The organism is Streptomyces sp. YIM 130001 (assembly GCF_003574445.1).
Classification (GTDB): Bacteria; Actinomycetota; Actinomycetes; order Streptomycetales; family Streptomycetaceae; genus Streptomyces.
In genome coordinates this window covers 57436-172778 of the sequence record NZ_KZ984552.1, presented here as the reverse complement: position 1 = coordinate 172778, position 115343 = coordinate 57436, and the positions used below count along the sequence as shown (strand labels likewise).

The window sequence follows — 115343 nt, the reverse complement described above, 5'->3', positions numbered from 1 at the left end:
TCGACCAAACGGATCTACTTCTTCGGCGCCCTCGGTGGCCTGCTCTTCGGCTACGACACCGGAGTCATCGCGGGCGCCCTGCTCTACATCCGGGACGAGTTGGGCCTGACCCCGTTGGCCGAGGGTTTCGTCGTCAGCTCGCTCCTGGTGGGAGCGATGGCCGGGGCCACCGCCGCCGGGCGGCTCGCCGACTCGCTCGGACGGCGTCGCGTCGGCATGGCCGCGGCGGTCGCCTTCAGCGTCGGCGCCCTGGCCGCCGGCTTCGCGCCCGACGTCATACTCCTCGTGGCCGCCCGCGTCCTGCTCGGCCTCGGCGTGGGAGCGGCCTCCGTGGTCGTCCCGCTCTACCTCTCGGAGATGGCCTCCACCCACATCCGCGGCGCCGTCTCCTCGCTCAACCAACTGATGATCACCGTGGGGATCTTCGTCGCGTACGTCACCAACGCCCTGCTGGCCCCGGCCGAGGCATGGCGCTGGATGCTCGGTCTCGCGATCGTCCCCTCGCTGGTCATGCTGGCGGGCCTGATCGTGATGCCGGAGACGCCGCGCTGGCTGCTGCGCAACGGCCGGGAGAAGGAGGCCCGCGAGGTACTCGCCCGCACACGCGGGGCGGATCAGGTCGACGCCGAACTCGCCGAGATCCGGCAGGTGGAGGACGCGTCGAAGGAGCGCGCGGGCCTGCGCGAGGTGTTCGCTCCGTGGCTGCGCCCCGCCCTCGTGGTGGGCGTCGGTCTCGCGATCCTCAATCAGGTCGTCGGCATCAACACGATCATCTACTACGCACCGACCACGCTGACCAACGTCGGTTTCAGCGACTCCGCCGCGATCTACGCGAACACCGGGATCGGCGCGATCAACATGGCGATGACCCTGGTGGCCATCTGGCTGATCGACAAGGTGGGCAGGAAGCGCCTGCTCCTGAGCGGCGCGGTCTGCATGTGCACCAGCTTGACGGTGCTCGCCGCGACCTCGCTGCTGCTGCCGGAGCCGGACGGCATGGGTGTGGTCGGCATGGTCACGCTGGTCTGCCTCGGTGCGTTCATCGTCAGCTTCTCCGCGTCCTGGGGTGCGGTGTGCTGGGTGGTGATCAGCGAGGTGTTCCCGCTGCACGTGCGGGGTGCCGCGGTCGGCTTCTGCACGATGCTGCTGTGGGCGGCCAACTTCGTGGTCTCGCTCAGCTTCCCGGTGCTGCTCGACGCCGTGGGCATCGGCTGGCTCTTCCTCGGCTTCGCCGCGATCTGCGCCTTCGCCCATGTCTTCACGCGGCGCTTCGTCGTGGAGACCAAGGGACGCAGCCTCGAGGACATCGAGCTCGACCTGCGCGCCAAGGCCGCCTGACCTGTGGCCCGCACCGGCCCGCCGGGGGCGTACCGCCTTGACGGCGTGTGTATCCCTGCCCGTAGAGTTAACGATAACATTCACGTTCTGAGACCCCGGAGAGTGCCGTGACCCGCTCCTACCAGCACAATCCCCGCTACCAGGCCGTCGGCGGAACGGTCGCGCGCGGGTGGGAGCCCGCCGTCGCGACCCTGCCCGCCGGACCCGCCGTACTGGCCCTCGACGGCCCGGCCGCACTCGACTGGAGCGCGGTGCGGGCCCAGCTGTCCGACGCACTCGCCGCGCGCGGACTCGCCGTCCGCGTCGTGGACCTCAGGGAGTACGAGGCCGACTGGGACACCGTGCTGCGGCACACCGGCGACGGCCCGGACGCCGACGCGTACTACCTGCCCCTCGCCACCGCTTCGCCGGCCGTGGCGTACACGTCGCTTCCCACGGTCGAGGCCCCGCACGAGGGCCTGGCGATCGTGCTCGGCCCGGGCGCCGCACTCGTCGGGCACGACGTGCTCTGGTACGCGGACCTGCCCAAGCGCTACGCCGAGGCGGCCGTCGCGGCGGGGGACCCGGCCCTCGGCGTCAACCTCGGCCGGCACAGCGCGCCCGGCGACCTGCGCCGCCTGTTCTACGCGGACTGGCCGATGCTCGACGCGCACCGCGACGCGCACGCCGCCGGTGTCGAGCGCTGGCTGGACCTCCAGGACATGGCCCACCCCGCCTCCGTCGACGGCACCACGCTGCGCGCCACACTCGCCGATCTGGCGAGCGGCCCCGTCCGTACCCGCCCCTGGTTCAACTCCACGCTCTGGGGCGGCCATTGGGGCTCTCGGGAACTGGGCGTCACCCCGCAGAACGGCAACACCGCACTCGGCTACGAGCTGATCGCCCCCGAGGCCGGCGTCCTCGTGGGCAACGGCCCGGAGGCCGAGGTCGAGATCCCGTTCCAGCTGCTGTGCGTACTGCACCCCGAGGAATTCCTCGGCACCGAGGTGCACGAGGAGTTCGGCACGTCGTTCCCGATCCGCTTCGACTACCTCGACACGGTGGACGGCGGCAGCCTCTCGGTCCATCTGCATCCGCGCGAGGAGTACATGCGCGACCGTTTCGGCTGGCCGTACACCCAGCACGAGACCTACTACCTCACGGCCAAGGACTCCCCCGACGCCCGCGTCCACCTCGGCCTGCAGCAGGACGCCGACCTCGCGTTGATGCGCAAGCAGGTGATCGCCGCCGTCGCGGACGGCGAGGAGATGGACGTCGACCGCTTCGTCCAGAGCCACCCGGCCGAAGAGGGCCGGCTCTACCTGATCCCCGCGGGCACCCCGCACGCCTCCGGCACCGGCAACCTGGTCCTGGAGATCAGCGCGACGCCGTACCTGTACTCCCTGCGCTTCTACGACTGGCTCCGCAAGGGCCCGTCCGGTGCCCCCCGCCCGCTGCCCTACGAGCACGCCTTCGCCAACCTCGACACCTCCCGCCAGGGCGAAGCGGTCCGCCGCGACCTGATGCAGGAGCCGCGCACCCTGCGCGAAGGCGCGGGCTGGCACGAGGAGCTGCTCGGCGCGCTGCCCGAGATGTTCTACGAGGTGCGCCGCGTGGTGCTCGAACCATCCTGCGGCGGCGCCGAGTTGGACACCGCGGGCCGCTTCCACATCCTGAACGTAGCCGCCGGCGACGGTGTGCTGATCGAATGGGCCGACGGCCGTGACCACGATCTGGTCTTCGCCGAGACGCTCACCGTGCCCGCTTCGGTGGGTGCCTACCGGCTGCGCCCGCTCGGCGACCGGCCGGTGCACGTCGTCACGTCGTCGGTGAGGGAGCGCTGATGCAGCCGGATCCGGGCCGGGCCCAACTGACGCACCCTGTACTGGAGATGGGCGGCACCCATGTCACGGCCGCCCTGGTGGACCTGGCGGCGGGCGCGGTGATCGGGGAGCCGGCCCGGGAGTCGCTGTCCCCGCACGGTGCGGCCGACGAGGTGCTCGGCCGACTCGCTCTCGCGGCCTCCCGTATCGGGGCGCCGCGCGACGCCTGTTGGGGCGTGGCCGTGCCCGGCCCCTTCGCGTACGAGACGGGGGTGGCGCTGTTCGCAGGGGTGGGGAAGTTCGATGCGCTGTACGGCATGGACGTCGGCGCCGAGCTGCGCACCCGCATCCGGCCGGCCCCGGCCGCGCTCCGCTTCGTCAATGACGCCGACGCGTTCGGGCTCGGCGAGTACGCCTGCGGGGCTGCCGCCGGACACGAGCGGGCCGTCTGTCTGACGCTCGGCAGCGGGGTCGGGTCCGCCTTCCTGGCCGACGGCATGCCGGTCAACGACGGGTCGCTGGTACCGCCGGAGGGCAGTGCGCACCGACTCGTCGTGGACGGGCGCCCGTTGGAGGAGACGGTGTCGCGCCGGGCGATACGGGCCGCCTACTCCCGGGCTTCGGACGGTGACCCCGCGGAGGTGCCGGACGTACACACCATCGCTTCACGCGCACGCGGCGGCGACCGTGCGGCCGGCGCCGTGCTCGACCACGCCTTCCGTTCGCTCGGGGTCGCCCTCGCGCCCTGGCTGAGCCGCTTCGCGGGCACCGTACTGGTCGTCGGCGGTTCCATCGCCGGGTCCTGGGACCGGGTCGAACGGCCGCTGCGGGAGGGCCTGTCCGACGGCGGGGCACCGGAGTTGTCCCTCGCCCCCGCGCAGCAGCCGGACCGGGCTCCCCTGCTGGGCGCCGCACGGTGGGCGGCATTGGACGCGACAGGCCGGAAGGAGGGCCCTGTCGTCCACCTATAAGGAGGGTCCTGTCGTCCGCCTATGATGGGCAGTCCGCGCAGACGGCGAGCGCCTGCGGGTGCTTGAGGGGAGCAGCAAGGCAGTGCCCGGGTCCGAAACCGCCGGAGAGCCCCCTCGTGCCACCCCCACCATGCGCGACGTGGCGGCACGCGCCGGGGTCAGCGCCATGACCGTCTCCCGGGTGCTGAAGGGGAGCGGTCGGGTCGGCGACTCGACCCGCCAGCGCGTCCTCGACGCCGTGAGCGACCTCGGCTATCGGCGCAACGAGACGGCACGCAACCTCCGTCTTGGCCGGCAGAGCGGGCTGGTCGGTCTGGTCGTCACCAACCTGGCCAATCCCTTCTACGCCCAACTGGCCCTGGGCGCCGAGGAGGTGGTGCAGGAGCACGGTCTGCGCCTGGTGCTGGGCAACACCGCGGAGCGGCTCGCGCGCGAGCAGGACCTGGTCCAGGACCTCGTCGCCCGGCGGGTGAACGGTCTGATCGTCGTCCCGTCGGGCTCCGACCAGCGTCACCTCTCCCCCGCGGCGCTCGACAACACGCCGCTGGTGCTGGCCGCCCGGCCGCCCGCCGGTATCGAGGCGGACACCGTGCTGGTCGACGACTTCGGCGGCGCGCGTGCGGCGACGGCACGGCTCGTGGCGGACGGTCACACGCGGGTCGGGTTCCTCGGCAATCCGCCCACCCTGTTCACGGGTGCCGAGCGCTTCCGCGGCTGGTGGTCGGCCCTGGAGGAAGCAGGCGTCCCGCCGCGTGAGGAGTGGGTGCGGCGCGGCCCGTACGACGTCGTCACCGCCGAGGCGGCCGCGCGGGATCTGCTCGACCGGGCGGACGGGCCCACCGCGTTGTTCTGTGCCAACAACCGGCTGACGCTCGGCGCTTGCCGGGCGGTGCGCGGGCTCGGCTCGGGCGCCGCCCTGGCCGGTTTCGACGCCGTGGAGTCGGCCGACCTGTTCGGCGTCCCGCTCACCCTGGCGTCCTACGACCCCGAGGAGATCGGGCGCCGCGCGGCCGGGCTGCTCATGGACCGCGTGGCGCCGGAACCGGGGGCGCGTCCGACGGGCCCGCCCCGCAGGACGATCATCCCGACCTCGCCGGCCGACTTCACCGCGTAGCACCTGTCCCGCCGGGCGCCCGTCGGTCAGCGCATGTCGACGCGCACGCCTCGTTCCTCGAGGATCTCCAGGAGCAGAGAGAACGGCGGATCGTCGCTGCCGGGGGTGAACGGGCGAGACCGCCGCGCCCCGGCCACGGCAGAGGATTCCCAGTGCAGGGTGAACGGAGCGGTGGCGCCCCAGCCGCCTCGCAGACAGTCGTCCAGCGCGTCCAGGTTCCAGCCGAAGTATCCGCAGGGCCCGTTGACGGCCTCACCGATCGCGCAGTAGAAGCTGTCCTCGTCGTCGACGTACCGGCCGTCCAGGGTGAACACCCGGCCTGCGGGAGCGTCGGGCCGTCCCCGGCGTCGGTACTCCCGGGACCACAGGGCCACCGACAGCCACGTGTGACGGTCCCCGGGCGCGAGGTCGTGCCACATGCCGGTGCGGTTCAGGTGGCCGGCGCGGAGCAGGTCCCACCATCGTTCCGCTCCCGGCAGGGCGTCCGCGCACCACAGCGTCACCGTGAGGTCGACGAGTCCTGCTCCGCGGGCGGATGGGCCGACGTCGACGACGGTGACGTCGTTGACGAAGTACAACCCCATGGTGGCGCCGTCCTCGTCGAGGAGCGCGATCCAGGCGTTTCCCGCCCCGGCGCGACGACCGCCGACGTGGTCGGCGCTCTCGAGCAGGCCGCCCTGCGGGAGGCAACCCGCGAGGAGCACGCGGCGGGCCCCCTCGTCGTCGGCCGACGACGTGAAGAGCCCCACGGCCTCATGAGCGAAGCCCCAGAAGTCGCCGTCGTCCTCGTCCGAGGTCAGCGCGTACCTCCACGCCCCGCCGCCGTGCCGTTCCGGACGCATCACACCTCCATGCCGGTCCGAAGGGCGGCTCAGGCGGCCGCCGCTCCCGACCCCTGGCCCCGGCCGCCGCGACGACCGCGGCGGGGGGCGCCGGAACGGCCCGGCTCTCCGGTACGCGCCGTACGGCCCGGCTCTCCGTTGCGCCCGCCACGGGACTGCTCCCCGGAGCGCCCGGAGCGCGGCTGCTCACCGGTGCGGCCGGTGCGCGCGCCGCCGGAGCGGCCGCCGCGGCGGCCCGAGCCGGAACGCCGGGCGGAGGTGCCGGCGGACGCCACCGCCTGGGCGGGCACCTCGAGCACGACCGGTACCCCGGAGGGCTCGCGGGCGCCGGTGATGCGGGTCAGTTCCTCGTCGGACGAGCGGACCTGCGCCGTGTGCGGCTTGATGCCGGCGTGCGACATCAGGCGGCTCATCTCGCGCTTCTGCTCGGGCAGGACGAGGGTGACGACGCTGCCGGACTCGCCCGCGCGGGCGGTGCGGCCGCCGCGGTGCAGGTAGTCCTTGTGGTCGACGGGCGGGTCGACGTTGACCACGAGGTCGAGATCGTCGACGTGGATGCCGCGGGCTGCGACGTTCGTCGCGACGAGGGCTGTGACCTGGCCGTTCTTGAACTGCTCGAGCGTGCGGTTGCGCTGCGGCTGGGAGCGTCCACCGTGCAGGGCGGCCGCGCGCACACCCTGGGCGAGCAGCCTCTTGGCGAAGCGGTCGGCGGCGCGCTTGGTGTCGACGAAGAGGATGACCCGGCCGTCCCGCGCGGCGATCCGGGTGGCGACGGCCTTCTTGTCGGTGTCGTCCGCGACGTGCAGGACGTGGTGGTCCATGGTCACGACCGCGCCCGCGGAGGGGTCGACGGAGTGCACCACGGGGTCGTTGAGGAACATCCGCACCAGACGGTCGATGTTCCGGTCGAGCGTGGCCGAGAACAGCATCCGCTGACCGTTCGGCTCGACCTGCTTGAGCAGCGCGGTGACCTGCGGCATGAAGCCCATGTCGGCCATCTGGTCGGCCTCGTCGAGGACGGTGATGCCGACCTGGTCCAGTTCGCAGTCGCCGCGCTCGATCAGGTCCTTGAGGCGTCCGGGGGTGGCCACCACGACCTCGGCGCCGCGGCGCAGCGCGCCGGCCTGGCGGCCGATCGACAGACCGCCGACGACCGTGGTCAGGCGCAGCCGCAGCGCTTCGGCGTACGGCGTGAGGGCGTCGGTGACCTGCTGGGCGAGCTCACGCGTGGGCACCAGGACGAGTGCGAGCGGGGCACGCGGCGCCGCCCGGCGTCCGGCGGTGCGGGCGAGCAGGGCGAGGCCGAAGGCGAGGGTCTTGCCCGAGCCGGTGCGTCCACGGCCCAGGATGTCGCGCCCGGCAAGGGAGTTGGGCAGGGTCGCGGCCTGGATCGGGAAGGGCTCGGTGACGCCCTGCGTCCCCAGCGTGGTCAGGAGCGCCGCGGGCATGTCGAGGTCCGCGAAGGCTGCGACGGAGGGCAGGGCCGGGGTGACGGTCTCCGGCACGGCGAACTCGCCACCCGGGGCCGGGGCCCGGCGGGCAGGTGCCCGACGGCCGGCCGCCTGGCCACCGCCCTGTGCCCGGCGGCCCTGGCCGCCGACCTGCTTCCGGCCGGAATTCTTCGCGGTGTTTCCGGAACGGACGGGACGTGCGGAGCTGGTCATGCTGAATTGCCTTCCTGACCCTTGGGGGTCCCCCCGGACGAAGTCTGGGGAAAATTCCAGGGGAGAATCCCCTGCCCGGGTGGCACGGGGGTGCGATCTGGGGACAGCAGCAGCCGGGGCCCGCACCACACGGTGCGGACCCCGGCTGCGGATTACGCGTCCAAGGGCAGTCAGGCCGGGACGATGTTCTCCGCCTGCGGGCCCTTCTGGCCCTGCGTGACGTCGAACGTCACCTTCTGGCCCTCCTGGAGCTCACGGAAGCCCGAGGTGGCAATGTTGGAGTAGTGGGCGAAGACGTCGGCGCCGCCGCCGTCCTGCTCGATGAAGCCGAAGCCCTTTTCCGAGTTGAACCACTTCACGGTTCCAGTAGCCATTGTTCTCTCCTGATAGGTAAGGGTCCCATCCGGAGAAACCGCCGGAAAAACAATAAAGCGCCTGAGGATCATTCCCGTCAGGCGCACATAAAGTTCATGGGTACCAAAACTGCAACGTCCGAGAGCCTAACACGAACGATCGTCGGTCGCGCGCCCCGGCGTGTACGCCGTGACGTGCACGCCACGGCGTACACGTCACCGGCCTCGTAGCGCGATGCCCTCCAGGACCATCGACAGGTACTGACGGGCGATCTCCTCGGGGCTGTGCAGCCCGCCGGGCCGGTACCAGGAGGCGGCGACCCACACCGTGTCGCGCACGAACCGGTAGGTGAGCCGGATGTCGAGGTCGGGCCGGAAGACCCCGTCGGCGACGCCGCGTTCGAGGGTGCCGAGCCAGGCCTTCTCGAACTTGACCTGTGAGTCGGCGAGATAGCCGAAGCGCTCCTGCGCGACGAGCTGCTTGGACTCCTTCTGGTAGATCGCGACCGCGGCCCGGTGCCGGTCGATCTCCCGGAAGGACTCGGTGACCAGCGCCTCGATCGTCTCGCGCGGGCCGAGGTCGGCGGCGAGCACCGCGTCGTAGCCCTCCCAGAGCTCGCTCAGGAAGCCGGAGAGGATCTCGTCCAGCATCGATTCCTTGGAGTCGAAGTGGTAGTAGAGGCTCCCGGCGAGCATTCCGGCCTCGTCCGCGATCCGGCGCACGGTCGTCGCGTTGTAGCCCTCCGCGGCGAACACCTCGGCCGCGGTGGCGAGGAGTTGGCGGCGACGCTCGGGGGCGGGAGTGGCGGGCGACTTCTTGTTGTTCGGCACGGCACCATTGTCCGTCGTCGCACCACCGGTGGGGCCGTGGGCCCACCGTCCGCCGAGCAGAAGTCGGCGCCGAGGCCGTGCAGTACTGTGGACCATCCGGTCCGTACAAGCGTCGAGGCAGGGTGGGTGCACTGGTGGCCGAACCGCGACAGACGCGCAACACCGAGCGAACCCGGCGCGCGATCCTCGACGCGGCCCAGCAGGTGATCCTCGAGAAGGGCGCCGCGGTCACGCTGGCCCAGGTCGCCTCGGTCGCCGGAGTGTCCAAGAGCGGCTTGATCCACCATTTCGGCAACCGGGATCAGCTGGTGGTCGCCGTGGTGGAGGACGTGCACGACCAGTTCCGGGAGTCCGTTCTCAGCCACCTCGACCTGTCCGAGAACTACCCGGGCAAGATGCTCCGTGCCTACGTGCGCGTGCTCTGCGCCGAGAGCACGGACGCCGTGGCAGCACGCGATTTCACCTCGGCACCCATGTGGAGCGGCCTCTACGCCATCCCGGCCGTCGCGGCGGTGATGAGCGGGCAGAGCGCTTGGTGGAGTGAGCAGTTCACGCTCGACGGACTCAGTACCGAGCGCGTGCTGATCGTGCGCCGTGCCGCCGAGGGGGTCGCCGCGGCCGGGGTGTACGGCGAAGAGGGCGAGGCGGGCATCGCGGCCGCGCGCCGCCTGCTGCTCGAGCTCACCACCGAGGGCACCTTTCACACGCCCGTCTGATCTCCGGCCCGCGCCTTCCTGAACGCAGCCCCTTCCCTTCCCGGCCACGGGGCGCACGCCTCCAGCACCGGCCCTCGGTCTGTCGTGCGCCGTGTGCCGTGCGGGGGCCTGGCAGGCACGCTCACCGACCCCGCGCGCTCCCACCCCGCACTCTCCCGCCCGGACCTTCAGCACTCCGTCCCGGCCCCCAGCACTCCACCCCGCTCCGTCGGCCGGTGCCGAAGCCGTCGCCGTCGCCGTCGCCATCGAGCAGCACCGCCGACGTGCGCGCCGCGACACCCCTGCCGCACGCCGGCCCGCCCGCCCGCCCTCGAGACGAACCGATCAGCCATGCCACAGAACAGCACGAGCATGTTGCCCAACAGACCAATTGGTCCGTAAGGTGGATCGCGGCGCGCACCTTCGACCCTGCCGAGGACACCCCATGCCAGACACTCCTCCCAAAGCCACAGCCAAGAGCTGGATCGGTCTCGCCGTACTGGTCCTGCCCCTGCTGCTCATCACCATCGACGGCACGGTCCTGGTCATGGCCTTGCCCGCGATCTCGGCCGAACTCAGCCCCACAGGCACCGAGCAGCTGTGGATGATCGACATGTACTCGCTCGTACTCGCCGGCTTGCTCGTCGCGATGAGCGCAGTGGGTGAACGTTTCGGGCGCCGACGGAACCTGCTCATCGGTGCGGTCGTCTTCTCGATCGCCTCCGTCGCGGGCGCGATGGCGACGTCGCCGTGGGTACTGATCGCCGCGCGTGCACTCCTGGGCGTGGGAGGAGCGATCATGATGCCGTCCACGCTGTCGCTGGCGCGCAACATGTTCCTCGACCGTCAGCAGCGCCGGTACGCCATGGCCGTGTGGGCCGCGATGGCCTCCGTGGGCGGGGCGGCCGGGCCGATCGTGGGTGGCTGGGTCATCGAGACATTCAGCTGGCACGCCGCGTTCCTGATGAACATCCCCGTCATGCTGCTTCTCCTCGTCCTCGGCCCGCTGCTGCTGCCCGAGAGCCGCAACCCCCATCTGGACAAGATCGACGTCCGCAGTGTCGTCCTGTCCTTCATCGGCCTGATCGGGGTGGCGTACGGCATCAAGGCCCTCGCCGGGGACAAGGGAACCGCCACCGGGATCGCAGCCATCGCCATCGGCGTGGTCGCGATCGTCCTCTTCGTCCGCAGGCAGCTGGGACTCGCCGTTCCCCTGCTCGACGTCAGGCTGTTCAGGATCAAGTACTTCCGCGGAGCCGTCGTCACGGACGTTCTGTCGATCCTGGCGATGGTCGGGGCACTGGTGGCACTCACCCAGCACCTCCAACTCGTGCTCGGCCTGAGCCCGCTGGAGGCGTCCGTCTGGCTGATGCCTCAGGCGATCCTCGCCGCCGTCGCGGCATTCGTCGCAGCAGCCCTGGTCAAGCGCTTCCTGCCGGCGTACGTCATCACCTGCGGACTGCTGATCGCCGCTGCCGGTTTCGGACTCACCTTCTTCCTGACACCGGCATCGAGCCCCGCGCTGATCGCAGCCACGCTCGCGCTCGTCACGCTGGGCGCGGGCATGGGGCTGACACTGAGCAACGACATCATCATGAGTTCCGTCCGACCGGAGCGTGCGGGGCAGGCTGCCGCGACCTCGGAGACGGCGTACGAGATCGGCACGACACTGGGCACCGCGGTGCTGGGCGGCGTGCTCGTCGCCTGGTACTCCCGCGTCGTCACGGCCCGCACCGACGTCCTCGACCTGACGGCGGACCTCACCGACCGGGTGTCCTCGACCATGGCGGAGGCGCTACTGGTCGCCGACGAGGTCGGCGGCACCGTCGGGACCTCCGTCGTCGCCGCCGCCAAGGCGTCGTTCACCGAAGCGATCACCGTCGCAGGCATCGCCGGTGCCGGGGTGATGGTCGTCGCTGCGGTGTGGGCGCTCGTCACCCTACGGGGAGCGGCCGCGCACCAGGATCTCGCCGCCGAGCACGAGCACGAACTCCGGTGAACTGTCGCAGCACTGGCGTCGCGAGCCTCAGTCCGCCTCGGCGGACTCCGGCCACTCCACGCGGACGTACCCGGTCGAGAACACGCACAGCGCCAGCGCCCCGCTGACGAGGACGGCCACCCCTGCTCCCCACCAGATGTGCCAGAACCCGGAGATCACACCGCCGAGCGCGCTGAGTTGCGCCACCCAGCGCGTGACTCCGACGACGCGTGAGTCGACGATGCGGCGGCGGAAGGTCTCCTGCCACGAGAGCATCACCAAGGCGGCCAGCAGCGGAATGGCCACCGCGAACGAGAGCACACAGACCTTGCCGGCCGGGTCGACCGACGTCGAGAGATCCGACAGGAACGGCTGCACCATGATCGTCCCGATCGCGATCAGCCCCGCGTACACGAGGTTGTGCTGCCGGACCCATTCCTGGCGCAGTGCGGGGTCGTTCGGGAAACCGTCCTGAGGTGCGTCGCCCATGTCCGGCATCGTTTCATCGGCTTCGACGGCAATCCCGCCGACGCTCGCGCCCCCTCGCACCGATTCGGCGGGCCCCGCCAGCGATACGAACCCGTGTCCGAGCGGAGGACGGACGTCCGGCATCCGCCGTTTACGCTATGCCGCATGAAACGTGCTGGTTGTCTGTTCTTCGCCGTGGCTCCGGTGGCCACTCTCCTTGTCTTCCTGCTCGGCCCCGACAAGGACGACGCGGGCTCGGGAGCTCAGGACGCACTCGGTGGACGGCCCACGAGCAGCCCCGCGGACCTCTCCGAGGAGGAGGAGCGCGAGCTGGACGAGCGCATCGCCGAGATGCCGCCCGGGCTCGCCGCCCCGAAGCAGAAGGAGCTGGCCCAGCAGATCGTCGCGAGTGCGGAGAACTCCACGCTCGACTGGCGCGGCCAGTTCGACTACATCGAGGACATCGGCGACGGCAACGGCTACACGGCCGGCATCATCGGCTTCTGCTCCGGCACCCACGACATGCTGACCCTGGTCGAGCGGTACACGAAGGACCACCCGGACAACGGCCTGGCCGAGTTCCTGCCCGCCCTGCGCGAGGTGGACGGCACCGACTCGCACGACGGCCTCGGCAAGGCGTTCACCACGGCGTGGGCGAAGGAGGCCGAGCGTCCGGCGTTCCGCGAGCTGCAGATCAGCCAGCGGGACAAGGTCTATTTCGACCCGGCGGTGCGGATGGCGAAGATGGACGGGCTCGGCACGCTCGGCCAGTTCATGTACTACGACGCGATGGTCCTGCACGGCCCCGGCACCGGCGAGCGCGCCTTCTACGGCATCCGTGAGACGGCCATGAAGCAGGCGAGGACCAAGGCGGAAGGCGGCAAGGAGAGCACGTACCTGGACGCTTTCCTCGACGCCCGCCGCGACGCCATGAAGTCCCGCAAGGCACACCGCGACACCAGCCGCATCGACACAGCCCAACGCGTCTTCCTGCGCGACGGGAACCTCGCCCTGAAGCGCCCCCTGACCTGGAAGATGTACGGCGAGACCTTCAAGGTGCCGCAGAACTGATCCGGCAGCGCTCCCCCGGCCCTACAGCTCCTGGCCGCGGGCCGGCTGGTTCGCGATCAGCAAGGTGGTGCCGGCCGGTCGGAATCCCAGTCGCGCATAGATCCGGGCGACAGCCTGCGAGGCGTACGCGAGGAAGACGGTGTGCACGCCGTGCTCGCGGGCATGCGCCGCCAGGGCTGCTGTGACGGCGGCGCCGAGACCTTGGCGGCGGGCCGTCGGCACAGTGCCGACACCGCCGATCTCGGTGGTGCCGTGCGCCGGGTGGTAGTGGCCCGCGGCCAGCGGTGTGCCGTCCGGGGCGAAGGCGGCGAGGAGCACCTTGTGCCCGGCGTCCAGGGCGGGGCGGGCCGCTGCCAGGGTGCCGTCCGCGGCGGCGCTCTCGGCTTGCGCCGCGAGTCCGGCAGCGCCGGCCGGGCCTGCCCCGGTGTTGTCCGAGGCGAAGGCGAGCCTCGGAACGGCTAGTACGGCCGGCAGGGAGAGGTCGTCGGCGCCCAGGGCGCGGATCGTCACGCCGTCGGGCAACTGCGGCGGGAGCAGGGTGCGTTCGGGGGCGAGAGACATCAGCGGCCGTTCGGCGACCGGCAGGCCGGCGGACTCGATGAGGGCACGCATCGCGGGGGCGGTCTCGGCCAGCCACTCGAAAGCCTCCGGCACACCGAGTTCCCGCTGGCGGGCCCGTACTCGGTCGATGTCCGCCGCGGTGACCTCTGCGGGCCGCACCGGGCGGGCGTGTGACGGGCCTCCGTAGTACGGCTCGCCCGCCGCGCGGGGCACGAACAGGTGCAGTGGCCCGAACTTCTCGGCGTCGGCGAACAGCAGCGGCACGGTGGCGTAGTACTGCTCGATGCGGTCACGCGGGGGCGGCTCGGTCATGCGCCTCATCCCCTCACGCCCGGAGTGGGCAGCGTGCTGCGGTACAGGGAGCGGTCGCGCCGAGCGGCCGCTCCCTGCACGCGTTCAGCCCTTGACCGCTCCCGCCGCGAGGCCGGAGCCGAGACGGCGGTGGACGATGACGAAGAAGATCATCACGGGGACGGTGATGAGGGTGGAGCTGGCCATCACCGGCCCCCAGCTCGTCGAGTTCTCGCCGAAGAACTGGTAGATGCCCACCGCGGCCGTGTACTTGTCGCTGCCCTTCATGAACGTGTACGCGAACACGAACTCGTTCCACGCGGTGATGAAGGCGAAGATACTCGTCGCCACCAGGCCGGGCGCCACCAGGGGCAGCAGGACCGACCAGAACATCCGCGGCCAGGAGGCACCGTCGATGTAGGCGGCCTCCTCGACCTCCTTGGGCACCGTCTGCACGAATCCGCGCAGCGTCCAGATCGCGAACGGCAGGGAGAGCGCGATGTAGACGACGGTGAGGCCGAGCAGCGAGTTCAGCAGGTCGTAGTCGCGCATCTGCAGGAACAGCGGGATGACCAGGGCCTCGAGCGGAACCATCTGCACGATCAGCACCATGATCAGCACCGAGGTGCGCAGCCGGAACTTGAAGCGGGCCACCGCGATGGCGGCGAACAGCGAGAGCACCGCGGCCGCGAGGATGGTGCCGAGTCCGACGATCACCGAATTCAGCAGGTACGTACCGAAGTTGCCCTTGTCGAAGACGGTGGAGAAGTGCTCGAAGCTCAGTCCGCTGGGCAGCAGGTCCGAGCCCCGGGTGACCGCCTTCGGGTCGAAGGCGGTCGACACCATCCAGTACACCGGGAACAGGGTGAACACGAGCAGCGCCGCGACCGCGACGCCGATCCCGATCCGACCTCTTCTGCTGCCGCGCGGACGGCTCTTGGCCCGGACGGCGGGTGCCGTGATCTCGGGGGTGGTCACAGGTCCTCCTCCCCCTGCTTGAACAGCGTGCGGATGTAGAAGACGGTGATCGCGAGCAGCAGCAGGGTGAGCAGGACCGCGGAGGCCGCACCGGTGCCGTAGTCGTTCTTGGCGAACGCCTGGATGTACGAGTAGACGCCCAGGTTGTAGACGTCGGGGTTGGAGCCGCTGCCGCCCGGCATCAGGAAGATCTGGGTGAAGACCTTGAAGTCCCAGATCGTGGAAAGGATCGTCACCACCAGGAAGACCGGTTTGATGGTGGGCACGGTGATCTTCCAGAACCGCTGCCAGGCATTGGCGCCGTCCAGCATGCCCGCCTCGTACAGCTCCTTGGGGATCGTCAGCAGGCCCGCGAAGACGGTGATCGCGACGAACGGGAAGCCGTGGTGCACCACATTGAGCGTGGCGATCGCATAGAACGGAATGCGCTCGGTGAACCAGTTGGTGGTGGCCGGATCGATCATTCCGAGCGTACCGGCGAGTTGGCTGAACATGCCGTCCTGCGGCTGGAAGAGCCAGATCCACACATAGGTGCCGGTGACGGCCGGCATCGCCCAGGCGGACAGGACGGAGATCGAGCAGATCAGCCGCCATGCGGGGCCGAGCCGCTGCAGCAGCAGGGCGACCGCGGTGCCGAGTGCGACGGTGAGTCCGACACAGGCCACCGCGAAGAAGAGCGTGTTGGGCAGCACCGTCTTCCACAGCAGCGAGCTGCTGAGGAGGTCGGTGTAGTGGTCGAGGCCGGTGAACGTGCTGACGCCGCCGCCGAACTTGACCTCGTAGTCCTCCATCGACAGCTTGCCGACCTGGATGAGCGGCCAGAGCAGCAGGCCGGCCAGGACCACGAGGGAGGGGGCGAGCAGCAGCCACGGCCGGGTGACGGCCGTGCGTCGCTTGCGGCGCAGGGCCGCCTGGTTCTCGGGCGAGGGGACGGGGGCGTCCGGGGGGCGGTGGACCCGGGGTCCGGAGACCTCGGATCCACCGTCAACGAGCGTTTCCTTCACTGCAGTTACTCGTCCTTGGCGAAGATGGCGTCCATGTCCTTGGCGGCCTTGTCGGCGGCGTCCTTGACGCTCGCCTTGCCGTTCAGGATCGACTGGACCATTCCGGTGACCACCTGCGAGGCCTGGATCTCGGCGTACGCCTTGGTCTTCGGGACCGTGGCGCCGGCCTCGATCATCTGCTTGGCGAACGGTTCGACCAGCGGGTCCTTCTTCGCGGCGATCTTCTCCAGTTCGGAGTTCTGGCCGGGGAAGTAGTTGGTCTCCTCGGCCCACTGGGTGGCGAACTTGCCGGTGGTGATCATCTTGACGAACTCCCAGGCCAGTTCCTTCTGGTCCGTGTCGAACGTGGACAGGTAGGAGCCGCCGAGGAAGGAGCGGCCCATGCCGCCGTCCTGGCCGGGGATCGGGACCGCGGCGAGCTTGCCCTTGAGGTCCGGGTTGGCGTCGACGATCGCCTTGGGCGTCCAGTTGCCGCCCACCGACATGGCGACCTCGCCCTTGTTCCAGGCGTCGCCGACCTCCTTCTCGGTCCAGGTGTTCGCCTTGGCCGGGGAGACCTTGTCCTTCTTCGCGAGGTCTGTGTAGTACTGGATGCCCTCGATCGACTCCTTGGAGTTGATCTCGGACTTCCACTTGTCGCCCTTCTCGACGGCGAGTTCACCGTCCGAGCCCCAGATGAAGGCGGTGGCGAACATCTCCGCGCCGCCCGCGACCGGGAACGGGATCATGTCCGGTTCCTTGTCCTTGAGCGTGAGGGCGGCCGCGCGCAGCTCCTTCCAGTTGGTCGGAGCCTTGATCTTGTGCTTCTCGAAGACGTCCTTGCGGTAGACGATCGAGCGGACGCCCGCGTACCAGGGCATGCCGTACTGCTTGCCGTCGAGCGTTCCCGCGTCCTTGAGGCCCTCGACGAGGTCGTCGCTGAGGCCGGATTCCTTGACCTTGTCCGTGACGTCGACGAGCGCGTCGGCGTCGGCGAACTGGGGCACCCAGGTGGTGCCGACCTCGGCGACGTCGGGCACCTGGTCCGGGCCGCCCTCGATGGCGGTGGTGAACTTCTTCTGGGCGGTGGCCCATTGCTGGTACTCGACCTTGATCTTCGCGCCGGTCTTCTTCTCGAAGGCCTTGCCGGCCGCCTTGAAGAACGGCCGTGCGTCGGGATTGGTCCCCTCCATGATCCAGACGGTGAGGGTCTTGCCCTTGCCGTCCGTGGCGGAACCACCGCTCTCGCTGTCGCCCCCGTCGTCGCCGCCGCATGCGGTTGCGGTCAGTCCGAGCGTCATGGCGATTCCCGCCGCGATGACACGTCGTTTCATACCAGCGCCTCCTGAGTGGCGATCCGTTGCTGGGGTGATTGTGGTCACCGCGCCGGGGTGAGGTCTAGACCCATCTGAATACGCGGCCGAACCGTAATCACCATTGCGGTAGCCGCAACATGTGCAGACGGTACTGCGCTGGACGCAACGTGCAACGGATCTTGTCCCGCACAGCGGGCGATCCTCCGGCACTGAGGCAGGTCCGGGGCCGCCGACCGGGCCCGGACATACCGCGGCGCCTGCCCTGTCGTCCGGTCGGGGACAGTCGGGGCAGGCGCCGCAGTCAGTTCCGTACGCCGTTGTACGGGACGTCTTCAGGCGGCCGCGCGGACGGCAACTGCCGCCCGCGGGACGCAGGTCGGATCGGTCAGACGGTGAGCGACCGGTCGGTGGGCCGGATCGGGGCCGGCAGCTCGCTGACTCCGGTCAGGAAGTGGTCGACGCCGCGGGCGGCCGAGCGGCCCTCCGCGATCGCCCACACGATCAGGGACTGGCCGCGGCCAGCGTCACCGGCAACGTACACGCCGGGCACGTTCGTCCGGTAATCGGCGTCGCGGGCGATATTGCCGCGCTCGTCCAGGTCGAGGCCGAACTGCGTGACGAGGCCGTTCTCCTGGTCGGTGCCGGTGAAGCCCATCGCGAGCGTGACCAGCTGGGCGGGGATCTTCCGCTCGGTGCCGGGCTTCTGGGTGAGCTTGCCGTCCACGAACTCGACCTCGATGAGGTGCAGGAACTGCACGTTCCCGTCCTCGTCGCCCTCGAAGTGGGTGGTGGAGACGGAGTAGATCCGCTCGCCGCCCTCCTCGTGCGCGGAGGTGACCTTGTAGAGCATCGGGAAGGTCGGCCAGGGCTGGCCCTCGGCCCGCTCCTCGCCCGGCTTCGGCATGATCTCCAGCTGGGTGACGGAGGCGGCGCCCTGCCGGTGGGCGGTGCCCACGCAGTCGGCTCCGGTGTCGCCGCCGCCGATGACGACGACGTGCTTGCCCTCGGCGGTGATGGGCGGCTGTACGTAGTCGCCCTCCTGCACCTTGTTGGCGAGCGGCAGGTACTCCATGGCGAAGTGGATGCCGTTCAGTTCGCGGCCCGGCGCGGGCAGGTCGCGGGAGACCGTGGCGCCCGCGGCGACGACCACGGCGTCGTAGCGCTTGCGCAGGTCGCGGGCGGTGATGTCGCGGCCGATCTCGACGCCGGTGCGGAACTTGGTGCCCTCCGCGCGCATCTGCTCGATACGGCGGTTGATGTGCCGCTTCTCCATCTTGAACTCCGGGATGCCGTACCGGAGCAGGCCGCCGACGCGGTCGGCGCGCTCGTAGACGGCGACCGTGTGGCCGGCCCGGGTCAGCTGCTGGGCGGCGGCGAGACCGGCCGGGCCCGAGCCGATGACGGCGACGGTCTTGCCGGACAGTCGCTCGGGAGCCTGCGGCGCGACGTCACCGTTGTCCCAGGCCTTGTCGATGATCGAGACCTCGACGTTCTTGATGGTCACGGCGGGCTGGTTGATGCCGAGCACGCACGCCGACTCGCACGGGGCGGGGCAGAGCCGCCCGGTGAACTCCGGGAAGTTGTTCGTGGCGTGCAGCCGCTCGGAGGCGGCCTCCCAGTCCTCGCGGTAGGCGTAGTCGTTCCACTCGGGGATCAGGTTCCCGAGCGGGCAGCCGTTGTGGCAGAACGGGATGCCGCAGTCCATGCAGCGCGAGGCCTGCTCGGAGATGATCGGCAGCAGCGAGCCGGGAACGTAGACCTCGTTCCAGTCCTGCACCCGCTCACCGACGGGGCGCGAAGTGGCGACCTCGCGGCCGTGGTTCAAGAAGCCCTTCGGGTCAGCCATGGGTCGCCGCCTCCATCATCTTCTCGGTGATCTCGGACTCGGGGAGTCCGGCTCGCTCGGCGGCGTCCTTGGCGGCGAGCACTGCCTTGTACGTGCTGGGGATGATCTTGCTGAAACGCGCCACACCGCCGCCCGGGGTGTCCCACTCGGCGAGCAGCTTGGCGGCGACCGTGGAGCCGGTCTCCTCCTGGTGGCGGCGCACGACGTCGTGCAGCCACTGCTTGTCGCTGTCGTCGAGGGACTCGACCGCGCCGGCGTTGCCGGCGTTGACGTTGTCCCGGTCGAGGTCGATGACGTACGCGATGCCGCCGGACATGCCGGCCGCGAAGTTCCGGCCGGTCTCGCCGAGCACCACGGCGTGACCGCCGGTCATGTACTCGCAGCCGTGGTCGCCCACGCCCTCGGAGACCACGGTGGCGCCGGAGTTGCGGACGCAGAAGCGCTCGCCGGTGCGGCCGCGCAGGAACAGCTCGCCGCCGGTCGCGCCGTACGCGATGGTGTTGCCGGCGATCGTCGAGTACTCGGCGAGGTGGTCGGCGCCGCGGTCCGGGCGGACGACGACGCGGCCGCCGGACAGGCCCTTGCCGACGTAGTCGTTGGCGTCGCCCTCCAGGCGGAGCGTGACACCGCGCGGCACGAAGGCACCGAAGGACTGGCCCGCGGAGCCGGTGAAGGTGATGTCGACGGTGTCGTCGGGCAGGCCCGCGCCGCCGAACTTCCGGGTCACCTCGTGGCCGAGCATGGTGCCGACGGTCCGGTTGATGTTGCGGATCGCGACCTGGGCGCGGACCGGCCGGGCGTCCTCGGCCGAGTCGGCGGCCAGGGCGTCGGCGGACAGCTTGATCAGTTCCTTGTCCAGCGCCTTGGCCAGACCGTGGTCCTGCTCGACGAGCTGGTGGCGGACGGCGCCCTCGGGCAGGTCCGGCACGTGGAAGAGCGGCTCGAGGTCGAGGCCCTGTGCCTTCCAGTGGTCCACGGCCCGCTCGGTGTCGAGGAGTTCGGCGTGGCCGACGGCCTCCTCGATGGTGCGGAAGCCGAGCTCGGCGAGCAGCTCGCGGACCTCTTCGGCGATGAACTCGAAGAAGTTCACGACGTACTCGGCCTTGCCGGAGAACCGCTCGCGCAGCGTCGGGTTCTGCGTGGCGATGCCGACCGGGCAGGTGTCCAGGTGGCAGACGCGCATCATGACGCAGCCGGAGACGACCAGCGGCGCAGTCGCGAAGCCGAACTCCTCGGCGCCGAGCAGGGCGGCGATGACCACGTCGCGGCCGGTCTTGAGCTGTCCGTCGGTCTGCACCACGATCCGGTCGCGCAGGCCGTTGAGCAGCAGGGTCTGCTGGGTCTCGGCGAGGCCGAGCTCCCAGGGGCCGCCGGCGTGCTTGAGGGAGGTCAGCGGCGATGCGCCGGTACCGCCGTCGTGGCCGGAGATGAGCACGACGTCCGCGTGCGCCTTGGAGACACCGGCGGCGACGGTGCCGACGCCGACCTCGGAGACCAGCTTCACGTGGATGCGGGCGTTCGGGTTGGCGTTCTTCAGGTCGTGGATCAGCTGGGCGAGATCCTCGATCGAGTAGATGTCGTGGTGCGGCGGCGGGGAGATGAGCCCCACGCCCGGCGTCGAGTGCCGGGTCTTCGCCACCCACGGGTAGACCTTGTGGCCGGGCAGCTGACCGCCCTCGCCGGGCTTGGCGCCCTGCGCCATCTTGATCTGGATGTCGTCGGAGTTGACCAGGTACTCGCTGGTCACGCCGAAGCGGCCGGAGGCGACCTGCTTGATGGACGAGCGGCGTGCCGGGTCGTAGAGGCGGTCCGCGTCCTCGCCGCCCTCACCGGTGTTGGACTTGCCGCCCAGCTGGTTCATGGCGATGGCGAGCGTCTCGTGCGCCTCGCGGGAGATGGAGCCGTACGACATGGCGCCGGTGGAGAAGCGCTTGACGATCTCGGAGGCGGGCTCGACCTCGTCGATGGAGATCGACGGGCGGTCGCCGGCGAAGCCGAAGAGTCCGCGCAGCGTCATCAGCCGCTCGGACTGCTCGTTCACCCGCTCCGTGTACTTCTTGAAGATGTCGTAGCGCCGGTTGCGGGTGGCGTGCTGCAGGCGGAAGACGGTGTCCGGGTCGAACAGGTGCGGCTCGCCCTCGCGGCGCCACTGGTACTCGCCGCCGATCTCGAGCGCGCGGTGTGCGGAGGGGACGCCGGAGGCCGGGTAGGCCTTGGCGTGCCGGGCGGCGACCTCCTGGGCGACGACGTCGATGCCGACGCCGCCGATCTTGGTGGTGGTGCCGTTGAAGTACCGCTCGACGAAGGCCTGGTCGAGACCGACGGCCTCGAAGACCTGCGCGCCGCGGTAGGAGGCGACGGTCGAGATGCCCATCTTGGACATGACCTTGAGGACGCCCTTGCCGAGCGCGTAGATCAGGTTCCGGATGGCCTGCTCGGACTCGATACCCGGCAGGAAGGTGCCGGCCCTGACCAGGTCCTCGACGGACTCCATCGCCAGGTACGGGTTGACGGCCGCGGCGCCGTAGCCGATGAGCAGGGCCACGTGGTGGACCTCGCGCACATCGCCGGCCTCGACGAGCAGGCCCACCTGGGTGCGCTGCTTGGTGCGGATCAGGTGGTGGTGCACGGCCGCGGTGAGCAGCAGCGACGGGATCGGCGCGTGCTCGGCGTCGGAGTGCCGGTCGGAGAGCACGATCAGGCGGGCGCCGGCCTCGATGGCGGCGTCGGCCTCGGCGCACATCTCCTCGATACGGGCGCCGAGTGCGTCACCGCCGCCGGAGACCCGGTAGAGGCCGGACAGGGTCACGGCCGCCATACCCGGCATGTCGCCGTCGGCGTTGATGTGGATGAGCTTGGCGAGCTCGTCGTTGTCGATGACCGGGAACGGCAGGGTGACGCTGCGGCAGGACGCGGCGGTCGGCTCGAGCAGGTTGCCCTGCGGGCCGAGCGAGGAGTGCAGCGAGGTGACGAGCTCCTCGCGGATCGCGTCCAGCGGCGGGTTGGTGACCTGCGCGAACAGCTGGGTGAAGTAGTCGAATATCAGCCGCGGGCGGGCCGAGAGGGCCGCGATCGGGCTGTCGGTGCCCATCGAGCCGATCGGCTCGGCACCGGCCTTCGCCATCGGCGTGAGCAGGACGCGCAGCTCTTCCTCGGTGTAGCCGAAGGTCTGCTGGCGGCGGGTGACCGAGGCGTGGGTGTGCACGATGTGCTCGCGCTCGGGGAGGTCCTCGAGCTCGATCTCGCCGGCCTCGAGCCATTCCTCGTAGGGCTGCTCGGCGGCGAGCGAGGACTTGATCTCGTCGTCCTCGATGATGCGGTGCTCGGCGGTGTCCACCAGGAACATCCGGCCGGGCTGCAGGCGGCCCTTGCGGACCACCTTCGCCGGGTCGATGTCGAGTACGCCGACCTCGGAGCCGAGCACGACGAGGCCGTCGTCGGTGACCCAGTAACGCCCGGGGCGCAGGCCGTTGCGGTCGAGGACCGCGCCGACCTGGGTGCCGTCGGTGAAGGTGACGCAGGCCGGGCCGTCCCAGGGCTCCATCATCGTGGAGTGGTACTGGTAGAAGGCGCGGCGGGCCGGCTCCATGGAGGCGTGGTTCTCCCAGGCCTCCGGGATCATCATCAGGACCGAGTGCGGCAGCGAACGCCCGCCCAGGTGCAGGAGTTCGAGTACCTCGTCGAAGGACGCCGAGTCGGAGGCGTCGGGCGTGCAGACGGGGAAGATCCGCTCGATCTGCTGCTCGCCGAAGAGGCTGGAGGCGAGCTGCGACTCGCGGGCGCGCATCCAGTTCCGGTTGCCCTTGACGGTGTTGATCTCGCCGTTGTGCGCGACGAACCGGTAGGGGTGGGCGAGCGGCCAGCTCGGGAAGGTGTTCGTGGAGAAGCGCGAGTGGACCAGGGAGATCGCGGACGCGAAGCGGCGGTCCGAGAGATCCGGGAAGAACGGCTCCAGCTGCCCGGTGGTCAGCATCCCCTTGTAGACGATCGTCCGTGCGGACAGCGACGGGAAGTACGTCGCGGCCTCGTGCTCGGCGCGCTTGCGCAGGACGAAGGCCTTGCGGTCGAGGGCAATGCCGGTGGCGGGCGTCCGGGCGGAGTCCGCGACGAAGAGCTGACGGAACTGGGGCATCGTCGAGCGGGCGGAGGCACCGAGCAGCCCCGGGGCGACCGGCACGTCGCGCCAGCCGAGGACGGTGAGGCCCTCCTCGGCGGCGATGGCCTCGATCCGGGCGGCCGAGTCGGCGGCGGTCGGCTCGGGAAGGAAGGCGATGCCGACCGCGTATCCGCCGGCGTCGGGCAGCGGGAAGCCGGTGACCTCGTCGAGGAAGGCGTGCGGGACCTGCAGCAGGATGCCTGCGCCGTCACCCGAGTCCGGCTCGGATCCGGTGGCGCCGCGGTGTTCGAGATTGCGCAGTACGGTCAGCGCCTGCTCGACCAGCTCGTGGCTGGCCCTACCGGTCAAGGTGGCCACAAAGCCGACGCCGCAGGCGTCGTGCTCGTTACGGGGGTCGTACATTCCCTGCGCTGCAGGGCGACCCTCCATGGGCGACCAGGCGTCGGAACGCATGGGCTCTCCCGTCGTCGTCGAGGCAAAGGTGCGCGGTGCTTCAAGGGACGACGTTGGCCCTCATGTCCAAAAAATTTCGTGCAGATTACATGATGGCCCGATTCTCGGGAACCGGATACGGCGTTCCATCATGCGGACACCACGGGTGGCGGTGGAATATGGGCCGTAACGGACGGATCGGCGCTTTCGGCGATCCGGGCCCGGGGGCGGCTGGGGCTTCATTGCCCTCAGCGCTTACGGCTCATGCCCTGCTGCCCGCCGGTCGAAACCGTCGAGTAACAGTCAACGTTGCCAAGGTATGCGGCCCGTTGCATAACTTGGCAGTCGCTCATCCTACGGCCGTCCCGAACACGGTGCCCAGGGCGTACGTCACACCCGCCGCCGCGCCACCGAGCGCCAGCTGCCGAAGGCCGCTGTACCACCAGGACCGCGCGGTCACCCTGGCGACCACCGCACCGCACCCGAAGAGGCCGAGCAGCGCGAGGGCCACCGCGGGCCACAGGTCGTCGGCTCCGAGCAGATACGGCAGCACGGGGAGCAGCGCGCCGAGGGCGAAGGAACCGAACGACGAGACCGCCGCCACCATGGGCGAGGGCAGGTCGCTCGGGTCGATGCCCAGCTCCTCGCGGGCGTGTATCTCGAGCGCCTGCTCCGGGTCCTTCGACAGCTGCCGGGCCACCTCGCGGGCGAGCGCGGGCTCGACGCCGCGTGCCTCGTACAGGGTGGCCAGCTCCGCCTCCTCGTCCTGCGGGTGCTTGCGCAGTTCCCGGCGTTCGACGGCCAGCTCCGCCTGGACCAGTTCGCGCTGCGAGGCGACCGAGGTGTACTCGCCCGCGGCCATGGAGAAGGCGCCGGCCGCGAGTCCGGCGAGCCCGGTGATCACGATCGTCTGGTGGCCGGCCGAGCCGCCGGCGACGCCGGTCATCAGGGCCAGGTTGGAGACCAGGCCGTCCATCGCTCCGAACACCGCGGGTCGCAGCCAGCCGCCGTTCACATCGCGGTGCGTGTGGTTGTCGCGGTGGCCCTCGTGCAGTGCTGCCTCGGTGTCGATGATGGACATCGCTCGCGTCTCTCCTCGTCCTGTGCCCTCGTAGGGCGGCGGTCCGATCGGCCCGCATCCCGCCCCGTTGCCTCGAAAGTACGCACGGAAAACGGCTCCCGCCAGCAAGGAAGGCCGTACTTACCGGAGTTGGCCGGTGGTCAGGAAGGCCTTACTCACCCGGGGCGTACGACCGGCGAGGGGGCCGTCCTCGACTCGGTGGCGCCGCAGGTCGCGGGCTGTCGGCCGGGACGTCGGCGGGAGACGGGCGGATGTGCGGTGGGCGGGTGACGTCGGCGTCGGTACCGCTGGAGCGGGCCGCCGGCGTGGCACAGATCGAGGAACGCGAAGAGCTCGGGTGCAGCCGTCGGGCCCGGGCCTCGCTCACCCGAGTGCAGGAGGCCGCCATGGTGTCGATCGCATGCAACCACCAGGTTCCGGTGCCGGGAGGCGCCGCGGGGCTTCGCGACCGGGCCCGCGGCGCGCTGCTCGGTCTGGCTGTCGGTGACGCGCTCGGGGCGCCCGCCGAGAACCTCAAGCCCTCCGAGATCCGACGCCGTTGGGGCCGGATCGAGGGCTTCGTGGTGGACGATCCGGCCGGCACGGACGACACGGAGTACGCGATCTTCTCCGGACTGCTGCTGGCCCGGTACGGATCCGCGCTCACGGTGGCCAGGGCCGAGACTGCCTGGCACCGGTGGATCGCCGACGTCGACGAGGGGCCCTTCCGTGGTGCCGGCTTCAGCGAGCGCGGCACCCTGGAGAACCTGCGCCGTGGCCTGGCCGCGCCGGTCACCGCGCAGCACCGGCACGCGTGGAGCGACGGGCTCGCCATGCGGGCGGCGCCGTTCGGAGTGTTCGCCGCGGGGCGGCCGGCGGAGGCCGCGCGGCTGGTCGCGATCGACGGCACGGTCAGTCACGAGGGCGAGGGCATCTACGGCGGGCAGGCGGTCGCCGCGGGGGTGGCGGCGGCGATGGTGGGGGCGGGTCCCGCGTCGGTGATCGGTGCCGCGCTCTCCGTCGTACCGATGGACTCCTGGACGGCGCGGTCGCTGCGCAGGGCGGTGGTGGCGGCGCCCGCCGGTGAGCGGGCGGTGCGGTCCGCGGTAGTGGTCGCTGGATACCCCTGGACGGATCTGGCGCCGGAGGCCGTGGGGCTCGCCTTCGGCGCGTTCGCCGCGGCGCTCGGCGACTTCCGCACCGCCGTCCTGACCGCGGTGAACATGGGGCGCGACGCGGACACCACCGCGGCCGTGGCCGGTGCGCTGGCCGGGGCGGTGCACGGGGCGGACGCGATCCCCGCGGAATGGGGCTCGGCGATCGGCCAGGTCCGCGGGAGCTGTCTGCCGACGATGCAGGGCTACCACGTCCTGGACATCGCGGACCTGCTCACCCCGGACGAGGAAGCGACCCGATGACCGCCCCCACGAACCAGGACCACGCCCGCACGCCGTCCGCGACCACCGCTCCCCCGTCCACCACGGACCGTGGCAAGCGGATCGAGGGGCTGCTGCTCGGGATCGCCGCCGGGGACGCGGCCGGATGGCCCGCGGCACGGCACCGGGCCGCGCGGATGCCCGAGTGGACCCGTCGCCTGACCCGCGAGCTCGACACCTTCGCGGAGCAGAACGCCACCACCACACTGCCCGTGCCGATCGCCCTGAACCAGCCGCCCGAGCCGCTCCGCCTCGGCCCGTCCGACGACGCCGAATGGGCCGCGCACACCGCGCTCGCGGTGCTCGCCGGCGTCCGTGCCGCGTCGGCCGGGGGCGTACCGGCCGATGCGGCCGTACGGTCCGGGGTGGCGCGTTCCTGGCAGGTGCTGGCGGCGCGGATCGCCGCCGCGTCGCAGGCCGCGCCCGAGGTGGAGTCCGCGGTGATCCCGTTGCGGGCCCGGATCTCGGTGCGGGCGGGGCTGGGCAATCTGGCCACCGGTCTGCGCCCGCCGGCCACCGGTCACGACAACCCGCACTACTTCGACGACGCGGCCTGCGTACGCGGCTGTGTGCTCGCCGCGGTGCACCCCGGGGATCCCGCGGCGGCGGCCCGGCTCGCCGAGTTCGACGCCCGCTACACCCAGGACGGCGACGGGGTGCACGGGGCCCGGGCGATGGCGGCTGCGGTCGCCGAGGCGCTCGCCGGGGCGGACGTGGACACCGCCGTCGCGGCGGCGCTCGGCATGCTGCCCGAGGACACCGAGATCGGCCGCAACGCCCGGTACGCGGTGCGGATCGCGCGGGCGGCGGACGATGTGTTCGGTCTCGTCCCGCAGCTCGAGCACCGCATCGTCGACCACGTCTACAGCTACGGCATCGCGGCGGCCGAGACCGTACCCGTGGCGCTCGCCCTCGCCGTATCGGCCCGCGGCGACCTCACCCGGGCGGTGCCGGCCGCGGCCTGTCTGTCCCGGGTCGCGGACTCGGCGCCCGCCCTGGCCGGAGCGCTCACCGGGGCGCTCGGCTCGACGCTGCCGGAGTCCTGGCGGGAGGCCTGCCGCACGCTCTGCGGCTGCGCACTCCCCCGGCTCGCGGGGACCGATCTGTGCGGCCTTGCGGCCGAACTGGCCGGAGAACTCGCCGAAGTGTGCGTGCGCCCCGCCAACTGACCGCCCATCGGTGGACAATTCCGGCATGACAGCGACGCTCGCACTCGAGGACCGGATCACCCGCAGCCTGGTCGGAGCGGCGGTCGGCGACGCGCTCGGCGGCCCCGTGGAGGGCTGGACGCCCGAGCAGATCGCCGAACGCCACGGCGGCCGCATCCGCGGCATCGTCGGCCCCTGGCACGAGGACTGGCGCACAGCACGTCCCATCGCGCCGTACCACAAGGGCGACGGGCACGTCACCGACGACACCTTGATGACCCACGCCCTGATCCGCGTGTACGAGACGGTCCGCGACCATCTCGACGCCTACGCGGTGGCCGACCACCTCGTGCCCGAACTCATCGGCGCCCCGCGCTGGATCCCCGAGCTGGAGGCCGAGGCGCTCCCGCTGCAGCGGATCTTCCTCGCCGAGAAGTGGATCGTGGCACGGCTGCACTACGGCCACGTCGACCCGCGCGAGGCAGGCAGCGGCAACATCGTCAACTGCGGTGCGGCCATGTACATGGCGCCGGTCGGACTGGTGAACGCAGCCCACCCGCGAGCGGCCTACGCCGAGGCGCTCGACGTGGCGGGCCCCCACCAGTCGTCGTACGGGCGGGAGGCTGCCGGGGTGTTCGCGGCGGCGGTGGCGGCCGCGTGCACCCCCGGCGCCACCGCGTCGTCCGTGGTGGAAGCCGCCCTCGCCCTCGCCAAGGACGGGACCCGCTCGGCGATCGAGGCGGTGGCCGAAGTCGCCGCCCGGTACGAGGACTTCGAGCCGGCGCTGCGTCCGCTGCGCGAGGCGGTGGCTCCCTTCGACACGGTCGGCCCCGACTACCGTGCCCCTTCACTCGGCGCCCGCAGGCCCTCGCGGCTGCACGCCATCGAGGAACTGCCGATCGCGCTCGGCATGCTGCTCGTCGGCGCGGGCGACTACCGCCGGACCGTGCTCGGATGCGTCAACTACGGCCGGGACTGTGACTCCATCGCCACCATGGGCGGCGCGGTGGCGGGCGCTCTGGGCTCGGCGGCACCGGACGAGTGGGCGAAGCGGGTCGGGGAGGCGAGCCGGATCGACCTGGAGGCACCGGCGCGTGGCCTCACGGCCGTCACCGAGGAGGTCTTCGTACGCGACCGGGACCGCCACCTCGCGCACGCGGCGGCCTTCAGCGCGCTGACGGCCCGGACATGACCGGCTCCGCGCTGCGCGTCACCTGGGTGCAGCCCGAGGATCTGGTCGGGCACGAGCTGCGGCAGGCGGCGGAGGACGGGCGGGACGCGCGGGACGTGGAGGCCCGGTGGCTGGCGGCGGGCGGCCTGCCCGCTCCCGCGCGGGCCGGCGCCTCGTCGCCTCCGGCGCCTGCGGGACTGCGCCGCCTGGCGGTCCAACTCCTGGACGAACTCGCCCTGTTGCCACGCGAGGGCCCCGGGCGTGAGCCGGACGGCCCGGACGCGATCCGTGCGGCCTGCCCCGACTGGCCGACCGCACCGGGCCCCGTGGCCGGGACCGACGACGCGCTGCTCGAGCGGCTGCATGCCGCCTGGCTCGGCAGAGCCGCCGGCTGTCTGCTCGGCAAGCCGGTCGAGAAGCTGCCTCTGACCGGCATCAGGCAGCTGGCGCGCGCAGCCGGCAACTGGCCGCTCACCGGCTGGTTCACCGCCCGCGGCGTCCCGGCCGAGCTGCTCGCCACGTACCCCTGGAACGCCCGCAGCGCCGCCACCTCGCTGGCCGAGAACATCGACGGCATGCCGGAGGACGACGACCTCAACTACCCGCTGCTCAACCTGCTCCTGACGCAGCGTCATGGCCGGGGGTTCACCACATCGGACGTGGCCCGGGTGTGGTTGGACGAGCTGCCTGCGGGCCGTACGTTCACCGCGGAACGCGTCGCGTACCGCAATCTGCTGACCGGGCTCGTACCGCCGGACACCGCCCGCCACCGCAATCCGTTCCGGGAGTGGATCGGTGCACTGATCCGGGCCGATCTGCACGGCTGGACGCACCCGGGCGATCCGGGAGCCGCAGCCGAACAAGCGGCCAGGGATGCCGCGTTGACCCATTCCGGCAACGGCGTGTACGCCGCGATGTTCGCCGCAGCTGCCGTGGCCCGCGCGGCCGACGGCAGCTCGGACGTGCATGCCGCGCTACGGACCGGCCTCTCGGTCGTACCACCGCGCTCGCGCCTGGCCGGCGCGGTCCGCCACGGGATCCGACTGGCCCTGGAGGAGCCGGACTTCGACCTCGTCGTCGACTCCCTGCACCAGGCCTACGGCCAGTACCACTGGGTGCACGCCGTTCCCAACTCCGCGCTGCTCGCGGCCGCGCTCACCCGCGGCGACGGCGACTTCGGCGCCACCGTCTGCCGGGCCGTGTCCTGCGGACTGGACACCGACTCCAACGGGGCGACCGCAGGCTCCATCGCGGGCCTGCTCGCCGGGCACCCGGACGCACTCGGCGCGGCTTGGACCGCCCCGCTCGCCGGACGCCTGGCCACCTCGGTCGGGGGCCTGGACGGCATCGGATTCGACCGGCTCGCCCGGCTCACGCTCCAGCAGACCCACCGTCCCGCACCGGGGACACGACCAGGGAGAGCCACCACCCGATGACCTCCGCACCGCCCGCGCCGTCGGCCCCGCCCCTGCGGGGGCTGCGCGTCCTCGACCTCGCGACCCTCTTCGCCGGACCGTTGGCCGCCACCATGCTCGGCGACTTCGGCGCCGAGGTGATCAAGGTCGAGCACCCCCACCGCCCCGACCCGTCCCGCGGCCACGGCCCCGCCAAGGACGGCATCGGCCTGTGGTGGAAGCTGCTCGGCCGCAACAAACGCACCGTCACCCTCGACCTGTCCACCCCCGGCGGCCGCTCCACCCTGCTCACGCTCGCCGCCACCGCGGACGTCGTCGTCGAGAACTTCCGGCCCGGCACCCTGGAGAAGTGGGGCCTCGGCTGGGACGAGTTGAGCACCGCCAACCCCCGGCTCGTCCTCGCCCGCGTCACCGGCTTCGGGCAGTTCGGCCCGTACGCGCGCAGACCCGGGTTCGGCACGCTCGCCGAGGCGATGAGCGGCTTCGCGGCGATCACCGGGGAGCCGGACGGGCCGCCCACGCTGCCGCCGTTCGGTCTCGCCGACTCGATCGCCGGTCTCGCCACCGCGTACGCCGTCATGACGGCGCTCGCCGGACGCGAGCGGACCGGCCGCGGTCAGGTCGTCGACCTGGCCATCATCGAGCCGATCCTGACGGTCCTCGGCCCCCAGCCCCTCTGGTACGACCAGCTCGGCTATGTACAGCCCCGCACCGGCAACCGCTCCACCAACAACGCACCCCGCAACACCTACCGGACCTCCGACGGAAGATGGGTGGCCGTCTCCACCTCGGCCCAGTCCGTCGCCGAGCGGGTGATGCGCCTGGTCGGCCGCCCCGAGCTGATCGCCGAGCCGTGGTTCGCCACCGGCGCCGAACGGGCCGCGCACGCGGACGTACTCGACCAGGCGGTCGGCTCCTGGATCGCGGCGCACTCCCGGGACGATGTCGTCACCGCCTTCGAGCGCGCCGAGGCTGCGGTCGCGCCGGTCAACGACGTACGGGACGTGATGCACGACCCGCAGTACGCGGCCCTGGACACCCTCACCACCGTCGACGACCCCGAACTCGGTCCGCTGCACATGCAGAACGTCCTCTTCCGGCTCTCCGACACCCCCGGCTCGATCCGCTGGTCCGGCCGCCCGCACGGCGCGGACACCGACACCGTCCTCGCCGAACTCGGCCTGACGGAGCACGAGATCACCGCCCTGCGCGAGGAGGGCGCGGTATGACGACCCCGCCCGCGCCGGCGGTCCCCGAGCCCCCGGCGGCACACCGACCGCCCGAACCACCGTCCGCCCCTGCCCCGCTCACCTGGCTCTACGTCCCGGGCGACCGCCCCGACACGGTGGCCAAGGCACTGAGGTCCGGCGCCGATACCGTGATCGTCGACCTGGAGGACGCGGTACGTCCGGACCGCAAGGAGTACGCCCGCGCCGCCACCGCGGAGCTGCTCACCGAGCGTCCGCCCGTCCCGGTGCACGTCCGCGTCAACGCCCTGGACGGCCCGCTGGCCGGTCCCGACATCCGGGCTCTCGCGGGCCTGCCCGGCCTCGGCGGCCTGCGGCTGCCCAAGGTCGACTCCGCGACGACCGTGGTGCGGGTGGCCGAACTGTCCGACGCCACACCGCTGTTCGCCCTCCTCGAGTCCGCCCTCGGCATCGAGCGGGCGTACCGCATCGCGAGCGCGCACCCGGCATTGCACGGCATCGCCATCGGCGAGACGGATCTACGGGCGGAGCTCGGCCTCGACCCGCCGGCGGACCCCGCGGGCGCCGCCGACACAGGGCTGGACTGGGCACGGGGCCGGACGGTGTGCGCGGCACGTGCGGCCGGTCTGCCGCCGCCGGCGCAGTCGGTGCACCCTGACGTACGGGACCTCGAAGGGCTCGCCGCTTCGTGTGCGCGCGGGCGTGCGCTGGGGTTCCTCGGCCGGGCGGCGATCCATCCGCGCCAACTACCGGTGATCGAGGCGGCCTACCGGCCGACCCCCGCACAGCTCGCCGCGGCCCGCGAGATCGTCGCGGCGGACGGCGAGGGCGCGGTGGCGCTCCCGGACGGCCGTTTCGTGGACACCGCGGTGGTCGCGGCGGCGCGGCGGGTACTGGGGCGGGCCCGGGAGTGAGGGAAAACGTCGGGGCGCCCCTTCGCCAGGGGCGCCCCGATGGTGCTCAGGTGTGCTGCTCGGCTCTGCCGGTCAGCTCTTCTTCAGCGACTCGGGCTTGTCGTCGGCCGCGGAATCCTCGGCGTCCCCGTCAAAGGCGTCGTCGGCGTCCTTCTTCTTGCCCTCGGCCTTGTCGTCGCTCCGGGCGTCGCTCTTGTCATCGCTCTTGGAGTCGTCCGCGGCGGCCGGCCCGGCATCCGGGTCCCGGTCGATGATCTCCTCGCGCCCGGGGTGCTTACGTCCGGCCAGAACGATGTAGACGACGGCGAGCACGAAGACGGCGATGGCCGTCCAGACGTTGAGCCTGAGGCCGAACCATTCGTGGGCCTGGTCGACCCGCATGTACTCGATCCAGCCGCGCCCCGCGCAGTACGCGGCGACGTACAGGGCGAACGCCCGGCCGTGTCCGAGCTTGAAGCGGCGGTCCGCCCAGATCACCAGGATCGCGACGCCGATGCACCACAGCGACTCGTACAGGAAGGTCGGGTGGTACGTGCCGGGGACCCGGCCGTCGTCGGCGCGGGTGATCTCGAGGGCCCAGGGCAGGTCGGTGGCCTTGCCGTAGAGCTCCTGGTTGAACCAGTTGCCCCAGCGGCCGATGGCCTGGGCGATCGCGATGCCCGGGGCCACGGCGTCCGCGTAGGCGGGCAGCGGGATGCCCCGCCGGCGGCAGCCGATCCAGGCACCCACCGCGCCGAGCGCGATGGCGCCCCAGATACCGAGGCCGCCTTCCCAGATCTTGAAGGCGTCCACCCAATTACGGCCCTCGCTGAAGTACAGCTGGTAGTCCGTGATCACGTGGTAGAGCCGGCCACCGACCAGGCCGAAGGGCACGGCCCAGACGGCGATGTCGGCGACGGTGCCGGGGCGGCCGCCCCGGGCGACCCACCGCCTGCCACCGAGCCAGACGGCTACGAAGACGCCGATGATGATGCAGAACGCGTAGCCGCGCAGGGGAACGCCGAAGGCGTCGATCTCACCCTGGGACGGACTCGGAATGAAGGCAAGGAGTTCCATGGCGAGGTCGACGCTACCGCGCCCCGACCGCCCCCGGGCAATCCACCCGGCCTAACGGCTCCATAACGGGTCCGATTCTCCCGCCGCCCGAGGCTCCCCTGCGCGTCATTTCGCCTCGACGCGCTGCTTCAGCTGCTGCGGCGTGACCGGGTTCTTCTCGTCCGCGAAGATGTCCTTCCCGTCGAGCATCACCGTGGGTGTGCCCCGGAATCCGCCCTTCTGGAAAGCCTCGTTGGACTTGCCGACCCAGCTCTCGTAGGTGCCGTCCTCGACGCATTTCTTGAACTTCCCCGTCTCGAGACCCTTCACCTGTCCGGCGAGCTCGAGCAGGCGGTCGTTCTCGGCGAAGGCGTCGTCCGATTCCTGCGGCTGGTTCTTGTAGAGGACGTCGTGGTACTCGGGGAACCTGCCGGCGTCCTGGGCGCAGACGGCGGCGTTCGCCGCGTTCCGCGAGCCGGTGCCGCCCATGTTGCCGTCGATGATCGTGGCGAGGTGGTACTCGACCTTGAGGAGGCCCTTGTCGGCGAGCTCGTTGATCGTCGGGCTGTACTGCGTCTCGAACTGGGCGCAGGCCGGGCAGCGGAAGTCCTCCCAGATGGTCAGGGTGGATTTGGCGGTGGGCTTGCCGGCGGGGATCGCCAGTCTGTCCTTTCCGGCCGCCCCCTTCGGCTCCACCAGGGGGCCGGCGGACTCCTTCTTGTCGTCGCCCGAGTTCGCCGCGACGATGCCGACCACGGCGGCGAGGCCGAGTACACACACCACGGCCGACGCGACGATCAGTGTCCGGCGGCGCCGCTCACGGCTCTTGTCGCGCTCGCGCTCCGCTGCCAGCCGCTCGCGGGCTGTGCGCTTTCCCTCACGGTTGTTCTCACTCACATCCCGCAAACGAACCGGGGAGGCCCCAGCGAGCCTCCCCGGTTCATGTCCACCCGTTCGAGCTACCCGCGCTTTCGCACACCCGCGGCCAGTTCGGCGGTCAGAGACCGTACGGCCGCCAGGCCCGCGGCGGTGTCCTCGGCATCGAGCATGGCCTTGACGAAGGCGGAGCCGACGATCACGCCGTCGGCGAAGCCGGCCACCTCGGCCGCCTGCTCGGCGTTGGAGACTCCGAGGCCGACGCAGACCGGGAGTTCGGTGCTGACCCGGGTGCGACGCACCAGGTCCGCGGCCTGCTCACCGACCGAGGCGCGGGTGCCGGTGACGCCCATCAGGGAGGCGGCGTAGACGAATCCGGAGCCGACCGCGGTGATCTGCGCGAGCCGTTCGTCGCGGCTGCTCGGGGCGACCACGAAGACCGTGGCCAGCGAGTGCTTGGCCGCGTGCTCGCGCCACAGCGCTGACTCCTCGACCGGCAGGTCCGGCAGGATGCAGCCCGCGCCGCCCGCCTCGGCGAGCTCGGCGGTGAAGCGCTCCACGCCGTAGCGGTCGATGGGGTTCCAGTACGTCATCACCAGGACCGGCTTGCCGGTCGCGGCGTGCGCCTCGCGGACCGTGCGGATCACGTCGGCGATCTTGAGGCCGGCCTTGAGCGCGATGTCGTCGGCGGTCTGGATGACAGGCCCGTCGAGCACCGGGTCACTGTGCGGAAGGCCGACCTCCACGACGTCGGCGCCGGACTCCAGGACGGCCTTGACCGCCTCGATGCCGCCGTCGACGGTCGGGAAGCCGGCCGGCAGGTACGCGATCAGCGCGGCCCGGTTCTCGGACTTCGCGGTGGCGAGGGCGTCGTTCAACAGCTGGATGTTGCCGCTCACTTGGAGCCCTCCTCGTCGTACAGGCCGAAGTAGCGTGCGGCCGTGTCCATGTCCTTGTCGCCGCGTCCGGAGAGGTTGACGACGAGCAGCCCGTCCTTGCCGAGCTCCTTGCCGACGTCGAGCGCGCCGGCGAGAGCGTGCGCGCTCTCGATGGCCGGGATGATGCCCTCGGTGCGCGACAGCAGGTGCAGGGCCTGCATCGCCGCGTCGTCGGTCACCGCCCGGTACTCGCCGCGCCCGCTGTCCTTGAGGTACGCGTGCTCCGGTCCGATGCCCGGGTAGTCGAGGCCCGCCGAGATCGAGTACGGCTCGGTGATCTGGCCCTCCTCGTCCTGCAGGACGTAACTGCGGGAGCCGTGCAGGATGCCGGGCTCGCCCGCGGTCAGGGTGGCCGCGTGCTCGCCGGTCTCGACGCCGTGCCCCGCGGGCTCGCAGCCGACCAGGCGTACGCCCGTGTCCGGGACGAAGGCGTGGAAGAGGCCGATGGCGTTGGAGCCGCCGCCGACGCAGGCGACGGCGGCGTCGGGCAGCCGGCCCGCGCGCTCGAGCAGCTGGCGCCTGGCCTCCACACCGATGACCCGGTGGAAGTCGCGCACCATGGCCGGGAAGGGGTGCGGGCCCGCGACCGTGCCGAACAGGTAGTGGGTGCGGTCCACGTTGGCGACCCAGTCGCGGAACGCCTCGTTGATGGCGTCCTTGAGGGTGCGGGAACCGGACTTGACGGCGATCACCTCGGCGCCGAGCATCCGCATCCGGGCCACGTTCAGGGCCTGGCGCTCGGTGTCGATCTCGCCCATGTAGATGGTGCATTCGAGGCCGAACAGGGCGCAGGCGGTGGCGGTGGCCACGCCGTGCTGTCCGGCGCCGGTCTCGGCGATGACGCGGGTCTTGCCCATGCGGCGGGTGAGCAGGGCCTGCCCGAGCACGTTGTTGATCTTGTGGGATCCGGTGTGGTTGAGGTCCTCACGCTTGAGGAACACCCGGGCTCCGCCTGCGTGTTCGGCGAAGCGGGGGACCTCGGTGAGGGCGCTGGGGCGGCCCGTGTAGTTCACCAGGAGGTCGTCGAGTTCGCGGGCGAACTCGGGGTCCTGCTTGGCCTTGTCGTACTCGACGGCGACCTCGTCGACCGCGGCGACCAGGGCCTCGGGGATGAACTTTCCACCGAAGGCGCCGAAGTAGCCCTCGGCGCTGGGAACTTGACCCTCCGGGTCAGGAATGAAGAACTGACTGGACATGTGCGACATGCTCCTGTTCGGGGCGGCTCTTGCCCCGGATGTCCGGCTGGATGGTGGTCACGGTACGGGGCACTGCGCCTGCTGCGGGCATTCCCGGGTCCCGCCCCTTCGCCGTTTCGCCTTCGAGCGCCGCAGGGGCTCGGACAGCCCTGAGGTGCTTGAGGAGTTTCGGGAAGGGGTGGGGCCGGGGACGGAAGAATCCCAGCTCAGCCGCGGACGAACCCCGTGCCCGGACGCCATCGCATGCCGTTCACCTGGCCCGGCTCGGAGCCGATCACGTAACGCACCCGCCGCCCGTGGACCCTGCGCGCGGGCGCGCGGCAGCCACGCGGCCGGCAGCCGGGTGCGAGACGGACGGAGATGGACACGGTGGAAGCCTCAGCCCCGCCCGTGCCGCAGCGCGGGATGCGCGCCAGCCGCCACCAGGTCGACGACGGCGGACTTCGGGTCCTTGCCGGTGACCAGGGACTCGCCGACGAGCACCGCGTCAGCGCCGTCGTTCGCGTAGGCGATCAGGTCGTGCGGACCGCGCACGCCGGACTCGGCGATCCGGACCACGTCGTTCGGCAGCTCCGGAGCGACCCGGGTGAAGGTCGAGCGGTCCACCTTGAGGGTCTTCAGGTCGCGCGCGTTGACCCCGATGATCCGCGCGCCGGCCTCCACCGCACGCTCCGCCTCCTCCTCGTCGTGCACCTCGACGAGCGGGGTGAGCCCGATGGACTCGGCACGCTCCACGAGGGAGACGAGAGCGGGCTGTTCGAGGGCGGAGACGATGAGCAGCACCAGGTCGGCGCCGTACGCCCGCGCCTCCCACAGCTGGTAGGAGGTGACGATGAAGTCCTTGCGCAGGACGGGGATGTCGACCTTGGCGCGGACCGCCTCCAGGTCGGCGAGCGAGCCGCCGAACCGGCGCTGCTCGGTGAGTACGGAGATGACCGAGGCGCCGCCCGCCTCGTAGTCGGCGGCGAGGGCCGCCGGGTCGGCGATCGCGGCGAGCGCGCCCTTGGACGGGCTGGAACGCTTGACCTCGCAGATCACCTTCACACCGTCGCCGCGCAGTGCGGCGTAGCCGTCCTTGGCCGGGGGTGCCTTCTCCGCACGCTCCTTGAGCTCGTCGAGGCTGACGCGCGCCTGCCGCTCGGCGAGGTCCTCACGCACGCCTTCGATGATCTCGTCGAGCACACTCACGCGAGCGGCCCCCTTCCCGTACGGCTGAGGTTCGGTTCCGGTCGGATCCGGCTTTCCGATGGTGCACTGCGATGGTATCCGTCACGGGACGCAGGGCCCGCATCCGGTGGAGTCCGGTCCCACCACCTGGACTCTTTGCATGATCCGCCGGGTGGCGGCGTTCGGCGACCGGGGGCCGGACACGGCCTGCTTCAGGGGTGCAGCCAGGCGCCGGACGGCAGATTGCGTACGACGGTGAAGACGAGCACCACGGCGCCGACGGCCCACAGGTGCGCCGGCCGCGGATCGAGCCGGATCCGGCGGCCGCGGGCCGCGGCGACGACCCAGCAGACCCAGCCGACGGCGAAGAGCGCGAAGCCGGCCACCGCGAGGGCGTTCGCCGTGAGGGCGGCGGGCAGATCGCCGTGCACGAGGGCGTGCGCGCAGCGCAGTCCGCCGCAGCCGGGGCAGAAGACCCCGGTGTACTGCAGAAGAGGGCAGGCGGGGTAATGCCCGGGTTCGTTGGGGTCGACGGCGCCGACGAAGGCGAAGGCCCCGATCACGGAGCCGAGCACGCCGGCGGGGACGAGCAGCCGGCGCACGAGGCCGGTGGCGGGGGCGGTACTGCGCGGGTCCAGGGTGCGTTCGGCGCTCACGCGGGACATTCTGCCTCCGGCCGCCGGGGGCCGCTCACCGGAACGTGCGAAGGGGGCAGGACCGGTGTGCGTCCGGTACTGCCCCCTGCGTGCGTGCGTCCCGGGCCCCGCGGGGAGCGCCGAGGAGGAGGTGTCAGCTCTCCGAGCGGACCACGTGGCCCTCGGGCTTGCCCATTCCGACGGCGCTCATGATGCCGCCGGCGATCGCGCCGATGCCGATGATCACCATGCCGGCCCAGAACCCGACCGGGTTGGCCATCACGATGAAGGCACTGGAGACACAGAAACCGATGAACGCGATGATGACGCCGGTCCAGGCGGCCGGGGTGTGTCCGTGGCCTGCATCCGCCATGACTCTGCTCCTCGTTGATCCGGGTGATCGGGTTGATCCGGGGGTCGGCGCGGCCCGCTTCCGGCCTGCCTCAGGCCCGCGTCCTCGGTCGTTCCGGACGGGGCCCGCATCCATTGTCCCGCACCGGAACTGCCGATCTGCGCCGGGGTGGCGGACGTCTCACCGGCCTGCCCTCGGTCGGGCGGACGGATCAGCCGGTCGGGTCCTCGCCGCGGTCGAGCGCCTTCCACAGGTCCTCGGGGCGGTCGGGGTCCACGGGCGCCGGTGCCTTGCGGGGGCGCGGGGTGCCGTCCCGTTCGTACTTGCCGGACATCGCGGGCCAGCGGCTGCCGAAGCGGAGTGCGAGCAGTCCGGCGAGCAGCAGCAGGGCGCCGCCCGCGACGGCGGCGTAGGGCCAGGCGGTGTGCGTGACGGAAGCGATGCCGGCGGCAGCGTCACCGGTGGCGGTGGCGGCCTTCTCGTCGAGCGCTCCGTCGTCCCCCGCGCCCCCGAGGGCGGCCACGACGGTGCCGAGCCCGCTCAGGGCGAGGAGGACGGAGACCAGGACGCGTCCGCTGCGGCGCACCGCGAACACGGCGACCAGGGCGGCGAGCCCGACCACGGCGAGCGCGGCCGGGGCGCCGGTGACGTCACTGCCCTTGACGATCTGGTGGAGCGCTCCGCCCGCCGTGGAGGCCTCGCCCTCCGACCAGGTCTGCCGGGAGGCGAGCAGCACCACCGCGGCGCCGAGCGCGCCGGAGAACAGCGCCACGGCCAGACTGCGCCGGCCGGACGGGGTACGGGCGGCCGCGCCATCGGCAGTGCTCGACGCGTCGGCGTCGGTCCCGGTGGTCGCGGTGTTCCTGGGGGGCGGTACGGCAGTCACGCCTTCCACTATCCCTCACTGCCCGCCGAGGGATTCAGCCGGTTCGCGGTGTGCACGGCACGCAGCACCGCGGCGGCCTTGTTACGGCATTCGGTGTCCTCGGCGACGGGGTCGGAGTCCGCGACGACACCGGCTCCGGCCTGCACGTACGCCGTGCCGTCGCGCAGCAGTGCGGTGCGGATCGCGATGGCGGTGTCGGAGTCGCCCGCGAAGTCCAGGTAGCCCACGCAGCCGCCGTACAGTCCGCGGCGGCTCGGCTCCAGCTCGTCGATGATCTGCAGCGCGCGCGGCTTGGGAGCGCCGGACAGGGTGCCCGCGGGGAAGCATGCGGTGAGTACGTCGAAGGCGGTACGGCCCTCGGCGACCTGGCCGGTGACCGTCGACACGATGTGCATCACGTGCGAGTACCGCTCGACGGACATGAAGTCGACGACCTCGACGCTGCCGGGGCGGCAGACCCGCCCCAGGTCGTTGCGCCCCAGATCGACGAGCATCAGGTGCTCGGCGCGCTCCTTGGGGTCGGCGAGGAGTTCGTCGCCGAGCGCGGTGTCCTCCTGCGGGGTGGCGCCGCGCGGCCTGGTGCCCGCGATGGGGTGCACCATGGCGCGGCCGTCCTCGACCTTGACCAGCGCCTCGGGGCTGGAGCCCACGACGTCGAAGCCGTCGAAGCGGAAGAGGTACATGTACGGGGACGGGTTGGTCGCCCGCAGCACCCGGTAGACGTCGAGCGCGCTCGCCTCGCAGGGGGTCTCGAAGCGCTGCGAGGGCACGACCTGGAAGGCCTCGCCGGCGCGGATGCGCTCCTTGATGTCCTCGACGGCTTCGCGGAAGTCGGGGCCGCCCCAGCGTGCGGTGAACTCGGGGACCTCGGAGTGCGGCAGAGCGGTCGGCGGCGAGTGTGCCGGACGGGCGAGGTCGGCCTCCATCGCGTCGAGCCGGGCGACGGCGTCGGCATGCGCCTCGTCGACGCCGGTCTCCAGGTCGTTGTGGTTGATCGCGTTGGCGATCAGCAGGACCGAGCCGTCCCAGTGGTCGAGTACGGCGAGGTCGCTGGTGAGCAGCATGGTCAGCTCGGGCAGCTTCAGGTCGTCGCGTTCACCGGGGCCGACCTTCTCCAGGTGACGCACGATGTCGTAGCCGAGATAGCCGACCATGCCGCCGGTGAACGGCGGGAGGCCCTCGGCGCCCGCCAGGTCGCGCGGCGTGTGCAGCACTTCCACGGTGGCGCGCAGGGCCGCCAGCGGATCGCCGTCGAGCGGGACGCCGACGGGCGGAGTGCCCAGCCAGTGCGCCCGGCCGTCGCGTTCGGTGAGGGTGGCGTGGCTGTGGACGCCGACGAAGGAGTACCGGGACCAGGACCTCCCGTTCTCGGCGGACTCCAGGAGGAAGGTGCCGGGCCGCTCGGCGGCGAGCTTGCGGTACAGGCCGACCGGGGTGTCACCGTCCGCGAGGAGGCGGCGGCTGACGGGGATGACGCGGCGGTCGGCCGCCAGCTTGCGGAAGGTCTCGAGGTCCATGGCGGACGACCCTAGTGGCCGGTGCCGGCGGGGGCCCCGGTGACCGGCAGTTCGTCGGCGTCGAAGCAGGTGCGGTCGCCGGTGTGGCAGGCCGCGCCCACCTGGTCGACCTTGACCAGGACGGTGTCGGCGTCGCAGTCGAGCGCGACCGACTTCACCGACTGGTAGTGCCCGGAGGTGTCTCCCTTGACCCAGTACTCTCCGCGGCTGCGCGACCAGTAGGTGCAGCGGCCGGTGGTCAGGGTGCGGTGCAGGGCCTCGTCGTCCATCCAGCCGAGCATCAGCACCTCGCCGGTGTCGTACTGCTGGGCGATGGCGGGCAGCAGGCCGTCCGCGCCGCGCTTGAGGCGGGCGGCGACGGCGGGGTCGAGGTCACTGCGGGGCGTGCTGGTCATGCGGCCCATTGTGCGTGATGTGTGCGGAGCGGCGGGGTCCTGTCCGGACGGCGGACAACGCGGTGCACGCGGCGGACCCGAGGCGGAATTCCCCGGCGGCACGTCGTCGTCCGGCGTGGCAGTGCGGGCCGCCGCGCCGTAGGCTGGCGGGCATGTCGACCCATGCGAAGCGTGAACGGCTCCTGCTCGCCGATCTGTTGGAGGCGGCCGGACCGGACGCCCCGACGCTGTGCGAGGGATGGAACACCCGCGACCTGGCCGCACACGTCGTGGTCCGCGAGCGACGGGCGGACGCCGCGGGCGGGATCATGATCAAGGCCCTGCAGAGCCGGCTCGAGCGGGTCCAGGCCGAGTTCGCCGCGAAGCCGTACGAGGAGCTGATCCAGCTCATCCGCACCGGCCCGCCCCGCTTCTCCCCCATGTCGTTGAAGCAGGTCGACGAGGCGGCGAACGCGATCGAGTTCTACGTGCACGCCGAGGACGTACGCCGGGCTCAGCCCGACTGGACGCCGCGCGAGCTCGACCAGGTCTTCGCCGACGCCCTCTGGTCCCGTCTGGAGCGGACCGCGCGGATGCTCGGGCGCAAGGCTCCGGTGGGCCTGGTGCTGCGCCGGCCGGACGGACAGACCGCGGTCGCCCACCGGGGCGCTCCGGTGGTGACGGTGACCGGCGAGCCGAGCGAGCTGACGATGTTCGCCTTCGGACGGCAGGACGTCGCCCGGGTCGATGTCGAGGGCGACAAGGAAGCCGTGGACAAGCTGCACAGCACCAAACAGCTCGGGCTCTGAACCGGGCGAGGGCGCCGAACCATGATCAAGGTCGCCATGACCAGCGTGTATGTCGAGGACGTCGGCAAGGCGCACGCGTTCTACACGGACGTGCTCGGCTTCGAGACGCGCAATCACCTGGACATGGGCGACGGGACGCCGTTCGTCACCATCGGTGCGGCGGGCGCGCAGCGGGATCTGGAGGTGCTGCTCGAGCCCGGGGGCAGCACGATCGCCCAGACCTACACGGCCGCGCTGCGCGAGGCCGGGCTCCCCTGCATCGTCTGTTCGGTCGACGACGTCAAGGGCGAGTACGAACGTCTCAGCGACCTCGGCGTGCGCTTCAGCCAGGAGCCGCACCGCGAGGGCCCGGTACTGACCACGGTGCTCGACGACACGGTGGGCAACCTCGTGCAGCTGATCCAGGTCGGCTGACGGCCCCTCGCGACAGCGCCGCCCCGCACTCCCGTCGGCGCCGTGCCCATGGCAGGGTGCCGCCATGACGACGACTTCAGCACCATGGACGGTGGCCGTACTCGGCCCGGGCGGTGTGGGCGGTCTGGCCGCTGGCCTGCTGGCCCGGGCGGGGCACCGGGTGATCTGTCTGGCCCGCGAGGAGACGGCCGCGGTCCTCGGGTCACGTGAACTGACCGTACGCAGTGGGCAGTTCGGGGACTTCGAGGTACCGGTGGACGCGGACACCGTGCTGCGCGAGCGGGTCGACGCGGTACTCGTCACGCCGAAGGAGACCGGTCTGCGGTCCGCTCTCGAGCGGGTGCCGCGCGCCGTGCTCGGGGACGCCCTGGTGGTGCCGCTGCTCAACGGTGTGGAGCATGTGGACGTGCTGCGCGCGGTCTATCCCGCGGAGCAGGTCGTCGCGGCCACCATCCGGGTCGAGTCGACGCGGACGGCGCCCGGTGTGATCGAGCACGCCAGCCCGTTCGCGATGGTCGAACTGGCCGGCGCCACGGCCCCGGCCGAGCGGGTGGCCCGGCTCGGCGAGGTGCTGCGGGAGGCCGGGTTCGCGGCGCGGGTGCGCGAGGACGAGACGGCGATGCTGTGGGGCAAGATGTCGTTCCTGCTGCCGCTGGCTCTGCTGAGTACCCGGTACGGGCTGACGGTCGGGGAGCTGCGTGACGAACGGCGGGACGACATGCTCGCCGTGGTCGACGAGTTGGCGCGGGTCGCGGCCGCCGAGGGTGTGGAGATCGATACGCACGCGCTGATCGGACAGGTCGACGGCGCCCCGTACGGGATGCGTTCGTCGATGCAGAAGGACGCGGAGGCGGGTCGGCCGCTCGAGGTGGACGCGGTCGGCGGCGCGCTGCTGCGGGCCGCCGACCGGCACGGCATCGCGGTGCCGGTGACCTCGGGCCTGGTGACGGCGCTGAGCGGCAGCTGACAGGCCGCGGGGCGGGCGCGCGCCGCGCACCCGCCCCGTCGTGCTCGACTACCGGACGGGGTGGCCCGCCTCCCGCAGAGTCTGCTTGACCTCGCCGATCCGCAGATCACCGAAGTGGAACACCGAGGCCGCGAGCACCGCGTCGGCACCGGCCGCGACGGCCGGCGGGAAGTCGGTGAGCCTGCCCGCACCGCCGCTCGCGATGACCGGGACCGTGACGTGCCGTCGTACGGCCTCGATCATCTCGATGTCGTAGCCGTCCTTGGTGCCGTCCGCGTCCATCGAGTTGAGCAGGATCTCGCCCGCCCCCAACTCGGCGGCCTGCTGGGCCCATTCGACCGCGTCGATGCCTGCGGAGCGGCGGCCGCCGTGGGTGGTGACCTCGAACGATCCGGACTCGGTGCGGCGCGCGTCGACGGACAGGACGAGCACCTGCCGTCCGAAGCGTTCGGCGATCTCGCGGATGAGGTCGGGGCGGGCGATCGCGGCCGTGTTGACCCCGACCTTGTCCGCGCCGGCGCGCAGCAGCCTGTCCACGTCCTCGGCAGTGCGCACGCCACCGCCCACGGTGAGCGGGATGAACACCTGCTCGGCGGTGCGGCGGACCACGTCGTAGGTCGTCTCGCGGTTCCCGGAGGACGCGGTGATGTCCAGGAACGTCAACTCGTCGGCGCCTTCGGCGTCGTAGACCTTGGCCATCTCGACGGGGTCGCCCGCGTCCCGCAGGTTCTGGAAGTTGACGCCCTTGACGACCCGGCCGTTGTCCACGTCCAGGCAGGGGATGACTCGGACGGCCAGGGTCATGACTGCTCGAACTCCTCGTGACCGTCCGCGGCGGGTGCCCGGAAGGCTTCCAGTTCCACTTCGACCAGGATGCGCGGGTCGACGAAGCCGCTGACGACCGCCATGGTCATGACGGGGCGGACGTCCTCGAAGACCTCGCGGTGCGCCCGGCCGGCCGCGTCGACGTCCCGCGCATGGGTCAGGAAGATGCGGGTGCGGATCACCGACTCGGCCCCGATCCCGAACTTCCCGATCGCCTCCAGACCGCTCGCGATGGCGACCCGCGCCTGTTCGTACGGGTCTCCCTCGCCGTGCAGCACCTGGCCCCTGAAGGAGGTGGTGCCGCCCACGACGACCCGGTCCCCCGCCGCCACCGCGCGCGCGAACCCGTAGGCGTCCTCCCAGGGACTGCCGCTCTGCACACGTCGTACGTCGCTCATGAGGCCACGGCCTCCAGCGCCTCCTGCAGGGTGAAGGCCTTCGCGTACAGCGCCTTGCCGACGATCGAGCCCTCCACGCCGAGGGGTACGAGCGCGGCGATAGCCCGCAGGTCGTCCAGGCTGCTCACGCCGCCGGAGGCGACGACCGGGCGGTCGGTCGCGGCGCATACGCCCTTCAGGAGCTCCAGGTTGGGGCCCTGCAGAGTGCCGTCCTTGGCGATGTCGGTCACGACGTAGCGGGCGCAGCCCTCGGAATCGAGGCGGGCCAGGGTCTCGTAGAGGTCGCCGCCGTCGCGGGTCCAGCCGCGGCCGCGCAGGGTGGTGCCGCGTACGTCGAGGCCGACGGCGATCTTGTCGCCGTGTTCGGCGATGACCTTGGCGACCCACTCGGGGGTCTCCAGGGCGGCGGTGCCGAGGTTGACCCGGGTGCAGCCGGTGGCGAGGGCGGCGGCGAGGGTGTCGTCGTCGCGGATGCCGCCCGAGAGCTCGACCTTGATGTCCATGGCTCGGGCGACCTCGGCGATCAGGGCCCGGTTGTCACCGGTTCCGAACGCCGCGTCCAGGTCCACCAGATGCAGCCACTCGGCGCCGGCGGACTGCCAGGCGAGGGCCGCCTCGAGGGGCGAGCCGTAGGAGGTCTCGGTGCCGGACTCGCCGTGCACGAGGCGGACGGCCTGGCCGTCGCGGACGTCGACGGCGGGCAGGAGTTCGAGCTTGGCCATCACAGGGTCTCGATCCAGTTGGTCAGGAGCTGGGAACCGGCGTCGCCGGACTTCTCGGGGTGGAACTGGGTGGCCCACAGCGCGCCGTTCTCCACGGCCGCCACGAACCGCTCGCCGTGCGTGGCCCAGGACACCTTGGGCGCACGCATCGCGGGATTGCCGGTCTCCAGGGACCAGTCGTGCACGGCGTAGGAGTGCACGAAGTAGTAGCGGGCGTCGGCGTCGAGGCCGGCGAAGAGCTGGGTGCCGGCGGGGGCCTCGACCGTGTTCCAGCCCATGTGCGGGACGACGTCGGCCTTCAACGGCCCTACGGTGCCGGGCCATTCGTCCAGGCCCTCGGCCTCGACGCCGTGTTCGATACCGCGCGCGAAGAGGATCTGCATGCCGACGCAGATGCCCATGACCGGGCGGCCGCCCGCGAGCCGGCGGCCCACTATCCAGTCGCCGCGTACGGCCTTGAGGCCTTCCATGCACGCGGCGAAGGCGCCGACGCCGGGGACGAGCAGTCCGTCGGCGTTCATGGCCCTGTCGTAGTCACGGGTGATCTCGACGTCCGCGCCTGCCCTGGCGAGCGCGCGCTCGGCGGAGCGTACGTTGCCGAAGCCGTAGTCGAGGACGACGACCTTTCTGGTGGGAGCGGCGGTCAATTCCACACCTCGAGACGCAGGACGCCGGCGAGCAGACACATCGCGGCGGCGATGGACAGCAGGACGATCACCCCGGTCGGCATCTTCTGCTTGGCGAAGGAGACGATGCCGCCGACCAGGAAGAGTCCGACGACGATCAGTACGGTCGACAGGCCGTTCACAGCGCGCCCTTGGTGGAGGGCAGGATGCCGGCGGCGCGCGGGTCGCGCTCGCTGGCGTACCGCAGGGCCCGGGCGAGCGCCTTGAACTGGCACTCGACGATGTGGTGCGCGTTGCGTCCGTAGGGGACGTGGACGTGCAGGGCGACCTGGGCCTGGGCGACGAAGGACTCCAGGATGTGCCGGGTCATCGTGGTGTCGTAGGAGCCGATCATCGGCGCGATGTTCTCCGGCTCGGTGTGCACCAGGTACGGGCGGCCGGAGAGGTCGACGGTGACCTGGGCGAGGGACTCGTCGAGCGGCACGGTGCAGTTGCCGAAGCGGTAGATGCCGACCTTGTCGCCGAGTGCCTGCTTGAAGGCGGCGCCGAGCGCGAGGGCGGTGTCCTCGATGGTGTGGTGCGAGTCGATGTGCAGGTCGCCCTCGGTCTTCACGGTGAGGTCGAACAGACCGTGCCGGCCGAGCTGGTCCAGCATGTGGTCGTAGAAACCGACTCCGGTCGATACATCGACCTTCCCGGTGCCGTCGAGGTCGATCTCGACGAGGACTCCGGTCTCCTTGGTCGTGCGTTCCACACGGCCCTTGCGGCTCATGCTCGGTGCTCCTTCTTGAGTTCTCCGACCGCATCGAGGAATGCGTCGTTCTCTGCGGGGGTGCCGGCGGTGACCCTCAGCCAGCCGGGCACGCCGTTGTCACGGACCAGGACGCCCCGGTCGAGGATCTGCTGCCACACGCGGTGGCTGTCCTCGAAGCGGCCGAACTGGATGAAGTTGGCGTCGGACGCGGTCACTTCGTATCCCGCCTCGCGCAGTGCGCCCACCACCCGGTCCCGCTCCCGCTTGAGCTGGTCGACGTACCCGAGCAGGGTGTCGGTGTGCTCGAGCGCGGCGAGCGCGGTCGCCTGGGTGACGGCGGACAGGTGGTACGGCAGGCGCACCAGCTGGACCGCGTCCACCACCGCGGGGTCGGCCGCGAGATAGCCGAGGCGCAGTCCGGCGGCGCCGAAGGCCTTCGACATGGTGCGCGAGACGACGAGATTCGGACGCCCTTCGAGCAGCGACAACAGGGAGTCGCCGTGGCTGAATTCCACGTACGCCTCGTCGATCACGACCATCGAGGGCTTCGCCGCCTGGGCGGCGTCGTGGAGCGCGAGGACGGTCTCGGCCTCGACTGCGGTGCCGGTGGGGTTGTTGGGCGAGGTGATGAAGACGACGTCCGGCAGGTTCTCGGCGATCGCCTTCTCGGCCGACTCCACGTCGATGGTGAAGTCCGCGTTGCGCGGTCCCGAGATCCAGGCGGTGCCGGTGCCGCGGGCGATCAGCGAGTGCATCGAGTACGAGGGCTCGAAGCCGATCGCGGTGCGTCCGGGGCCGCCGAAGGTCTGGAGCAGTTGCTGGATGACCTCGTTGGAGCCGTTCGCCGCCCAGACCCCGGCGGCCTGCACCGGATGGCCGCCGGTGCGGGTCAGATAGCGGGCGAGCTCGGTGCGCAGCTCGACGGCGTCCCGGTCCGGGTAGCGGTTGAGGGTGCGGGCGGCCTCGCGGACCCGTTCGGCGATCCGCTCGACCAGCGGCTCGGGCAGCGGGTAGGGGTTCTCGTTCGTGTTCAGGCGTACGGGTACGTCGAGCTGCGGCGCGCCGTAAGGGGACTTGCCGCGCAGCTCCTCGCGGATCGGGAGGTCGTCGATGCCGAGGGGGCGTGCGGTACTCACTGTCCGGGCACCTTCCAGCCGAACCGGGCCTTGATCGCGGCGCCGTGCGCGGGCAGATCCTCCGCCTCCGCGAGCGTCACCACGTGCTGCGCCACGTCGGCGAGCGCGTCCCGCGTGTAGTCCACGATGTGGATGCCGCGCAGGAACGACTGCACGGACAGACCGGAGGAGTGGCAGGCGCAACCGCCGGTGGGCAGTACGTGGTTGGAGCCGGCGCAGTAGTCGCCGAGGGAGACCGGTGCGTAGGGGCCGACGAAGATCGCGCCGGCGTTGCGCACCCGGTCCGCGACGGCCGGGGCGTCCGCGGTGTGGATCTCCAGGTGCTCGGCGCCGTAGGCGTCGACCACCCGCAGGCCCTCCTCGAGCCCGTCGACCAGAACGGTCGCGGACTGCCGGCCCTCCAGGGCCGGCACGATCCGGTCGTCGACGTGCTTGGTGGCTGCGACCTGCGCCTGGAGCTCCTTGTCGACGGCGTCGGCGAGCGCGAGCGAGTCGGTCACCAGGACGGCCGCGGCGAGCGGGTCGTGCTCGGCCTGGCTGATCAGGTCGGAGGCGACGTGGACCGGGTCGGCGGTGTCGTCGGCGAGGACGGCGATCTCGGTGGGTCCGGCCTCGGCGTCGATACCGATGCGGCCGGTGAAGTAGCGCTTGGCCGCCGCCACCCAGATGTTGCCCGGCCCGGTGACCATGTCGGCCGGGGGGCAGCTCTCGGTGCCGTACGCGAACATCGCGACGGCCGTGGCGCCGCCCGCCGCGTACACCTCGTCGACACCGAGCAGGGCGCAGGCCGCGAGGATCGTCGGGTGCGGCAGTCCGCCGAACTCCCGCTGTGCCGGGGAGGCGAGGGCGATGGAGGGGACGCCGGCCTCCTGCGCCGGGACCGCGTTCATGATCACGGAAGAGGGGTAGACGGAGCGGCCGCCGGGGGCGTAGAGCCCCACGCGGTCGACCGGCACCCACTTCTCGGTGACGTCGCCGCCGGGGACGACCCGGACGGTCTTGGGGGCGCGGCGCTGCTCGGCGTGCACGCGTCGCGCACGCCGGATGGACTCCTCCAGGGCGGCGCGCACCTGGGGGTCGATTCCGGCCAGGGCCTCGGTGAGTGCGGCGGCGGGGACGCGTACCGCGTCGAGGGTCACGTCGTCGAACTTCTCCGCGTACTCGATCAGCGCCGCGTCTCCCCGATGATGCACGTCCTCGCAGATCGGCCGCACCTTGTCCAGGGCGGCGGCCACGTCGAAGTCGGCTCGGGGCAGCAGGTCGCGCAGGGCCGCGCCCTCGGGGAGGGCGTCGTCGCGCAGATCGATTCGGGAGATCACGCGGCCAATTCTCTCAGACCTGGACCGGCCGCCGGACGTCGGTATCACAGGCTGATACGGCTGCTGATACGGCTACTGACACGCCGCGATGCGACTGCCCGTAGGTCCTGGGGTGCTGGTCGACGGGGCGCGCCGGCCCGGCGCGGGACGGCTCCGGACCGCGCGCGACGGGACGGCTTGATCCATCCCCACGTATTCCCCGCAGTCTCTGTTCACCACTAGCGTTCAGCCGGTCACCGAGCGGGCATGAACCGTTCGGGCTCCGGCGCGCCCTCCCTGCCACCGCACGCAGGTCCGGCACGGCGGGCGACTCGGCGGGCGAGGGCGGGCGCGGCACGCAGCGGGCGCGGGAGAACAAGCGGCACGGCACGGGGACGTAAGCGGCACGGGGACGTAAGCGGCACGGGGAGGTCATGGGGCAGTGGACGACGACGGGCAGGGCGGCGACCCACCGGACAGTCTGGGATTCACCGCGGCCGAGATGTACATGTGGCAGGCGTTCCGCAACGGCAGCCGCTTCGACGCCACCGTCGGCGACGCGGAGATCGACGACCCGCACGGCGGGCGCCCGTGGGGAGCGGAGCGCAGTGTGCGGGCCCGCGTGGTGTGCCTGCTGATGCTGGACGGACCGCCCGCACTGCACGGCCGGGTCTCCTCGATCAAGCTCAAGGGCATCCAGATCACCGGCACACTCGACGTGGCGGGTGGCTCGGTCACTCCGTACGTGGAACTCGAGGGCTGCCGCTTCGAGAACGAGGTGCTGCTGCCGGAGAGCCGTTTCACCACACTGCGCATGGTGAACTGCTCGATCCCGCGCCTCGAGGCCGCCCGCCTGCACACCGAGGGCGATCTGCATCTGCCGCGCTGCCACGTGCACCGCGGCATCCGCCTCACCGACGCCCACATCGGCACCGACCTGCTCCTCAACCAGGCCGTGGTGCACCGCGACCGGCGCGGGCGCTCCGTGATCGCCGACGGCCTCACCGTCGCCCAGGACCTGCAGGCCGAACTCATGGAGTCGCACGGGGAGATCAGCCTGCGCGGCGCCCAGGTCGGCGTCTCGCTCAGCCTGCGCGGCAGCCTGCTGAGCAATCCCTACGGGAGCATGGCGCTGAACGCCCCGCAGCTGACGGTGGAGCGCACCCTGTATCTCACGCCGGCGGCGCTCAGCAATCCGCAGGTGACGAGCGGCGCGACGCCTGCGCGCGGGGTCCGGGTGCAGCGCTTCGAGTGCCACGGCGGAATCCGGCTCAACGACGGGCGGTTCGGCGACGCGCTCGACCTGGAGAAGGCCCGCTTCGTGATGGAGAACGAGCAGGAGGTCTCGCTGCGCCGCATCCAGGTACCGGAACTCCGCTTCCTCGGCGAGCGTCCGCAGCGGGGCAAGATGGTGCTGTCCGGCGCCAAGGTGGTCAACCTGATCGACAAATCGACGAGTTGGCCCGGCCCCGGCGGCCTGAGCGTCGCCGGGTTCGCGTACGAGAATCTCATCCCCAGCGGCAGCTTCCCGCTGGTGCGCCGCATCGCCTGGGTCGCGGCGGCCACGCCGGAGTACAGCCCGGAGCCGTACGAGATGCTGGCCGGCGTGCTGCGCAACAGCGGGGAGGACGCCGACGCCCGCGAGGTACTGCTGGCCAAACAGCGCCGCCGCCGCGAGACGCTGACCGTCCCGGGCAGGATCTGGGGTCATGTGCAGGACTGGACGGTGGCGTACGGCTACCGTCCCGGGCGGGCGGCCGTGTGGATGGCGTTCCTGTGGGCCGTCGGCGCGCTGGTCTTCTCGCAGCACCAGCCGCCCGAGATCAAGGACGGCGAGAGCCCGCAGTGGAACGCCTCACTGTTCGCCCTCGACCTGCTGCTGCCGGTGATCAATCTCGGCCAGGACGGCTACTGGCGCCTCGAGGACCGATGGCAGTGGCTCGGTGCGATCCTGGTCCTGCTCGGCTGGACGCTCGCCACCACCGTGGCCGCGGGTGCGTCCCGACTGCTGCGTCGGGGCTGAGATCCGCTGAAGCCGCGGCCGGCGGTCCGACGGCTTCAGGGCCCGCCAGGAGCCAGGCTTTACCGGCTCTTGACCCGCACCGAGGCAACCCTCGAGTCCGATACAAAAGCGTCACCAACCCTCCTCTGGCCCCTGCCCCACCTGCGGTTTTCAATGGTGGGCACCATGCCTGTCCCTCGCGCGATCCTGGCCATGGCCCGGATGCTCCGCCACGCTCCGCGCCTCGCCGCCGGCCTCACTCCGGACGACGAGGTGCTCCTCGACGCGCCGGACGAACGGCTCGCCCCCGCCCTGGTGGCAGCGGGCCGCGGCGACCACGGACCGGCGGCGAAACTGCTCGCCGCCTCCCGGGAGTCCGCCGAGTGGGAGAACCGCGACCGCTACACGGTCCGGCTCGCCGCGTTCGCCCGCAGCCGCCCCGAGTGGTTCGATCTGTGGACCGCCTCCTCGCCCTACGACCCGGACGTCGCCCTGGTACGGGCCGAGCTCGCGGTCCGCCGCGGCTGGGAGTCACCGGCTCGCAGCGAACTCCTGCGCGATGTGGCCCCGTTGGTCGCCACCGCCGCCGAGGGCAATCCCGGCGACCCGGTCCCGTGGCGGGTGGCCCTGGACCACGCGCGCGGCACCGGCGCCCCCCACGAGGACTTCGCCCGGCTCTGGTCCGAGGCGGTGCGCCGCTCGCCGCATCACTACGGCTGCCACACGGCGGCCCTGCAGTACCTCTCCGCGGCCTGGTACGGCTCGCACCGCGAGTGCTTCCGGTTCGCCGAACTGGCCGCGGCCGACGCGCTGCCCGGATCGCTGGTCCAGGCGCTGCCGGTGCGCGCCGCGCTCGCCCTGCTGCTGGACACCGACCCGGGCACCGGGAGGGCCGGCGAGCCGCCCGCGTCCGGACCGGTCGGCCGGGACCGGCTGGAGGCCGCGGCCGATCTGGCGATCGCACTCTCCACCGCGTACGAGGCGGGCGACCCGCACCCCGCCGAGGTCCGCAACGTCCTCACGTACGTCCTGGTGCGGCTCGGCCGCTGGCAGGATGCGCTGGAGCAGCTGCGGCTGATCGGTCCGCACGCGACCTCGTTCCCGTGGGACCGGGTGTCCGACGACCCGCTAGGCCAGTTCCTCGCACTCCGCGACGGCGTCCGCCTCCAAGTGGCCTCCGCCACACCGCTGCGCGGCGGGCCGGGTCCCGGCGCACGGAAGCACTCGGACACCGTGGACGCCCATTACTCTTGAGGGTCGTGACCACCGTCCGGCTTCCGCTCTTCCCGCTGAACACCGTCCTGTTCCCGGGTCTCGTGCTGCCCCTCAACGTGTTCGAGGAGCGCTATCGCGCCATGATGCGCGATCTCGTCAAGGCTCATCCGAACCCTCCCGACGACGCCGACGACGACTCCCGCGAGCCCCGCCCCTTCGCCGTGGTGGCGATCCGGGACGGCCACGAGGTCGCCCGCGCCGCCCCCGGGCTGCCCGATCCCACCGCGACGCCCGACCAGGGCCCGACAGCCGGATTCGGCGACGATCCCTTGCGGGCCTTCCACCGGACCGGCTGCATCGCCGACGCGGCCACCGTCCGCGAGCGCCCCGACGGGAGCTTCGAGGTGCTCGCCACCGGGACGAGCCGGGTGAAGCTGCTCTCGGTGGACGCCTCGGGCCCGTACCTGACCGCCGAGCTCGAGGAACTGCCGGAGGACCCGGGACAGGACGCGGACGCACTCGCCGAGGGCGTCCTGCGGGCCTTCCGCGGGTACCAGAAGCGGCTGGCCGGTGCCCGCGAGCGGTCGCTGGCGACCGGAGCCGAACTGCCCGACGACCCGTCCGTCGTGTCGTACCTGGTGGCGGCGGCCGCGGTGCTCGACGTACCGGCCAAGCAGCGCCTCCTCCAGGCCCCCGACACCGCGTCGCGGCTGCGGGACGAGCTGAAACTGCTGCGCGCGGAGACGGCCGTGCTCCGCCATCTGCCCTCGCTCCCGGCGGTCGAGCTGACCCGCTCCCCCACCAGCCTCAACTGACCTTTGCCGCGCGGCGTCCCGGGCTCCGGTGCGGCCGCGCGGCGCTGCCTCACCCGTACCGAACCCAAGGCGCGATCGAGTTGGCGAAGAAGCCCAAGAAGCAGCAGTCCGGCGGCACTCCGGCCACGGTGGCACTCGCCGCCGCCGGAACCGCGTTCACGCTCCACCAGTACGAGCACGACCCCGCGCACCAGTCGTACGGGGACGAGGCCGTGGAGGCCACCGGAGTGTCCCCGGAGCGGGTGTTCAAGACGCTGGTGGCGGACGTGGACGGCGAACTCACCGTGGCGGTCGTGCCCGTCGCCGGCTCGCTGGATCTGAAGGCTCTGGCGTCCGCGGTGCACGGCAAGCGCGCCGCGATGGCCGATCCCGCGGCGGCGGAACGGACCACCGGCTACGTACGCGGCGGGATCTCGCCGCTGGGCCAGCGCAAGCAACTGCGCACGGTGGTCGACGAATCGGCCTCGGCCCACCGGACGGTGTACGTGTCGGCGGGCCGGCGCGGCCTGGAGGTCGAACTGGCGCCGGACGACCTGGTCCGGCTGACCGGCGCGGTACTGGCGCCGATCGGCCGGCACTGAGACGAGGTCCCGCCCGGTCCGCGGGCGTCAGGCAGCGGCCGAGAGATCCCCCCGCTCCTCATCCCTCTCGAAGGAGGCGAGCGTGCGGCCGAAGTCGCGGGTGGACAGCAACAGCTTGTAGACGATGGCGAGTTCGAAGGCGAGCAGCAGCGCGCCGGCCACCACGGTCGCCCCGATGACCTGCCCGGTCAGCGGCCCGACGATGAAGACGGCCATCTGGAACTCGATGCCGCTGATCAGGTGCGTACGGATGCGGTGGCGCAGCAGGAAGGAACGGAGCCGGAGGTAGATCGGGAAGCGACTGCGGAACTCCTGGTGCAGATCGACAACCTTGGCCGTGGCCTGCGTCGTCGACCCCGCCTCGACGAGCCCGTCGGGCGACGGCGGCCCCGCCGGCTGAGCGCTGTCCGCGGTGGCGGACCCCCCGCGCACGTCCTGTTCCACGTCCGCCTCGGGGTTGGCGCGCAGCAGGTCCTCCATGAACGCGATGTCCGCCTCGTTCTCGGCACGTCGGGCGGCGCGCACCCGGGCCTTGATCTGCTTGCGCATCGTGTGCCGGGTCTTGAAGATCTCCAGCGAGTTGATGTACCGCAGCCCGTCGAGGAAGACGACGGCGACTGCGAGCCAGATGTATCTGATGTCCTCGGTGCGGTGGTACTGGCCGGCCATCAGCGCCACGGCACAGGCCATGACGCGGATCCGGTCGAAGATGTAGTCGAGCCAGGCACCGAAGACGGAGCCCTGTCCGGTCAGGCGCGCGACCTTGCCGTCCATGCAGTCCAGGATGAAGCTCAGGTGGTAGAGGACCGCTCCGGCGATCAGCCACCGCCACTCCCCCAGCGCGAAGCATGCCGCCGATCCCAGGCCCAGGACCAGTGCGCCCCAGGTGATCTGGTTGGGCGTGATACGCGTCCATCGGGCAGCCAGCCGCACGAGCGGCGTGGCGACCGGATCGACGAGCATCACGGTCCACCAGGCGTCGCGCTTCTTGTGGGTGATGCTTCGTACCTCGCGCAGCGGAGGTATCTCTCGGGGCATGGGCCGACCATCTTTCCTTGGCTCAGAGCATGTTCACCTCACGCTAGGAATGGCGTTACCCAAGGTTCAATAGATTCAGAGTGCAACCTTCTGCCGGGGTAACGGTCGAACAGTGCACAGGGATCCATAGGAGTTCCAGCAGCACACGCCGTTACCTGAGCGTTACCCGATCACCCTTCGGGTTCCTGTCCGGGCGCCGCCTGTTCACCGGGCACCGGCACGCGCTCCCGCCTCCGGGCTGCGGGCTGCGCGCCGGACGACGTGCCCTCCGGACGTGCCCTAGCCCGGCGGCGTCCGCCCGCCCGGACCGCGCTCGCCGTGGGCCTCTCCCGCAGCACCGGGATCCCACGGCTGCGGCCGGTCGGCGGCAGACGCCTGTCCCGGCCCGGGAGGGTTCTGACCCGTCGGCGCCGGCCAGCCCTGCTTCCCGTACGCCGGATACGCGTCCCCGAGCATCGGCTCGGGATCACGGGGCCCGAACAGGGCCGTCACGGCGAGGTGGACGGCGAGCGCCGCCACCGGCCAGGCGAGCAGAGCGCCCTTGGCGTTGAGCTTCAGCGGGGCGTCGAAGGCCTTGCCCACGCCCGCCTCCTTCGCCCGGGCCACCACGTCGCTGCCGGGGCCGAGCCAGATGCCGAACCGCCAGGCGACCACCGAGGCGAGCAGTCCGCCGGCCGCGAGACCGATCACCAGCGGGATGCCGCCCTTCTTGCGGAGCAGGAAGACCACCACGCCGCTGATCGCGCCGAGCGCGAGACCGCACAGCAGGAAGGTTCCGTCTGCGCCGATGGCCTGCTCACCCTCGATGTCGCGCAGGTACACGCCTTCGGTGTTGGACACCAGCGGCACTCTGGGCGCGAGCCACAGCCACAGCAGTCCGAGCAGCAGGCCGCTGACAGCCACTCCCACCGCGACGAGCACCGCCTGGCGGATCTCGGCCGGCAGATCCCGGTCGTCATCGTCCCGCGGAGCCCACGGCGGTACGGCTCCCCCGGGCGGCGGAGCGCTCCAGGGGTCGTTCGGGGGCGGCTGGTGCGGCGGAGTCAGCGGTGCGGTCACCCTGACATCGTGCCAGGCCCCCGCCTCCCGGGACGGGGTGGGACCGCCGATCGTGGCCGCGGGGCCTGGTGCGGCGGGCTCAGCGGACCGCGGCCCGGCGGTACGCCCAGGTGGCGACGGCCAGCGAGAGCACGCCGACGGCGGCGCAGATGCCGAGGTCGAGGACGACGGCGCCCCAGTCGGGGCTGCTGTCGAAGGTCCGTGCGAAGGCTTCCACCCCGTACGTCGACGGCAGCAGATCGCGCGCGTAGGCGATCACACCCGGCATCCGCTCGGCCGGCAGAACACCGAGGAGCAGCGCCGCACTCATGCCCAACTGGCCGAGCAGAGTGGCCAGTTCGGGCCGCGGCGCGAGCAGTCCGAGCGCGGCTCCGAGTCCGGCGAGTGCCGCTCCGGCCAGCGGGATCACCGCGAGCAGCACCCACAGATGCGTGAGCGGCAGACCGAAGAGCAGACTGCCGACCACGGCCGTCACCAGGGTCCCGGGCACGGTGAACGAGGCGTACGCCCCGGCCGCCCCGAGCACCACCGACGCGGGCGGCACCGGCAACGTCGCGTAATGGTCGAGCCCGCCTGCGGCCCGCAGCTGGCCGAAGTACTGGGCGAGCAGATTGAGCGCCACGAACGCGACGACGAGGACCGAGGAGCCGGCCACCACCGCCCGCGCCTCTCCCCCGCCGTCGACGACACCGCGCATCAGGATCATGATCCCGACCGACTGGAAGGTCGCGACGAAGAGCAGCGGGATACGGGCCACCCGCGCCCGGGACAGCTGGGCCCGGTAGACCGCGGCGAGCGAGGGCAACAGGCGTGCACGCGGGGCGAGTTCGGCCGGCGCGGACCCGGCCGGATCCGCGCTCGCAGGCACCGCCGGGTCCTGGGTGCCGGTGCCGAGCACCGACAGGTCGCCCCGGGGCTGTTCCGCGCCGCCGTACGCCGTCACGCCTTCACCAAACCCTTCGTACGTCCGCCGAGCGCAAGATAGACGTCCTCCAGGCTCGGCGTCGACAGCGTGAAGTCGTCGAGCGCGGCGAACGCGCGCCCGCCCGTGACCGCGGCGACCGCCGCGCGGGCCTCGTCCGGCGTGAACCTCAGCACCCAGCGCCGTCCGGACTCCTGGGCGGAGGCCCGGAGCGCGGCGACCTCTGGCACGTCGAGCGGAGCGCGCTCCCGCCAGACCAGTTCGAGCCGCACCTCACCGGCGATCTCCGCCTTGAGGCCGGCCGGACTGTCACAGGCGATCACGCGCCCCGATTCCAGCACGGCGACCCGGTCGAGGACCGTCTCGGCCTCGATGACGTTGTGGGTGACGAGCAGGACCGTCGTGCCGCGTTCGGCCCGGCGCCGGTCGACGGCGCCCCAGACCGCCCGGCGCGCCACCGGGTCCATGCCGGTGGTCGGCTCGTCGAGTACGAGGAGGGTGCGCTCGCCGACCAGGGCGGTGGCGAAGCAGGCGAGCCGGCGCTGTCCGCCGGAGAGCTTCTTCAGAGGGCGTCCGGCGAGCGGGGTCAGGCCCAGTTCGTCGAGGACGGCACGGCTCTCGGCCCGCGCGGTGCGCACGTCGAGTCCGCGCAGCCGGCCGGTGGTCTCCGCGGCGAGCGAGACGGTGAGTTCGTCGAGTGCGGTGGACTCTTGGCCGAGGTAGGCGAGAATGCGCGCGGCCCGCTCGGGGTGCCGGACGATGTCGTGGCCGAGGATCCGCACGCTGCCCGAGTCGGGGCGCATCAGGCCGGTGAGCTGGCGTACCAGCGTGGACTTGCCGGCGCCGTTCGGCCCGAGCAGTCCGAAGATCTCGCCGCGCCGCACGTCGAGGCCGATGCCGTCGGTGGCGCGCACCTCGGGGTTGCCGGGCGCGGAACGCCGGCCCTTGGTGGCGGGGTAGATCTTGACCAGATCACGCACCGCGCACACGACGTCGCTGTCGTGTTCCGCCGGTCCCGTGCGCGTACTCACGAGGAGGGAGCCTATACGTCCGCCGGGCGCGGCAGTCCCCCGCCCCGGGCCACCCGGCCGCTTCCGGTCATTCGGCGGCGGGAGCGTGCTCGGCCGTGGCGGGGACGTCGATCTCACGCCAGAAGCCGGCCCGGATCGCGTAGCGGTCGTGCTCGTCGATCTGGTCGTCCTTGTGCGCGAGGAGCCCGAACCGGGCCGCATACCTGAGGAGTTCACCGTCGATCCGGTGCGGGATGCGCGGGTACATGCCGGACAGTTTCGTCACGGATCCGGGCTCGGGCAGTCGGGCGATCCAGCGCCGGGCGAAGACCTGTCCCACCTCGTAGGGGTCGCCGCCGACGGTGGTGATGTCCTCCTCGCGGTCCGCCCAACGCTGCTCGGCGGTGGTCACCTGGGCGAGGGTGGGCAGTGCGGTGACGCCCGCGGGCTCGCCCGGCGCACCGGAGCGCTCGACCCAGCCCTTGTCCGACGACCAGCGCAGCGTGGCGTTGGTGGGGTGGGGTGCGGACTGCGCGTGCTGGCCGGGGCCGCGCAGGGCAGCGAGGTCCTTGGGGGTGGGGACGCCCTTGGCGGGGGTGCGGTCGCCGGTGGGGTGTTCGCCGGGCGGGGCCGCGTGGCCGTTCTGGGCGATGCCGTTCTGCGTGGCGGCGGACTCCTCGGCGGCGCGTTCCGCCGCTGCGGCGAGCGCGGACTCGGGCAGCGGGGCGGAGAGGATCGCGGCGATCTCGGGGCGCGGGGCGGTGGTCGGGGCGCAGACGCCGCCGAGCTCCTTGGCGCGGACGGCCTGGGTGATCCAGGCGCGGTCGAGGACGCGGCGCTCGTCGGCTTCGGCGACGAGATCCTCGGACTGGTTGTAGTCACCGTCGGCAGCCTGCACCGCCCATAGGTGGACGGCGACCCCGTGTTCCTTGGCGGACATCAGGCCGGGCAGCAGATCGCCGTCACCGGTCACCAGGACGACGTCCGAGCAGGCGCGGTTGCGGGCGAGTTCGGTGAGCTCAGCGTGCATCGCCGCATCCACGCCCTTCTGCGCCCAGCGCCCGTCACTTCTGGTGAGGGCGCCGAGGCGGACGGTGACTCTGGGCATGACGCGCAGCCTGCGGTGTTCCGGCTGGGGTACGCGGTCGGGAGCGCCGTCGAACCAGTAGATCCGCAGCAGCGGCTGCCCGGTGTCCGACTCGGCCCGCTCGCGCAGACCGTGGATGAGGGCGGTGTGGTCGACGGTGATACGGGATCTCGAGGGTTCTCCGGCGAGGAGACTGGCGGCGGCGCCGAGAAGATATCCGGCGTCCACCAGGACGACGCAGCGGTCCACGCGTTCCACCCTCTTTCCCTGAAGGCTCCCCGAATACAGAAATCGGGGGCGGGTTGCTCCGGGTTACCTTCGAGTCTGCCCGACTGCGCGAGGGTTAACGGCCGGAACTCGATCTTCGGCGTGGCGCATGGGCCCGTCGCCCTTCGGCAGCCCTTATTACGCACGGTAATTCTCTGAAATGCGCGCTATGCCGCCATATGTGAATCTGATCCCGGCCCTGGCCCCTAGATCCCCCTCAGGAGGCAGATCACCATGGCCAAGAACAAGAATCGCAAGCAGGGCAGTCCGCAGGACCGCGCGCAGCAGGAGCAGCAGCGCGGAACCGAGCAGCAGCGCCCGGAGGCTCAGCAGGACGCACAGTCCGAAGTCCAGGCGAGCCCTGCCGATTTCGCTCCCGGCGGCAGCAAGCGGCAGAAGAAGTTCGGCCACAACTGAACCACTGCTGCTGAACGATCGCGGCTGACCGGCGCCGGTACTGACACGGCCGCATCGCACGGATAGCAACGAGGGGCGCGTCCTTCACGGGACGCGCCCCTCGCGTATGTCCGCGTGGGTCCTGCGGCCTGCCGGGCTCAGCCCGCCAGGCAGGACGGCCCGAGCAGTACCTTCAGGTCGCCGAAGAGCGCCGGATCAGGCTGCACCCGGTGCCTGTCGAGGCGCAGGACCGTGGTCTTCTGGGCGCCCTGCAGCTTGATCCGCACCTCCGAGTTGCCCCGGTGGTGGCTGAGGATCTCACCGAGGCGGCTGACCATGGGCGGGGTGACCTTGAGGGTCGGGATGGTGATCGTCACCGGGGCGTTCGTACCCGCGTTGCTCAGGTCCGGGACCATCAGTTCCATCGCCACCAGGCGCGGGACGTCCTCGCGCTTGTCGAGCCGGCCCTTGACGAACACCACGGCGTCCTCGACGAGTTGGGTCGACACCAGCTGGTAGGTCGCCGGGAAGAACATGCACTCGATGGAGCCGGCCAGATCCTCGACGGTGGCGATGGCCCAGGCGTTGCCCTGCTTGGTCATCTTGCGCTGCAGACCGGAGATGATGCCGCCGATCGTGACCACGGCTCCGTCCCCGAAGTCACCACCGGTGAGCTGTCCGATCCCGGCGTCCGCCTTGTCCGACAGGACGTGCTCCAGGCCGAAGAGCGGGTGGTCCGAGACGTACAGGCCGAGCATCTCGCGCTCCTGGGCGAGCAGGTACGTCTTCTCCCACTCGTCGTCCGTGAACTCGACGTCGAGTCCGAAGCCCGGCTCCTCGGAGGCGTCGGCGGAGTCGCCCATGCCGCCGAAGAGGTCGAACTGGCCCTCGGCCTCCTTGCGCTTGACCTGCACCACGTTGTCGATCATCGGTTCGTAGTGGGCGGTGAGGCCCTTGCGGGTGTGGCCCATGGTGTCGAAGGCGCCCGCCTTGATCAGCGATTCGGTGGTGCGCTTGTTGCAGGCGGCGGCCTCGACCTTGTCGAGGTAGTCGGGGAACGAGGCGTAGCGGCCCTTCGCCTTGCGGCTGCGGATGATCGAATCCACCACGTTGGTGCCGACGTTACGGACCGCGGAGAGGCCGAAGAGGATCACGTCGTCGCCCTGGGCGGCGAAGTTCTGCTCCGACTCGTTGACGTTCGGCGGGAGGACCTTGATGCCCATGCGGCGGCACTCGTTGAGGTAGACCGCGGACTTGTCCTTGTCGTCCTTGACCGAGGTGAGCAGCGCCGCCATGTACTCGGCCGGGTAGTTGGCCTTGAGATAGGCGGTCCAGTAAGTGACGAGGCCGTACGCGGAGGAGTGCGCCTTGTTGAACGCGTATCCGGCGAACGGGACCAGGACGTCCCACAGGGCCTGGATCGCCGCGTCCGAGAAGCCCTTCTTCCGGGCGCCGTCCTGGAAGAGGACGAAGTTCTTGGCGAGTTCCTCGGGCTTCTTCTTGCCCATCACACGGCGCAGCACGTCGGCTTCGCCGAGTGAGTAGCCGGCGATGATCTGGGCGGCCTTCTGCACCTGCTCCTGGTACACGATGAGGCCGTAGGTCAGACCGAGGGTGTCCTTCAGCGGTTCCTCGAGCTCCGGGTGGATCGGGCTGATCTCCTGGCGGCCGTTCTTCCGCTCCGCGTAGTTGATGTGCGAGTTCATGCCCATCGGGCCCGGGCGGTAGAGGGCCGAGACGGCGGAAATGTCCTCGAAGTTGTCGGGCTGCATCTGGCGCAGCAGGGAGCGCATCGGCCCGCCGTCGAACTGGAAGACACCCAAGGTGTCGCCGCGGCAGAGCAGTTCGAAGGTCTTCGCGTCATCGAGCGGCAGGTCGAGCATCTCCAGGTCGATGCCCTTGTTGGCCTGCACCATCTTGATGGCGTCGTCCATGATCGTCAGGTTGCGCAGGCCGAGGAAGTCCATCTTCAGCAGGCCGAGCGACTCGCACTGCGGGTAGTCCCACTGCGTGATGGTCACGCCGTCGGTGTGCCGCGTCCACAGCGGGGCGTGGTCGACGATCGACTCGCTGGACATGATCACGCCGGCCGCGTGCACGCCCATCTGACGGACGAGGCCCTCGACGCCCTTGGCGGTGTCGATGACCTTCTTGACGTCCGGCTCGCTCTCGTACATCCCGCGGATCTCGCCCGCTTCGCTGTAGCGCGGATGCTCCGAGTTGGTGATGCCGTCGAGGTCGATGCCCTTGCCGAGGACGTCGGCGGGCATGGCCTTGGTGAGGCGGTCCCCCATGGCGTACGGGTAACCCAGTACGCGGGCCGAGTCCTTGATGGCGTTCTTGGCCTTGATCTTGCCGTAGGTGCCGATCATGGCGACCTTGTCGGCTCCGTACTTCTCCGTGACGTAGCGGATCACCTCGACGCGCCTGCGCTCGTCGAAGTCGATGTCGACATCGGGCATGGACAGGCGCTCGGGATTGAGGAACCGCTCGAAGATCAGTCCGTGCGTGATCGGGTCGAGGTCCGTGATGCCCATGGCGTACGCGACGATCGAGCCGGCCGCGGAGCCTCGGCCGGGGCCGACCGCGATGCCGTTGTTCTTCGCCCACATGATGAAGTCGGCGACGACGAGGAAGTACCCCGGGAACCCCATCTGGATGATGATGTCCATCTCGTACTCGGCCTGCTTCTGCCGGTCTTCGGGGACACCGCCCGGGTAGCGGCGGTTCATGCCGACCCGGACCTCCTCCTGGAACCAGGTGACCTCGGTGAAGCCCTCCGGGATCTCGAACTTGGGCATCAGGTCGCGCTTCTCGAACATGCCCGTGGTGTCGATCTGCTCGGCGACCAGGAGGGTGTTCGCACACCCCTCCTGCCAGGCGTCCGAAGAGTCGATCGCGTACATCTCGTCGGTCGTCTTCAGGTAATAACCCGTGCCGTTGAAACGGAAGCGGTCCGGGTCCGAGAGGTTCTTTCCCGTCTGAATGCACAGGAGTGCGTCGTGGGCGGTCGACTCGTGGGAGTACGTGTAATGCGAGTCGTTCGTCACCAGCGGCGGAATTCCGAGCTTCTTGCCGACCTCGAGAAGTCCGTCACGGACCCGGCGCTCGATCTCGATGCCGTGGTCCATCAGTTCCAGGAAATAGCGGTCCTTGCCGAAGATGTCCTGGTATTCGGAGGCCGCCTTGAGCGCCTCGTCGAACTGACCGAGCCTCAGCCGCGTCTGCAGCTCACCCGAGGGGCAGCCGGTGGAGGCGATCAGGCCCTCGGACCACTGGGCGAGGGTCTCCTTGTCCATACGGGGCCACTTCTGCAGCCAGCCCTCGGCGTACGCGTCGGAGGAGAGCTTGAAGAGGTTGTGCAGACCCGTGCTGTTCGCCGCCCACATCGTCTTGTGGGTGTAACCGCCCGAGCCGGAGACGTCGTCACGCTTCTGGTGCGGCTGGCCCCACTGGATCTTCCGCTTGGTGCGGCGGGACTCGGGGGCCACGTAGGCCTCGATGCCGATGATGGGCGTCACGCCCGCGCTCTCGGCGGAGTGGAAGAAGTCGTACGCCCCGTGCAGGTTCCCGTGGTCCGTCATCGCGATGTGCGACATGCCCATCTCGTTGCACGCCTTGAACATGTCCTTCAGCCGCGCGGCACCGTCGAGGAGCGAGTACTGCGTGTGCACGTGCAAGTGCGTGAAGGGCGGCTTGGACACGGTGGGAGACCTCCGGCGACGTACTCGGGTTTCGGCCTCGAAGTCTACGACTCGCCACCGACAGTTCAGACGGATACGGGTCACCCGGGCGGGCACTCCTCGGTACGGTCGTGCGTTGTTCCCGAGGGGACGCGACGCCGCGTCCCACCGACCCCGAGCGCCACACCCGTAACCGGTTGGCACGCACCAGGAGGCACCAAGCGATGTCGGTCCCGCAGCCCAGCGCAGCGCAGCGCGGCGAGCAGATCCTCGGCATTTTCGACACCGCGTTCGGTGAGCTCCTCGCCGCCGATCCGGCCGCGTTCCGGGTCAAATTCCGGAAGATGGCGGCCTCCGCGTTCGCCTTCTACCGGGGCACGGCCTGCCTGTTCTACCAGGACCTGGAGCGCGAGCAGCACGGCGGCCCGTTCCTGGACGAGCGCACCGGCCGGGTCTGGATCCACGGCGACCTGCACGCGGAGAACTTCGGCACGTACATGGACTCCCAGGGCCGCCTCACGTTCAACGTCAACGACTTCGACGAGGCCTACGTCGGCCCGTTCACCTGGGACCTCAAGCGCTTCGCCGCCTCCATCGCCCTGATCGGATACGCGAAGGCGCTGAGCGACGAGCAGATCACCGACCTGGTCCGCACCTACGCGACGGCGTACCGCGAGCGCATCCACGCCCTGGCCACCGGCGCCAAGGACGACGAGGTGCCGCCGTTCACCCTGGACACCGCCGAGGGCCCGCTGCTCGGCGCGCTGCGCACGGCCCGTTCGCTGACCCGCTTCGAGCTGCTCGCCTCCATGACGGAGATCCGCGATTTCGAGCGCCGCTTCAGCGCGGACGGCGGCGCGATCGAACTGGACGCGGCCACCCGTTACAAGGTCCTGGCCGCCTTCGACGGGTACCTGGAGACGCTGCCCGAGTCGAGCCTGAGCCGCCCGGACTCGTACCGCGTCAAGGACGTCGTCGGCCGCCGCGGCATCGGCATCGGCTCCGCCGGCCTCCCGTCGTACAACATCCTCCTCGAGGGCAACAGCGACGCCCTGGAGAACGACGTCGTGATCTACCTCAAGCAGGCCCAGACCCCCGCGGTGTCCGGGCACGTCACGGACCCGGCGATCCGCGGCTACTTCCAGCACGAGGGCCACCGCACGGTGATCTCGCAGCGCGCCCTGCAGGCGCACGCCGACCCCTGGCTCGGCTGGACCGAGCTCGACGGCTCCGGCCAGCTCGTCGCCGAGGTCTCGCCGTACGCCGTGGATCTGGACTGGTCGGACATCGACGAGGCGGAGGAGATCACCGCGGTGGTCGCCGACCTCGGCCGGGCCACGGCGGCGATGCACGCCGCGGCGGACGACGAGAGCGGGCACTCGGAGCTGGTGCCGTTCTCCACGGAGCGCGCCATCGACGCGGCGATCGCCGGGGACGAGGACGGATTCGCCCCGCTGCTCGTCGACTTCGCTCATGAGTACGGCGCCCGGGCCCGCGAGGACCACCAGATCTTCGTCGACCTGTTCCGCAACGGCCGCATTCCGGGGCTGTGACCCGTTCCGTGGCGCCGTACTTCACAGGCACCCTTGAGGTCACGCTTACGCGCGGCCGTGGGACACTCGCGGGCGATACTGCGCGCAGTCCGTTGACGAAGGATGCGAAGAACGACCAGTGACGATCGCGGCGATGGCACCGAGGGCGGTGCGGGCAACTCTGTTCACGGCACTCGTCGTGACGCTGTCCGCCGGTTCGCATGTGCTGCTCGCCCGCGCCCCGCTGCCGCTCGGCACTGTCGCCGCGGTGGCCGGGGCGGTGTTCGTCCTCGCCTTCGCACTGGCCGGACGTGAGCGCGGGTACTGGCGCATCGCCGCACTCCTGGTCCCGCTCGAACTGGCCGCGGACACCGTGTTCACCACCGGTCAGCACCTCTGTTACGGCCAGGCGGGCGGGCCGGTCGCGGGCCCGCTGCGTTCGCTCGGCTTCGACGTGCTCTGCGGCGGCGAGGTGGGCGCCTCGCTCGCCCGGGCCGCGGGCGGCGCCCGGCGTCCGGCCACCGAGCTCCTCGCGGGCGCCGAGTCCGGAGCCTCCTGGCTGCTGCTCGCCGCGCACATCGGCATCGGCCTCGCCGCCGCGGCCTGGCTGCGCCACGGCGAGCGTGCGGTGGCCGCGATGCTGCGGGCGGCGACCGCGCTGGCCTTCCGGCCGCTGCTGCTGGCCGTCGCCGTGGTCCCCGCACTGCCGGAGCGGACCCGGCGGCTGCCGCGTCCCGGCCGCACCCGCCGCAGCGCCCGCGTCCGTCTCCTGGTGCACTCCGTCGCCCGCCGCGGACCACCGCGCTCCGTCCTCGCCTGAGCGAACCGGCCAGGGGCCGGCGAGCACCGCGCGGTCCACGCGCGCACCCGGACGTACCTCATCAGACGGAGCACGGAGAACACCATCATGAGCAAGCGGAACAGCCAGGCGGCGAAGTCGGCGGCACGCGAGCGGCTGCGCGCCGAGCGCGAGCGGCAGGCCAAGAAGGACAAGGCCCGCCGGCAGCTCATCGTCGCGGCCAGCGTCGTCGGCATCCTCGCCGTCGCGGGCGGCGTCGGCTACGCGGTCGTCCAGGCCAACCAGCCGGGCGCCTGGGAGACCGCCAAGGACGCCAAGCTCGTCAAGCCGGCCAACACCTCCGGCAAGAACGGCACCACGGTCGTCCTCGGCAAGGACAGCGCCAAGAAGACCCTGGAGCTGTACGAGGACTCGCGCTGCCCGGCCTGCGCCATGTTCGAGCAGGCCAACGGCGAGACCATGAAGAAGGACATCGACGCCGGCAAGTACAAGGTCCAGTACATCGGCGCCACCTTCATCGACGGCGGCGCGGGCGGCGAGGGCTCCAAGAACGCCCTGAGCGCTCTCGGTGCGGCGCTGGACGTCAGCAAGGACGCCTTCCTCGAGTACAAGAGCGCGCTGTACGCCGCCAAGAACCACCCGGAGGAGTCCGACGACAAGTTCGCGGACGACGCCTACCTGATCAAGGTCGCCAACCAGGTCCCCGACCTCAAGAGCGACAAGGCCTTCAAGAAGGCGGTCGAGGACGGCACGTACGACCGCTGGGCGCTCGAGATGTCCGCGAAGTACGACGACAGCGGCGTCGAGGGCACCCCCGCGCTCAAGATGGACGGCAAGAAGATCGAGACGCCGCAGACTCCGGAGCAGTACACCGCGGCGCTGGACAAGGCACTCAAGGGCTGACCTGCCGTCGACGGCTGACGGTTCCTCGGGAGCCGCCGCAGTGATCTCGAGGCAGTGATCTCGAGCGCGGGTCCCGGGGCGAGTTCGGCCTTGCCTGCGCGCGCCGCACACCTACCGGAACGCGGCGTGCGGCGCGTATCGACCAGCCCGTAGGCTGACGCGCGCGTGCAGGCCGGGGCCAGGGCTTGTGGTGCGGATCAGCGTGGGGCCCGGTCTTCCCCCGGCCTTCGGCGGGGAAGTGCCCCCAGCACGGCGCCTCGCCGCACGGGGGGGAGACGCGGCCCTGTCGACGCTGATCCGCAGCACAAGCCCTGGCCCCGGACCCCGGCCGGCATTGCATCCGCCCGGGGCGTATCACTGCGACATCACGAGGCGGGACAGAGTGAACGGCAACGGGGGCGCCGGAGCGACGGACGGCCGCAGGCTCGTCGACGGCGGCAGGTTCGAGCTGATCGAACGGCTCGGCAGCGGAGGCATGGGCACCGTGTGGCGGGCCCGGGACACGGTGCTGCACCGGGAGGTCGCCCTCAAGGAGGTCAGGCCGCCCGATCCGACCGCGGAGTCCGGGGCGACGCTGCGCGAGCGCGTACTGCGCGAGGCCCGCGCACTGGCCAGGATCAGCCATCCGCACGTGGTCACGATCCATCAGATCGTCGACACCGCCGAGGACCCGCACCCCTGGCTGGTGATGGAGCTGTTGCCGGGCAACACCCTCCAGGACCGCCTGGAACAGAGCCCGTTGACGCCCGTCGAGGCCGCGCGGCTCGGCCGGCAGGTGCTCGCCGCACTCCGTGCCGCGCACGCGGCGGGCATCCAGCACCGGGACGTGAAACCCGCCAACGTCATGCTCCGGGCGGACGGCAGCGCGGTCCTCACCGACTTCGGCATCGCCGCCCTGCAGGGTTCCACCTCGCTGACGGCGACCGGCGACCTCGTCGGCTCCCCCGAGTTCATCGCGCCGGAGCGGATCCGCGGCGTCGACAACGACCCCGCATCCGACCTGTGGTCGCTCGGCCTGGTCCTCTACGTCGCGGCGGAGGGACACAATCCGCTGCGCCGTGGCACACCGCTCGCCACGCTCGCCGCGGTGCTCGACGAATCAGTTCCGCCGCCGGTCCGCTCGGGCCCCCTCGCACCGGCGCTCCAGACGCTGCTGGTACGGGACCCCGCCGCGCGCCCGGACGCCGCGCGCCTCGACCAGCTCCTGGCCGAGGCCGAGTCCGGCCGGGCTCCGTCCTGGCCGTCAGCCCCGGGCGCCGCACAGGCGGCGTACGGATATCCGCCGCAGGCCCCGGCGTACGGCTACCCGCCGCAGGCTTCGTACGGCTACCCGCCCCAGGGCCACGGCACCCCGCACCCCTCGACGCCGTATCCGCCGGCCCACCCGACATCCACGGCCCCCGGCACGACTCCGCGCCGCAGCCGGACACCGGTGATCATCGCGGTGGCGGCTGTCGTGGTGGCGGTGGTGGCCGCCTCCGCTCTGGCACTCAACCTCCGTGACAGCGGCGGGACTCAGGCAGGCGACACCACCGGCGGTGGCGGCCAGGACGACGGCCGCGACCGGCACACCACCGCGCCGAAGGAACCGGCCGATTCGGCGAGCCCCGGCCGGCAGACGGACCGCCCCGCGGACCCCGCCCCCGAGTCCTCGTCGAGCCGGCCCGCACCGAGCGCGACCCCGACTTCGCCGCGGCCGCCCGCCACGGGCACCTGGGTGGCCCAGTTCCTCTCGGAGCCGGTGTCATCGGGCACCGCGACCCGGGACATGCGCCTGGCCCGGGTACGCAAGGACGTGCCCGAGGCGAAGTTCGTGCGCAGCGACAACTACGCCTCGCTGCGGCCCGGTTACTGGGTCATCTACGCACCGGGCCCGTTCGCGGACGGCCGCGCGGCGCTGCGCTACTGCGCGCAACGCGGCAGGACCTCGTCCGACACCTGCGTCGGCCGCTTCATGAGCAACGACGTCGACGACATCCGCCTGCTGTGCCGCCCGCCCGTACAGAAGCCGACCGGCACCTGCACGCGGCGCTGACCGCGGCGGGCGCGCCGGCTCAGAGCGAGTCCAGGAACCCCAGCGCCTGCTTCCAGGTCTCCTCGGCCGCTTCCGCGTCGTAGTCGGCGAGTTCGGGGTGGGTGTAGAGGTGGCCCGCGCCGCGGTAGCGGTAGACCTCCACGTCCGCACCGGCCCGGCCCATGCGCAGGTACCAGGCGTTCAGCCAGTCGTCCGGCTCGAAGGGGTCCGGGTCGGCGACGTGCAGCTGTACGGGCAGCTCGTCGACCGAGGCGTCGTCCGCGATGTCGGACGTGCCGTGCAGCAGGAGCAGGCCCCGGGCCTTGTCGTCGGCCAGTGCCAGGTTCTGCGCGAGGGAGCCACCGAGCGAGAAGCCGGCGTAGACGAGCCCGTCGTTCGAGTACGGTGCCGCGGCCGTCACCGCTCGCCTGAGCAGTTCGTCCGTGCCGATCTCGTCCTTGATCCGCATACCCTCCTCGACGGTCTCCGCGGTCCGTCCGTCGTACAGGTCGGGCACGTGCACCTCGTGCCCCGCGGCCCGCAACCGGTCGGCCGCCGCGTGCACCGCGGGGCCGAGTCCCTGGGCCGAGTGGAAAAGGATGATGTTCATGCGCCCATCGTGCCAGGCCCGGGGGCTACGACGGAGACCAGGAGGTTGGGGACACCCCCTCCAGGTCCGGCGCGCGGAGCCAGTACGGTCGGGCGCATGGAGAACGTACTGCGCCCCCTGTTCGTCGTCGGTGGCTCGGTCCTGCTCACCCTGGTCATCGGCTGGCTGGTGGACCGGCTCCTGCACCGGACCTCCGAGCGACACCGGGAGACCCCGCTGTGGGGACTGCTCCGCCGTTGCCGCGTCCCGTTGCAGGTCCTGCTGATCGCGGGCCTGCTGAGAGGCACCTATCTCCAGACGAAATGGTTCGACGAGCACGAGGAAGGGGTCGGCCAGTTCCTGACACTGGTCCTGATCGCCTCGGCCGCCTGGCTCATCATCCGGATCGCCACAGCGGTGGTCGAGTCCGGATACGCGCGCTACGCGGCGACCAACCGCGACCCGGCCCGCGTACGCCGGGTACGGACCCAGGTCACCTTGATCCAACGGGTCGTGACCGCCGTGGTCGGCACGGTCGCGGTGGCGTCGATGCTGCTGACCTTCCCCGCGATGCGCACGGTCGGCACCTCGATGCTGGCCTCGGCGGGCCTGCTCGGCATCGTCGCGGGCATCGCCGCACAGTCCACGCTCGGCAATCTCTTCGCCGGGTTCCAGATCGCGTTCGGCGACATGGTGCGCCTCGGCGACACCGTGGTGGTGGACGGCGAGTGGGGCACCATCGACGAGATCACACTGACCTTCCTGACGGTGCGGACCTGGGACGACCGACGGATCACCATGCCGGTGTCGTACTTCACCAGCAAGCCGTTCGAGAACTGGTCGCGCGGCGGTGCGCAGATGACCGGCACCGTCTATCTGCAGCTGGACCACACCGCGCCGGTGCCGGCGATACGCGAGAAGCTCCGCGAGATCCTGCACGACTGCTCGGCCTGGGACGGGCGGGACTGGGGCATCGCTGTCACCGACACCTCGCCGACCACGATGGAGGTGCGGGCCGTCGTCACCGCGAAGGACGCGGACGACATCTGGACGGTGCGCGTCACCGTGCGCGAGCAGCTGCTGGCCTGGCTGGCCCACGATCACCCCTACGCACTGCCCCGGGTGACCACGGCCGAGGCGGCGCCCCCGCCGAAGCAGTTCCACGAGGAGGAGGCGCCCTCCGGTGACGTGGGGCGTACCGGCCGGGGCTGACCACCGGCGTCCCGCCGAGGCTCAGCGCATGCTGCGTACGTCGAGGTGGCGCAGCACACGGTCGACGATCTCGGGGTCGCCGCCCGGCTCGTTACGGGCGTCGAGCACCGCATGCCGGGCGGCGGACATCATCTCGCCCTGGATCTGGCGGACCCGCTTGATGCGCCTGATCCGCTCCTCCTGGGCTTCCCGCCGCTCGTCGCCGGGCAGGTCCGGGCTGATCCGGAGCCCGATGTCGTAGGCCCTGCGCATCAGTTGCTCCTGGACCTCGTCCGGGAGTTCCTCGACGGCCTCGATCTCCTTGAGCCGGGCCTTCGCCGCCTTCGCGGCACGGATGGCGAGGTCCTTCTCGTAATCCGCCTCCGACTCGGCGTCGGCGGCCACGCCCAACTTCCGCACCAGCCAAGGCAGGCTGAGACCCTGCAGCACGAGCGTCGCCAGGATCACCCCGAAGGCGATGAAGACGATCTCGTCACGGTCCGGGAAGGCACCGCCGTCCTCCGTGGTGAGCGGGATGGCGAGCGCAAGGGCCACCGACGCCACACCGCGCATTCCGGACCACCACATGACGACCGTCTCCCGGACGCTGACCGGGATCTCCTCGTCCGCGTCGCGCGCGGTGTGCAGCTTTTTCGCCAGCCAGGACGCCGGCAACAGCCAGACCAGGCGTACCAGCACCACCACCGCGACGACCGCGCCCGCCCAGCCGAGCAGCTCGCCCCAGCGGCCGGAAGCGGTGTTGATGGCGTTGTGCAGCTCGAGGCCGATCAGGCCGAAGGCGATGCCGGTGACCAGGGTGTCGACGACCTCCCAGAAGGTCCGCCCGACGAGGCGGCCCATCACGTCGTCCGCGTCCGCCGCGTACTCGGCGAGGAACATCGCGGTGGTCAGGACGGCGAGCACGCCGGAGCCGTGGAGCTCCTCGGCGAGCACGTAACTCACGAAGGGCACCAGGAGGGTGAGGCTGACCTGCAGCGTGGCGTCGCCGAGGAGTCCGATCAGCCGGTTCGCCGCCCAGCCGAGGCCGAGGCCGACGGCCACCGCGACGACTGCGGACAGGACCAGCTGGAAAGCGGCTTCGGAGACCGAGAAGGTGCCGCTGACGGCGGCCGCGATCGCCACGTGGTAGAGCACGATCGCGGTGACGTCGTTGAACAGGCCTTCGCCCTCGAGGATCGACACCAGGCGCCTGGGCAGGCCGAGTTGGCCCGCGACCGCGGTCGCGGCCACCGGGTCGGGCGGGGCCACGAGCGCGCCGAGCGCCACCGCCGCCGCGATCGGCAGACCCGGCACGATCGCGTGCGCGACGGCCGCGACCGCGGCGGTGGTGACGAAGACCAGGGCGACCGCGAGCAGCAGGATGGGCCGTACGTTGCTGGTGAACTGCCGCCAGGAGGTGCGCTGCACGGCTGCGTAGAGCAGCGGTGGGAGCACCAGCGGCAGGATGTACTCGGGCGGCACCTCGACGTTCGGCACGGCCGGGATCAGCGCGAGGACGACGCCGACGAGGGTCATCAGGACCGGCGCGGGAAGCTTCAGCCGTTCCCCGATCGGAACACTCAGCACCGCCCCGAGCAACAGCACGAACAGCAGTGCCAACTGGTCCACGGTGAGGGCCTCCGTACCTGTAATGCGTCACACGCTCGACGGTTCGGCGTCCACCCTGCCATGCGACCGCCGTGAATCAGGCGATACCCCCCGGTTCTCGCCGTCCGACGACCTGGCCACAGAGGTCCGTGCCGATGGTTCGCGCCTGAAGTTCGTCTCTACGGGAGCGGCTTGCGCATGGACCGGTGCTCGATCCCGGCGTCGAGGAACTCCGGCCCGTACGCCGCGTAGCCGAGCCGCTCGTAGAAGCCCAGCGCCTGCGTCTGGGCGTGCAGGTCCACGGCGGTGAGCCCGCGTTCCGCTCCAGCCCGTTCGATCGCCGCGACGAGGGCGGCACCGACGCCGAGTCCGCGCGCCTGCGCGGTCACCGCGAGCCGGCCGAGCGAACCGACCGTCAGGTCACCGCCGGTCCGGTCCGCCGCACCGGGCCCGTGGAGCAGGCGGCCGGTGCCGAGCGCCGTTCCGTCCGGGGCCACGGCCAGGACGTGCACGGTCGAGGCGTCCTCGGCGTCGAACTCGTCGTACTCGAGGTCCTCCGGCACCTGCTGCTCGACGACGAAGACCTCCTTGCGCACGGCGAAGCAGGCCTCGCGGTCGGCGATCCCGGACGCCTCCCGGACGTCGGCCCGGGACTCGTCGGAACTCATTCGCTCTCCGCCCGCACCCGGTCGAGGGCCTGCTGCAGATCGTCGGGGTACGAGCTCTCGTACTCGACCCAGTCCCGGCTGCCCGGGTGCTCGAAGCCGAGGCGCACGGCGTGCAGCCACTGCCGGGTCAGGCCGAGACGCTTGCCGAGCGTGGGGTCCGCGCCGTACGTCAGGTCGCCGACGCAAGGGTGCTTGTGCGCGGACATGTGGACCCGGATCTGGTGGGTGCGGCCCGTCTCCAGCTTGATGTCCAGGAGCGAGGCCGCGCGGAACGCCTCGATCAGGTCGTAGTGCGTGACCGACGCCTTGCCCTCGGCGGTGACGGCCCACTTGTAGTCGTGCTGCGGGTGCCGGCCGATGGGGGCGTCGATGGTGCCGCTGAGCGGGTCGGGGTGGCCCTGCACCAGGGCGTGGTAGCGCTTGTCGACCGTACGCTCGCGGAACTGCTGCTTCAGCGAGCTGTAGGCGCGCTCGGACTTGGCGACCACCATCAGACCCGAGGTGCCGACGTCGAGTCGGTGCACGATGCCCTGGCGCTCGGCGGCACCCGAGGTGGAGATCCGGTAACCGGCCGCCGCGAGACCGCCGATCACCGTGGTGCCGGTCCAGCCGGGGCTCGGGTGGGCGGCGACGCCCACCGGCTTCATGATCACCACGATGTCGTCGTCGTCGTGCACGATCTCCATGCCCTCGACGGGCTCCGCCACGACCTGCACAGGTTGCGCCGCCTGCGGCATCTCCACCTCGAGCCAGGCGCCGCCGTGCACCCGCTCGGACTTCCCGACGGCAGCGCCGTCGACCAGCACCTTCCCGGCGGCGGCCAGCTCGGCGGCCTTGGTGCGGGAAAAGCCGAACATCCGGGAGATGGCGGCGTCGACGCGCTCGCCCTCCAGGCCGTCGGGCACGGGCAGGGTGCGGATCTCGGGAACGGTGCTCACCCCCCGAGTATGACCGACGCCGACGGCCCTCCCGTACGGCAGGGCGTCCGGGCCCCTGACCGTACGACCGGCGCGGGCGGTCAGTCCTTGTGCACGGTCCCGTCGGGGTCGAGGCCGCGGAACGACAGGAGCACGATCAGGATGCCGCCGCAGACGATCGCGGAGTCCGCGAGGTTGAAGACCGCGAAGCCCTTGGGGGCGATGAAGTCGACGACGGCGCCCTCGAAGACGCCCGGCGCCCGGAAGATGCGGTCGGTGAGATTGCCGAGCGCGCCACCGAGGAGCATGCCGAGCGCAATGGCCCAGGGCAGGCTGTACAGCTTGCGCGCGAGGCGCACGATGACGACGATCACGATGGCCGCGATGCAGGTGAAGATGATGGTGAAGGCCTCACCGAAGCCGAAGGCGGCACCGGCGTTCCTGATCGCCTCGAAGCGCAGCCACTCGCCGATCACCTCGATCGGTTCGTGATGCTCGAGCTTCGACACCACCAGCATCTTGCTGACCAGGTCGAGGACGTAGGCGAAGGCTGCCACTCCGAGCAGGATCGCCAGCCGGCGCTTGCCCTTGGGCGCCTCGTCCTGCGCCGTCTCACCGCGGTCGGAGTCAGCGGCGGTGTCGGACTCGGTCCCGTCCTCGGGCGACGCCTCGTCCTTCGGCGAAGCCTCGTCCCCGGCCGAGTCCGCTTCGGACGAAACCTCGTCCTTCTCGGATTCGTCCGAGACATCGGCGACGTCGCTCTCGCTCCCGGCGGACTGCCCGCTGTCAGCGGACTCCACCTCCGCGGCAGCCTCGTCCCGCGCACCCGTCTCCGGCCGGCGAACCCGCTCCGGCTCAGCACCGTCAACGTCCGACGTACCGATGATGCGCTCCGCCTCTGCCACGTGAGTCCCTCAACCTAGATGCCGACTGAGGATGAGGGTACGACACACCTCTGCGGCGGCCGCGCCGCCCGGTTGCCCCGGTCCACGGCACCGGTTCAACGCCCCGCACCGCCCCGTGGTTCCCGCCGGAACGACCGCGTCCGCCGCCGCTGGCGCTGCCGCTGCCGCCAGGGGAGAGACCCCTAGTAACGCCGCTCCTGCTTCTGCTTGCACTCCACGCAGAGCGTGGCCCGCGGGAACGCCTGCATACGGGCCTTGCCGATCGCCTGCCCGCAGTTCTCGCACAGACCGTAGGTGCCGGCGTCGAGCTGGCGCAGCGCCCGCTCGGTCTGCTCGAGCATCTCGCGGGCGTTGGCGGCCAGCGCCACCTCCGTCTCCCGCGTGATGTTCTTGGTGCCGGTGTCCGCCTGGTCGTCGCCGGCACCGTCACCGGAGTCCCGCATCAGGCCGACGAGGGACTCCTCGGCCGTCGAGATCTCGGTGCGCAGCCGCTCCACCTCACCTGCGAGTTCCGTACGGGCCCCCGCGACCTCTTCCGGAGTCCACGGGTCCTCCCCCGGCCGCACCGCGAGCTCGCCCGGCCCAGCGGAGCCCTCACCCCGCGCCGGAGGCACCGCCGATTCTGCCGTCGCCGTCCCTGGGGTCTTCTTCGCAACCACCGACCTGGCTCCCGTCGTCCCAGCGGCCTCGGCCGCGTCATCGGCGGCCGGCAGTGCTGCCGCCCGCTCCTCGCCCGTGCCGCTCGCCGCGGCGCGGTCCTTGCCGGTCGCGCTTTTCGTCGTCGTGCCGCCCGCGGCACCGTGGCCGGCCGCGGTCTTCTTCGCCGCCGCCTTCTTGGCCGGAGGCGTCTTCTTCGCGGGCGCCGTCGTCTTGGCCGGCCCCTGCGCCTCGGCCGTCTCCCCGGCCGCCGTCTTCTTCGCCGCCGCCTTCTTCGTCGTGGTCTTCTTGGCCGCGGTCTTCTTGGCGGTCCCCTTCGCGGGTGCCGCCTTCTTGGCCGCGGCCTTCTTCTGCGCCGCCTTCGCCGCAGGCGTCGTCGCCACCGCCTTCTCGGCAGCCTTCTTGGCCGCGGTCTTGGCCGTGGACTTCTTGCCGTGCACGTTCTTGGCCGCCGCGTCCGTGGATTCGGTGGACTCCGACTGCTGTACGGCGGTCTTCTTCGCCACCATGGTCGCGGCCCCTTCACAATTTGTGATCTTGCTCGCGAATCGTGCTGGGACGATAAATCGACTTCACGCCCGCGGCAACGGGGCACGCCGCCCGATCCACCCGCCTCGCCGGTGTCACGCGGCGGGCTTGCACACGTTGTGCCCAGCTCCCCGCCAGGTATTCCGGCCGAACCCGCACCGTGGGCACACTCCGGCCGCAGGTGGCCATTCGGGTCACCCGAGCCCCGCCCCGGCCGCCTCGGTCCCGGCCTCCCGAAGCCGTAAATCCAGTGCGCGCCCGCACCCGGGGGCCCGTACACTGTGGGAGTCCCCACGCTCTGGGCGCACCTCCCGACACCACCGGAGGGAAGCCGGGAGCACGGGGACCAGCGAAAGGCATCGACGGGGACGAGTAGCGTCCGTACGCGGCCAGGAGCGACCCGGGGACGGTGTGAGCCCGGGGGCAGGCGCGAGCGCGAAGATCACCCCGGAGCCGCCGGAAGAACACCGCGGACCGCCCCCACGAGGTGCGGCCCCCGGCCAGTAGACCCGGCATCGCGACCCCAATGAGGGGGCCCGCCCGCGCACACGCGCCGGAGGGCCAAGGAGGGTGGTACCGCGGGAGCCCTGCGTAGCAGGCCTCGTCCCTTCGACGGAAGTCAGTAGTCCGCCGGAGGAAGCTCGTTGAACACGCAGCCGCAGTACCGCCAGGTGCCCGCCCAGGTCGACCTGCCCGCCATCGAGCACGCCGTGCTCGACTTCTGGGACCAGCAGAAGATCTTCGCCAAGAGCCTCGAGCAGTCCGAGGGCCGCCCGGAGTGGGTCTTCTACGAGGGCCCGCCCACGGCCAACGGCATGCCGGGCGCCCACCACATCGAGGCCCGCGTCTTCAAGGACGTCTTCCCCCGCTTCCGCACCATGCGCGGCTACCACGTCGCCCGCAAGGCCGGCTGGGACTGCCACGGCCTGCCGGTCGAGCTCGCCGTCGAGAAGGAACTCGGGTTCAACGGCAAGAAGGACATCGAGGCGTACGGCATCGCCGAGTTCAACGCCAAGTGCCGCGAGTCCGTGACCCGTCACACCGACGCCTTCGCCGAGCTCACCCAGCGCATGGGCTACTGGGTCGACCTCGACGACGCGTACCGCACGATGGACCCCGAGTACGTCGAGTCCGTCTGGTGGTCCCTGAAGGAGATCTTCAACAAGGACCTGCTGGTCCAGGACCACCGCGTCGCCCCCTGGTGCCCGCGCTGCGGCACGGGCCTGTCCGACCACGAGCTGGCCCAGGGCTACGAGACGGTCGTCGACCCGTCCGTCTTCGTCCGCTTCCCGCTGACCTCGGGGCCGCTCGCGGGCGAGGCCGCGCTCCTCGTCTGGACGACGACCCCCTGGACCCTGGTGTCCAACACGGCGGTCGCGGCCCACCCCGAGGTGACCTACGTCGTCGCGACGGACGGCGCCGAGAAGCTGGTCGTCGCCGAGCCGCTGGTCGAGAAGGCGCTCGGCGAAGGCTGGGAGCCGACCGGAGAGCGCTTCACCGGCGCCGAGATGGAGCGCTGGACATACCGACGCCCCTTCGAGCTGGTGGAGTTCCCCGCCCCCGCGCACTACGTCGTCAACGCCGAGTACGTCACCACCGAGGACGGCACGGGTCTGGTCCACCAGTCCCCCGCCTTCGGTGAGGACGACCTCCTGGTCTGTCGCGCGTACGGCCTGCCGGTGGTGAACCCGGTCCGCCCGGACGGCACCTTCGAGGAGGAACTCCCGCTGGTCGGCGGCGTGTTCTTCAAGAAGGCCGACGAGGCCCTCACCCAGGACCTGGCCGACCGCGGCCTGCTGTTCCGGCACGTACCGTACGAGCACAGCTACCCGCACTGCTGGCGCTGCCACACCGCGCTGCTCTACTACGCGCAGCCGTCCTGGTACATCCGCACCACCCGGATCAAGGACCGACTCCTCGAGGAGAACGAGAAGACCAACTGGTTCCCGGACTCCGTCAAGCACGGCCGCTACGGCGACTGGCTCAACAACAACATCGACTGGGCCCTGTCCCGCAACCGCTACTGGGGTACCCCGCTGCCCATCTGGCGCTGCGAAGAGGGCCACCTCACCTGCGTCGGCTCGCGTGCCGAACTGACCGAGCTGACCGGCATCGACCAGTCCTCACTCGACCCGCACCGCCCGTACATCGACGCGGTCACCTTCGACTGCCCGCAGTGCTCGGCGACGGCCACCCGCGTGCCCGAGGTCATCGACGCCTGGTACGACTCGGGTTCGATGCCCTTCGCACAGTGGGGCTACCCGTACCGGAACAAGGAGCTCTTCGAGCAGCGCTACCCGGCGCAGTTCATCTCGGAGGCCATCGACCAGACCCGCGGCTGGTTCTACACCCTGATGGCCGTCGGGACCCTGGTCTTCGACAAGTCCAGTTACGAGAACGTCGTCTGCCTCGGCCACATCCTCGCCGAGGACGGCCGCAAGATGTCCAAGCACCTGGGCAACATCCTGGAGCCCATCGCGCTGATGGACCAGCACGGCGCCGACGCGGTGCGCTGGTTCATGGCCGCAGGCGGCTCGCCCTGGGCGGCCCGCCGGGTCGGCCATGGCACGATCCAGGAGGTCGTCCGCAAGACCCTCCTCACGTACTGGAACACGGTCGCCTTCCAGGCCCTCTACGCCCGCACCTCCAACTGGTCGCCCAGCGAGGCCGATCCGGCACCGGCGGACCGCACGATCCTCGACCGCTGGCTGCTCGGCGAGCTGAACACCCTGGTCGCCGGCTGCACCGAGGCCCTCGACTCCTACGACACCCAGCGCGCCGGCAAGCTCCTGTCCGCCTTCGTCGACGACCTCTCCAACTGGTACGTCCGCCGCTCCCGCCGCCGCTTCTGGCAGGGCGACAAGGCGGCACTGCGCACGCTGCACGAGGTCGTGGAGACGGTGACCCGACTGCTCGCGCCGCTCACCCCGTTCATCACCGAGCGGGTCTGGCAGGACCTGGTCGTGCCGGTCACCCCCGACGCCCCGGAGTCGGTGCACCTGTCCTCGTGGCCCGAGGCGGACGCCTCGATGATCGACCCGACACTGTCCCAGCAGATGCTCCTGGTACGTCGCGTGGTGGAGCTGGGCCGTGCCACCCGCGCCGAGTCCGGGGTGAAGACCCGCCAGCCGCTGTCCCGCGCGCTGGTCGCGGTGGCCGGCTTCGAGGCCCTCGACGACGCACTGCGCGCCCAGATCACCGAGGAACTGAACGTCTCCTCGCTGGCCTCGCTCAGCGAGGTGGGCGGCTCCCTCGTGGACACCACGGCGAAGGCCAACTTCCGTACGCTCGGCAAGCGTTTCGGCAAGGGCGTCCAGGCCGTGGCGAAGGCCGTGGCCGAGGCGGACGCGGCCGCACTGTCCCGCGCCCTGCGTGCCGGTACGGCCTCCGTCGAGGTCGAGGGCGAGACGGTGACGCTCGGCCCCGACGAGGTGATCATCACCGAGACGCCGCGCGAGGGTTGGTCGGTGGCCTCCGACTCGGGCGCCACGGTCGCGCTCGACCTGGAGATCACCGAGGAGCTGCGCCGTGCGGGCCTGGCCCGGGACGCGATCCGGCTGATCCAGGAGGCCCGCAAGAACAGCGGCCTGGACGTCGCCGACCGGATCGAGGTCCGCTGGTCCACGACCTCCGACGAGACGGCCTCCGCGCTCGCCGAGCAGACGCCCCTGATCTCCGACGAGGTCCTCGCCGACGCCTTCACCCGCGAGGCGCCGGACGAGACGTACGGCCCCGCCTTCGAGGACGCCCCCCTCGCCCTCACCTTCCACCTCCGCAAGGCATAGGCCCCGGGGCACCGACCTGACGAACTCACCCCGAACATCGGGCGGGCTGGACACTCCAGCCCGCCCGATGTGCCTTCCCCGACTCAAGCCCCTCCGGCGGTCGAGGAGCGGAGTCCGGGTCAGCGCCCCGAGGCGGCCACTCCGGCACGGACAGCCAAAAAGGCCGGGGCCCGGGAAGTTCACACTCCCCGGGCCCCGGCCTCAAACCGCGCTGCCGACGCGCTACGCGCTACCCGCGCGCACGCGGCTCAGTTGTCGTCCTCGTCGATGAGGAACCCACGCATCGGCGAGGGCGCCTGCTGCATCGGCTGCGGCCCCTGGGGCCGAACCGGCGCCATCGGCTGCGTCATCGCGGGAGCCATCTGCTGCTGCCCGCCGTACGACGCACCGCCACCCATCGAGCCGTTGTTGCCGCCCATGGAGGGGTTGCCCCCACCCATGGTGTGGCCGCCTCCCATGGAAGGCGCACCCGCACCGGCCGGAGCCATCGAGGGCGACGGCGGCAGCGAGGCGGCCGCCGGCTGACGCGGCGGGGCGAGCGAGTCGTCGGCCTGGGTCTCCAGCTGACGCAGCTGGCTCTCCAGGTAGGACTTCAGTCGCGTCCGGTACTCGCGCTCGAATCCACGCAGGTCCTCGACCTTGCGCTCCAGCGTGGCACGTGCGGACTCCAGGGAGCCCATCGCTACGCGGTGCTTCTCCTGCGCGTCCCGCTCCAGGGCATCCGCCTTGGCACGGGCATCACGCTCGAGGCCCTCGGCACGCGAACGCGCCTCGCCCACAATCTTGTTGGCCTCGGAACGGGCCTCGGCGATCGCCTGGTCGGCGGTCTGCTGGGCCAGCGACAGAACGCGAGCCGCGCTGTCGCCACCGGGGCCGCCCTGGCCACCCTGCTGCTGGGGCAGCTGCTGCTGCGGTCCGCCGGGACCACCCATGGGACCGCCCATCGGGCCACCCTGCATGGGAGGACCGCCCTGCGGTCCGCCGGGACCCTGCGGGCCACCGGGACCATGGCCACCGGGGCCGGGGGGCAACTGCGGTGCGCCACCGGGAAGCTGCGGCGGCCCACCCATGGGGTGCTGCTGCTGCGGCGGGACCGGCTGCGGTCCAGATATTGCGGCGGGCACCGGGGCGCCAGGACCACGCTGGTCCTGCGGCTCGGGCTTGCGCATGCCGCCGCCCTGCTGCTGGTTCTGCGCGGCGGCACGAGTGGCCGCTGCCAGTTTGGCGCGCAGGTCCTCGTTCTCTCGGAGCAGGCGGGTCAGTTCTGCTTCCACCTCATCGAGGAAGGCATCGACCTCGTCCTCGTCATAGCCTTCTCGGAGACGGACGGTCGTGAACTGTTTGTTCCGCACGTCCTCGGGGCTCAACGGCATCTCTTCACCTCAACGTAGTCGTCGGCATTCGGCAAGAACGTAGTTGACATCGCGCTCACAGCCGGCTCACGACGGAGATCAGGATGTAGACGATGATCATCAGCACGAAGAAGGACAAGTCGAGCGCCACGCCCCCGAGGCGCAACGGCGGGATGAACCGCCGCAGAAGCTTGAGCGGTGGATCGGTGACAGTGTAGGTGGCCTCCAGTACGACCACCATCGCCTTGCCGGGTTGCCACGAGCGGGCGAACTGGAAGACGTAGTCCATGACCAACCGGAAGATCAGAACGATCAGGAAACACATCAGCGCGATGTAGAGCACTTCCCAGACAACGCTCATGCTCGCGCTTCCCTCTCCCCTGTCTCGTGCCGTATCCGGTGTTGCGTCTCAGCTCTGGTTGAAGAACCCGCCCTCTGCGATGCGGGCCTTGTCCTCCGCCGTGACATCGACGTTAGCAGGCGACAACAGGAACACCTTCTGCGTCACTCGCTCAATGCTGCCATGCAGTCCGAAGACCAGACCGGCGGCAAAGTCGACAAGTCGCTTCGCATCCGTGTCATCCATCTCCGTGAGATTCATGATCACCGGGGTGCCCTCACGGAAGTGTTCCCCGATGGTACGGGCCTCGTTGTAGGTCCGGGGGTGCAATGTGGTGATGCGGTACGGCTCCCGCTCGGACACAACTTTGGGCATGATCACCGGTGCGTTCTTCTCCAGGCTCTGGCGTTCAGGTGTGATGGATGCCACGGGGGCGATACGCGCCGGACGTCCAATTTCGGCGGGCACGGGCGCGGACTGTGGCAGCGGTTCACGGGGAGCCGGCGCGTGTACCTTTCGCGCCGGTTCCTCCTCCTGCACCTGGTGCGGTTCATGCCGCCTGCGGTCCCGCTCGGGCTCCGGATCCAGCTCGGGTTCGAACTCGTCGTCGGGGTCGAATCCCCGGCCGTCGTAACCGTCGTCCTCCACGAGGCCGAGGTAGACCGCCATCTTGCGCATCGCGCCGGCCATTCTCTGAGTCCTCCGCTCTGTGGTGGATCCGCTGACTCCACCAAGTGTCCGCGATCCACACGGTATCCCCGCTGATCTGCGGGAATGACCATATTTTGTGCTGTGGTCCGACTTGCTTGGCGACGTTACCGGAGCCGGGGTCGGACTCCGAGGACCGCAGTACCGACGCGCACATGTGTCGCTCCGGCCGCTACAGCCTGCTCCAGGTCCGAACTCATCCCTGCTGACACCATGTTCGCAGCCGGATGGGCTGCGCGCAGGAGGGTTGAGAATTCCACCAGCCGCTCGAACGCCGCCTGTTGCCGGTCGACGAACTGTCCGGTGAGCGGCGCGACGGTCATCAGACCGTCGATCCGCAAACCGGGCGCATTCGCCACGAGTCCGGCCAACTCCTCGATGCCGTCGGGTGATACGCCACCGCGCTCACCTCGACCACCTTCGTCCGCATCCAGGGCGACCTGGATCAGACAACCGAGCTCTCGATCCGCCCGTACCGCTGCGGCGGAGAGGGCGGAGACCAACTTGGGCCGGTCCACCGACTGCACCACATCGGCATAACCGACCACGGATCGCACCTTATTGGTCTGCAGTTGACCGACGAAGTGCCAAGTGAGCGGCAGATCCGCGCTCTCGGCGGCCTTGGGGGCCGCGTCCTGGTCGCGGTTCTCCGCCACGTGCCGCACACCGAGTTCCGACAGAACGCGCACATCCTCGGCGGGGTACGTCTTGGTGACGACGATGAGCGTCACCTCCTCCCGCTTCCGGCCGGCAGCGGCGCACGCCGAGGCGATACGCTCCTCCACCTTCGCGAGGTTCGCGGCGAGTTCTGCCCTACGGTCCGTCATGCCCCATCAATCCAGCCACACATAACCCGCCAGCCGACCGGTGGTCCGATCGCGGCGGTACGAGAAGTGATCCCCGGATTCCCGGGTGCACACCGCCGAGAACCGGCGGTCGCGGATTCCGAGTCGCTCGAGCTGCGCGCCGACCCCCGCGGTCACGTCGACCGATGGGGTCCCCCAGCTGGTCTCGGCGAACGCCGCGGGTTCCACTTCGGCGACCTCGTCCCGCATCCGGTCCGGCACCTCGTAGCAACGGCCGCAGACCGCGGGCCCGGTGCGGGCGACGATCCGTGACGGCTGCGCCCCCAGGCGCACCATCGCCTCGACCGCCGCGGGAACCACGCCCGCGACCATCCCGGGACGACCCGCGTGTGCGGCACCGGCCACCTTCGCGACCGGGTCGGCGAGGAGTACGGGGGTGCAGTCCGCGGTGAGTACCGCGAGTGCGAGGCCGGTCCGCACGGTCACCACCGCGTCGGTGTCCGGCACTTCGGACGTTCCCCAGGGAGCATCCACGGTGGCGACCTCACGTCCGTGCACCTGATTCATCCAGACCACCAGGTCCGGATCGATCCCCAGGTGCTTCGCGGTGAGTTCGCGATTGCGGAGTACGGCATCGGGGCTGTCGCCCACCGCACCGCCGAGGTTCAGTTCCTCGTACGGAACGGCGCTCACCCCGCCCCACCTGTCGGTGAAAGCGAAGTGCGCGCCGTCCACGGTGTCGTGCGTCGCCGCTATGGGACGAGTCATTACTTCAGGAAGTCCGGGACATCCAGCTCTTCGGCCTGGCTGTCCTGGTACGGCCTGGCCGGCGGCACCTGCGGCGGGGTGACCGGTGCCGACGGGACCTCGCTCACCGGCGCGGGCTCAGGAGCCGGCGCGGGCGTGGGCTCGTCCTGCGCGTCCTCGCGGGGAGTGACGCTGCCGAGCGCTCCGAAGGAGGACCGGGACTCGGACGGCCTGGCCGACGCGGCCGAGGCCGTCTCCTCCCGCTTGGAGCCCGTGGTGCCTGCCGCGACATCCCGCTTGTTCGGCGGCTGGCCGCCGTCGAAGCCGGCTGCGATGACCGTGACCCTGACCTCGTCACCGAGGGCGTCGTCGATGACCGCGCCGAAGATGATGTTGGCCTCGGGATGCGCCGCCTCGCTGACAAGTTGGGCCGCCTCGTTGATCTCGAAGAGACCGAGGTCGGATCCACCGGAGATGGACAGGAGTACTCCGCGGGCGCCGTCGATGGACGCCTCCAGAAGCGGCGAGGAGATCGCCATTTCCGCGGCGGCCACCGCGCGGTCGTCGCCGCGCGCCGAGCCGATCCCCATGAGAGCCGAACCGGCCTCGGACATCACGGACTTGACGTCCGCGAAGTCGAGGTTGATCAGGCCGGGGGTGGTGATCAGGTCGGTGATGCCCTGCACACCGGAGAGCAGGACCTGGTCCGCGGACTTGAACGCGTCGAGAACGCTGACCTGGCGGTCCGAGATCGAAAGCAGGCGGTCGTTGGGGATGACGATGAGGGTGTCGACCTCTTCGCGGAGTTCCGCGATGCCGTCCTCTGCCTGGTTGGCGCGTCGGCGGCCCTCGAATGTGAAGGGCCGGGTGACCACGCCGATGGTCAGGGCGCCGAGTGAGCGCGCGATGTTGGCGACCACGGGGGCGCCGCCGGTACCGGTGCCGCCGCCTTCACCGGCGGTGACGAAGACCATGTCGGCCCCCTTGAGGACCTCCTCGATCTCCTCGCGGTGGTCTTCGGCGGCCTTACGACCGACCGCCGGATTGGCGCCCGCGCCGAGGCCACGGGTGAGTTCACGGCCGACGTCGAGCTTGACATCGGCGTCGCTCATCAACAGGGCTTGTGCGTCAGTGTTGATCGCGATGAACTCGACGCCCTTGAGACCAACCTCGATCATCCGGTTGATGGCATTGACACCACCGCCGCCGACACCGATGACTTTGATGACTGCGAGGTAGTTCTGCGGTGCTGCCACGTCGAAGGCCTCTCGCCTCGAGTTACGTGTCGCCGCTCGCCGTGCGTGCGCTGCGACGACTGATGCCGAATGGGACGGTCCGAACGCCGACCCGAACCCTAACGCTGAAGTTTAGGGTTACCAGTGTGTCTGTTACTGGGTTCGTCTGACCCTTCCGAACAGGACACTAAGTCGACAAGTGGCGCACGTTCAACGAACACGCCGAACCTCCCGTTTTTCTTTTCACCCTATGTGATCAGCCGTTGCGCTGACCAACCAGGGTGCTGGCCAGGAAGTATGTGCGTCAACTCCCCGTTACCGCAGGGGCGGTGGGAGCCGAGACATCGAAGTGCCGTGCCTTCGGCGCCGCTTTCAACAACGCGGTGAGCGTGGCACCCTTCGCGCGCCCCTTCTCACTGCTGCCCCAGTCGACAGTACGTCCGGACTTCAACTCCAGTACGACGGAGTCATATGAACGCACTTTGACGGATCGGGTGTCGCGGGCGATCGAGGGAGGCAGATCACCCGCGACCTTGACCGCTTCGCGCCTGAGTCGATCGGTTCCGAATCTGTTCAGACTCGGCGACTGTCCGGCCGACAATTCGAGGAGCGGAACACCTCGGGGTGCGCGCGGCACGGTGGCGAACCGGACGCCGGTGGAGTCCACTTCGACGAAGTTTCCGCCCTTTTCGATGAGCAGTACGGGCTTGCGCTCGGTCACTTTCAGACCGATTCCGTGCGGCCATGAACGCACCACGTCCACCGACTTGATGCGAGGCAATTCACGGCGCAGCCGGTCCTCAATCGCCCCTGTACCGACGGAAATCAGCGGTGCGCCGACCGGTACGGCCGCGGCGTCCTTCACCTCGTGCGGCGTCAGTACGTCGACGCCGGAGGTGGTGACGCGTTCGACCCGCAGCCACGGCGAGCCGTAGAGCAGCCAACTCCCGCCGCCGCCCAGCACAACGACCGCGATCAGGGCCACCACGAGGGCGCGCCGCGAGGGCAGTCTCAGCCGTGGCCCGGGGCCGGGTGGCCGGGGAGTGCGGACCGGGCTGGCGTCCCGCTGTCGTGTGCCGCCTTTGACGGCGGTGGGTCCGGCCACACTCCCCTGCCTTCTCACGCCCTGTGGCGTGCCGCGATCGCCTCGTGGACCATGCCGACGAGGAGTTCGTCCGCGTCCCTGCGGCCGAACTCGGAGGCGGCCCGGGACATCTCGTACAGCCGGTGCGGGTCGGCGAGCACCGGCAGCACATTGTGCTGGACCCACTGCGGGGTCAGTTCGGCGTCGTCGACCAGCAGTCCGCCGCCGGCCTTGACCACCGGCTGGGCGTTCAGGCGCTGTTCGCCGTTGCCGATAGGCAGCGGGACGTAGGCGGCCGGGAGCCCGACGGCGGAGAGTTCGGCGACGGTCATCGCGCCCGCGCGGCAGAGCATCATGTCGGCCGCGGCGTACGCGAGGTCCATCCGGTCCACGTACGGTACCGGGATGTACGGCGGCATTCCGGGCATGTTGTCGACGTGTGGCATCTCGTTCCGCGGGCCCACCGCGTGCAGGATCTGGATACCGGAACGCTGCAGGATCGGGGCGGCCTGCTGGACGACCTCGTTGAGCCTGCGCGCGCCCTGCGAACCGCCGGAGACCAGCAGGGTCGGCAGGTTCGGGTCGAGACCGAAAGCGGCGCGCGCCTCGGGGCGCACCCGGGCGCGGTCCAGAGTGGCGATGGTGCGGCGCAACGGGATACCGATGTAGCGCGAGTTGCGCAGCTTGCTGTCCGGAGTGGAGACGGCGACCGCGGCCGCGTACCGCGAACCGATCTTGTTGGCCAGGCCGGGACGTGCGTTGGCCTCGTGGACGATGATCGGCACCCCGAGGCGCTTGGCGGCGAGGTAGCCGGGCAGCGCCACATAGCCGCCGAATCCGACCACCGCGTCCGCCTTGGTGCGCTCCAGGATCTGCTCGGCGGCCTTGATCGTGCCGCGCAGTCGCCCGGGCACGGTGATCAGCTCCGGGGTGGGTTTACGGGGCAGGGGCACGGCGGGAATCAGCGCGAGTTCGTAGCCGCGCTCCGGGACCAGTCGGTTCTCGAGCCCCTTCTCCGTGCCGAGGGCCGTGATCCCTACCGTCGGGTCCTGCCTTCGCAGGGCGTCCGCGAGGGCGAGCGCAGGCTCGATATGACCGGCGGTCCCCCCACCGGCGAGTACGACATGCACCGAAATTCACCGCTCTCCGGACGGTCGCGCCTTGGCACGCCGTCTCATCGTGTTCCATCTCACCGCGGCCCGCTTCCTGCCGAACAGCCTTTGCTGCCGGGCAAGAGCCGCTCGCGCCGTGGGCTCCCCGCGCGCGAACGCGATGAGCAGCCCGATGGCGAACATGGTCGGCAGCAGGGCTGACCCTCCGTAGGAGAACAGCGGCAGGGGGACCCCGGCGATCGGCAACAGGCCGAGCACCGCACCGACGTTGATCACGGCCTGGGCCGTGATCCACGTGGTCACACCTCCCGCGGCGTACCTCACGAAGGGGTCCTCCGTGCGTCCGGCCACGCGGATACCCGCATAGCCTAGAGCCGCGAAGAGGGCGAGTACCGACAGCGTCCCCGCGAGACCCAGTTCCTCCCCAGTGATCGCGAAAATGAAGTCGGTGTGCGGTTCCGGGAGTTGACCCCATTTTTCCACACTGGCGCCGAGGCCGGAACCGAAGAATCCGCCTGAGGCGAGAGCGTAGATCCCGTGCACGGCCTGCCAGCACTGGTCGCCGGGACCGGGGTCGGTGGCGGCGATGCAGGCGAGGCGCGACATCCGGTTCGGACTGGTCCTGATCAGGATGAAACCGATCAGTGCCGCCACCGAGAGCACTCCGGCGAACAGTCGGGTGGGAGCGCCCGCGAGCCACAGCAGGCCGAACAGGACGGCCGCGAGGATGATCGCGGTGCCCATGTCGCCGCCCAGCATGATGAGTCCGAGCAGCATGAAGGCCACAGGCACCAGCGGCACCAGCATGTGCTTCCACTGGGTCAGGAGCCGCTTGTCCTGTTTGCGGGCCAGCAGGTCGGCTCCCCACAGCACCAGGGCGAGTTTGCCGAACTCGCTCGGCTGCAGCTGGAAGGGGCCGCCCAGATAGATCCAGTTCTGGTTGCCGTTGACCGCGTGCCCTATGCCGGGGACCTGCACCAGGATCATCAGGAACACGGTCACGGCGAGCATCGGATACGCCAGCGCCCGGTGCAGCTTCACCGGCATCCGCATGGCCACGAGCAGCAGTACGGCCCCGATCACGGCGGCGGTGAACTGTTTGCGGAAGAAGTACGAGGCGGCCAGATCCAGTTGCAGCGCCTGGATCATCGAGGCGGAGTACACCATCACCAGACCGAGCACGGTGATCAGCAGGCTGCTGCCGAGGATCACGTAGTACGCGGTCAGCGGCCGGTCCCAGGCCCGGCGGGCCCTCCCGTACAGGCGCCGCAGCGGGTTGTCGCCCCGTCGGCGCGGGGCCGTGGGGCGCCGGGACGGTCCGCCCGGTGTTGCCGCACGCCGCACGGCGCGGGCGGCCCTTGCATCGGCCGGCATGGTCGCTGTCCCCTCCAGTCGTGCCCGGCTCGGCCGGGCTTGGCCGACGGGCCCGCCACAGAGGGCTCGCGTGCCCTGTCAGGCGCTGCCGGCTCCGGCGGACCCGGCGTCCTCGGCAGCGAGCGCGTGCACCGCGTCCGCGAAGGCCTCGCCGCGCTTGTTGTAGTTGACGAACATGTCCATCGACGCACAGGCCGGGGCCATCAGCACGGTGTCGCCAGGAACTGCGAGCCGTGCCGCCTCCCGGACGGCGGCGGACATCGCCCCAGTGTCGGTCTGCTCCAGGTCCACCACCGGGACCTCGGGGGCGTGTCGCCCGAGGGCTTCGCGGATGAGGTGGCGCTCCTTGCCGATGAGCACGACGCCCCGGAGCCGGCCGGTCGCGCTGCGCACCAACTCGTCGAACGAGGCGCCCTTGGCGAGACCGCCGGCGATCCACACGATCGATCCGTAGGCGGCGAGGGAGGCCTCCGCGGCGTGCGGATTGGTGGCCTTGGAGTCGTCGATGTACGTGACACCGGCCACCTCGCGGACCTGCTCGATGCGGTGCGGGTCTGGGTGGAACGACCGCAGTCCGTCGCGTACGGCGGCCGGTTCGACGCCGAAGGCGCGGGCGAGGGCGGCGGCCGCGAGGGCGTTGGCGATGTTGTGCGGGGCCGGCGGGCGTACGTCCGAGACCTCGGCGAGCTCCTGTGCCTGTTTCTGCCGGTCGGGCACGAAGGCACGGTCCACCAGGAGGCCTTCCACGACCCCGAGTTGGGACGGGCCGGGTGTGCCGAGCGTGAAGCCGATCGCGCGGCAGCCGTCCTCGACGTCGGCGTCGCGCACCAGTTGCTCGGTGGAGGGCTCGTCGGTGGCGTCGGCGTTGTACACGCAGGCGACCTGGTTGCCCTCGTAGATGCGGCCCTTGTCGGCCGCGTAGGCCTCCATCGAGCCGTGCCAGTCGAGGTGGTCGGGGGCGAGGTTCAGGACCGCTGCCGAGTGGGCGCGCAGCGAGGGCGACCAGTGCAGTTGGTAGCTGGAGAGTTCGACGGCGAGTACGTCGTAGGTCTCCTCGCCGAGCACCGTGTCGAGCAGCGAGACGCCGATGTTGCCGACGGCCGCGGTGCGCAGGCCCGCCGCCGTCAGGATGGAGGCGAGCATCCGCACGGTCGTGGTCTTGCCGTTGGTGCCGGTGACGGCGAGCCACGGGGCGCTGTCCGGGGTGCGCAGCCGCCAGGCCAGCTCCACGTCGCCCCAGACCTCCACGCCGGCCCGCTCGGCCGCGGTGAACAGCGGCTTGTCGGGCTGCCAGCCGGGCGTGGTGACGATCAGCTCGGTGCCCTCGGGCAGGGTCGCGCCGTCACCGAGGCGGACCGTGATCCCCTCGGCCTCCAGCTCGGCGGCCTGGGCGCGGGAGCGTTCGTCGTCGCCGTCGTTGACGACGGTGACCCGGGCGCCGCGGGCGTGCAGTACGCGGGCCGCCGGGATACCGGAGACGCCGAGTCCGGCGACGATGACGCGCTTGCCCTGCCAGTTGCTCACTTGGTGGCCGCCCACCCTGCGTAGAAGACACCGAGTCCGACGATCACACACATGCCCTGGATGATCCAGAAGCGGACCACGACCAGGACTTCGGACCAGCCCTTGAGTTCGAAGTGATGCTGCAGCGGGGCCATGCGGAAGACGCGTTTCCCGGTGAGCCGGAAGGAGCCGACCTGGATGACGACGGACATCGTGATGAGGACGAACAGGCCGCCGAGCAGGGCGAGCAGCAGCTCCGTGCGGGAACAGATGGCCAGGCCGGCCAGCGCGCCGCCGAGGGCCAGCGAGCCGGTGTCGCCCATGAAGATCTTGGCCGGCGAGGTGTTCCACCACAGGAAGCCGAAGCAGGCGCCCATCAGGGCCGAGGCGACGATGGCGAGGTCGAGTGGATCTCGTACTTCGAAGCAGGCCGCCGGGTTGGTGAGTGACTCGGCGTTGGCGCAGGACTCCTGGAACTGCCAGACGCCGATGAAGGTATAGGCACCGAAGACCATCACCGAGGCACCGGTGGCGAGTCCGTCCAGGCCGTCGGTGAGGTTCACGCCGTTCGACATCGCGAGGATCATGAACAGCGCCCAGATGACGAAGAGCACCGGGCCGATCGTCCAGCCGAAGTCCGTCACGAAGGAGAGTTTCGTGGACGCGGGGGTGTTGCCCCGGTTGTCCGCGAACTGCAGGGCCAGCACGGCGAAGGTGATGCCGACGATCAGCTGTCCGGCCATCTTCGCCTTGGCGCGCAGACCGAGCGAACGCCGTTTGACGATCTTGATGTAGTCGTCGAGGAAGCCGACCAGGCCCATGCCGGTCATCAGGAAGAGCACCAGGAGACCGGAGAAGGTGGTCGGTGCACCGGTGATCAGCTTGGCGGCGAAGTACGCGATGATCGTCGCCAGGATGAAGGCGATACCCCCCATGGTCGGCGTACCGCGCTTGGCTGCGTGCTCGCGCGGGCCGTCGTCCCGGATGTACTGGCCGTAGCCCTTCTTGGCGAGGAGCTTGATCAGGAGCGGGGTTCCGATCAGGGTCAGGAAGAGCCCGATCACTCCCGCGAACAGGATCTGCCTCATCGGCCGGTGACCTGCCCCTCTACGGAAGCGGTGTCGAGCAGGGCGAGTGCCACCCGCTCGAGGCCCACCGACCTGGATGCCTTCACGAGTACGACGTCTCCCGGGCGCAGCTCGCTGCGCAACAGATCGACAGCCGCCTGTGCGTCGGACACGTGCACCGACTCCTCACCCCACGAACCCTCGTTGTATGCGCCCAGCTGCAGCCAGGACGCTTCCCTGCCCCCGACCGCGACGAGCTTGCTCACGTTGAGCCGGACGGCGAGCCGTCCGACGGCGTCGTGCTCGGCGAGCGCGTCGTCGCCGAGCTCGGCCATGTGACCGAGCACCGCCCAGGTGCGTCCCCCCTCGGCCGGCTTGCCCATCGACACGAGCGCGCGCAGTGCGGCTCGCATGGACTCGGGGTTCGCGTTGTAGGCGTCGTTGACGACCGTCACGCCGTCCGCGCGCTCGGTGACCTCCATCCGCCAGCGGGAGAGGTTGCCCGCCTCGCTCAGCGCGATGGCGATCTCGTCCGCGGACATGCCCAGTTCATGGGCGACGGCTGCCGCGGCGAGCGCGTTCGGCACGTGGTGCTCACCGTACAGGCGCATGGTCACAGCACTGCACCCGGTCGGTGTGCGGAGCGTGAAGGCCGGCTGTCCCTGTTCGGTGAGGCGTACGTCGTCGGCGCGTACATCGGCGTCGGCGGCCTCGCCGAAGAGGGTGACCCGCGCCTCGGTGCGCGAACTCATCGCGCGTACCAGGGGATCGTCGGCGTTCAGCACCGCGATGCCGCCGTCCTCGGCGGACGGCAGGGCCTCGACCAGTTCGCCCTTGGCCTGAGCGATCTGCTCGCGGCCGCCGAACTCGCCGATGTGGGCGGTCCCGACGTTCAGGACGACGCCGATACGCGGCGGGGTCAGATCGGTGAGGTAGCGGATGTGACCGATGCCGCGGGCGCCCATCTCGAGGACCAGGTGCCGGGTTTCCTCGGTGGCGCGCAGGGCGGTGAGCGGCAGGCCGATCTCGTTGTTGAGCGAGCCGGGCGTCCACACCGTGGGGCCCTTGCGCTCGAGGAGCTGGGCGATCAGGTCCTTGGTGGAGGTCTTGCCGGCCGAGCCGGTGAGGGCGACCAGGGTGGTGCCCAGGCGCGCGACGACGGCGCGGGCGAGCGCGCCGAGCGCCACCTCGACGTCGTCGACCACGATCGCGGGAACTCCGAGCGGACGGGTGGCGAGGATCGCCTCGGCCCCGGCGGCGACGGCGCGTTCGGCGAAGTCGTGGCCGTCGACGTGCTCGCCGGCGAACGCGGCGAACAGGCCGCCCTGTTCGACCTGTCGGGAGTCGATGACCACGGGCCCGGTGACCTGGCGCCGGATATCCGGTATGTCGTGCGGCTGCCCGCCGACGACGGAGACGATCTCGGCGAGGGAGAGGGCGATCACTGCTTCATCCCTGGTTGCTCTGGGCGGCGGCGCGGTGGCGGATGGCCTCGCGCAGCACCACGCGGTCGTCGAAGGGGCGTACCACTCCGTTGATGTCCTGGCCCTGTTCATGGCCCTTGCCGGCGACCAGAACGGTGTCGCCGGGACGAGCGCGGAACACGGCCGAGGCGATGGCGGCGGACCGGTCCTCGAAGACCTGGACGTCACCGCGCTCGTGGATGGGGACCTCGGCGGCCCCCGCGAGCATGGTGGCGAGGATGGCCAGCGGGTCCTCGGACCGCGGGTTGTCCGAGGTGAGTACGGCGGTGTCGGCGAGCCGCGCGGCCGCGGCCCCCATCGCCCCGCGCTTGTAGATGTCCCGGTCGCCGCCGCAGCCGAGGACGATGTGCACCCGGCCCTCGGTGACTTTGCGCAGCGCACGCAGTACGGACTCGACAGCGTCGGTCTTGTGCGCGTAGTCGACGACGGCGAGGTACGGCTGGCCCTCGTCCACCCTCTCCAGACGCCCGGGGACGCCCGCGACGCCGGCGATCCCGTCGGCAGCGGTCTGCGGGTCCACACCGGCGACCGCGAGCGAGACGATCGCGGCGAGGGTGTTGGCGACGTTGAACGGGCCTGCCAGGGGGGACTTGGCGGCGATCCGCTGTCCGTCGGGGCCGATCACGGTGAGCGTGCTGTCCATCGGGCCGACTTCGACGTCCTCGGCCCACCAGTCGGCGTCCGGGTGCCCTTCGGCGGAGAAGGTGACGATGGGGATCGTCGCTTCCTTCACGAGCCGACGACCGTACTCGTCGTCGAAGTTGACCACACCGAGCTTGGCGCGCTTGGGGGTGAACAGCTGCGCCTTCGCCTGGAAGTAGTCCTCCATGTCGGAGTGGAATTCCATGTGCTCGGGGCTCAGGTTGTTGAACACCGCGACGTCGAAGACGCAGGCGTCCACCCGTCCGAGTACCAGGGCGTGGCTGGAGACCTCCATGGCGACCGACTCGACCCCGCGCTCGCGCATCACCGCGAACAGGGCCTGCAGATCGGTGGCTTCGGGGGTGGTGCGCTCCGACTTGATGCGCTCGTCGCCGATGCGCATCTCGACGGTGCCGATGAGTCCGGTGCGGTGACCGGCCGCCTGCAGACCGCCCTCGACGAGGTACGCCGTCGTGGTCTTGCCCGAGGTGCCGGTGATGCCCAGTTGGAGCAGATCGTGTCCGGGGTCCCCGTAGACCGTGGCCGCGATCTCGCCCATGCGTCCGCGGGGATCGCCCACGACGAGGACCGGGAGTGCGGTGGCGGCCGCGCGGTCCCAGCCCGCCGGGTCGGTGAGAATTCCGGCCGCGCCGAGGTCGGCGGCCTGCGCGGCGAAGTCGGCGCCGTGGAAGCGGGCGCCGGGCAGGGCCGCGTAGATGTCGCCCGGGCGGACGGCGCGCGAGTCGTGGGTGATGCCCGTGACCGCCGCCTCACCGGTCGTGTCGACCCCCAGTTGCTCGGCGAGGGCCTTGAAGGTGCTGGCCGTGACCCGCTCGGGCCGGGGCGGTCCCGGATAGGTCACGGGAGCGTCCTTCTGAGTGGTTGGGGACTGATCAGCTTGTGGCACGGCGGTGAGCGTACCCGGCGCACCCGGCGCGGTCCTAAATGAGGTGGGCTCCGGCGCAGTGCCGGCGGCGGAGCCGCGCGACTTTGCCGCATCGGGGGGAAGCGTAGTCACAGAGATACCCGTTCAGTCTGCTTTGTCGAAGGTCACCGGCAGGCCCGGGGCCTTGGCGCCGGTCGGGGCGACCTGGAGGGTTTTCAGGGCGAATTCCATGACCTGCTTGTAGATCGGCGCACACAGCTGACCGCCGAAGTAGTCCCCCTTGGTCGGGTTCTGCACGGCGCAGTAGACGGCGATCCGCGGTTTGTCGGCGGGTGCGAAGCCGGCGAAGGACGAGGTGTAGCCCTTGTAGCGGCCGGTCTCCGGGTCCACTCGGTTGGCTGTTCCGGTCTTGCCCGCGACCCGGTAGCCGTCGATCTCCGCCTTCTGGCCGGTGCCGCCCTCGTCGTCCACGACGGCCTGCAGCATCTTCGAGAGCGTCTCGGACGTCTTCTCGCTGACCACGCGGCTCTTCTTCGGCTTCTCGGACGGTGCGAACTTGCCGTCGGCGCCCTTGCTGCCGCGGACCAGGCTCGGCTCCACCCGTACGCCGCCGTTGGCGATGGTCGAGTACAGCGAGACGGCCTGGACGGCGTTCAGCGAGAAGCCCTGTCCGAAGGGAACGGTGTACTGCGTGGACGTCGACCAGTCGTCCGGCTTGTGCAGGATGCCCGCGGTCTCGCCGGGGAAGCCGAGGCCGGTCGGGCGGCCGATGCCGAACTTCCCCAGGTACGAGTGGAGGACCCGGTTCGCCTCCGCCTGGGTCTTGCCGAGCTGCTGGGTGGCGAGGATGGTGCCGATGTTGCTCGACTTCGCCAGTACGCCGGTGAGGGTCAGGTACCAGGTGGGGTGGTCGATGTCGTCCTTGAAGAGACGGTCGCCGCGGTGCAGGCGGTTGGGCACCGTCACATGGGTGTTGGGGGTGGCCGCGTTCTCCTCGAGTACGGCGGCCATGGAGGCGAGCTTGGTGGTGGAGCCGGGCTCGAACGCGTCGTGCAGGGCGGCGTTGCCCAGGTGCGAGGGGTCGGCCTTGCCGAGATCGTTGGGGTCGAAGCCCGGTGCGTTGGCGAGGCTCAGGATCTCGCCGGTCTTGGTGTCCTGGACGACGACGTAGCCGCGGTCGGCCTTCGACTTGCGGACCTGCGCCTCGATGGCCTTCTGCGCGGTCCACTGGATGTCGCGGTCGATGGTCAGCTCGATGTCGGAGCCGGGCACCGCGGGCTTCTCGTTCCCGCCGGCGGTGGGCACCCGGCGGCCGCCGGACTGGGCGTAGGTGATCTTGCCGTCCTGGCCCGCCAGTTGATCGTTCAGCATCGCCTCGATGCCGCCGCCGCCCTTGCCCTCGGCGTTGACCCAGCCCAGTATTCCGGCGCCGAGCGCGCCGTTCGGATAGAGGCGCTTGCTGCTCGGCTCCTGGAAGACGCCGGCGAGGACGCTGCCGGCGCCGGACGTCTGCGCCTTCTCCGCCAGGGTGGCCTTGAGGTCCTTGATCTGCTTCCAGACCTGGGGGGTCTGGCGGCGGGCAAGGAGCGCGTACCGGCTGTCCGACTTCTTGAGTTTCTTGGCCAAGGTGGCGACGTCCGCGCCGAGGATCGGGGCGAGCAGCGCGGCCGCCTGGTCGGGTCCGTCCTTGACCTTGGTGTGCTTGGGGGTGAAGAGCGAGGGGTCGGCGGTGATGTCGTACGCGTCGACGCTGATGGCGAGTTCGGAGCCGTTGCGGTCGGTGATGCCGCCCCGCTCGGCCGCGAGGGTGGTGCGGATGACGCGGTTCTTCTCCGCCTTGGTCGCGTAGGCCCCGGCGTCGACGGCCTGCACCTGGAGGAGTCGTCCGACGAAGACCAGCATCACCAGGGTGAGCGCCAGGCTGACAAGGCGCAGTCGCGGACGTGGGCTGCCGAGGCGGATCGTGCGGGTACGGGGCCGCGGTACGGGCCGGGGCCGTCGCGCCGCGGGGCGGCCGGGGCCGCCGCCGCCCGGCCTGGGCCGCTGTGGCTTCGAAGGCCCTGGAACCCGTCGCCGCGGTGGTTGCCTGTCGGTCACGTCCTCACCTGCCGGCGGTCGTGGGGGTGGGCACCGGCGTCGCCGGGGGCGGCGCGGTGGCGGACGGCTTCGGGGCGGGGGCGCTGCGGGCGCCCGCGGCCGGTGGGGTGGTCGCCGGGGCCGTCGGCTTCGGGGACGCGGCCGGGTTGCCGGAAGCGGCGGGCTTCGGGGACGCGGCCGGGGGCTTCGCGGGGACCGGTTTGCGTACGACGGCGGGCTTCGCGGGCTCGCCCGGTTTGCCGCGGATCATGCCGTCCGGCGCGAGGAAGGCCGGGTTGCCGCCGGGGACCATACCGAGCTCTCGGGCCCGGCGTTCCAGCGCGTCCGGAGCCGAGTAGGCATCCACCTCACGCTGCAGGTGCTGCTGTTCGTCGGTGAGTTCGGTGGTCTCGCGCTTGAGCGCACTGAGCTTGAACGACCCTTCGTTCAACGACGAGTTGAGCAGCAGCAGCACGATCAGGCCACCGCCGAGCAGCAGCACCACCAGGAGCACGAACGGGGTACGGGCGGCCGGCGTGCCGCCCACGGGGAGCAGCCGGGCGAGGCGCGAACGGCCCGCGTCGCCCACCGCCGGCCGGACCAGGAGGCCCCTCGCCCGAGCCGTCCCGCCCGGTGGCTGCGACGCACGGTTCACGCGACGTCCTCCCGGATCCGCTGCGCTCCACGGAGCCTCGCGGGTGCGGCCCTGCGGTTCTCCGCGACCTCGTCCTCGGTGGGCAGTTCGGCGCCGCGGGTGAGCAGCTTGAGGCGCGGCTGATAGCGCTCGGGGACGACCGGGAGGCCGTGCGGCGCCGTGTTGGCCGCTCCGGCGACGAGCACCTGCTTGACGAGCCGGTCCTCGAGGGACTGATACGACAGGACGGCGATCCGTCCGCCGACCGCGAGGGAGGCGACGGCGGCGGGCACCGCCCGTTCCAGCACCGCCAGTTCGCCGTTGACCTCGATCCGCAGTGCCTGGAAGGTGCGCTTGGCCGGATTGCCTCCGGTGCGCTTCGCGGCCTGCGGCAGTGCGTCGCGAATCAGCTCGACGAGCCGGGCACTGTTGGTGAACGGTTCCTTCGCGCGCTCCCGCACGACGGCCGACACGATGCGCTTGGCCTGCTTCTCCTCGCCGTACGTCCGCAGGATCCGGACCAACTCGCCGGGCGCGTAGGTATTGAGGACCTCCGCCGCGCTCGCGCCGGTCGTCTGGTCCATGCGCATGTCGAGGGGGGCGTCCTGGGCGTAGGCGAACCCCCGGTCGGCCTCGTCGAGTTGCATCGAGGAGACGCCGAGGTCGAAGAGGACGCCTTGGACGCCGTCGATGCCCAGCCTGTCGAGTACGTCGGGGAGTTCGTCGTAGACGGCGTGGACCAGGGTGGCGCGGTCGCCGAAGGTGGCGAGTCGCTCGCCCGCCAGACGGAGCGCATCGGTGTCCCGGTCGAGGCCGATCAGACGCACCTCGGGGTGGGTCCGGAGCAGGGCCTCACTGTGTCCGCCGAGTCCGAGGGTGCAGTCGACGACCACAGCTCCGGGCTTGTCGAGGGCCGGGGCGAGCAGATCCAGACACCGCCGCAGCATCACCGGAACGTGCCGGGCCTCTTCCTCCCGCCGCTCTCCGTCGTCCTGCGACGGAAGCGCTTCGCGCCCTTGCATTGCACCCTCTCAGGTCCGGTACGGCGGTACGCACCGCCGGGTCCCCGCCCGCTCGAAGGGGATGGTCTGCCGGCGCCGGGGAAGGGACGTCAGCCGACCTGGAGCGGGTGGAGGCCGAGCCGTACGTACGCGCCGCGCACGCGGGGGAAATTCAGGGGAATCTCCGGGAAAACACCCAGCAGGAGCCGCCTCGGCTCCCGCTTCGCGTCACTTTAGTCCACGCTGTCCCGCGGTCAATCTCCGGCCGTACAGGGCGACCGCGCGTCGCGCGAGCCCGTGTTCACCCGGACGGATGCAGCTCCGACACCCCCTGTGGAGTACCTCACAACAAGGCACATTGACGTTCTTTGTCCCCCCTCACCACAGGCCGGGACGGCCCGCGCGGTCTACGGTCTATGGCATGTCGACCTCCACTTCGCCGCACTCCGACCCCTCCGGCACCCCGCCCGGTGGTGGCACAGTCACGGACCGCCTCGTCGAGGCGAACGCCAGGTACGCAGCCGGGTTCCGGGATCCGGGCATGGATGCGCGTCCAGTCCTCAAGGTCGCCGTCGTGGCCTGCATGGACGCACGCCTCGACCTGCACGCCGCACTGGGCCTCGAGCTCGGCGACTCGCACACGATCCGGAACGCGGGAGGCGTGGTCACCGACGACGTGATCCGGTCGCTCACCATCAGCCAGCGCGCCCTCGGCACGCGCAGCATCATGCTGGTGCACCACACGAACTGCGGTCTGGAGAGCCTGACCGAGGAGTTCCGGCACGAGCTCGAGGTCGAGGTCGGCCAGCGGCCCGCCTGGGCCGTGGAGGCGTTCCGAGACGTCGACCAGGACGTACGGCAGTCGATGGAGCGGGCACGGACCTCGCCGTTCCTGCCGCATCGCGACGATGTGCGCGGCTTCGTGTTCGACGTGAAGCAGGGCGCCCTGCGCGAGATCGACCCCGCATAGGGCGAGCTCAGCACCCACCTGAAACGGGAAAAAGTCTCAAGATGTGACATAGCGCCGCCAGTTATCCACAGGCGAGTGACACGAAGCGGTAACGGCAACAAGAATGCGGGTGTGACTTCGGTTCTCCCGGAACGATCCGGAACCGACGTCCGTAATTCGGGGTGGGCCGGTCGCATGGTGACACGGCCCGAACCAGGGGTGTCCCCAGCTCCTTGTGAGCTTGGGGAGAAGGGCCGAGGAGGGCCGGGTGACGACCTATGAAGATCGAGCGAGCCTCACTGACCTGACCACCACCGCGCAGCAAGTGCGCAGGTCGGTGGAGGGTGTGATCGAGGGCAAGCCGGAGGTCGTACGGCTTTCGCTGACGGTGCTCCTCGCCGAGGGCCATCTGCTCATCGAGGATGTGCCGGGTGTCGGCAAGACCATGCTGGCAAAGGCGCTCGCGCGGTCCATCGACTGCTCGGTGCGCCGTATCCAGTTCACTCCCGACCTGCTGCCGTCGGACATCACCGGTGTGTCCATCTACGACCAGCAGCAGAAGGAGTTCGAGTTCAAACCGGGCGCGATCTTCGCCCAGATCGTGATCGGCGACGAGATCAACCGCGCCTCGCCGAAGACCCAGTCCGCGCTCCTGGAGTCCATGGAGGAGCGCCAGGTCACCATCGACGGCCGCAGCTACGAACTGCCCAGCCCCTTCATGGTGGTGGCGACGCAGAACCCGGTCGAGATGGAGGGCACCTACCCGCTTCCCGAAGCCCAGCGCGACCGTTTCATGGCCCGGGTCTCCATCGGGTATCCGAGTCCCGAGGCCGAGCTGCAGATGCTCGACGTGCACGGCGGTGTCTCTCCGCTCGACGATCTCCAGCCGGTGGCGCACGCCCACGACATCGTCAAGCTCGTCGAGGCGGTCCGCACGGTCCACGTCGCCGAGCCGGTCCGCAGGTACGCGGTGGAGCTGGTCGCCGCGACCCGGCACCACCCGGATCTCAGACTCGGCGCCTCCCCCAGGGCGACGCTGCATCTGCTCCGGGCGGCCAAGGCGACGGCCGCGCTGGACGGCCGGGACTACGCGCTGCCGGACGACGTCCAGGCACTCGCGGCCCCGGTCCTCGCGCACCGGTTGCTGCCGACGGCTCAGGCCCAGCTCAACCGCCGTACCGCCGAGCAGGTCGTGCTCGAGATCCTGCAGCGCATCCCGGTGCCCGCGGCGCACCGGCCGGCGGGAGGCTTCGGACAGCCGGGCGGCATCCACGGCACTCCGGCATACCCGCACCAGCCGCCCGGCGCGCGGAGGCTGTGATGTCGGCCGGGGGGCCGGGCTTCGAGACGGGGAGCGGCGAGCCCGAGGAGGACCGTCCCAAGGGCAGCCTGCGGACCGCCCTCGCGGGCCTCACCACGCGCGGACGCTCGTTCCTGGCGGCCGGGCTCGCGGCGGCCGTGTGTGCGTACGTCCTCGGCCAGAGCGATCTGCTGCGCGTCGGGCTGCTGCTCGCCGTACTGCCGCTGGTCTGCGCCCTGGTGCTCTACCGCACGCGCTACCGGGTCTCGGGCTCGCGCCGGCTCTCGCCCGGCCGGGTCCCGGCCGGTTCGGAGTCCCGCGTCCATCTGCGGATCGAGAACGTCTCACGGCTGTCCACCGGCCTGCTGATGCTCCAGGACCGGGTGCCGTACGTGCTGGGGCCACGGCCGCGGTTCGTGCTCGACCGGGTCGAGGCGGGTGGACGCCGCGAGGTGTCCTACCGGGTGCGGTCGGACCTGCGCGGCCGCTATCCGCTCGGTCCGCTGCAGCTGCGGCTCACCGACCCGTTCGGCATGTGCGAGCTGACCCGCTCGTTCAGCGCGTACGACACCCTGACGGTCATCCCGCGGGTCAGCGCGCTGCCCGCGATCAGACTCACCGGCGAGTCCCTCGGGTACGGGGACGGGCGGCAGCGTTCCCTCGCCCTGGCCGGCGAGGACGACGTCATTCCGCGCGGCTACCGGTACGGCGACGATCTGCGCCGCGTGCACTGGCGCTCCACCGCGCGCTACGGCGAGTTGATGGTGCGCCGCGAGGAGCAGCCGCAGCGTGCCCGCTGCACGGTGCTGCTCGACACCCGCCTGGTCGCGCACGACGGAGCGGGGCCGGACTCCGGCTTCGAATGGGCCGTGTCCGCTTGCGCATCGGCCCTGGTGCACATGTTGGAGCGGGGGTACACGGTCCGGCTGCTCACCGACACCGGCAGTTCGGTGCCGGGTGACGGCTCCGACGGATTCGCGGGCGCGAGCCAGGAATCGGCGGACGCGGCGGGTCTGATGATGGACACCCTCGCCGTGATCGACCACTCGGACGACGGGGGTCTGTCGCGCGCGTACGACGTGCTCAGAGGCGGCAGCGAGGGACTGCTCATCGCCTTCCTCGGTGACCTCAGCGAGGAGCAGGCGGCCGTGGTCGCCAGGATGCGGCAACGCACCGGCGCTGCCGTGGCGTTCGTCCTGGACACCGCGGCCTGGGCGGCGGGCAGGAGCGATGCTCCCTCGCCGCAGACCGAGGAGCGGTTGCGGATGCTCCGCGAGGCGGGCTGGACCGCGCTCGGCGTACCGCCGGGCGTTGCACTGATCGACCTGTGGCGGCACGCGGACCGGCAGAGTTCCGCGGCCGGGCCGTTCGCGGGCAGCACCACGGGGGGTTGGTCATGAGCGGAAGCACGCGCCTGGCGCTGTGCGCCACGGCGGCGACCCTGCTGGCGTCCTGTGCGCTGCTGCCGCTGGTGGACACGAAGTCGTGGATGGTGCAGGCGGCCCTCTTCCTCTGCATCCAGTCCGCGGTGGGCGCGGTCACTCGTCGGATACCCCTGGCCAGGCCGTTGACCGTCGCCATCCAGGCGGCGATCAGCCTGCTGATCCTCACCGCGGCCTTCGCGCAGGATGCCGCGATCGGCGGGGTTCTGCCCAGCCCGGAGGTGTTCGAGCGCTTCGGACTGCTCCTGGAGGCGGGCGGTGACGACGTCGGCCAGTACTCGATCCCGGCACCGCTGTCCGACGGCATCAAGTTGATGCTGATCGGCGGAGTACTGATCATCGGGCTCCTGGTGGACGCCCTGGCGGTGACGTTCCGGAGTGCGGCACCGGCGGGACTGCCGCTGCTCGCGCTGTACTCGGTGGCGGCAGGCCTCGGCGACGGCGGCCATGGCTGGCTGTGGTTCCTCCTCGCTGCCTCCGGGTTTCTGCTGCTCCTCCTCGCGGAGGGCCGCGACCGGCTCTCTCAGTGGGGCCGGGTCTTCGGTGGCGGTTCGCGGTCCTCGGCACCAGTGGCCGCGGGCCTGGACACGGGCGGTGCGGTCGCACCGATCCGCGCGGGCCGGCGGATCGGGGTCCTGGCTCTCGGCATCGCTCTGGTGGTGCCGGCCGCACTGCCCGCGATGGAGGGCGGGATCCTGGACGGCGCGGGGAAGGCCGGCGGTTCGGGATCGGGCGGCGGCACCATCTCCGCCGTCAACCCCTTGGTGTCCCTGCAGAACAGCCTCAATCAGCCGGAGGACCGCGAGGTCCTCACCTACCGCACGGACTCCGAGGACACGCAGGACCTCTATCTGCGGATCGTCGCGCTCGACCAGTTCGACGGCGACTCCTGGAAGCCGTCGGAGCGCCGGATCTACGACGTTCCCACCTCGTTCCCGACGCCTCCCGGCCTCGATCAGGGCGTCACCACGGACACCGTCCGTACCAACATCTCGGCAGCCGACTGGTACGCCCAGGACTGGCTCCCGATGCCGTATCCGGCGAACCGGGTGGCCATCGACGGCCGTTGGCGCTTCGAGCCGGTGGGCAGAACCCTGGTCGGCGACGACGGCCAGACGACGCGGGGCAAGGACTATTCGGTCGAGAGTTCTCAGGTACGCCCGAAGCCCGAGCAGCTGGCCGCGGCTCCGGAGGCGCGCGGCGAGATCGCGGACGAGTTCACGAAGGTCCCCGACTCGCTGCCGCAGGACGTGCACGACGCGGCCCGCCGGGTGACCCGAGGCGCCTCGAACGACTACGAGCGCGCGGTGAAGATCCAGGACTGGTTCGCCTCGGAGGGCGGGTTCACCTACGACACCGAGGTCAACGCGGGCAGTGGGTCGGCGGCGATCAGCCGTTTCCTCAAGCAGAAGGAGGGCTTCTGCGTCCACTTCTCGTTCTCGATGGCGGCTATGGCCCGGACTCTCGGCATACCGGCCCGAGTGGCGGTGGGTTTCACTCCCGGCGCCCCCGAGAGCGACGGCAGGATGTCGGTCGGCCTGCGGGACGCCCACGCCTGGCCCGAGCTGTACTTCGAGGGCGTCGGCTGGACCCGCTTCGAGCCCACCCCGACCCGTGGCTCCGTCCCGGACTACACGGTGAGCGACACGCCCTCCGATGCCCCGAGCGACCCCGCCGAGCCGGAAGCGTCGGACCCCGCCGAGCCGTCCGCCGAGCCTTCGACGTCCGCGTCGCAGAGCTGCACCGCGGAGATGAAGAAGCTCAACGAGTGCGGCGCTGACGACCCGCTGGCCGCGGCCGGCGGCGGGGACGACGGTCCACCGGTCGGCACGATCCTCGGGGCGGTCGCCGGGGTGGCGGCCCTGCTCGTACTGCCGTTCCTGCCGTTGCTCTGGCGCACCCGGGTGCGGGCTGCCCGGCTCGGTTCGGGCGGCCGGACAGCGGCCGACACCACCGCCAGAACGCTGGCGGCCTGGCTGGAGATCACCGATACGGCCTGGGATCACGGCATCGTGCCGGACGACGCGCAGACTCCCCGCAAGGCGGCCGCACGCATCGTCCGGATCGGGCAGCTCGATCCGGAGACGGCCGGCGCGGTGCATCGGGTCGCCGCGGCGGTGGAGCAGGTGCTCTATGCGCCGGAACCCGTGCCGATAGCGGGTCTCGGCGACGAGGTCCGTCGCTTCCGGGCGGGACTGCGGGCCTCGGTCGGCCGACGGGCCCGGCTGCGGGCCACGCTCGCACCTCGGTCGGCCGCGCGGGTCGGCTGGGCCTTCGCCGAGCGGCGGCAGTCGCTCGCGACTCGCTGGAGCGGGCGCCGCTGGGGCCGCCTGGACCGGTGGCCCGGGGCCCTGCGCCGAACGGGCAAGCAGCAGGGGTGACGACGACGCTCCCCCTCCGACGGCAGTCCAGTCATCGGAGGGCGAGCGGGGTTGTCCTTGCTCTTGCCGCTGGTTCGAGCGGGCGGCGCCGACCACGCCGAGGCCCGTCGACATCGCGCGCTTGCCGTTGCCGTGTTCGCCGACGAGCCGGCCGCGGCCGACGGTGCCGCCGGCTCCCGGCAGGTTGCACACCTCGATGTTGTGGGTGAGTCCGGCGTCCTCGGCATCCTTGGCGGCGGTGCGGGCCGTTTGATTCAGTCCGGGCGGGTTGGGCCGAGCGGGTTCCGCAGGTGCTCGTTCATGGCCTCGCGTGCCGTGCCGGTGTCTGCCTCGGCTCGGCAGGGAGGCTCCCGGATCCGGTCCGGGGCCGCTGCCTCCGGACGCGAGTGAGGCTCATGCGGACATGTCTGAGGGGTACGCGCCTGTCTGCGCGTACCCCTCACTCACACTCGCTTCGTCCGCTGCGCACTCCGTAAACCTCAACGGCTCCGCAGCCACGCGTGACGGCCGAGCCGCACACGAAGAACCACAGCCGTGGGGCTACGGCACGTCCGCGGGGGCCTCAGCGGCCGTCCTCGTCCCGACGACGCTGCCAGCGCTGCTCGATCCGGTTCATCATCGACCGGCGTTGCTTGCCCTGGCGGCGGCCGCCTTGTCCACCACCTTGCGGAGCTCCCGGTGCGGCACCCGCGGCGGGCTGCTCACCAGGTTTGGGGGCTTTGCGCCATCCGGTCACGGCAAGCACGGCGCAGCCCAGCATGACGAGGAAGCCCACCACGCTGATCCAGATCTGCTGTGCGACCATTCCGGCCATGAGGAGCGCGATACCCACCAGGAAGCCCGCGATCGCTTGGTAGACCCGCTTGCGGGTGTACGTGCGCAGCTTGCTTCCCTCAAGCGCTGTCGCGAACTTGGGATCTTCGGCGTACAGCGCTCGCTCCATTTGCTCGAGCATTCGCTGCTCTTGCTCCGAGAGCGGCACGGAGTCCTCCTCATCGTGCAGTCGCCGGGGCGACCGGGGGGTCCCCTCCAGGATAGGCAGGGAATCGCCCCCGTGAAACCCGCCCCTCTACGCCAATTCGCCATTCCGGACCGCCATGGTGGCCCGGCGCACCGAGGCGTTGATTCCCCGGTAGCCGTTCCGTCATGCCGGACGGTCTCCCTCGATCATACGATGCCCGCGCCCGGATCGGGGCGCCTGTGGCCTACTCCATCTGCCGCTGCGTTGCTGATCAGGACCGATTCTGGGGAGTGAGCGGTCGCGGACCTCAGCCGGACTGCTCGGCGAACTTCTCGCCGAGCACATGCAACTGGGTCGCCACCGCGTGAAAGGCGGGCAGTTCGGCCACCGCCGCTTCCAGCTGCAGGAGGGCGTCGAGGGCGCCGGGCTCGGTGTCCACCAGGACGCCCGGCACCAGGTCGGCGAAGACCCGGACCCCGTGTACGGCTCCGATGCGCATGCCGCAGTCCTCGACGTACCCGGTGAGCTGCTCGACCCCGAAGCGCCGCGGCACCGGGTCGCCCTCGCCCCAGCGGCCGGCCTGGTCGGTGAGCGCGTGCCGGGCCTCGGCGAAGTGCCCCGCGAGCGCACGGGCGACGACGGCACCGCCTAGTCCTGCGGCGAGCAGACTGAGCGTGCCGGTGTCGCGGAGGGCGCCGACGAGATTGCGCAGGCCCTCGGCCGGATCGTCGACGTACTCCAGGACTCCGTGGCACAGGACCGCGTCGTACTCGCCGCGGCCGACCACGTCGAACAGGCCGTGGGCGTCGCCCTGGACACCGCGCACCCGCTCGGCGACGCCGGCCTCGGCGGCCCGCCGTTCCAGAGCGAAGAGGGCGTTGGGGCTCGGGTCCACGACGGTGACGTGGTGCCCGAGACGGGCCACGGGCACCGCGAAGTTGCCGCTGCCGCCCCCGGTGTCGAGTACGTCGAGCGACTCCCGGCCGACGGCCTTGACCTGACGCTCGAGAGCGTCCTCGAGAACGTCCCAGACGACGGCGGTACGGAGAGAAGCGCGGGGGCGCATCGGGTCCGACACGGCAGTTGACTCCTCGGCGGGGCACCGCCTCTTGTCCGGCGGAGCGATAGGGAGGCCTCCCGCTCCACCCAACGGGCGGGAAGGCTGCAGGCCCCCACCACCCTATTGCCTTCCCGGGGCGGCTCCGCCATCCGTCAGGTGCCCTTTCCGGCACGTGCCCGGCCAGGTGGGGGCGCCGGCGCGACCCGGCCTCATCCCGCGTCCGGCCGCTCGGGCGAGCGCGGCTGCGGCAGCGCCGGCTGCAGGACGAGCATCCGCTCGACGAGGCGCAGGAACATGGCGACGTCACGCAGCAGGTCGTCGGCGTCCCGGGTGCTGGCGGCGCCGCGGATTCCGGCCTCGGCGCGCGCCCTGCGGCGGGCACCGGAGGCGAAAAGGGCGCTCCACTCGGTCAGTTCGGGCGCTATCTCCGGGAGCACTTCCCAGGCGCTGCGGATGCGCGCCCGGCGCCGCGAGGCCGGTTCCGGGCGGCCGCGTGCGGCGAGCACTGCCGCGGCCGTACGCAGGGCGGCGAGATGGGCGGCCGCGTAGCGCTCGTTGGACGTCTCGAAGGCGGTTGCCTCGTCGAGACCGGTGCGCGCCTGCGCGAGCAGGTCGAGGGCGGCGGGTGGCGCCGAGGAGCGCCGCAGTACGGGGTGGACGTCGTGTGCCGGACCGTTCAGTGAGGGGGCAGGGCCGGGGGCGCGGCGCCGGTGGGCGGCGGCTGCGGACGAACTGGCCATGACGAACCTCCTGTCGTCGTGTGACGGCATCGTGGCCGTATGTCCTCATCGTGAAGTACGCCACTGACAATTGGCCCTGACCTGCACTTTTCGCCCGCTCAAGGGTTCGACTGGAGATGCGTGGGGCGGGGACGAGGGGGCGGTCGCGGGTCGACGGGGGCGTACCACTACTCTTTTGAACTGACCGGTCAGTTCAAAAGGGGAGGGATTGCGTGGCAGCGTCCGAGAGCGAAGACGAGACGTCCGACAGCGGGGCGGGAGCCGTCTCCGCCGCGCCGGCAGCGCCCGCAGCCACTTCCGTCACGGAGCCCTCCCCCGCAGGGGCACGCGCGACGGAGGAGCCCGCGACAGGGGCTGGTGTGAAGGCCGACGGTTTCGGGCTCGAGGGCCCGCGCGGATGGGCGTTCCGGGGGATCTCGATCGACGCGGAACCGGGCTCGGTGATCGCACTGCAGGGGCCGTCCGGCTCGGGGCGCACCAGCCTGCTGCTGGCGCTCACCGGCCGGATGCGGCCGACCGAGGGCACGGCCGCGGTCGGGCGGATGGCGCTGCCTCGCCGGATGGCGGCCGTACGCAGGTTCACCGCACTCGGCCCGGTCCCCGGGGTCACGGATCTCGAACCGGCTCTGACGGTCCACGAACAGCTACGTGAACGGGCCCTGCTGCAGCGCCGGTTCGGCGGATCCGTCCGTGAGCTGTTCACCGCCGAACTGTTCACCGCTCGCTCGCGTCGGTCCACCGCGGTCCGGGACCGCCAGGAAGCCGCCCTCGCGGCCGTCGGCCTGGACCTGGACACCCTGCCCAAGGGCCCGCGGACGCCCGTGCGGGATCTGGAACGCCTCGAGGTGTTGCGGCTGTCCCTCGCGCTGGCCCTCATCGGCGAGCCGCGTCTGGTCGGCGTCGACGACCTGGACCTCAAGCTGTCGGACGCCGAGCGGGAGGCCGCCTGGGAGCTCCTCGGGTCGATCGCCGCCGACGGCACCACGGTGCTCGCCGTGTGCAGCGAGTCCCCGGCGGGCGCGGTCCGCGTGGACACCGCTCCCCCGTCGGCCACGCGCGACTCCGCGCGTACGGCCGCGTCGACGCCCTCGGCGATCCCGGGATCGCCGGAGACCTCGAAGAAGACCGAGAACACCGAGAACACCGAGACCGAAGAGGGGGCGGCAGATGCGTTCGCCGAAACTGGCCGCGCTTGAGCTGAAGCGGTTCGGCAGGGGCCGCCTCCCCCGGGCGGCCCTCGTCGCGATCATGCTGCTGCCACTGCTCTACGGGGCGCTGTACCTGTGGTCGTTCTGGGACCCGTACGGCCGCCTCGACCGGATACCGGTCGCGCTCGTCAACGAGGACCAGGGGGCGCGGGCCGGTGGCGAGCAGGTCAAGGCGGGTGACGGGATCGCCGATGCGCTGCGGGACAGCGACACCTTCCAGTGGCATGAAGTGGGCGCCGCGGAAGCCCGCAAGGGGGTCGAGGACGGCTCGTACTACCTGTCGCTCACGATGCCCGAGGACTTCAGCCGCCGTATCGCGTCGAGTTCGTCGCAGAGCCCGCAGACGGGCGCGCTGCAGGTGAGTACCAACGACGCCAACAACTACATCGTGGGGCAGATCTCCCGGACGGTGTTCTCGGAGGTGCGGTCCGCGGCGTCGAGCAAATCGGCGCGGTCGTTCCTCGACAAGATCTTCATCTCGTTCTCGGACATCCACGGCAAGACCAAGGAAGCGGCCGAGGGTGCCGACAAGCTCAAGGACGGCGCCGGGGAGGCCAAGCGCGGCTCGAAGAAGCTCGCCGACGGCCTCAAGGACGCCAAACAGGGCAGCGGCGAACTCGCAGGTGGGCTCAAGGAGTTGAACAAGGGAGCGGGCCGTCTGGAGTCGGGATCGGGTCAGGTCGCGGACGGCACCCAGACTCTCGCCGACCGGGTCAACGGCGTGGCGGACCAGGTACGGCCCTTCCTCGAGAAGAACAGCGGCACGATCGCGGACAGCGCCCGCCTGGTCTCCGACTCCGCAGGCGTCGTCCGCGGCCACCTGAACACGCTGGTGGAACGCTCCCCCGACGCGGCCGAGAAGGCGCGCGAGGCCTCCGAGGCACTGGACGGCATCCACCGGGACCGGTGCGTCGGCACCCCCGTGCCCGATGCCGGCTGCCCGCAGCTCAAGAAGGCCAAGGAGGCGGCCGCGGAGGTCTCCACGGTCGCCGACGACGTGAACGAAGTGGTGCAGGGCTACGGCGGCGACATCAGCACGCTCGACGGCCACCTGAAGAAGCTGCAGAAGCAGGCGGACGCCCTCGCGGACCACGCCCCGGATCTCACCGGGGACCTCGACGACGCCGTTTCCAAGATCAACAAGCTGAACCGCGGTGCGAAGGACGTGGCCAAGGGCGCCGAGCGCCTCCACACCGGCCTGGGAGACGCCAAGAGCGGCTCCAAGGACCTCGACAGCGGCGTCGGCCGGCTGAAGTCGGGGGCGAAGGATCTGGACGGCGGGATGTTCCGCCTAGTGGACGGTTCGGGCGAACTCGCGGGCGGGCTGCACGACGGCGTCGAGCAGATACCGGACTACGACGAGAAGGACCGGGACGCTCGTACCGAAGCGATGGCCGATCCGGTGCAGTTGGCCTCGAAGTCCCTGCATGCGGCGCCCAATTACGGCACCGGTTTCGCGCCGTACTTCATCCCGCTGTCGCTGTGGGTGGGCGCCATGGTCGCCTACATGATCATCCAGCCCCTCAACCGGCGTGCGCTGGCGACCGGTGCCTCGGCCTGGCGGATCACCGTGGCCGGCTGGCTGCCGGTGGCGGCCCTCGGCGTCCTGCAGACCTGCGCGCTGATGGCCGTACTGCACTGGGCACTCGGCCTCGAGATGGCTCGGGCGGCGGGCACGGTGGGCTTCCTGCTGCTCGTCACCGGCTGCTTCGCAGCGATCGTGCAGTGGTTGAACGCGCGGTTCGGGGCGGCCGGAAGGATCCTCGTCCTCGCCGCTCTGATGCTGCAGCTGACGTCGGCGGGCGGCACCTACCCGGTACAGACGAGCCCCGGCTTCTTCTCCGCGCTGCATCCGTTCCTGCCGATGACGTACGTGGTCGAGGCGCTGCGCCGGCTGATCACCGGCGGCGGGCTCGGGCCGGTGTGGCAGGCGACCGCGGTCCTCCTGGCGTTCACGCTCGCCGCCCTCGCACTGACGGCCTGGTCGGCCCGGCGCAAGCAGGTGTGGACCCTGGACCGGCTGCACCCGGAGCTTTCGCTGTGAGCACGGTGGCGTCCGGGCGACCTGTGAGAATCAAGCCCATGGACAGCAGCGGCACACGGCGGCAGGCCACCCGGGCGAAGCTCTACGAGGCGGCGGTGACCCTCATCGCGGAACAGGGCTTCTCCGCGACGACGGTGGACGAGATCGCCGAGCGCGCCGGGGTCGCCAAGGGCACGGTCTACTACAACTTCGCCAGCAAGGCGGAGCTCTTCGAGGAGCTGCTGCGGTACGGCGTCGGCCTGTTGACCGAGTCGCTGCAGCGCGCCGCGGACGAAACGGCCGAGCGCGGCGGCAGCAAGGTCGACGCCCTGGACGCCATGATCCGCGCAGGGCTCGGGTTCATCGACACCTATCCGGCCTTCACGCAGCTGTACGTGGCCGAACTGTGGCGCACGAACCGCGCCTGGCAGTCGACACTCCTGGTCGTCAGGCAGCAGGCGGTGGCAGTCGTCGAGGAAGTGCTGCGCGAGGGCGTGGCGGCGGACGAGCTCAGCTCGGAGCTGGACATCCCGCTGACCGCGGCCGCTCTCGTCGGCATGGTGCTCGTGGCCGCGCTGGACTGGCAGGCGTTCCAGCCCGAGCGGACCATCGACGATGTCCACGCGGCACTGTCCCGGCTGATCCAGGGACGGGTGGCCGGCACCCGCCCGTAACCGCCTCCGGTAGTCGCCCTCTACGCGCGCGTAGAGGGCGATCGCATCCCGTGCGTGAACGTCCACGCGCGCGTGGGGCACGAGAACGGGAGCTGGTCCGGTGCGGCTCGATCACTGTCGAGCCGCACCGGACCAGCGCATCCCCCGTGCTGTCCCCCGATCCCCCGTGGTGCTCCCTCGGGGCCGGATCTCCGGACCCCCGGACGCCGTCCTGGCGAGTCCCGTGGGTTCCGGGCCGCCCCCGTGGTCAGCGGGAACACCCCGTTCCGGCCGGGGTGCCGCGCCGTTCCGCCGCCCCGTGTCGGCGGTTCCGGCGCAGCGCCCCTTTCCGTGCCCCTCACTCTTCCGTCCGCGCAGGTCGGAGCCCATCCGCTCGGCTACTCAACTGGGCCCCTGAGTACGGATACTCAAGCCTGTGTGGTTCACCTCAGCCGCAGCCCGACCGCACTGGTTACGATCACCTCCGTGTCCGTACTCCCCTTGGTTTTCACCAGTGGCTGGGCGAGCGGGATCAACGCCTATGCCGTCGTCCTGCTGCTCGGTGTGTTCGGCGCGACGGGTCTGACCGACGAAGTGCCCGAGTCTCTGCAGCGCACCGACGTCCTGGTGGTGGCCGGGGTGCTGTTCCTGTGCGAGGCCGTCGCGGACAAGATCCCGCTGGTGGACTCCCTCTGGGACTCCGTGCACACCGTGATCCGGCCGGTGTCCGGTACGGTCGTCGGCGCCCTGCTGGCCGGTCAGAGCGGCTCGCTCAGCGACATCACCGCAGGCGCTGTCGGTGGCTCCACCGCCTTGGTGAGCCATCTGGTGAAGGCTGGGACACGGATGGCGATCAACTCCTCGCCGGAGCCGGTCAGCAACGTCCTGATGAGCATCGCGGAGGACCTCGGCGTCGCCGGTCTGATCACGTTCGCGATCTTCAACCCGGTGGCGGCGGCTGTGATCGCGGGCGTTCTGCTGCTGCTCGGAGTGGCTCTACTGATCTTCCTCGCACACCGGATCCGCCGGTTCCTTCGCCGCCGGGCGCAGCGCCGCGAGGAGAAACGGCTGGCCGGGCGACTGCGGCCACCGGACTGAGTCATCGGCTGTCGGTGGCGGCCGATAAAGTCCCTGGCATGGCACGGATTGCGGTGATCGGCGCCGGCATGGGCGCGATGGCGGCCGCTGCCCGGCTGGCCGTCGCGGGCCACCGGGTGGCGGTGTACGAGCGCGCGGAGACTTACGGCGGTGCGCTCGGCGTCTTCGAGCGGGACGGCTTCAGGTTCGACACAGGGCCGGGTCTGCTGCCGCTGCCCGCGGTCTACCGTGACCTGTTCCTGAAGACGGGCAAGCAGCCGCTGGAGGAGTGCGTCGAGCTCGTCGAGATCGACCCGTCCGCCCGGCACCTGTTCGCCGACGGCAGCTCGGCCGACCTGCCGAACGCCTCCCGGGCCGGCGTCGTCGAGGCACTCGGCTCGGCTCTCGGCGATGCGGCGGGCGAGCGCTGGGACGCGTACCTGAACCGCGCGCGGGACGCCTGGGACCGTACCCGCAGGCCGCTCCTGGAGGAGCCGCTGTGGCCCAACTGGCGCGTACTCGCGGAGCGTGACCCCTATCCGGCGCCGCGCGGCAGCGGCCTGCTGAGGCGCCGGCCGCCCACGTTCGCCGAGTCCGCCCGCCGCGAACTGTCCGACCCGCGGCTGATCGCCCTGGTGGAGAGCCCGCTGCTGGCCCATGGCCTCGACCCGCGCAGCACTCCGGCAGCCGCGGCCGTACTGCCCTACCTGGAGCAGGCGTTCGGTATCTGGTACGTCAAGGGCGGGCTGCGTGAGCTGGCTCGCGCGCTCTACGAGCGGTGCCTGGCCCGACGGGTGGAGTTCCACTTCGGCGCGGAGGCCGTTGCCGTGGTCGAGAAGGAGGGCCGCGCGAGCGGCATCGAGCTGGCCGACGGCACGGTCGTGGACGCGGACCAGGTGGTCGCCGGCGTCGACCCGGCCCGCCTCGGCACGCTGACGGATCGCCCGCTGCAGCACGCGGAGGACGTACGCCCGGACTCCTCGAGGACCCCGCCGAGCCGTTGCTCGGCGTTCCTGGCACTGCGCGGCGCTCCCGGCGAGGACGCCGTGCATCGCACGGTGGTGCACGCACCGGACCGGCGCGCCGAGCTGGACCGGCTGGCCGGGCGCGGCGGTTCGGCGGCCGTGCGTCCGACGGTGACAGTGCTGCGCCCCGACGACCCGGCGCTGAGGCCGGACGACGACCACGAGTCCGTGGTCGTGACCGCGACCGTTCCGGGGCAGTCCGCCGAGGAGGTCATGACCGTCGAGCAGCTGATCACGGCAGCCGAGGCCGTCGTTCCGGATCTGCGCGAGCGGCTCCTGTGGCACGAGGTGCACACACCGGCGGATGTCGAGAAGGCAACCGGCGCTCCGCACGGTGCGGTCCCTGCTCCTGCGCTCCCGGCCGCGGACGGACGCTTCCTGCACCCCGCGAACAGCACGCGGATGCCGGGCCTGCATCTGGTCGGTGGCTGGGCGCATCCGGGCGGCGGGCTGCCGCACGCGGGCATGTCGGGTGCGTTGGTGGCCGGACTCATCGTCGAGGGGCCGGAGTTCCGCGGCTCGCAGTGAGCCGGTGGGGCAGGCGTTCCGGGGGCTAGTAGCTGTACGGCTGCTGCTGGTTGTAACCGGTGTCGTAGCCGTTCTGGTACGGGTACGGCTGCTCGGGCGGGAGTTCGCCGCCGAAGGCGGCCTCGTCGCCGGAGCGCTGCTGCGGCACCCAGACGCCGCCGGGCGGTGTCTCGCCGGGGTAGGCCGGGGCGTACGGGTCCTGGTAGCCCTGCTGACCGCCGTAGGTGTCGTAGCCGCCGTCGACCAGGGGCGCGCCGCCGTAGGCCTGCGTCCCGATGTACGGGTCGGAGTAGGCGGCGTACTGCTGCTGGCCGGTGGGCTCGTAGCCATAGCTCTGCTGGTCGTAGCCCGACAGCTCGTCGTAGCCGTATCCGGCGGTGGCCGCGGCCGGGGCGGCGGCGGGCGGCGGCGGGAAGACCGAGTCGCTGTAGACGCCGTACTGCCCGGTGTCGTCGGGCAGGGGCTCCGCCGCGTACAGCGGGGCGGGTGTTCCGTGCGCGGGGGTTCCCTGCGGCGGGGTGCCGTAGTCCGGGGTGCCGTAGTCGGCCGTGCCGTAGTCCGGCGTGACGTACTGCGGAGTGCCGTAGTCGGCCGTGGCGTAATCCGGCGTGCCTTCCGGCGGGGTGCCGTACGCAGGCGTGCCGTCGGGCGGTGTGCCGGTGTACTGGTAGGCGTCGGTGTACTCGAGGTCGGAGACCTCCAGGGTCGGCTCCTGCTGCACGGCCCGTGGTTCGGTCTTGCGGCGGCGGCTCTCGCCGGGACTGCCGCCCAGTGCCCAGCCGGTCGAGAACCCGCGGCGGAACGAGAGCGTGACGAAGGTCTGGCCGATCGCGAAGGTGATGGCTCCGGCGCCGATCACATAGATCGACGGCATGAGCACGCCGAGGACGACTCCGATGAAGCCGACGAAGGCGAGCAGACGCCACCGCAGGCGTGCCTTGTACTGCAGCAGCACTTCTCCGAGCAGCCACAGTGCGACCACGCCGAATGCGATGTAGAGGACCGTCCAGCCCATGTACGCCCCCCTCCGAGCCCTGCCGCATCTCGTCCGGCAGGGCTACGTCCGATCAGGCCTGCGTCGGGTGGTGCAGGCCCAGATTCTCGTAGATCTCCAACGTCGCCGTGGAGTTGTTCAGCGTGATGAAGTGCAGTCCGGGGACTCCCTCGTCCAGCAGCTTCGCGCAGAACTCCGTAGCGAACTCGATGCCAATGGAGCGTACAGCCGCCGCGTCGTCTTTGGCTGTGAGGATCCGCTCTTTCACGTGCTCGGGGAAGGCCGCATTGCTCAGTTCGGCGAAGCGCTCGAGCTGGCGGACACTCGTGACCGGCATCACTTCGGGAATGACCGGGGTGTCACAGCCGGCCGCGGACAGCCGGTCGCGCAGCCGCAGGTAGGCGTCGGCGTCGAAGAACATCTGTGTGATGGCGTAATCCGCGCCTGCCCGGCACTTGTCCACGAAGTGGCGGACGTCGGCGTCCCAGTCGGCGGAGCGCGGGTGCATCTCCGGGAAGGCGGCGACCCCGACGCAGAAGTCCCCGGACTCCTTGATCAGGCGCACCAGTTCGGCCGCGTACGTCAGGCCCTGCGGGTGCGGGACCCACTCGCCCATCGGGTCACCGGGCGGGTCACCGCGGACAGCGAGCATGTTCCGGATCCCGGCGTCCGCGTACTGGCCGATGATGTTGCGCAGTTCCGCGATGGAATGGTCGACCGCCGTGAGGTGGGCGACCGGTGTCAGTGTGGTGTCGGCGGCGATCTGCTGGGTCGCCTTGACGGTGCCCGCGCGGGTCGATCCGCCGGCGCCGTAGGTCACGGAGACGAAGCTGGGTTGCACCGCCTCGACCCGGCGCAGCGCGTTCCACAGATTCCGTTCGCCTTTGGCGGTTTTCGGCGCCCAGAATTCGAACGAGTACGAGGTCTTGCCGGTCGTGAGCAGGTCGCGCACGGTGTGGGCGCGGTCCGTCCGGGTGGAAGCAGTGCCAAGGGCCATACGGGCAGGTTAGCCAGGCTGTCGAGTCACCCCAACCACGCGTGGGACAAATGTCCGCATTGACGGCTTGTTGTCCACCCATCGGACAGGCCTGGTCGCGGTGCACCCGTCCCGGGCCGCGCTCAGGCCTCGCGCAACCGCCGTGCCAGGTCGGCCGCCGCGGCCGCCGGATCGTCCGCCTCGGTGATCGCCCGTACGACCACGGCCCGGCGCGCGCCGGCTTCGATGACCTGATCCAGATTCCCCGCGTCGATCCCGCCGATCGCGAACCACGGGCGATCCGTACCGAGCGCCGCCGTGTACCGCACCAGATCGAGGCCGGGGGCCTGACGGCCGGGCTTGGTGGGGGTGGGCCAGCACGGTCCCGTGCAGAAGTAGTCCACGCCGTCCTGGACGGCGGCAGCGGCGGCCTCCGCCTCGCTGTGGGTGGAGCGGCCGATCAGCGGGTCCGTGCCGATCAGGGCGCGGGCCGCAGACACCGGCAGGTCGCCCTGTCCGAGGTGCAGGACGTCGGCGCCGGCCGCGTGCGCGACGTCCGCCCGGTCGTTGACCGCGAGGAGCTTGCCGTGCCGCTTGCAGGCGTCCGCGAAGACCGCGAGGAGTTCCAGCTCCTCGGCCGCCTCGATGCTCTTGTCGCGCAGCTGGACGATGTCCACGCCGCCCGTCAGGGCCGCGTCGAGGAAGTCCGGGAGGTCGCCCCTGGCCTTGCGGGCGTCGGTGCAGAGGTAGAGCCGGGCATCTGCGAGCAGCGTGCGTGACAAGGAACGATCCCCCCAGGTACGTGTTGGCCCGGTCCGCGTACCGCCCCGTCGGGGGTGGCACGCGGACCAGCTGTGGTCGGAGCCCCGGTCCGGC

101 protein-coding genes and 1 pseudogene (1 of these 102 running past the window's edge) are annotated in these 115343 nt (G+C 71.0%); 36 read left to right on the top strand and 66 right to left on the bottom strand.

Features of this window, described 5'->3' with window-relative positions:
• From DSC45_RS10750 to DSC45_RS10735, 4 genes are all read left to right on the top strand, one after another.
• Positions 1–1338: the 3' portion of a sugar porter family MFS transporter gene (locus tag DSC45_RS10750; protein WP_240434573.1), read on the top strand. The gene continues 9 nt to the left of window position 1, outside the view; only the last 1338 of its 1347 coding nucleotides appear in the window; its start codon lies off the left edge, out of view; it ends in the stop codon at positions 1336–1338.
• 107 nt (positions 1339–1445) lie between these two features.
• On the top strand, positions 1446–3161 hold the full coding sequence (locus DSC45_RS10745; protein ID WP_119289506.1) for a class I mannose-6-phosphate isomerase: 1716 nt from the start codon (positions 1446–1448) through the stop codon (positions 3159–3161).
• Positions 3161–4111, top strand: a complete 951-nt coding sequence (locus DSC45_RS10740) for an ROK family protein (protein ID WP_240434572.1) — start codon at positions 3161–3163, stop codon at positions 4109–4111. The genes DSC45_RS10745 and DSC45_RS10740 overlap by 1 nt, the downstream gene beginning before the upstream one ends.
• Before the next feature lie 130 nt (positions 4112–4241).
• Positions 4242–5225, top strand: coding sequence for a LacI family DNA-binding transcriptional regulator (locus DSC45_RS10735; RefSeq protein WP_205571307.1), 984 nt, complete (start codon positions 4242–4244; stop codon positions 5223–5225).
• Between the two features lie 26 nt (positions 5226–5251).
• On the opposite strand, the gene DSC45_RS10730 is transcribed toward DSC45_RS10735, so the two are convergent.
• The 4 genes from DSC45_RS10730 to DSC45_RS10715 all read right to left on the bottom strand — a co-directional run bounded on the left by DSC45_RS10730 (position 5252) and on the right by DSC45_RS10715 (position 8915).
• On the bottom strand, positions 5252–6067 hold the full coding sequence (locus DSC45_RS10730; protein ID WP_119289502.1) for a barstar family protein: 816 nt from the start codon (positions 6065–6067) through the stop codon (positions 5252–5254).
• A 29-nt stretch (positions 6068–6096) separates the two neighbouring features.
• On the bottom strand, positions 6097–7731 hold the full coding sequence (locus DSC45_RS10725) for a DEAD/DEAH box helicase (RefSeq protein ID WP_119289500.1): 1635 nt from the start codon (positions 7729–7731) through the stop codon (positions 6097–6099).
• Between the two features lie 170 nt (positions 7732–7901).
• Complete coding sequence (locus DSC45_RS10720) at positions 7902–8105, bottom strand: cold-shock protein (RefSeq protein WP_004985680.1); 204 nt, start codon at positions 8103–8105, stop codon at positions 7902–7904.
• A gap of 195 nt (positions 8106–8300) precedes the next feature.
• Positions 8301–8915 (bottom strand): TetR/AcrR family transcriptional regulator, encoded by a 615-nt coding sequence (locus tag DSC45_RS10715; RefSeq protein ID WP_119289499.1) that lies wholly within the window; start codon positions 8913–8915, stop codon positions 8301–8303.
• A gap of 134 nt (positions 8916–9049) precedes the next feature.
• On the opposite strand from DSC45_RS10715, the gene DSC45_RS10710 reads away from it, so the two are divergent.
• Positions 9050–9631 (top strand): TetR/AcrR family transcriptional regulator, encoded by a 582-nt coding sequence (locus DSC45_RS10710; RefSeq protein WP_162929185.1) that lies wholly within the window; start codon positions 9050–9052, stop codon positions 9629–9631.
• A 424-nt stretch (positions 9632–10055) separates the two neighbouring features.
• Positions 10056–11609 carry an MFS transporter gene (locus tag DSC45_RS10705; protein WP_119289496.1) on the top strand — a complete coding sequence of 518 codons (1554 nt, stop codon included), beginning with the start codon at positions 10056–10058 and terminating at the stop codon, positions 11607–11609.
• Between the two features lie 27 nt (positions 11610–11636).
• Here DSC45_RS10705 and DSC45_RS10700 read toward each other — a convergent pair whose 3' ends face one another.
• Positions 11637–12077, bottom strand: coding sequence for a hypothetical protein (locus tag DSC45_RS10700; RefSeq protein WP_119289494.1), 441 nt, complete (start codon positions 12075–12077; stop codon positions 11637–11639).
• Between the two features lie 144 nt (positions 12078–12221).
• Between DSC45_RS10700 and DSC45_RS10695 the strand changes: the two genes are divergently transcribed.
• The gene (locus DSC45_RS10695; protein WP_119289492.1) at positions 12222–13127 is read left to right on the top strand and encodes a chitosanase; all 906 of its coding nucleotides are present in this window, start codon (positions 12222–12224) and stop codon (positions 13125–13127) included.
• 21 nt (positions 13128–13148) lie between these two features.
• Here the strand turns inward: DSC45_RS10695 and DSC45_RS10690 are convergent, their stop codons facing one another.
• The 7 genes from DSC45_RS10690 to DSC45_RS10660 form a co-directional block, all read right to left on the bottom strand.
• Positions 13149–14000, bottom strand: coding sequence for a GNAT family N-acetyltransferase (locus DSC45_RS10690; protein ID WP_119289490.1), 852 nt, complete (start codon positions 13998–14000; stop codon positions 13149–13151).
• 84 nt (positions 14001–14084) lie between these two features.
• Positions 14085–14942, bottom strand: a complete 858-nt coding sequence (locus DSC45_RS10685) for a carbohydrate ABC transporter permease (protein WP_119289933.1) — start codon at positions 14940–14942, stop codon at positions 14085–14087.
• A gap of 11 nt (positions 14943–14953) precedes the next feature.
• The gene (locus DSC45_RS10680) at positions 14954–15961 is read right to left on the bottom strand and encodes a carbohydrate ABC transporter permease (protein WP_119289488.1); all 1008 of its coding nucleotides are present in this window, start codon (positions 15959–15961) and stop codon (positions 14954–14956) included.
• Positions 15962–15966: 5 nt separating this feature from the next.
• Positions 15967–17274 (bottom strand): sugar ABC transporter substrate-binding protein, encoded by a 1308-nt coding sequence (locus tag DSC45_RS10675; protein ID WP_119289486.1) that lies wholly within the window; start codon positions 17272–17274, stop codon positions 15967–15969.
• 367 nt (positions 17275–17641) lie between these two features.
• Complete coding sequence (locus tag DSC45_RS10670) at positions 17642–19102, bottom strand: glutamate synthase subunit beta (protein ID WP_119289484.1); 1461 nt, start codon at positions 19100–19102, stop codon at positions 17642–17644.
• The gene (gene gltB / locus DSC45_RS10665) at positions 19095–23672 is read right to left on the bottom strand and encodes a glutamate synthase large subunit (protein ID WP_119289483.1); all 4578 of its coding nucleotides are present in this window, start codon (positions 23670–23672) and stop codon (positions 19095–19097) included. The genes DSC45_RS10670 and gltB overlap by 8 nt, the downstream gene beginning before the upstream one ends.
• A gap of 328 nt (positions 23673–24000) precedes the next feature.
• Positions 24001–24732: a VIT1/CCC1 transporter family protein gene (locus tag DSC45_RS10660; protein ID WP_119289481.1), complete on the bottom strand. Its 732-nt coding sequence runs from the start codon at positions 24730–24732 to the stop codon at positions 24001–24003.
• A 386-nt stretch (positions 24733–25118) separates the two neighbouring features.
• On the opposite strand from DSC45_RS10660, the gene DSC45_RS10655 reads away from it, so the two are divergent.
• The 6 genes from DSC45_RS10655 to DSC45_RS10630 are packed head-to-tail and all read left to right on the top strand — an operon-like array spanning position 25119 to position 32003.
• A complete protein-coding gene (locus DSC45_RS10655; RefSeq protein ID WP_119289931.1) occupies positions 25119–26129 on the top strand; it encodes an ADP-ribosylglycohydrolase family protein in 1011 nt (336 codons plus the stop codon).
• Positions 26126–27316 (top strand): ADP-ribosylglycohydrolase family protein, encoded by a 1191-nt coding sequence (locus tag DSC45_RS10650; protein WP_119289479.1) that lies wholly within the window; start codon positions 26126–26128, stop codon positions 27314–27316. The genes DSC45_RS10655 and DSC45_RS10650 overlap by 4 nt, the downstream gene beginning before the upstream one ends.
• A 25-nt stretch (positions 27317–27341) precedes the next feature.
• The gene (locus DSC45_RS10645) at positions 27342–28487 is read left to right on the top strand and encodes an ADP-ribosylglycohydrolase family protein (protein ID WP_119289478.1); all 1146 of its coding nucleotides are present in this window, start codon (positions 27342–27344) and stop codon (positions 28485–28487) included.
• Positions 28484–29902: an ADP-ribosylglycohydrolase family protein gene (locus tag DSC45_RS10640; protein ID WP_119289476.1), complete on the top strand. Its 1419-nt coding sequence runs from the start codon at positions 28484–28486 to the stop codon at positions 29900–29902. The genes DSC45_RS10645 and DSC45_RS10640 overlap by 4 nt, the downstream gene beginning before the upstream one ends.
• Positions 29899–31110, top strand: coding sequence for a CaiB/BaiF CoA transferase family protein (locus tag DSC45_RS10635; protein ID WP_119289474.1), 1212 nt, complete (start codon positions 29899–29901; stop codon positions 31108–31110). Before DSC45_RS10640 ends, DSC45_RS10635 begins: the two co-directional genes overlap by 4 nt.
• Positions 31107–32003 carry an HpcH/HpaI aldolase/citrate lyase family protein gene (locus tag DSC45_RS10630; protein WP_119289473.1) on the top strand — a complete coding sequence of 299 codons (897 nt, stop codon included), beginning with the start codon at positions 31107–31109 and terminating at the stop codon, positions 32001–32003. Before DSC45_RS10635 ends, DSC45_RS10630 begins: the two co-directional genes overlap by 4 nt.
• A gap of 72 nt (positions 32004–32075) precedes the next feature.
• Here the strand turns inward: DSC45_RS10630 and lgt are convergent, their stop codons facing one another.
• The 11 genes from lgt to hisI all read right to left on the bottom strand — a co-directional run bounded on the left by lgt (position 32076) and on the right by hisI (position 41000).
• Positions 32076–33059: a prolipoprotein diacylglyceryl transferase gene (gene lgt / locus DSC45_RS10625; protein WP_119289471.1), complete on the bottom strand. Its 984-nt coding sequence runs from the start codon at positions 33057–33059 to the stop codon at positions 32076–32078.
• A gap of 105 nt (positions 33060–33164) precedes the next feature.
• On the bottom strand, positions 33165–33935 hold the full coding sequence (locus DSC45_RS10620; RefSeq protein WP_119289470.1) for a DsbA family protein: 771 nt from the start codon (positions 33933–33935) through the stop codon (positions 33165–33167).
• 62 nt (positions 33936–33997) lie between these two features.
• Positions 33998–34813 carry a tryptophan synthase subunit alpha gene (gene trpA, locus DSC45_RS10615; RefSeq protein ID WP_119289468.1) on the bottom strand — a complete coding sequence of 272 codons (816 nt, stop codon included), beginning with the start codon at positions 34811–34813 and terminating at the stop codon, positions 33998–34000.
• Positions 34810–36048: a tryptophan synthase subunit beta gene (gene trpB / locus DSC45_RS10610; protein ID WP_119289466.1), complete on the bottom strand. Its 1239-nt coding sequence runs from the start codon at positions 36046–36048 to the stop codon at positions 34810–34812. The genes trpA and trpB overlap by 4 nt, the downstream gene beginning before the upstream one ends.
• A 206-nt stretch (positions 36049–36254) precedes the next feature.
• On the bottom strand, positions 36255–36455 hold the full coding sequence (locus DSC45_RS36910) for a tryptophan biosynthesis modulator TrpM (RefSeq protein ID WP_346426655.1): 201 nt from the start codon (positions 36453–36455) through the stop codon (positions 36255–36257).
• Complete coding sequence (gene trpC, locus DSC45_RS10605) at positions 36427–37236, bottom strand: indole-3-glycerol phosphate synthase TrpC (protein ID WP_119289465.1); 810 nt, start codon at positions 37234–37236, stop codon at positions 36427–36429. Before trpC ends, DSC45_RS36910 begins: the two co-directional genes overlap by 29 nt.
• A gap of 191 nt (positions 37237–37427) precedes the next feature.
• Entirely contained in the window at positions 37428–37880 is a 453-nt protein-coding gene (locus DSC45_RS10600) for a DUF2752 domain-containing protein (RefSeq protein WP_119289463.1), read from the bottom strand.
• Between the two features lie 124 nt (positions 37881–38004).
• Positions 38005–38223, bottom strand: coding sequence for an HGxxPAAW family protein (locus DSC45_RS10595; RefSeq protein ID WP_119289461.1), 219 nt, complete (start codon positions 38221–38223; stop codon positions 38005–38007).
• 190 nt (positions 38224–38413) lie between these two features.
• Positions 38414–38980 (bottom strand): TIGR02234 family membrane protein, encoded by a 567-nt coding sequence (locus DSC45_RS10590; protein WP_240434585.1) that lies wholly within the window; start codon positions 38978–38980, stop codon positions 38414–38416.
• Between the two features lie 116 nt (positions 38981–39096).
• Positions 39097–40605, bottom strand: coding sequence for an anthranilate synthase component I (locus tag DSC45_RS10585; protein ID WP_119289457.1), 1509 nt, complete (start codon positions 40603–40605; stop codon positions 39097–39099).
• Between the two features lie 11 nt (positions 40606–40616).
• Positions 40617–41000 carry a phosphoribosyl-AMP cyclohydrolase gene (gene hisI, locus DSC45_RS10580; protein WP_119289929.1) on the bottom strand — a complete coding sequence of 128 codons (384 nt, stop codon included), beginning with the start codon at positions 40998–41000 and terminating at the stop codon, positions 40617–40619.
• Between the two features lie 152 nt (positions 41001–41152).
• On the opposite strand from hisI, the gene DSC45_RS10575 reads away from it, so the two are divergent.
• From DSC45_RS10575 to DSC45_RS10565, 3 genes are all read left to right on the top strand, one after another.
• Positions 41153–41788, top strand: coding sequence for a TIGR03085 family metal-binding protein (locus tag DSC45_RS10575; protein ID WP_119289456.1), 636 nt, complete (start codon positions 41153–41155; stop codon positions 41786–41788).
• A gap of 21 nt (positions 41789–41809) precedes the next feature.
• The gene (locus DSC45_RS10570) at positions 41810–42202 is read left to right on the top strand and encodes a VOC family protein (RefSeq protein WP_119289454.1); all 393 of its coding nucleotides are present in this window, start codon (positions 41810–41812) and stop codon (positions 42200–42202) included.
• Between the two features lie 64 nt (positions 42203–42266).
• Positions 42267–43169, top strand: a complete 903-nt coding sequence (locus tag DSC45_RS10565) for a ketopantoate reductase family protein (RefSeq protein WP_119289452.1) — start codon at positions 42267–42269, stop codon at positions 43167–43169.
• A 48-nt stretch (positions 43170–43217) separates the two neighbouring features.
• On the opposite strand, the gene hisF is transcribed toward DSC45_RS10565, so the two are convergent.
• From hisF to hisD, 8 genes are read right to left on the bottom strand one after another with little or no spacing between them, the layout of a single operon-like run.
• The gene (gene hisF, locus DSC45_RS10560) at positions 43218–43973 is read right to left on the bottom strand and encodes an imidazole glycerol phosphate synthase subunit HisF (RefSeq protein WP_119289450.1); all 756 of its coding nucleotides are present in this window, start codon (positions 43971–43973) and stop codon (positions 43218–43220) included.
• Positions 43970–44392, bottom strand: coding sequence for a Rid family hydrolase (locus DSC45_RS10555; protein WP_119289449.1), 423 nt, complete (start codon positions 44390–44392; stop codon positions 43970–43972). The genes hisF and DSC45_RS10555 overlap by 4 nt, the downstream gene beginning before the upstream one ends.
• Positions 44389–45114, bottom strand: coding sequence for a bifunctional 1-(5-phosphoribosyl)-5-((5-phosphoribosylamino)methylideneamino)imidazole-4-carboxamide isomerase/phosphoribosylanthranilate isomerase PriA (gene priA, locus DSC45_RS10550; RefSeq protein WP_119289447.1), 726 nt, complete (start codon positions 45112–45114; stop codon positions 44389–44391). The genes DSC45_RS10555 and priA overlap by 4 nt, the downstream gene beginning before the upstream one ends.
• Positions 45114–45767 carry an imidazole glycerol phosphate synthase subunit HisH gene (gene hisH, locus DSC45_RS10545; RefSeq protein ID WP_119289445.1) on the bottom strand — a complete coding sequence of 218 codons (654 nt, stop codon included), beginning with the start codon at positions 45765–45767 and terminating at the stop codon, positions 45114–45116. The genes priA and hisH overlap by 1 nt, the downstream gene beginning before the upstream one ends.
• Positions 45758–45922 carry a hypothetical protein gene (locus tag DSC45_RS35675; protein ID WP_162929184.1) on the bottom strand — a complete coding sequence of 55 codons (165 nt, stop codon included), beginning with the start codon at positions 45920–45922 and terminating at the stop codon, positions 45758–45760. The genes hisH and DSC45_RS35675 overlap by 10 nt, the downstream gene beginning before the upstream one ends.
• Complete coding sequence (gene hisB / locus DSC45_RS10540; RefSeq protein WP_119289443.1) at positions 45919–46512, bottom strand: imidazoleglycerol-phosphate dehydratase HisB; 594 nt, start codon at positions 46510–46512, stop codon at positions 45919–45921. Before hisB ends, DSC45_RS35675 begins: the two co-directional genes overlap by 4 nt.
• On the bottom strand, positions 46509–47630 hold the full coding sequence (locus DSC45_RS10535) for a histidinol-phosphate transaminase (protein ID WP_119289441.1): 1122 nt from the start codon (positions 47628–47630) through the stop codon (positions 46509–46511). The genes hisB and DSC45_RS10535 overlap by 4 nt, the downstream gene beginning before the upstream one ends.
• Positions 47627–48949, bottom strand: a complete 1323-nt coding sequence (gene hisD / locus DSC45_RS10530; RefSeq protein ID WP_119289439.1) for a histidinol dehydrogenase — start codon at positions 48947–48949, stop codon at positions 47627–47629. Before hisD ends, DSC45_RS10535 begins: the two co-directional genes overlap by 4 nt.
• 481 nt (positions 48950–49430) lie before the next feature.
• Between hisD and DSC45_RS10525 the strand changes: the two genes are divergently transcribed.
• The 4 genes from DSC45_RS10525 to ybaK all read left to right on the top strand — a co-directional run bounded on the left by DSC45_RS10525 (position 49431) and on the right by ybaK (position 53541).
• Positions 49431–50951, top strand: coding sequence for an oxidoreductase (locus tag DSC45_RS10525; RefSeq protein WP_240434584.1), 1521 nt, complete (start codon positions 49431–49433; stop codon positions 50949–50951).
• A gap of 153 nt (positions 50952–51104) precedes the next feature.
• Positions 51105–52184, top strand: coding sequence for a hypothetical protein (locus DSC45_RS10520; protein WP_119289436.1), 1080 nt, complete (start codon positions 51105–51107; stop codon positions 52182–52184).
• Positions 52185–52189: 5 nt separating this feature from the next.
• Positions 52190–52960 carry an LON peptidase substrate-binding domain-containing protein gene (locus tag DSC45_RS10515; protein ID WP_119289434.1) on the top strand — a complete coding sequence of 257 codons (771 nt, stop codon included), beginning with the start codon at positions 52190–52192 and terminating at the stop codon, positions 52958–52960.
• 80 nt (positions 52961–53040) lie between these two features.
• Positions 53041–53541 carry a Cys-tRNA(Pro) deacylase gene (gene ybaK, locus DSC45_RS10510; RefSeq protein WP_119289432.1) on the top strand — a complete coding sequence of 167 codons (501 nt, stop codon included), beginning with the start codon at positions 53041–53043 and terminating at the stop codon, positions 53539–53541.
• A 27-nt stretch (positions 53542–53568) separates the two neighbouring features.
• On the opposite strand, the gene DSC45_RS10505 is transcribed toward ybaK, so the two are convergent.
• From DSC45_RS10505 to DSC45_RS10485, 5 genes are all read right to left on the bottom strand, one after another.
• Entirely contained in the window at positions 53569–54579 is a 1011-nt protein-coding gene (locus DSC45_RS10505; protein ID WP_119289430.1) for a CDP-alcohol phosphatidyltransferase family protein, read from the bottom strand.
• Positions 54580–54858: 279 nt separating this feature from the next.
• Positions 54859–55638 carry an ABC transporter permease gene (locus DSC45_RS10500; RefSeq protein ID WP_205571300.1) on the bottom strand — a complete coding sequence of 260 codons (780 nt, stop codon included), beginning with the start codon at positions 55636–55638 and terminating at the stop codon, positions 54859–54861.
• Positions 55639–55717: 79 nt separating this feature from the next.
• A complete protein-coding gene (locus tag DSC45_RS10495) occupies positions 55718–56506 on the bottom strand; it encodes an ABC transporter permease (protein ID WP_240434583.1) in 789 nt (262 codons plus the stop codon).
• A gap of 71 nt (positions 56507–56577) precedes the next feature.
• A complete protein-coding gene (locus DSC45_RS36290) occupies positions 56578–57549 on the bottom strand; it encodes an ABC transporter ATP-binding protein (RefSeq protein ID WP_119289927.1) in 972 nt (323 codons plus the stop codon).
• Positions 57550–57658: 109 nt separating this feature from the next.
• Complete coding sequence (locus DSC45_RS10485) at positions 57659–58915, bottom strand: NYN domain-containing protein (RefSeq protein WP_119289426.1); 1257 nt, start codon at positions 58913–58915, stop codon at positions 57659–57661.
• Between the two features lie 243 nt (positions 58916–59158).
• Between DSC45_RS10485 and DSC45_RS10480 the strand changes: the two genes are divergently transcribed.
• Positions 59159–59341: a hypothetical protein gene (locus tag DSC45_RS10480; protein ID WP_119289425.1), complete on the top strand. Its 183-nt coding sequence runs from the start codon at positions 59159–59161 to the stop codon at positions 59339–59341.
• A gap of 137 nt (positions 59342–59478) precedes the next feature.
• Here DSC45_RS10480 and dnaE read toward each other — a convergent pair whose 3' ends face one another.
• Positions 59479–63024: a DNA polymerase III subunit alpha gene (dnaE, locus tag DSC45_RS10475; protein WP_119289423.1), complete on the bottom strand. Its 3546-nt coding sequence runs from the start codon at positions 63022–63024 to the stop codon at positions 59479–59481.
• Between the two features lie 203 nt (positions 63025–63227).
• Between dnaE and DSC45_RS10470 the strand changes: the two genes are divergently transcribed.
• The 4 genes from DSC45_RS10470 (at position 63228) to DSC45_RS10455 (ending at position 68272) form a co-directional block, all read left to right on the top strand.
• Positions 63228–64556, top strand: coding sequence for a DUF2252 domain-containing protein (locus tag DSC45_RS10470; RefSeq protein WP_119289421.1), 1329 nt, complete (start codon positions 63228–63230; stop codon positions 64554–64556).
• Positions 64557–64689: 133 nt separating this feature from the next.
• Entirely contained in the window at positions 64690–65355 is a 666-nt protein-coding gene (locus tag DSC45_RS10465) for a hypothetical protein (RefSeq protein WP_240434571.1), read from the top strand.
• 87 nt (positions 65356–65442) lie between these two features.
• Entirely contained in the window at positions 65443–66237 is a 795-nt protein-coding gene (locus tag DSC45_RS10460) for a thioredoxin domain-containing protein (protein WP_119289417.1), read from the top strand.
• A 382-nt stretch (positions 66238–66619) separates the two neighbouring features.
• Positions 66620–68272 carry a serine/threonine-protein kinase gene (locus DSC45_RS10455; protein ID WP_276145451.1) on the top strand — a complete coding sequence of 551 codons (1653 nt, stop codon included), beginning with the start codon at positions 66620–66622 and terminating at the stop codon, positions 68270–68272.
• Positions 68273–68291: 19 nt separating this feature from the next.
• Here the strand turns inward: DSC45_RS10455 and DSC45_RS10450 are convergent, their stop codons facing one another.
• Positions 68292–68861 carry a dienelactone hydrolase family protein gene (locus DSC45_RS10450; RefSeq protein ID WP_119289415.1) on the bottom strand — a complete coding sequence of 190 codons (570 nt, stop codon included), beginning with the start codon at positions 68859–68861 and terminating at the stop codon, positions 68292–68294.
• 96 nt (positions 68862–68957) lie between these two features.
• Here DSC45_RS10450 and DSC45_RS10445 point away from each other — a divergent pair, with 96 nt between their 5' ends.
• Complete coding sequence (locus DSC45_RS10445; RefSeq protein WP_119289414.1) at positions 68958–70052, top strand: mechanosensitive ion channel family protein; 1095 nt, start codon at positions 68958–68960, stop codon at positions 70050–70052.
• Between the two features lie 21 nt (positions 70053–70073).
• On the opposite strand, the gene DSC45_RS10440 is transcribed toward DSC45_RS10445, so the two are convergent.
• From DSC45_RS10440 to DSC45_RS10420, 5 genes are all read right to left on the bottom strand, one after another.
• Complete coding sequence (locus tag DSC45_RS10440) at positions 70074–71660, bottom strand: Na+/H+ antiporter (RefSeq protein WP_119289412.1); 1587 nt, start codon at positions 71658–71660, stop codon at positions 70074–70076.
• Positions 71661–71818: 158 nt separating this feature from the next.
• Positions 71819–72307 (bottom strand): GNAT family N-acetyltransferase, encoded by a 489-nt coding sequence (locus DSC45_RS10435; RefSeq protein WP_119289410.1) that lies wholly within the window; start codon positions 72305–72307, stop codon positions 71819–71821.
• Positions 72304–73245, bottom strand: coding sequence for an RluA family pseudouridine synthase (locus DSC45_RS10430; protein WP_119289408.1), 942 nt, complete (start codon positions 73243–73245; stop codon positions 72304–72306). The genes DSC45_RS10435 and DSC45_RS10430 overlap by 4 nt, the downstream gene beginning before the upstream one ends.
• 80 nt (positions 73246–73325) lie before the next feature.
• Complete coding sequence (gene lspA / locus DSC45_RS10425; protein WP_119289406.1) at positions 73326–74129, bottom strand: signal peptidase II; 804 nt, start codon at positions 74127–74129, stop codon at positions 73326–73328.
• Positions 74130–74311: 182 nt separating this feature from the next.
• The gene (locus DSC45_RS10420) at positions 74312–75295 is read right to left on the bottom strand and encodes a TraR/DksA family transcriptional regulator (RefSeq protein ID WP_119289404.1); all 984 of its coding nucleotides are present in this window, start codon (positions 75293–75295) and stop codon (positions 74312–74314) included.
• A 663-nt stretch (positions 75296–75958) separates the two neighbouring features.
• Between DSC45_RS10420 and ileS the strand changes: the two genes are divergently transcribed.
• Positions 75959–79099, top strand: coding sequence for an isoleucine--tRNA ligase (ileS, locus tag DSC45_RS10415; protein WP_119289402.1), 3141 nt, complete (start codon positions 75959–75961; stop codon positions 79097–79099).
• Between the two features lie 248 nt (positions 79100–79347).
• Here the strand turns inward: ileS and DSC45_RS10410 are convergent, their stop codons facing one another.
• The 16 genes from DSC45_RS10410 to rsmH form a co-directional block, all read right to left on the bottom strand.
• On the bottom strand, positions 79348–80472 hold the full coding sequence (locus DSC45_RS10410) for a DivIVA domain-containing protein (RefSeq protein WP_119289400.1): 1125 nt from the start codon (positions 80470–80472) through the stop codon (positions 79348–79350).
• Positions 80473–80527: 55 nt separating this feature from the next.
• Positions 80528–80812 (bottom strand): YggT family protein, encoded by a 285-nt coding sequence (locus tag DSC45_RS10405; protein ID WP_119289398.1) that lies wholly within the window; start codon positions 80810–80812, stop codon positions 80528–80530.
• Positions 80813–80860: 48 nt separating this feature from the next.
• Positions 80861–81481, bottom strand: coding sequence for a cell division protein SepF (gene sepF / locus DSC45_RS10400; RefSeq protein ID WP_119289395.1), 621 nt, complete (start codon positions 81479–81481; stop codon positions 80861–80863).
• Positions 81482–81606: 125 nt separating this feature from the next.
• Positions 81607–82326, bottom strand: coding sequence for a YggS family pyridoxal phosphate-dependent enzyme (locus tag DSC45_RS10395; protein WP_119289394.1), 720 nt, complete (start codon positions 82324–82326; stop codon positions 81607–81609).
• 6 nt (positions 82327–82332) lie between these two features.
• On the bottom strand, positions 82333–83073 hold the full coding sequence (gene pgeF, locus DSC45_RS10390) for a peptidoglycan editing factor PgeF (RefSeq protein WP_119289392.1): 741 nt from the start codon (positions 83071–83073) through the stop codon (positions 82333–82335).
• Complete coding sequence (ftsZ, locus tag DSC45_RS10385; RefSeq protein ID WP_119289390.1) at positions 83073–84308, bottom strand: cell division protein FtsZ; 1236 nt, start codon at positions 84306–84308, stop codon at positions 83073–83075. Before ftsZ ends, pgeF begins: the two co-directional genes overlap by 1 nt.
• A 283-nt stretch (positions 84309–84591) precedes the next feature.
• Positions 84592–85392, bottom strand: coding sequence for a cell division protein FtsQ/DivIB (locus DSC45_RS10375; RefSeq protein ID WP_119289389.1), 801 nt, complete (start codon positions 85390–85392; stop codon positions 84592–84594).
• A 14-nt stretch (positions 85393–85406) separates the two neighbouring features.
• Entirely contained in the window at positions 85407–86501 is a 1095-nt protein-coding gene (gene murG, locus DSC45_RS10370) for an undecaprenyldiphospho-muramoylpentapeptide beta-N-acetylglucosaminyltransferase (protein ID WP_119289387.1), read from the bottom strand.
• Positions 86502–86507: 6 nt separating this feature from the next.
• Complete coding sequence (gene ftsW, locus DSC45_RS10365) at positions 86508–87857, bottom strand: putative lipid II flippase FtsW (RefSeq protein WP_119289385.1); 1350 nt, start codon at positions 87855–87857, stop codon at positions 86508–86510.
• A 78-nt stretch (positions 87858–87935) separates the two neighbouring features.
• The gene (murD, locus tag DSC45_RS10360; RefSeq protein ID WP_119289383.1) at positions 87936–89381 is read right to left on the bottom strand and encodes a UDP-N-acetylmuramoyl-L-alanine--D-glutamate ligase; all 1446 of its coding nucleotides are present in this window, start codon (positions 89379–89381) and stop codon (positions 87936–87938) included.
• The gene (gene mraY, locus DSC45_RS10355; RefSeq protein WP_119289381.1) at positions 89378–90448 is read right to left on the bottom strand and encodes a phospho-N-acetylmuramoyl-pentapeptide-transferase; all 1071 of its coding nucleotides are present in this window, start codon (positions 90446–90448) and stop codon (positions 89378–89380) included. Before mraY ends, murD begins: the two co-directional genes overlap by 4 nt.
• On the bottom strand, positions 90445–91872 hold the full coding sequence (gene murF / locus DSC45_RS10350; RefSeq protein WP_119289379.1) for a UDP-N-acetylmuramoyl-tripeptide--D-alanyl-D-alanine ligase: 1428 nt from the start codon (positions 91870–91872) through the stop codon (positions 90445–90447). Before murF ends, mraY begins: the two co-directional genes overlap by 4 nt.
• Positions 91873–91876: 4 nt before the next feature.
• The gene (locus DSC45_RS10345; protein ID WP_240434570.1) at positions 91877–93460 is read right to left on the bottom strand and encodes a UDP-N-acetylmuramoyl-L-alanyl-D-glutamate--2,6-diaminopimelate ligase; all 1584 of its coding nucleotides are present in this window, start codon (positions 93458–93460) and stop codon (positions 91877–91879) included.
• 123 nt (positions 93461–93583) lie between these two features.
• Complete coding sequence (locus tag DSC45_RS10340) at positions 93584–95536, bottom strand: peptidoglycan D,D-transpeptidase FtsI family protein (RefSeq protein WP_119289376.1); 1953 nt, start codon at positions 95534–95536, stop codon at positions 93584–93586.
• A gap of 4 nt (positions 95537–95540) precedes the next feature.
• Positions 95541–96119 carry a cell division protein FtsL gene (locus DSC45_RS10335; RefSeq protein ID WP_119289921.1) on the bottom strand — a complete coding sequence of 193 codons (579 nt, stop codon included), beginning with the start codon at positions 96117–96119 and terminating at the stop codon, positions 95541–95543.
• A 47-nt stretch (positions 96120–96166) separates the two neighbouring features.
• Entirely contained in the window at positions 96167–97171 is a 1005-nt protein-coding gene (gene rsmH, locus DSC45_RS10330; protein ID WP_119289374.1) for a 16S rRNA (cytosine(1402)-N(4))-methyltransferase RsmH, read from the bottom strand.
• A gap of 400 nt (positions 97172–97571) precedes the next feature.
• Between rsmH and DSC45_RS10325 the strand changes: the two genes are divergently transcribed.
• From DSC45_RS10325 to DSC45_RS10310, 4 genes are all read left to right on the top strand, one after another.
• The gene (locus DSC45_RS10325; RefSeq protein WP_162929182.1) at positions 97572–98120 is read left to right on the top strand and encodes a beta-class carbonic anhydrase; all 549 of its coding nucleotides are present in this window, start codon (positions 97572–97574) and stop codon (positions 98118–98120) included.
• A 247-nt stretch (positions 98121–98367) separates the two neighbouring features.
• Entirely contained in the window at positions 98368–99420 is a 1053-nt protein-coding gene (locus tag DSC45_RS10320; RefSeq protein WP_119289370.1) for an AAA family ATPase, read from the top strand.
• Entirely contained in the window at positions 99420–100799 is a 1380-nt protein-coding gene (locus DSC45_RS10315; RefSeq protein WP_119289368.1) for a DUF58 domain-containing protein, read from the top strand. Before DSC45_RS10320 ends, DSC45_RS10315 begins: the two co-directional genes overlap by 1 nt.
• Entirely contained in the window at positions 100796–103222 is a 2427-nt protein-coding gene (locus DSC45_RS10310; protein ID WP_119289919.1) for a transglutaminase TgpA family protein, read from the top strand. Before DSC45_RS10315 ends, DSC45_RS10310 begins: the two co-directional genes overlap by 4 nt.
• Positions 103223–103294: 72 nt before the next feature.
• Here DSC45_RS10310 and DSC45_RS10305 read toward each other — a convergent pair.
• From DSC45_RS10305 to DSC45_RS10290, 4 genes and pseudogenes are all read right to left on the bottom strand, one after another.
• Positions 103295–103495: pseudogene (locus tag DSC45_RS10305) on the bottom strand (tripartite tricarboxylate transporter substrate binding protein); the annotation flags it as partial.
• 289 nt (positions 103496–103784) lie between these two features.
• Entirely contained in the window at positions 103785–104204 is a 420-nt protein-coding gene (locus DSC45_RS10300; protein WP_119289366.1) for a DUF3040 domain-containing protein, read from the bottom strand.
• Between the two features lie 286 nt (positions 104205–104490).
• A complete protein-coding gene (locus DSC45_RS10295) occupies positions 104491–105261 on the bottom strand; it encodes a methyltransferase (RefSeq protein ID WP_119289364.1) in 771 nt (256 codons plus the stop codon).
• Positions 105262–105452: 191 nt separating this feature from the next.
• A complete protein-coding gene (locus DSC45_RS10290; protein ID WP_119289362.1) occupies positions 105453–105983 on the bottom strand; it encodes an SAV_6107 family HEPN domain-containing protein in 531 nt (176 codons plus the stop codon).
• Between the two features lie 359 nt (positions 105984–106342).
• Here DSC45_RS10290 and DSC45_RS10285 point away from each other — a divergent pair, with 359 nt between their 5' ends.
• The 5 genes from DSC45_RS10285 (at position 106343) to DSC45_RS10265 (ending at position 112497) form a co-directional block, all read left to right on the top strand.
• The gene (locus DSC45_RS10285; protein ID WP_119289360.1) at positions 106343–107179 is read left to right on the top strand and encodes an ATP-binding cassette domain-containing protein; all 837 of its coding nucleotides are present in this window, start codon (positions 106343–106345) and stop codon (positions 107177–107179) included.
• Positions 107151–109235, top strand: a complete 2085-nt coding sequence (locus tag DSC45_RS10280; protein WP_119289359.1) for a YhgE/Pip domain-containing protein — start codon at positions 107151–107153, stop codon at positions 109233–109235. Before DSC45_RS10285 ends, DSC45_RS10280 begins: the two co-directional genes overlap by 29 nt.
• A 38-nt stretch (positions 109236–109273) precedes the next feature.
• Complete coding sequence (locus tag DSC45_RS10275) at positions 109274–109888, top strand: TetR/AcrR family transcriptional regulator (protein ID WP_119289357.1); 615 nt, start codon at positions 109274–109276, stop codon at positions 109886–109888.
• Positions 109889–110353: 465 nt separating this feature from the next.
• Positions 110354–110965 (top strand): DUF4126 domain-containing protein, encoded by a 612-nt coding sequence (locus DSC45_RS10270; RefSeq protein WP_119289917.1) that lies wholly within the window; start codon positions 110354–110356, stop codon positions 110963–110965.
• A gap of 38 nt (positions 110966–111003) precedes the next feature.
• The gene (locus DSC45_RS10265) at positions 111004–112497 is read left to right on the top strand and encodes a phytoene desaturase family protein (protein ID WP_205571299.1); all 1494 of its coding nucleotides are present in this window, start codon (positions 111004–111006) and stop codon (positions 112495–112497) included.
• 25 nt (positions 112498–112522) lie between these two features.
• Here DSC45_RS10265 and DSC45_RS10260 read toward each other — a convergent pair whose 3' ends face one another.
• From DSC45_RS10260 to thiE, 3 genes are all read right to left on the bottom strand, one after another.
• Positions 112523–113512: an SCO2102 family sporulation regulator gene (locus tag DSC45_RS10260; RefSeq protein ID WP_119289353.1), complete on the bottom strand. Its 990-nt coding sequence runs from the start codon at positions 113510–113512 to the stop codon at positions 112523–112525.
• A gap of 52 nt (positions 113513–113564) precedes the next feature.
• Positions 113565–114488 carry a methylenetetrahydrofolate reductase [NAD(P)H] gene (gene metF, locus DSC45_RS10255; protein ID WP_119289351.1) on the bottom strand — a complete coding sequence of 308 codons (924 nt, stop codon included), beginning with the start codon at positions 114486–114488 and terminating at the stop codon, positions 113565–113567.
• 122 nt (positions 114489–114610) lie between these two features.
• Positions 114611–115249 (bottom strand): thiamine phosphate synthase, encoded by a 639-nt coding sequence (gene thiE, locus DSC45_RS10250; protein ID WP_119289350.1) that lies wholly within the window; start codon positions 115247–115249, stop codon positions 114611–114613.
• Positions 115250–115343 lie beyond the last annotated feature (94 nt).

Excerpts from the sequence above, each read along its gene's own strand:
- DSC45_RS10740 (WP_240434572.1), top strand. The coding sequence starts at position 3,161 with ATGCAGCCGGATCCGGGCCGGGCCCAACTGACGCACCCTGTACTGGAG.
- DSC45_RS10735 (WP_205571307.1), top strand. The coding sequence starts at position 4,242 with ATGCGCGACGTGGCGGCACGCGCCGGGGTCAGCGCCATGACCGTCTCC.
- DSC45_RS10730 (WP_119289502.1), bottom strand. The coding sequence starts at position 6,067 with ATGCGTCCGGAACGGCACGGCGGCGGGGCGTGGAGGTACGCGCTGACC.
- DSC45_RS10725 (WP_119289500.1), bottom strand. The coding sequence starts at position 7,731 with ATGACCAGCTCCGCACGTCCCGTCCGTTCCGGAAACACCGCGAAGAAT.
- DSC45_RS10720 (WP_004985680.1), bottom strand. The coding sequence starts at position 8,105 with ATGGCTACTGGAACCGTGAAGTGGTTCAACTCGGAAAAGGGCTTCGGC.
- DSC45_RS10705 (WP_119289496.1), top strand. The coding sequence starts at position 10,056 with ATGCCAGACACTCCTCCCAAAGCCACAGCCAAGAGCTGGATCGGTCTC.
- DSC45_RS10700 (WP_119289494.1), bottom strand. The coding sequence starts at position 12,077 with ATGGGCGACGCACCTCAGGACGGTTTCCCGAACGACCCCGCACTGCGC.
- DSC45_RS10695 (WP_119289492.1), top strand. The coding sequence starts at position 12,222 with ATGAAACGTGCTGGTTGTCTGTTCTTCGCCGTGGCTCCGGTGGCCACT.
- DSC45_RS10690 (WP_119289490.1), bottom strand. The coding sequence starts at position 14,000 with ATGACCGAGCCGCCCCCGCGTGACCGCATCGAGCAGTACTACGCCACC.
- DSC45_RS10675 (WP_119289486.1), bottom strand. The coding sequence starts at position 17,274 with ATGAAACGACGTGTCATCGCGGCGGGAATCGCCATGACGCTCGGACTG.
- DSC45_RS10670 (WP_119289484.1), bottom strand. The coding sequence starts at position 19,102 with ATGGCTGACCCGAAGGGCTTCTTGAACCACGGCCGCGAGGTCGCCACT.
- gltB (WP_119289483.1), bottom strand. The coding sequence starts at position 23,672 with ATGCGTTCCGACGCCTGGTCGCCCATGGAGGGTCGCCCTGCAGCGCAG.
- DSC45_RS10660 (WP_119289481.1), bottom strand. The coding sequence starts at position 24,732 with ATGTCCATCATCGACACCGAGGCAGCACTGCACGAGGGCCACCGCGAC.
- DSC45_RS10655 (WP_119289931.1), top strand. The coding sequence starts at position 25,119 with ATGGTGTCGATCGCATGCAACCACCAGGTTCCGGTGCCGGGAGGCGCC.
- DSC45_RS10650 (WP_119289479.1), top strand. The coding sequence starts at position 26,126 with ATGACCGCCCCCACGAACCAGGACCACGCCCGCACGCCGTCCGCGACC.
- DSC45_RS10645 (WP_119289478.1), top strand. The coding sequence starts at position 27,342 with ATGACAGCGACGCTCGCACTCGAGGACCGGATCACCCGCAGCCTGGTC.
- DSC45_RS10640 (WP_119289476.1), top strand. The coding sequence starts at position 28,484 with ATGACCGGCTCCGCGCTGCGCGTCACCTGGGTGCAGCCCGAGGATCTG.
- DSC45_RS10635 (WP_119289474.1), top strand. The coding sequence starts at position 29,899 with ATGACCTCCGCACCGCCCGCGCCGTCGGCCCCGCCCCTGCGGGGGCTG.
- DSC45_RS10630 (WP_119289473.1), top strand. The coding sequence starts at position 31,107 with ATGACGACCCCGCCCGCGCCGGCGGTCCCCGAGCCCCCGGCGGCACAC.
- lgt (WP_119289471.1), bottom strand. The coding sequence starts at position 33,059 with ATGGAACTCCTTGCCTTCATTCCGAGTCCGTCCCAGGGTGAGATCGAC.
- trpB (WP_119289466.1), bottom strand. The coding sequence starts at position 36,048 with ATGTCCAGTCAGTTCTTCATTCCTGACCCGGAGGGTCAAGTTCCCAGC.
- DSC45_RS10600 (WP_119289463.1), bottom strand. The coding sequence starts at position 37,880 with ATGTCCCGCGTGAGCGCCGAACGCACCCTGGACCCGCGCAGTACCGCC.
- DSC45_RS10595 (WP_119289461.1), bottom strand. The coding sequence starts at position 38,223 with ATGGCGGATGCAGGCCACGGACACACCCCGGCCGCCTGGACCGGCGTC.
- DSC45_RS10585 (WP_119289457.1), bottom strand. The coding sequence starts at position 40,605 with ATGGACCTCGAGACCTTCCGCAAGCTGGCGGCCGACCGCCGCGTCATC.
- hisI (WP_119289929.1), bottom strand. The coding sequence starts at position 41,000 with ATGACCAGCACGCCCCGCAGTGACCTCGACCCCGCCGTCGCCGCCCGC.
- DSC45_RS10575 (WP_119289456.1), top strand. The coding sequence starts at position 41,153 with ATGTCGACCCATGCGAAGCGTGAACGGCTCCTGCTCGCCGATCTGTTG.
- DSC45_RS10570 (WP_119289454.1), top strand. The coding sequence starts at position 41,810 with ATGATCAAGGTCGCCATGACCAGCGTGTATGTCGAGGACGTCGGCAAG.
- DSC45_RS10565 (WP_119289452.1), top strand. The coding sequence starts at position 42,267 with ATGACGACGACTTCAGCACCATGGACGGTGGCCGTACTCGGCCCGGGC.
- hisF (WP_119289450.1), bottom strand. The coding sequence starts at position 43,973 with ATGACCCTGGCCGTCCGAGTCATCCCCTGCCTGGACGTGGACAACGGC.
- DSC45_RS10555 (WP_119289449.1), bottom strand. The coding sequence starts at position 44,392 with ATGAGCGACGTACGACGTGTGCAGAGCGGCAGTCCCTGGGAGGACGCC.
- priA (WP_119289447.1), bottom strand. The coding sequence starts at position 45,114 with ATGGCCAAGCTCGAACTCCTGCCCGCCGTCGACGTCCGCGACGGCCAG.
- hisB (WP_119289443.1), bottom strand. The coding sequence starts at position 46,512 with ATGAGCCGCAAGGGCCGTGTGGAACGCACGACCAAGGAGACCGGAGTC.
- DSC45_RS10525 (WP_240434584.1), top strand. The coding sequence starts at position 49,431 with ATGTACATGTGGCAGGCGTTCCGCAACGGCAGCCGCTTCGACGCCACC.
- DSC45_RS10520 (WP_119289436.1), top strand. The coding sequence starts at position 51,105 with ATGGTGGGCACCATGCCTGTCCCTCGCGCGATCCTGGCCATGGCCCGG.
- DSC45_RS10505 (WP_119289430.1), bottom strand. The coding sequence starts at position 54,579 with ATGCCCCGAGAGATACCTCCGCTGCGCGAGGTACGAAGCATCACCCAC.
- DSC45_RS10480 (WP_119289425.1), top strand. The coding sequence starts at position 59,159 with ATGGCCAAGAACAAGAATCGCAAGCAGGGCAGTCCGCAGGACCGCGCG.
- DSC45_RS10470 (WP_119289421.1), top strand. The coding sequence starts at position 63,228 with ATGTCGGTCCCGCAGCCCAGCGCAGCGCAGCGCGGCGAGCAGATCCTC.
- DSC45_RS10465 (WP_240434571.1), top strand. The coding sequence starts at position 64,690 with ATGGCACCGAGGGCGGTGCGGGCAACTCTGTTCACGGCACTCGTCGTG.
- DSC45_RS10460 (WP_119289417.1), top strand. The coding sequence starts at position 65,443 with ATGAGCAAGCGGAACAGCCAGGCGGCGAAGTCGGCGGCACGCGAGCGG.
- DSC45_RS10450 (WP_119289415.1), bottom strand. The coding sequence starts at position 68,861 with ATGAACATCATCCTTTTCCACTCGGCCCAGGGACTCGGCCCCGCGGTG.
- DSC45_RS10445 (WP_119289414.1), top strand. The coding sequence starts at position 68,958 with ATGGAGAACGTACTGCGCCCCCTGTTCGTCGTCGGTGGCTCGGTCCTG.
- DSC45_RS10435 (WP_119289410.1), bottom strand. The coding sequence starts at position 72,307 with ATGAGTTCCGACGAGTCCCGGGCCGACGTCCGGGAGGCGTCCGGGATC.
- DSC45_RS10420 (WP_119289404.1), bottom strand. The coding sequence starts at position 75,295 with ATGGTGGCGAAGAAGACCGCCGTACAGCAGTCGGAGTCCACCGAATCC.
- DSC45_RS10410 (WP_119289400.1), bottom strand. The coding sequence starts at position 80,472 with ATGCCGTTGAGCCCCGAGGACGTGCGGAACAAACAGTTCACGACCGTC.
- DSC45_RS10405 (WP_119289398.1), bottom strand. The coding sequence starts at position 80,812 with ATGAGCGTTGTCTGGGAAGTGCTCTACATCGCGCTGATGTGTTTCCTG.
- sepF (WP_119289395.1), bottom strand. The coding sequence starts at position 81,481 with ATGGCCGGCGCGATGCGCAAGATGGCGGTCTACCTCGGCCTCGTGGAG.
- DSC45_RS10395 (WP_119289394.1), bottom strand. The coding sequence starts at position 82,326 with ATGACGGACCGTAGGGCAGAACTCGCCGCGAACCTCGCGAAGGTGGAG.
- pgeF (WP_119289392.1), bottom strand. The coding sequence starts at position 83,073 with ATGACTCGTCCCATAGCGGCGACGCACGACACCGTGGACGGCGCGCAC.
- ftsW (WP_119289385.1), bottom strand. The coding sequence starts at position 87,857 with ATGCCGGCCGATGCAAGGGCCGCCCGCGCCGTGCGGCGTGCGGCAACA.
- mraY (WP_119289381.1), bottom strand. The coding sequence starts at position 90,448 with ATGAGGCAGATCCTGTTCGCGGGAGTGATCGGGCTCTTCCTGACCCTG.
- rsmH (WP_119289374.1), bottom strand. The coding sequence starts at position 97,171 with ATGCAAGGGCGCGAAGCGCTTCCGTCGCAGGACGACGGAGAGCGGCGG.
- DSC45_RS10325 (WP_162929182.1), top strand. The coding sequence starts at position 97,572 with ATGTCGACCTCCACTTCGCCGCACTCCGACCCCTCCGGCACCCCGCCC.
- DSC45_RS10315 (WP_119289368.1), top strand. The coding sequence starts at position 99,420 with ATGTCGGCCGGGGGGCCGGGCTTCGAGACGGGGAGCGGCGAGCCCGAG.
- DSC45_RS10310 (WP_119289919.1), top strand. The coding sequence starts at position 100,796 with ATGAGCGGAAGCACGCGCCTGGCGCTGTGCGCCACGGCGGCGACCCTG.
- DSC45_RS10290 (WP_119289362.1), bottom strand. The coding sequence starts at position 105,983 with ATGGCCAGTTCGTCCGCAGCCGCCGCCCACCGGCGCCGCGCCCCCGGC.
- DSC45_RS10280 (WP_119289359.1), top strand. The coding sequence starts at position 107,151 with ATGCGTTCGCCGAAACTGGCCGCGCTTGAGCTGAAGCGGTTCGGCAGG.
- DSC45_RS10275 (WP_119289357.1), top strand. The coding sequence starts at position 109,274 with ATGGACAGCAGCGGCACACGGCGGCAGGCCACCCGGGCGAAGCTCTAC.
- DSC45_RS10265 (WP_205571299.1), top strand. The coding sequence starts at position 111,004 with ATGGCACGGATTGCGGTGATCGGCGCCGGCATGGGCGCGATGGCGGCC.
- DSC45_RS10260 (WP_119289353.1), bottom strand. The coding sequence starts at position 113,512 with ATGGGCTGGACGGTCCTCTACATCGCATTCGGCGTGGTCGCACTGTGG.
- metF (WP_119289351.1), bottom strand. The coding sequence starts at position 114,488 with ATGGCCCTTGGCACTGCTTCCACCCGGACGGACCGCGCCCACACCGTG.